This is a genomic window from Nitrincola alkalilacustris (assembly GCF_008973755.1).
Classification (GTDB): domain Bacteria; phylum Pseudomonadota; class Gammaproteobacteria; order Pseudomonadales; family Balneatricaceae; genus Nitrincola; species Nitrincola alkalilacustris.
Genome location: NZ_WBOM01000009.1, coordinates 1 through 115,343, shown reverse-complemented (window position 1 = coordinate 115,343; position 115,343 = coordinate 1). Strand labels below are relative to the sequence as shown.

The window sequence follows — 115,343 nt, the reverse complement described above, 5'->3', positions numbered from 1 at the left end:
TCAGTGTGGAGGATGGCAGTCTGCGAGTTGAGCAGAGGGTTAATCGTGGTGTTGCCGAGTATCCGGTGTCGATCGATCGTGTCAGCTCTCTGGAGGTATTTCGTTGACGATTGATCTGCGGCTGACGGCACTGGAGCCGGATGCGCAAGCGCGGGAGCTGATTGAACAATACTGTCAGCATCTGTGGCTGGAAAAGGGGCTGAGCGACAACAGTATCGCTGCCTATCGCAAGGATCTTAATCATTTTGCTGCCTGGTTGGGTGAACAGCATGCCACGCTCCTGCGGGCTGATCGGCGCTTACTGCAGTCCCATCTGGCCTGGAGGATGCAGGCGCGCCTCAAGAGTGCATCAACGGCTCGGTTACTCTCCTGTCTGCGTGGATTCTACCGTTATGCGCTGCGTGAAGGTATGACGGAGCAGGATCCGACGTTGAATATTGATAGCCCGCGCCGTGGGCGCCCCTTGCCTAAAACCCTGAGTGAGTCGGATGTGGAGGCCCTGCTTTCTGCGCCAGATGTGTCTGATACGCTGGGGCTGCGTGATCGCACCATGCTGGAACTCCTTTATGCGGCAGGGCTGCGCATCACTGAACTGGTGACGCTGGAGCTGGAACAGTTGAATCTGCGCCAGGGGGTGATCAGAATCATCGGCAAGGGAGATAAGGAACGATTGGTGCCGATCGGTGATGAAGCGCTGGCATGGTTGCAGCAATATATGAAACAATCACGCCCTTTGTTGCTGGGTGCCGTGCGCTCTGAAGTGCTGTTCCCGAGTAAGCGAGGGCAGATGATGGCGCGCCAGACGTTCTGGCACAGGATCAAGCTTCATGCACAGACGGCGGGCATAGATAAGCCCCTGTCGCCGCATGTGTTGCGCCATGCTTTTGCCACGCATCTGCTCAATCATGGTGCGGATCTGCGTGTGGTGCAACTGCTGCTGGGGCATGCCGACCTGTCAACCACGCAGATCTACACGCATGTAGCGACGCAGAGGCTGCAGGATCTGCATCAGCAGCATCACCCCAGAGGTTGAACTTTTGGGTGATATCATGCTCCTATTTCTGACTATCCTTCTTGAGTTGAGGCATTTATGAACAAGCTGATGTTGGCTGCTGTATTACTGGTAAGCCTGGTTGGAAATACCGCAATGGCGGTTTCAGATGAGGTGCGGGATGTCCTGGTACAGCAGCTGCAGAAAGTGGATTCTCGATTGCTGGTGAAGTCGATACAGGACTCAGCGCTTCCAGGGCTCTATGAGGTAGTGCTCGAGGGTGGTGACTTTCTCTATATGGATCAGGAAGGTAAGCACTTTGTTGTAGGCCATCTCTACGAAATCAATGATGATGCGGGTATGGTGAATCTGACCGAAAAGGCTCAGGACCTGATGCGAGTTGAAGTGCTTTCTCAGGTGCCGGCTTCTGAACAGATCATCTATCCTGCACAGGGTGAGCGTAAGGCCACGATTCTGGTGTTCACTGATGTCGACTGTCCCTACTGCCGGCGCATACATGAAGAGATTCCAGAGTTGAGTAAAATGGGTGTTCAGGTCAATTACCTGGCCTTTCCGAGGGGAGGTCCGAATACTGCGACTTACAACACCATGGTATCCATCTGGTGCGGCGAGGGTGATGAGCGTAATGAGCTGATGGATAAGGTCAAGGGCGGTTTGACTATCTCAAATAAAAGTTGTGATAACGCAGTGCTGGATCAGTTTCGTGTCGGGCAGTCCGTCGGTGTGACGGGTACGCCTGCAATCGTGCTCGAAAATGGTGCATTGCTGCCCGGTTACATGCCTGCTGCGCGTCTGGCCCAGGTTCTGGGTATCAACTGATTCCTGTTGGGCGGTTGAGTCTGAAAAAACTGCCCGGGATGTCGCTTTCTTTTCCTCTCCAATGCTGAGGGTGCGTAGTCCGCGCCCTCAGTTTTCGTTATACTGGTCTCCATTTTTTCTCCGCCCTCATCGGGGTGGGGATCTGTCCTGAGCGAGATAATCTGCGAGGTGTAGTTTGAAGCCGGTAAAAGTTGGGATCTGTGGTCTGGGAACCGTAGGCAGCGGTACATTGAAAGTACTGACGCGTAATGCGGATGAAATTGCACGTCGTGCGGGCCGCCGCATCGAAATCGGTGCGATTGCGACCCGTCGGATTAACCCTGCTATAGACACCAACGGTATTCAGATTACTCAGGATATCTTTGCAGTCGCGCGAGATCCCGAGATAGATATCGTGGTCGAGCTGATCGGTGGATATGATACTGCGCGTGAGCTGGTGCTGCTGGCGATTGAGAACGGCAAGCATGTCGTGACTGCCAACAAGGCGATGATCGCCGTGCATGGCAATGAGATCTTTGCCGCTGCTCAGGCCAAGGGTGTCATGGTGGCGTTTGAAGCGTCTGTAGCTGGTGGTATCCCGATCATCAAGGCGATCCGTGAAGGTTTGGCTGCAAATCAGATCAACTGGCTGGCTGGCATCATCAACGGTACCGGTAACTTCATCATGACCGAGATGCGCGACAAGGGCCGTGCCTTTGCCGATGTGCTGCAGGAAGCGCAGGCGTTGGGTTATGCCGAAGCAGATCCGACCTTTGATGTTGAGGGGATTGATGCGGCACACAAGCTGACTATTCTGGCATCCATCGCCTATGGTATCCCACTGCAGTTTGATAAGAGCTATACCGAAGGGATCAGCAAAATCACTCCGGAAGATGTCAAATATGCCGAAGAGCTGGGCTATCGCATCAAGCACCTGGGTATCAGCCGTCGTACCGCTAAGGGGATTGAGCTGCGTGTGCATCCGACACTGATTCCGAAGTCTGCTCTGCTGGCCAATGTTAACGGCGTGATGAATGCGATTCTGATCAGTGGCGATGCCGTAGGACAGACGCTCTATTATGGACCGGGAGCCGGAGCTGAGCCAACTGCGTCAGCGGTGGTCGCGGACCTGATGGATGTGGTGCGTACGCTCACCGCTGATCCCGAGAACCGTGTACCGCATCTGGCGTTCCAGCCCAGTGCACTGTCGGATCTGCCGATCCTGAATGTGGAAGAAACTGTCAGCGGCTATTACCTGCGTATGCAAGCGGTCGAGAGGCCGGGTGTTCTGGCCCATGTCACCCGTATTCTGGGTGAGAAGGGGATCAACATCGAGGCGATTATCCAGCAGGAAACCAAGGAGGCTCAGGTGCCTGTCATCATGCTGACCCAGCGGGTTGAAGAGCGCATGATGAATGAAGCCCTGCGTGAGATAGAAGCCCTGCCGGATATTCTCGGTGAGGTTGTGCGTATCCGCGTTGATCACCTGGCAGACTGAGGATTAGGTCATGAGATATGTTTCTACACGTGGTCAGGCACCGGTTCTGAACTTTGCGGATGTGCTGCTGGCAGGCCTTGCCGATGATGGCGGCCTTTATGTGCCTGAAAAACTGCCCCATTTCAGTCAGGAGGAGATCGCCTCCTGGCGTGGGCTCTCTTACTCTGAGCTGGCTTTCAAGGTGGTGCAGCCGTTCGTATCCGATACGATTGCCGAGGATGACCTGCGTCGGATGGTGGATGAGACCTACGCCGCTTTCAATCACTCGGCTGTTGCACCGCTGGTTGAGCTGGGCACTAATGAGTGGGTGCTGGAGCTGTTCCACGGCCCGACACTGGCATTCAAGGATTTTGCACTGCAGTTACTCGGTCGCTTGATGGACCATGTGCTGGCCCAGCGTGGCGAGCGTCTGGTAATCATGGGGGCTACATCGGGAGACACAGGCTCTGCTGCGATTGAAGGTTGTCGCCACAGCGAGCATCTGGATATCTTTATTCTGCATCCTTATAACCGTGTGTCCGAGGTGCAGCGCCGCCAGATGACCACGATTCTGTCGGACAATGTTTTCAACATTGCACTGGAAGGCAACTTTGATGACTGCCAGGAGATGGTCAAAGACAGCTTTGCTGATCAAGGCTTCCTGCAGGGGCAGAAACTCGGTGCGGTGAACTCGATCAACTGGGCCAGAATCATGGCCCAGATCGTCTACTATTTCTCGGCCTCTCTGGCGCTGGGTGGCCCGCATCGTCCTGTTTCCTTCTCGGTGCCGACGGGTAACTTCGGTGATATCTTTGCCGGGTATCTCGCCAAACAGATGGGTCTGCCGATTCAACAGCTGGTTGTGGCGACCAACCGTAACGATATTCTGCATCGTGTGATTTCCGGCAATGACATGTCCAAGGGGCAGTTGGAGCATACTCTGTCACCCTCAATGGATATCATGGTGTCGTCCAACTTCGAACGTCTGCTGTTCGATGTCTATGACCGTGATGGTGCTGCGATTGCCGATCTGATGAAGCGCTTCCGCCAGGAACCAGTGAAGTTGGATGCTGGTCGCTGGGATCGCGTGCGCGAGTTGTTCGACAGCCATAGAGTGGACGATGAAGCGACCTGCGAAACGATTCGTCAGGTGCATGCCGAAACCGGCTATCTGCTGGACCCGCATACGGCAATCGGCGTCAAGGCTGCACGTGAGTGCTGGCGTGACCGCTCAGTACCGATGATCACGCTGGCAACGGCGCATCCGGTGAAGTTTCCCGAGCCGGTGGTCAAGGCCGGATTGAATTCACCGAGCCTGCCCGAGCATCTGCACGATCTGTTTGAGCGCGAAGAGCGCTTTACCGTGCTTGAAAACAGTTTGAGCGGGGTGCAGGCGTTTGTTGCCAGCCATATCCACCGTGGTTAAGCGCCATAGCGGATCCTGATGAGTGAAATAGTTATTGAACGCAGGCCCGTGCCTGCACAGCTGCCAGCACCCTTGCAGTCACTGCATCCGGTGCTGGCACGCGTCTATGCCTCCCGTGGACTGGATAATCCAGACCAGATAGGCCGCCATCTGCAAGAGCTTCTGCCGGACCATCAATTGCTGGGGATTGATGCGGCGGTTGAACGTCTGGTATCTGCTCTGGAACAGGGCGAAAAAATTCTCATTGTGGGTGATTTTGACTGCGACGGTGCCACAAGCACGGCCCTGGCTGTGCTGGCGCTGCGCATGTTTGGCGCTCGCGCAGTCGATTATCTGGTACCCAACCGTTTTGAGTATGGTTATGGCCTGAGCCCTGAGATTGTCGAGGTGGCCGCCACCAGACTGCCTCAGCTTCTGATAACAGTGGATAACGGCATATCGAGTGTCGAAGGCGTCGCCAGAGCTGCGCAACTGGGGTTGGATGTGATCGTGACCGATCATCATTTACCGGGCAGTGAGTTGCCTGCCGCCTGCGCTATCGTTAATCCCAATCAGCCCGGCTGTGAATTCATTGCCAAATCCACCTGCGGTGTTGGTGTTATCTTCTATGTCATGATCGCATTGCGCCGTGCACTGCAGCAGCGGGGCTATTTTCAAGCGAAAAACCTGCCAGCTCCCAATCTGGCCTCTCTGCTGGATCTGGTGGCGCTGGGTACAGTGGCAGATGTGGTGCCGCTGGAGCGCAATAATCGCGCGCTGGTATATCAGGGGTTGCAGCGCATCCGCGCAGGTCAGGCCCGGCCCGGTATTCTGGCGCTGCTGGAGGTGGCCGGGCGTAAGCGTGAGCAGTTGATTGCCGCAGATCTCGGTTTTGCCGTTGCGCCGCGACTCAATGCCGCTGGGCGACTTGAGGATATGGCGATCGGTATTGAGTGTCTGCTCTGTGATGAGATGGACACAGCGCTGGAGATGGCGCAGATGCTGGATCAGCTCAACCTTGAGCGACGCGGTATCGAGCAGGGGATGCAGCAGCAGGCGCTGGTGTTGCTGGATCAACTGGAGCTGGATCAGAGCAGCTTGCCCTATGGACTATGTCTCTATGATGCCAGCTGGCATCAGGGGGTGGTCGGTATTCTTGCTTCACGTATCAAGGAGCGGGTGCACCGTCCGGTGATCGCTTTTGCACCAGGGGAGCAGGGTGAAATCAAGGGCTCGGCGCGATCCATCAGTGGCTTTCATATTCGTGATGGTCTGGATGCTATCGCTGCAGCCCATCCAGGCCTGATCAGCAAATTCGGCGGGCATGCGATGGCAGCTGGTCTGTCATTGCAGCCGGAGTCGCTGGAGCCGTTTCGTCTGGCCTTTGATGCCGAAGTGCGGCGTCAGATGGGGGCCGAAATGCTCACGCGGCGTATCGTCAGTGATGGTGAGCTGAGTGCCGATGGCTTGACGCTGGAGCTGGCGCAGTTGCTGCGCGATGCTGGTCCCTGGGGGCATCAGTTCCCGGAGCCGATGTTTGATGGTCGCTTTCGAATCCTGCAACAGCGCCTGGTCGGCAAACGCCATCTGAAACTGGTGTTGATGGATCCTCGATCGGCCATGACACTGGATGCCATCGCATTTAATATAGATACGCGCCTCTGGCCTGATCAGGAGGTGTTGGAAATCGACCTGGTGTATCGGCTGGATATCAATGAATTTCGTGGTCAGCGTAATCTGCAGTTGATGGTTGAGCATATCCGACCGGTCGGATAACTTGGCTGCAGAATGAGCTGCGGAAAAAAGACAGAAGGAGAGCAATATGAATGATCTGACACTGGATGAGCTGAAGGCTCTGCTGAGTATATTTGAACGTGCTGCGGTTAAACTGGATGATTCTACAGAGGGGCGTTTGTTTGCACAGTTGCAGAAACAACACAGTGAACGTGAAGAGCTGGAATCGATGGATTTCGATGACTGCCTCGGGGGCGCCTGCAAGCTGTGAGTGAGTATTATATCGGCGCCCATGTCAGCGCATCCGGTGGAGTGGAAAACTCGCCGCTGAATGCACATGCCATCGGTGCCAACGCCTTCGCCCTGTTCACCAAAAACCAGCGCCGCTGGGATGCCAAGCCTCTGACTCAGGAGAGTATCGCCCGGTTTCGCGAGCGTTGCGCCGAGCTTGGATTTGGCCCTGAGCAGATCCTGCCGCACGACAGCTATCTGATCAATCTTGGCCATCCTGAAGTTGAGGCGCTGGAAAAGTCGCGTGCGGCCTTTCTGGATGAGATGCAGCGCTGCGAGCAACTGGGGTTGAAGTATCTGAACTTCCACCCTGGCAGTCATCTGAAACAACTGGATGAAGATGTTTGCCTCCAACGCGTTGCCGAGTCGATCAATCTGGCGCTGGATCAGACCAGTGGTGTGGTGGCCGTTATCGAAGCAACCGCCGGGCAGGGCACCAATCTCGGTCATCGCTTCGAGCATCTGGCCGCCATCATCGATGGTGTGGAAGACAAAAGCCGCGTCGGGGTCTGTCTGGATACCTGCCATATCTTTGCCGCGGGATATGACCTGCGCACTCAGCAAGCCTGTGAGGCGACCTTTGCCGAATTTGAGCAGGTGGTCGGGTTTCAGTACCTCAGCGCCATGCATCTGAATGACTCCAAAGGTAAGCTGGGCAGTCGAATCGACCGTCACCAGTGCCTGGGTGTCGGAGAGATCGGCTGGGAGGTGTTCCGCTACATCATGCGCGATCAGCGCTTCACCGGTATTCCTCTGGTGCTCGAGACCATTGATGAAACGCTTTGGGCAGAAGAGATCCAGCAATTGAGATGTTTTGCTGCTGATCCCGCAGCGTGATCCAACTGTCACCCCGCTGTCATAATCCTTACATAAACTGGCTTTCCATCAAGACAGGTGAGACGGAAGCGGATTATGAGGTTGGTCACGACAAACAGACTGCAGCAGGAGGAGACGGAACTTCGCCAAGTTATTCACAATGAATCATTGTTTCCGGTTTTTCAGCCGATTGTGGATCTTCAGACTGGTCTTGCAATGGGCTATGAAGCGCTGATACGCGGCCCTGAAACCAGCCGTCTGCATTCGCCGATGGAACTGTTCAGTGCTGCCTTGCGCCATGGGTTGCTTCATCCATTGGAGCTGTTGTGTCGCAAGCGTGCACTGGAGCGTTTTGCTCAACTGAAACCCGAAGGCAAGCTGTTTCTGAATGTCACGGCATCCCTGCTCAGCTCCCCTGATCATCAAAGCGGATTTACTGCCGACCTGTTACGTCAGTTGGGGCTGTCGCTGAATCAGATCGTCATCGAACTCTCCGAACAGCACCCTTTTGATCGTCAGGGTCTCTCCCTGACTGCTGTTCAGCATTACCGTGAAATGGGCTTTCGTATCGCGATTGATGATCTGGGAGCCGGCTATTCAGGACTTAAACTCTGGTCCGAGATTCAGCCTGACTATGTAAAGATCGACAAGCACTTCGTCCAGGGGGTGGATAGCGATCCGGTCAAGCGTGAGTTTGTGCGCTCCATCTGTAACGTCGGGCGCAGCCTGCGCTGTATGATCATCGCTGAAGGGATCGAAACACTGGAGGAGATGCGTGCTCTGCAGGCTTTGGGTGTGCAGTATGGTCAGGGGTATCTGCTGGGAATGCCTCTGCCGGAACCGTCGATGATCTTGGATGCGGGCGTCATCCGTGCTCGACCAGCAGTGCTGGATCTGTCTGGCGATACGTCAGAGACGGCATTGTCGCTGGTGTGTCCAGTAGATGCGATGTTGCCGGAAGATACCATCCGCGCTGCCGGGACTCTGTTCAGGGAGCAGCCTGAGTGGGGCTCCATTCCAGTTTTGTCCGAAAGTCGTCCTGTCGGTGTGGTGCGGCGTTCCGATTTGCTGGAGCTGTTTTCCACTCAGTATGGCCGTTCCCTGTTTGAGCATAAGCCTGTATCCCGCCTGATGCGACGTGACCCGATGATAGTGGAAAGCAACACTCGGCTGGAGGATGTGTCGCGTCTTCTGACCGATCAGAATGATCATAATCTTCAACAGGATCTGGTGATTGTTCAGGATGGTTGTTATATCGGCATGGGAAGTGTGCGTGATCTGCTTAAGCGCATCACCGAGTTGAAAATTCAGAATGCACGCTATGCCAATCCGCTGACACTGCTGCCGGGCAATGTGCCGATCAATCGAAAGATTGATGCGCTACTGCAGGCCGGCATGGATTTCAGAGTGGCCTATTTTGATCTGAACCATTTCAAACCCTTCAATGACCGCTATGGCTACTCCAGGGGTGATCAGGTGATCAGGCTGCTGGGGGAGTTGCTGGTGCAGCACGCCGAGCGTCAGGAAAACTTCATTGGCCATGTCGGTGGAGATGATTTTGTCGTGATCTTCCGCAGTCATGACTGGAAGGACACCTGCGAAGAGATTCTGCGGAAGTTTGAGCAACAGGTGCGTAGCTACTATACGGAGGAAGACCTCAAGCTTGGTGGGTTTCAGGGAGTGGATCGCATGGGGCAGAGTCAGTTTTGCCCACTTCTGGGTCTGGCGGTGGGGGTGGTTCATCCTGATCCGCTCAGGTGCAGCAGCTTTCACGAGATTTCTGAGATGGCAGCGCAGGCGAAGAAGGAAGCCAAGCAGCAAAGCAGCAGCTGTATCTTCGAGTCCCGGCGACGCACGTTGAACAGTTGATACAGTCCGATAGCCTCCTAGAATTCAGAGGTCAGCCCGATGCGGGCATAGAAACGGTCATAGGAGTAGAGTGTCAGGTTGGACTCGCGTCGGGTATAGCCGAACAGCATCTGTGGCGAAAATCCCTGCCAGTCAATGCGGCGATTCAAAAGGTCCAGCTCAAGCCGGCCCTCTACATCACGACGTGTCTGTCGAAAAAAAGGATCAGGGGCCTCATGTTCGCTGAAGCGTCCCTGAACACGCACACCTGTAATCCAGCCACCTGTCCACTCATGCAGATAACGCAGGTTGATGCCGGGCTGCAGGTAGCTTGATGGTTTTGAGCTGGCGTCATAATGGGACAGGCTGAAAGAGAGGTCCCAGCGTTGTGTCGGGGTGGCAATACGGATAACGCGAGCCGTTGCGGTGCTCTGGTGTCCATCCAGATAGCCAAGCTCTGGATAGTGATAGCTGCGTATTTCCAGATCCCCCGACAGCGCGAGTGATCGGCTGGGGCGGGTGAACAGCGTCCCGCGGACCAGAACTCCCTGGCGCTGCCTGCGATGTTCATAATAGGTGATGTGTGCACCGGCTTCCGCACTCAGATTATAGGCACCGAACTGCGCGCGCCGTCCGGCGCTGGCCTGCACATATTGAGCATCAAGCGCGCGGCCGGGATAATCCTGAAAGCTGCCATACAGACGGGCAAACCAGTCTGGATTGCTGGGAAGTGGCAGGTGCAGATCGGCAGAGCCGGCAACCCCCCAGACAGTTTCAGCCTGATTCTGGTCATTGCGAATGAAAGGCAAACCACCGATATATATTACATCACTGCTGGTCGACTGTGTCGGGTTGGTGTCTGAAGTCAGCTCCAGATTCAGGCGCAGAGTAGGTTCACGCTCACGGATCTGAGATAACTGTTGATAGATATTGCGCTGTGCGCCAACAGGCAGTTCTGCAGCCAGCACCTGTTCATAGTGGTAGCGTGCCGCCTGTAGATCACCGTTGCGCTGCAGGGCCAGTGCCAGCTCAAGCCTTGGGCGGAGCAGCGATGGATCGCGAGCCAGCATCAAACGAAACTCATCGGCCGCCAGCACATGCCTTTCCTGTTGCATGTAACTCATACCGAGGATGAACAGCACTTCCAGTGGAGGCTCGGCCATTTGTCGATATGGCTGCAGAAACTCGATCACAGCCTCATGCTCCGAGGCTCTGAACAGGATATCAGCGTGAGCAAGAGCAGCCTGCAGGCTATCGGCTCGAGCGGTTGCGGTGGATGTGGTTGAAACAACGGCAATCAGCAGGAGCAGAATGAGTACTGTTTTTTTCACTCGGTTGACCTATGCTGGAAAGGGTGAAGACAGGTTAATCTGGGGATTGCCTGTTGCTTGTCCTGCGCAGACTAGCAGTCGGCAGGCATTACGCCAAGTCTCTGGTGTAAATCCTTCCGACTTTCAGTGTGGTAAAGTTCATGGCTGATATTGCATTACAGTCTGTATTGGCTTTAGTATCAGAGTCCTATGCTGCGGTAGAGATCGTCTGATGGTGGTTTCATCAGCGATCAAGCCGGGAGCTGACTCAACATGGAGAATGTGAATGAAGCCTTTCCGTGCACCCTTTCAACTGACTGCTCTGACTGTTGCCACGTTGATGCTGGCAGGTTGTGGAGGAGGTGGTTCGAGCAATACCATTCCATCCTTTCCGTCTCCCGGTACGCCGTCACAGCCGCCTGCTAATCAGGATCCTGTGATCGCCCCGGATATTGAAGTTCCTTCCCAGAGTGGAACAGTACGCAAAGGTAACTCCTATTCGCTGGTGATGGATCTGACCGTGGTTCAGCCCGAACCTGAGCCAGAGCCTGAGCCAGAGCCGGAACCCGATCCAGACGATCCTGATTTTTCTCCAGAACCACCAGAGCCGGACCCTGATGATCCAGAGCCCGAACCTGAACCCGAGCCGGAACCTGAGCCCGTACCACCAATTCCTTACGGAAGTAACCTGGTGTTTGATACGCTGGCAGACTTCAATGTCGTGCGCGACAGCAGTGGTCAGATCACGCGCATCGAGTTGAACTCGGAGAATGCTTCACGCATAGGCAATCAGTTGATACTTGATCGCTCCAACCCCATGATCGAGGTTTTTGAAGAGATTAATGGTGGTGTGCGCGTCATCTACAATGATGAGATAGCCGAACATCGTACCGAGCTGGTTCTGCTCAACAAGCTCCCTGGAGTGAATAGCAGCACCAAACAGCCGATGGGTGAAACCGCCTACGATTATCTGACGTTGGGAAGCTGGAGTGATGTAGTTGGCCCTGAGCGTGAGACTATCGGAGTCATGGGTACGTTTATCGTGGGCAATACCACTCTGCCCGAGAATATGCCGACAACGGGGCGCTGGAACTACCGTGGAACAGCGGTTGGGCAGTATCTTGTGCCATCTAACAACCCAGATCTAGGGCAGTACTGGCGAACACTGGCCAATATGGAGGCAGAAGCCAACTTCCTGACCGGCAATATCAAACTGACCACCACTGATACCATCATGGTAGATGGATTGAGCCTTGATGATTATTACCTGAATATGGGGGTTCAGTTGCCAGGTTTCATCTATGCTCCGATGCTGGATTTGCGCGGGGAGCTGACAATCAATGGCAGCGACCTGGGAGGAGAGGTTTATACAATCAATAATCCTGACTTCCTGCGCGGTAATATTGATGGTCGCTTCTTTGGTCCTGCCGCTGACGAAATCGGTGGTGTCTTTGGTTTGACGAACCCGGATCCTTTCGAAACAGAGCGGCATTTCTTCGGCAGCTTTGGCGGTAAAAAGGAATAGCCCTACTGCTTTGGTCGCACAGGGCTTGATCGCACAGAGCTTTGTCTGATGCGATCTGAGGTACACCCGAATGCCGGGCTGGCGACAGTCCGGCATTTTTGCTTGATAGCCCTGTTTCCCCGGGCCATTGATCACCATGAGGTTTTGAAAAGGTATAGATGTGAAGAATACGACTGCTGGCTGGCAACCCTCTTTTGGTCCTGATGACTTCCACACAGATCAGGATAGCCAGACCTACAAGGGCTTCCTGAATATCCATAGTCTGAAGCTGACGCATGCCTGTTTTCGCGGCGGTGAGATCAGCGTCCAACGCGAACTGCTTCGCAGAGGGGATGCAGCAGCCGTGCTGCTGTTTGATCCGCTCCAGGATGCTGTCGTATTAATAGAACAGTTCAGAGTGGGTGCACTGAAAGCGCCAGCCGGGCCCTGGTTGCTGGAGTTGGTGGCCGGTATCATCGAGCCAGGCGAGACACCCGAAGAGGTTGCTAAACGGGAAACGCTTGAAGAAGCAGGGCTTGAAGTGCATCATCTTATAAATATAACCCGTTATCTGCCGAGTCCCGGTGGATGTGATGAATGGCTGGATCTGCTGTGTGGCTATGTTGATGGCTCCAAAGCTGAGGGGATTCATGGTCTGGCTGGAGAGGGAGAAGATATCAAGGTCCACCTGCTCAGTGCCGAACAGGCATTTGAACTGGTCAATACAGGTGTGATCAACAATGCGGCAGCCATTATTGCACTGCAATGGCTTCAGCTCAGGCACGATGAGGTGCTGGCTGAAGGGGCAGCCCTGATGCGGAGAATCGATGAAGCGTAAATATGTTCCGGACCTGACCAGGCAGATGGCCCAGTGTCAGATCAACTATGCCAGAATCATGAAACTGCTGCCGGATTTTGAATCCTGTGATGAGCGCGAGTTCAGGGTGGGTATAGTGCAGCAACAGGCTGTTGTCCGCATAGAGATAGATGAACGCTTCAGATATACCAGCACGCTGCTGCTGTCCTATGTGCATGAATCGGATTCACGATGGCTTGAGGCACCGCAACTGATCGTGCGCCTGTATCATGATGCGCGCATGGCAGAAGTGATCTGCCTCAAGCGTCGTCGCCAACTCAGCGGTGTTTACCCCTACCCCAATGGCGAGATGCATCAGCCTGATGAAAAACAGCAGCTGAATCAGTATCTTGGCGAGTGGTTGAATCTGTGTCTTGATCATGGATTCGAAATGGAACCCGTTCTGGCTGACTGACTATGCGCTATTTACTCCAGATAAGTGATTGCCATATATCGCCGGAGCCCGGCGGTCATTATTATGAGCGCGACAGTGAGCTTCTCCTGAAGCGAGTGGTCGCGCATGCGCTCTCGTTGGGCATCTCCTTTGATGCAGTGCTGCTCAGTGGAGATCTGGTACACCATGGTGAGCTCTCCGCTTATGAGCGTTTGCTGCAGACGATTCAGCCCCTGCCTGGCGTGCGTTGCTGGGTGGCAGGCAATCATGACAACAGTGAGCAGATGGATCGCTTTGACATCTCGGTGCTGAAACAGTCTGAACTGCGTCTTGGTCGCTGGCGGCTGCTGTTGCTGGATTCGAACCATCTACCGGATGGCAAAGGCAGTGGATCGATTTCACCGGATTCTCTGGAGTGGCTGGAAAGCTCTTTATCAAAGCATACGGATGCCCCTACCCTGATCGCCATGCACCACAATCCATTGCCGACCGGGACTCCCTGGCAGGATCAGATCATGCTGGCAAATGCAGATGAGTTCTGGAGTCGAGTAAAGCCTCACTCTCAGGTCAAAGGTGTGCTCTGCGGTCATGTGCATCAGGCGTTGGAGCTGCAATATGCCGGTATCAACATGTGGTCTGCACCCTCGACAGCCGTGCAGTTCAAACCGGGGGTGCTGACGGTGACCACAGAGGATGATCCTCAGGTCGGTCTGCCCGGCTATCGTTGGTATGAGCTGCACCCAGACGGGCAGATTGTGGCTCATCTTGAGCGTGTTCAGGATATATTCGAATCGTAAAACTGGAGAAAGGATGCTGACCTCGAATCTGATCTATATTCATGGCTTTAACAGCTCGCCCCAGTCCTGGAAGGCGAGATTGCTTCAGGCCGATATGCTCAGGCTCGGTCTGGCGGATCAGTTGCAGGTGCCTGAGCTGTCGCACTGGCCAGCTCAGGCGATGGAGCAATTGAAGCAGTTGGTGGCGCAATCGACACGCCCCGTGACGCTGATCGGCAGCTCTCTGGGTGGTTACTACGCCAACTGGTTGGTAGAGAGTCAGCCGGATCTGAGAGCCGTGCTGGTCAACCCTGCCGTTGCCCCCTATCGTTTGCTGGAGGCGTGGCTGGGCGAAAATGAAAACCTCTACAACCACGAGCGCTATCATCTTACCCGCGAACATCTGTTACAGTTGCAGGCGCTGGATACACAGCAGATACAGGACCCTTCGCGCTATCTGCTGTTGGTACAGACTGCCGATGAAACACTTGATTATCGGGACGCTGTAAATAAATATGCCGCTTGCACTCAGTTTGTGCAGGAAGGTGGCAGTCATGGTTTTGAGCAGTTTGAAAAACTGATTCCGGCTATCTATGCCTTTGCCGAAGGGCGGATCGACCTTCCGCCAGCAACACCCTTACCCGTTGTAACGCCTGAACAGGAAAACAGAGCTGATGAAGCAATATAATGCCGACGCGATAGAGGTCCTCAGCGGCCTCGACCCAGTCAAGCGCCGCCCCGGAATGTATACCGAAACCGACCGGCCGAACCATCTGGCTCAGGAAGTGATCGATAACTCCGTGGATGAGGCGCTGGCAGGGCATGCCCGGCAGATAGATGTGATTCTGCATGAAGACAGCTCGCTCACGGTCAGTGATGATGGACGAGGGATGCCGGTGGATATCCATGCGGAAGAGGGTGTCAGCGGGGTTGAGCTGATCCTGACCCGGCTGCATGCCGGTGGCAAGTTCAATAACGATAACTATACCTTCTCGGGTGGTTTGCACGGGGTTGGCGTGTCGGTGGTCAATGCCCTGTCGAAACTGCTCGAAGTGCAGATCAGACGTGACGGCAATATCTATCGCATCGGTTTTGCCGATGGCGAAAAGGTATCTGATCTTGAAATCATTGATACCTGCGGCAAGCGCAATACCGGCACGACAGTACGCTTCTCTCCTGATCCGAAATACTTTGATACGCCGAAATTCCATGTCGGGCGGCTGAAGCATATTTTGCGCGCCAAGGCAGTACTCTGTCCCGGCCTGAAGATCACCTTCACCGACCGCTCATCAGGCAAGCCTGAAAAGGAGGAGTGGCTGTATGAGGAAGGGCTGTCAGCCTATCTGAAAGGCACCACTCAGGTGTTTGATACCTTGCCTGAGGAGCCATTCACCTGTGTGCTGGAAGGTCAGGAGGATGCTGTTGAGTGTGCCGTGCAGTGGCTGGTCGAGGGGGGCGATATCACGGCCGAGAGCTATGTGAACCTGATCCCGACCGCGCTCGGTGGCACACATGTGAATGGCCTTCGGACCGGGTTGCTGGAAGCGATGCGTGAGTTCTGTGAGTTCCGCAACCTGCTGCCGCGTGGGGTCAAGCTGACACCGGATGATATCTGGGAGCGCTGCTGCTATATCCTGTCAGCGAAGATGCGGGATGCCCAGTTCTCCGGCCAGACCAAGGAGCGTCTCTCTTCTCGCGGCATAGCGGCCTTTATCTCCGGTGCAGTCAAGGATGCCTTCTCGCTGTGGCTGAACAAGCATGTGGAGGAGGGCGAGAAACTGGCTGAGCTGGTGATCAGCAATGCGCAAAGGCGTATGCGCACCAACAAGAAGGTGGTGCGCAAGCGTGTCACTCAGGGGCCAGCCCTGCCGGGTAAGCTGGCCGACTGCTCAGGTGCCGATGCCACTCAGGCAGAGCTGTTTCTGGTGGAGGGTGATTCAGCCGGTGGTTCTGCAAAGCAGGCGCGCAGTCGCGAGTTTCAGGCGATCATGCCGCTGCGTGGTAAGATTCTCAACACCTGGGAGGTTGATTCCGGTGAGATCCTGGCCTCTCAGGAGATCCATGATATAGCGGTAGCAATCGGTGTTGATCCGGGTTCGGATAACCTTGAAGGTTTGCGTTACAACAAGGTCTGTATTCTTGCCGATGCCGATTCCGATGGGCTGCATATCGCTACGCTGTTGTGTGCCCTGTTCATCCAGCATTTCCGGCCGCTGGTCAAGGCAGGGCATGTTTATGTGGCGATGCCGCCGCTGTATCGTATCGATGTTGGCAAGGAGGTCGCCTATGCACTGGATGATGAAGAGCGGGATGCGATCATCGACCGTATCCGTGCTGAGCGCAAGACGGCAAAAATCAATGTTCAGCGCTTCAAGGGACTGGGTGAGATGAACCCCCTGCAGTTGCGCGAAACCACCATGTCGCCGGATACGCGGCGTCTGGTTCAGCTCACGGTGGATGATGCCGACGACACCATGGAGCTGATGGATATGCTGCTGGCGAAGAAACGCTCAGGTGACCGCAAGGCCTGGCTGGAAGAGAAGGGCAATCTGGCCGATCTGGCTTGATCAGAAAGGTTATGTCCCAACCATATCCGCCGTTTCCGTCTATACTTGAAGTGATACTGATATAACGGCATCTGAACGATCTGTACAGATGTTGTGTATATTCAGTGTGGCGCTTTAAGCGACTGGATCAACAGCGGAGTTAAGGATGAGTCGAATTCGAAGTTTGTCCAGATGGGGAGTGGTGAGTCTGCTGTGGCTTGTGTGTACGACAGCACAGAGTGAGCAGGCAAGGCCATCTCAAGGGCAAGGTGATCTGCTGACTGCGATACAGCAAGTACAGCACTCCGATCTGCAGCATCTGCAAACACATTATCAGCAGTCAGGCTTTCTGCCCCTCTGGTTTGACCAGCAAGGCATGCCATTTTCAGCTCGCATCGACGAGTTGCAGGAGGCTGTGACTGCTGCTGCCGACCATGGGCTCTATTCATCACGCTACTCCTCCCCTCATCAGATCATCGCCTCCTATCAGGATCAGCCTGCTCTGGCAGAGCTATGGCTGACCGATCTGTTTGTGCGTCTGGCGACAGATCTCGGGCGGGGGCAACTCAACCCCCGGGACTTTGACCGCCACTGGTTGATGAACCGTCCGGAGCTGTCATCAGATGCCCTGATATCAGCCCTGTCGCGTGGTGATTCTCCTCGGTTGCTGCTGGCCAGCCTGACACCGACTCACCCACACTATGCTCGTCTTCAGGAGGCTTACCGTCGCTATCGGGCGCTGGCACTGGCGGGTAACTGGCAACCTCTGCCTGAGTTTCCAACGCTCAGAGAGGGGGAGCAGCATGAGGTTATTCCAAAGATTCGTGCCCAGTTGCTGCGAGAAGGAGATCTGGTAACAGATCTGAACAGTCTGTCGGCGTTGCAGGATTCAGAGTTTGATGCTGAGTTGGCCAAGGCGGTTCGTCATTTCCAGCAACGACACGGCCTGCAGGTGGATGCCATAATCGGACGCGATACGCGGGCGATGCTGAATCGGTCTCCGGCGCAGACAGCGAGTGAGATACGTGCATCGCTTGAGCGCTGGCGCTGGCTACCAAGATCTCTGGGTGAGCGTTATCTTCTGGTCAACAGTGCCGGATATGAGCTGGAGCTATACGAGCAGGGGCAAGTCAGTCTGCGCCAGAAGGTGATCAGTGGGCAGCGGCGTCGTGCTACTCCTTCGTTTATATCAGATCTGACCTATTTGATCATACATCCCAACTGGACAGTACCGCGTCGTCTGGCTGTTGAGGATATGCTGCCAGATCAGAGGGCTGATCCCAATTTCTTTGCCACTAAAGAGATCAGTGTCTCGCGCTATGAAGATGGGCAATGGGTGCCGCAAAATCCTCATGAGATCGACTGGACTCAATACGGGCGCAACAACTTTCCATTCAGACTGCGTCAGTCACCTGGCCCTCACAACAGTCTGGGGCAGATACGGTTCGGCATGGATAACCCCTACAGCATCTATCTGCACGATACGCCGGCGCGTAACCTGTTCAGTTTTCCTCTGCGTGCTTTCAGCTCCGGCTGTATCCGTGTCGAGGGTATAGCGGAGCTGTCGCAGCGTCTGTTTGACCCCACTGGCTCCACTGTGTCGGTTGAAGAGGAGCTGGCGCGACCCGGAACCAGGCGTCTTGCACTGCCGGATCCAATACCTGTTTATCTGGTTTACCTGCCGGTTTGGGTGAATGAGGCTGGTGTGTTGCAGGTCAGGCCGGATATCTATGGTACCAATGCTTCACTGATCAGCCGTCTTGAAAGTGATTTTAGCCTTATTTATCCACAGGTTGCGGCGCAGTAGCCTGGATTTTTATCCCCAATACTTATCCACCTCTGGATAAATCGTTCAGTTTTGGTTAATATTTGCTCAGTTTTACGCAATTTGCGGCAACGTTTGCCTGATATTGAAGTGAAGGGGGTTAGGCATGTGTGCTGAGTGCGATCGTCTTGAGGCATCAGGGTCTCAGGATTCATCACGTCGCCTTGACAGGCGGCGGTTTATCAAGGGCTGTGTTCTGGCAGCGGCGGGGCTTGCAATGCCGGCACTGGCGGCGACTCGTCAGGCACGAGAAGCAGCTGAAAGGGAAGTGGCGCTGCATCATCTGCATACCGGTGAAACGATATCCACCACCTATTGGGTGGATGGGCGCTATATTCCGTCGAGTCTGAAGGAGATCAATCGTTTTCTGCGCGATTTCCGAACGGGGGATATGCATCCGGTGGATCCAACGCTGCTGGATCTGCTTTATACCCTGCGTACAAGCCTGGACAGCAAGGCGCCTTTCGAAATCATCTCCGCCTACCGTTCACCCAAAACCAATGAAATGCTCCGTTCACGCAGTGCCAATTCCGGCGTTGCGCAGCGCAGCATGCATATGGAGGGTAAGGCGATTGATGTACGCTTACCGGGGCGCGATCTGATGGATCTGCATCGGGCTGCTGTCGCCATGAAAGCCGGAGGGGTAGGTCTCTACACCAATTCCGGCTTTGTCCATGTCGACACAGGGGCTGTTCGCTACTGGTAGCGAGCTTTCCCACAGCGCTGTCTGACTGATCAGGACTGGCGAAGGGGCCAGTCCTGATTCTTTAGCCGCGGGTCCGGCTCCGGCTCACCCATCTGGCGGGTAATGGGCAGCACGCCTGCCCAGACCGGCCAGTCGTAATCTTCCTCGTCATCTACTGGCGGGGCTGCCCTGACCTTGGCTGAAGCTTCATTCAGCGGTAGTCTGAGAATGCCGGTGGCCTTCAGCTCCTTGTCCAGTACCGGACGCAGCAGTGGCCAGCGACCCGGCGACACCTTCTCCATGAAAATTTCCAGATGACGCATCTTTTCAGCCTCATCTTCGACCAGTTCCGGCACTCCAAAGAGCGTCACCGAGCGGTAGTTGACTGAATGGTGAAAAGCCGAGCGCGCCAGAACCAGTCCATCCAGCAAACTGATATTGATACAGACCTGTGTCTGTGCGGCCCCTTGAATATTGCGCGCAGCAGCATGACCATGCCAGTAGAAATAATCACCATCACGCCAGTGGCAGGTTGGTGTGACAAAGGGCTGCTCACCCACTAATTGTGCAACATGACACATCAGCGCTTCATCGATGATGGCATGGATGGTGTCCCGGTCATAAACAGCCCGCTTGGGGCCTCTCTTGACCCTGGTGCGTTGGGTGACAGCGATGGATTCCGACATGTTATTTCCTGTGGTTATTTCTGGTATCAACTGACTATTGCGTTATCATATCGGCATCTGGCTATTTCATTGATAGCCAGATTAATCAATTTTGATAAGGCCAGATATGATGAGCAGCACCTCATTCTCCAGTGTGACGATCAGCCTCGATCTTGACGATCAGGTACCTGTCTATCTGCAGATCGCCAGGCAGATCAGAGCGCTGATTGAACAGGAGAGGCTCAGGCCCGGAGATCGTCTGCCCTCATCGCGGCAACTGGCACAGGATCTGGGTGTCTCCCGCACAACCAGCAGTAATAGCTATGATCTGCTGACATCCGAAGGCTATCTACTGGGAATACCGAAAAAGGGTGTATTCATTGCGCATCGATTGCCTTCATTAATGCTGGAGCAGTTACCATCCACAACAACCAGAACTTCTCCGGACAACTCTTATGACAACACTGATGACAACTGGCTGCGCTTTGACTCAGGCGCCGATGTCAGTCTGTTTCCACACCGGATCTGGCGACGCTGCCTGCAGCAGGGCTGGCGTGATCCTCCGCGCGAACTGCTCGAAGGCACAATGAAGTCAGGTCTGCCAGCGCTGCGACAGGCTGTTGCAGACTATCTGCATGCGATGCGTGGCCTTAGTGTAAAACCCGATCAGGTGATTATCACAGCAGGTAACCGAGATGCGATCAGCCTGCTGTTGAGTGCGCTGAAGCGTATCAGCACTAAGGCATCCTCATCCGTCTGGCTGGAAAACCCCTGCTATCCAGCCCTTGCAGAAAGTGTCAGCAGTATGGGAGTCCAGCTGGATGCCCTGGCTGTAGATGCCGAGGGAGCTGTCTGCCCGACTGGGGTGTCCGGGCAACTGGCTGCGATCCTGACACCTTCACGGCAATACCCTCTGGGAGTGGCAATGAGTGCACGCAGGCGTCAGGAGTGGCTGGATCTGTGCAGCCAAAGCAATCAGACTGGCCAACCCTTCTGGCTGATCGAGGATGACTACGACAGCGAATTCATCTACCAGGGGCGGGCACAGGCACCCTTGATGAAGGCTGATACTCAGCAACACACACTGCTGGTGGGCAGCTTCTCCAAGATACTGTTTCGCTCACTGCGCATCGGCTATATCGTCGCGCCGGATCAACTGGCTCCACATCTGCTGAGCAGCCAACATGCGCTGGGCAGCATGGCATCGCTGCCCTTGCAACCAGCGCTTGCGGCATTTCTGACACATGGTTATTTCGCCACCCATCTGCGCAGGATGCGCCGCGTATATCAGCAACGCAGAGATCATCTGCTACACCTTTTACAAAGCGAACTGGCTGATCAGTTTCAGATCACCTCGACGCATACCGGTATGCACCTGGTGGCGCTGCTGAAGCCCGAATCCGGTCTGACGGATGAGCAACTGGCCAGGGCAGCATCAGAGCTGGGGCTTACCTTGAATCGGCTGTCCAGTCACTACTTCACCGGTAAGCCGCAGCAGGGCCTGCTGCTTGGATTCAGTGCCTTGTCTGAGCCTTATCTGAATGAGGGGATAGAGCGACTGCATCAGGTATTGAAAAGGGCGCGGGAAACTCTGTCTGTGCCCAGTTGATCCAGAGTGATTTGCCCAAACCTCTGTAGCATGAGCGCTTCCGCTTCATCCATGACATCTTTTAATGCGGTATTGACGGCCTGCTCAATCACACAGTGACTGTGCTCGTCGGTTAAACCGATGGTAAAAATCTAACGTTAGGCATTTATCACCTCGGTTTTTTTAGATCGTGGTGTCCACTAAATCGGGAGATTTATAGCTACCAGGTCGTAACAGCAGACTATTTCTGTATGAGGGTGCGGTTGGCAGGGCCTTGCTGGCAGAGTGCGCTTACTGCCCGTTGTCGCGATAGCGCTGGTGCAGGATGCCGACTCGCTCAACATAGGCGCGGGTTTCGGCAAAGGGGGGGATGCCGCCATAGTGCCTGACGGCGCCGGGTCCGGCGTTGTAGGCGGCGGTGGCTAGGGTGATGTCGTTGTTGTGTTGTTTCAGCATCTGGGCCAGGTAGCTGGCGCCGCCGCGGATATTTTCTGCTACATCCATGGCGTTGTTCACGCCGAGTTCGGCGGCGGTGCCGGGCATCAGTTGCATCAGGCCTTGTGCGCCTTTAGGCGAAATTGCCTTGGGGTTGAATGCAGACTCGGCATGAATCACGGCGCGCACCAGGGCGGGGTCTAGGTTGTATTGTCTGGCGGCGGTGTTGATCTCTTCCTGATAGGGGGTCAGGAACAGGCGGGTGTTGTGCCAGTTGATTGTGGAGCTGGGTTTGCAGGCGTAGCAGTCAAAACGGATTACTTCGTAGGGTACGCCCTGGGGTTTTACGTTACTGAAGGCGAGCACACCACTGGTGTTGCGATAGCGATAGACGGATTCCTTGCCATGCTGGCCTGCTCCGGCGCCTGCAGTGGGTTGGCTGGGGATGTTGGTGAATTCGATGCGGCCGTCGGGGTGTACAACACGTCGGATGCTGTCAGCCAGAGCGAGGTTGGGCAGTAAGCTCAACAGCAGACTCAGCAGCAGGGTGAGCAGTATGGTTTGTCTGGCGTAAGGTGTCATGGGCAGCATGGGTAAGTCTCGTCTGTCAGGTGAAGTGTAGCGCACCTGACAGACGAATGGGGAGTCTCAAAAGTTGAAATGAGACCAAAACGCCTAATGAATTAATTTGACGAATCAGTAGCTGCGATTCTCGGCGGCGCTCTCTTCGATCACTTCTCCGCCTTTCTGAATATCCTTGCCGACACCTTCTACGGTGTTGCAGCCAGTGGCAGCCAATGCAAAGAGGCCAACTATCATGGCCATCAGCAGTTTTGCAAAAATGGTTTTCATCTGTTTCTCCTTTGCGCGTTTCCCTGATCATTCGTTTGATGATGACTACTTCTGAGTTACATAGTCGAACGCTTGTTGCTACAGTACTCTTTGTACAAATTTATGATAGGAAATTAATAACATGCTGGTACTTATTCTCGGACTCCTGATTTTTCTGGGAGTTCATTCCATACGTTTCTTTGCGGATGATTGGCGTTCGCAGCAGGTTGCACGGTTGGGTGAGCTGCCGTGGAAGGGTATCTTCACGGTGGTGTCGCTGCTGGGTTTTGTGCTGATCGTGTGGGGCTATGGCTTGGCCAAGGCTGATACCGTGTGGCTGTGGATACCTCCTGTATGGACGCGCCATCTGGCGGCCCTGCTGACATTACCGGCCTTTATCCTGCTGTTGGCTGCGTATATCCCCGGGTCACGGATTCGTTCCAAATTGGGGCATCCGATGCTGGCGGGCACCAAGATCTGGGCATTTGCGCATCTGATCTCCAATGGCACGCTGGCCGCGGTGTTGCTGTTCGGCAGCTTTATGGTCTGGAGTATTGTGGGTTTTGCGGCGTCGCGTCGTCGTGATCGTGCAACAGGTGTCATCCGCGCTCCGGGTAGCCTGAAGGGAGACTTGATGGTGATCGTAGCGGGTGTCGTCGCCTGGATGATATTTGCCATGTATCTGCATGGCGTACTGATCGGCGTCAAGCCGTTTGGTTGATTGAGTAAACCCGCTCAGCGTGGTGGGTCCAGTTGATCGCCCAGAGTGTTGTTGACACGGAACCAGCCAGCGATGCTGTAGCGATCGCGCCGGGTCGGCAACACTTCGTGCGGGAACTCGTCGCTCAGGAAGATCGCCAGGGTGCCGCTTTCGGGGAGTACTCGCTGCAACAGGGGTGTTTCTTCTCCTGGTGTCTGTTCTGCGGCATACAGCAGCATCTCGCCGCCCTGATCTGTCTGCCAATCATCGTTCAGATAAAACACCACACTCAACACACGGTTGGTGTTGCCGCGAAAGGCATCCAGATGGCGCTTGTAGAAGGCGCCCTCGGGGTAGTGAGCAAAGTGGAATTCCGCATCAAACAAACCCATGAATAGCCTGCGGTTGATCCCTTGGCGCAGTGCTTCCATCTGTTCGAGATATTCCGCTTCGGCAGGGTTCTGGCGAGTCAGCCAGCGGATCTGATCGGTACGCACGCGTTTGTTTAGCTGATGATCCTGCTCGCGCCCGATACCGGCTCGTTTGAACTCCTCTTCATTCAGTGATTGTAAGCGTTGTTGCAGTGCCAGACAGAGGCTGGCAGGCAGGGCTTTTTCGGCCAGAAAATAGCCGCGCTCGACCAGTTGGTCGGCGATCTGATCAAATAGTTGCGTCGTTGGTTCTGGTTGTCTGAGGGTGTTCACGCGGTCGCTCCTGATAGTGCGCGATTTATACACCTGAACGCGTATCCGGTCACTATAAATTTAGTCTGATAGAGCGGCTTTTCGCTGAAGAGTTACAGTAGTTCGAGCGCCCGTTCCAGGGTACTACCGATACGCGAATCCAGCTTCAGGCTGACCAGTTCGTCGGCGCGGGTGCGGCCGATGTTCAGCGTGGCTATCGGCTTGCCCCATTCATGTGCGCGGCGACAGAAGCGAAAGCCCGAGTACACCATCAATGATGAGCCAACCACCAGTAGTGCGTTGCTGTTCTGCAGTGCATTCAGGGCTGTCTCGACCCGCTCTTTGGGGACATTATCACCAAAAAACACCACATCTGGCTTGAGGATACCACCACATTCAGGGCAGTCCGGAACACGAAATTCGCTGAAATCCACTTCAAGATCAGCATCGCCATCGGGTGCAGCTTCCGCCTGATACTGGCTGTAGGCAGGATTCAGTTCCAGGCAGCTGGTGTGAGTCTCCATGCGGTCGCAGCGATAGCCGCAACTGGTGCAGATAACCTGATCGGAACGGCCATGCAGGTCGATCACCTGCAGGCTGCCGGCACGTTGATGCAGTCTGTCGACATTCTGTGTCACCAGCAGATTGATATGGGCGCGTGTTTCAAGATCCGCCAGATAGTGGTGCGAAGGGTTTGGTTGTGCATCGCGGATCACCGGCCAGCCGGGAAGACTGCGTCCCCAGTAGCGCTGGCGGGTCAGCAGGTTGCCCATGAAATCCTGATGCTGTACTGGTTGCTTGCGTTTCCACTCACCTGCAGCGTCACGGTAGTCGGGTATGCCAGAGTCGGTACTGACGCCTGCGCCAGTCAGTAGCATCAGCTTATCATGGCGGCTGATAAAGTCAGCCAGTCTGAGTGCGGCATCGTCGATTGCGAGGGCAGGTTCGCGAAGCATCTCGGTATTCATGAGGTCGCCCCGGCCGTCAATGGCCAGCGTTTCAGGGCATGGTACTCGATCCCGGAAGGGGTGTTGACCGATCTGTATAAGCCAAACGCACTGGCCTGCAGCGTAAACGGCTGTTCCAGTCTGGTCGTGGGCAGAGGTGTGTTGATATGTCGCGCCAGAGTCAGGTGCGGGTGGTAGTTGCGCGTATCCTGAAGTACATCGATTTGCGAAACGACCCGTTTCAGTTCAGTGACCAACTGTTGCAGTGGCTTCGGGGTGTGATCGGGTGCGAGCCAGAAAATACCGGTTTTGGCCCAGTTGCCATAACGGGTCAGTTCAATATCAAATGCGGGCAGGGATAGTTGGTTGGCCGCATTGATCAGCTCGGCTTGCTGCTCGGGCGCCACCTGGCCAAGAAAAATCAGTGTGATATGAAAGTTGGCTTTAGGTACCCAGGTCTTACGGGTGTGGGGCTGATGCTCCTCTCGCCACTGGTCGATCAGTCGGGTCTGTTCTGGTGGGCAAGGCAGGGCAAAAAAGAGTTTTGAGTGTGACATCAGTGGATTTCCTGAGTCGGCGCAATCCTCTGTTGCTGGGTTGAGGTCGGATTAAATGCCGCCCCCTGAGGGGCGGCGATCTTAATCAGAGATCAGTTTGCGCCGGCAAACTTGGCTTTGGCTTCTATACGACGTCTGTGAAGGACTGGTTCAGTATAGCCGCTTGGCTGCTCACGTCCTTTAATGACCAGATCACAGGCTGCCTGGAAGGCAACGCTCTGATCAAAGTCAGGGGCCATCGGGCGGTAACCCTGGTCACCTGCGTTCTGGCGATCAACAACGGTGGCCATGCGTTTCATGGTTTCCATCACCTGACCTTCGCTGCAGATACCGTGGTGCAACCAGTTGGCGATATGCTGGCTGGAGATGCGCAGTGTTGCGCGGTCTTCCATCAGGCCGACATCGTTGATGTCGGGTACTTTGGAGCAACCGACACCGCTGTCTATCCAGCGTACCACATAACCCAGAATACCCTGTGCGTTGTTATCCAGCTCCTGCTGAATCTCTTCGGCAGACCAGTTGGGGTTCTCTGCCACAGGAATGGTCAGAATGTCGTCCAGGCTGGCGCGTGGGCGTGACTTGAGCTCTTCCTGACGCGCAAATACATCGACCTTGTGGTAGTGCAGTGCGTGCAGTGTGGCGGCAGTCGGAGAGGGAACCCAGGCGGTGTTGGCACCGGCCATCGGGTGCGCGATCTTGGCTTCGAGCATGCCAGCCATCAGGTCGGGCATGGCCCACATCCCTTTACCGATCTGAGCACGACCCTGCAGGCCGCAGGCCAGTCCGTTATCGACGTTCCAGTCTTCGTAGGCTTTGATCCAGGCGGTGGTTTTCATATCGCCTTTACGCAGCATTGGGCCCGCTTCCATCGAGGTGTGGATCTCATCGCCGGTACGATCCAGGAAGCCAGTGTTGATAAACACGACACGGTCCTTGGCGGCACGGATGCACTCTTTCAGGTTCACGGTGGTGCGGCGCTCTTCGTCCATGATGCCGGCTTTGAGCGTATGCGTGGGCAGGCCCAGCGCATCTTCGATACGGCCGAAGAGCTCGTTGGCAAAGGCCACTTCTTCAGGCCCATGCATCTTCGGTTTAACGATATAGATGGAACCGGTAACGGTGTTACGAACAGGGCTGTTGCCCTTGAGGTCGTGCAGGCAGATCAGCGAGGTGACCATGCCATCCATGATCCCTTCGGGGATCTCGTTGCCGTCTTTATCCAGTATTGCGTTGATAGTCATCAGGTGGCCGACGTTGCGTACGAACATCAGGCTGCGGCCCTTGAGGCTGATACTGCCGCCATCCGGGGTCTGATAGGTGCGGTCTGGATTCAGGCTGCGGACGATGGTTTTGCCGCCTTTTTCCAGCTCCTCGGTCAGGTCGCCTTTCATCAGGCCCAGCCAGTTGCGGTAGACCACAACCTTGTCGTCGGCATCAACGGCTGCAACGGAGTCTTCGCAGTCCATGATGGTGCTCAGCGCAGATTCCATCAGGATATCTTTAACGCCAGCTGCATCGGTTTTGCCGATCATGCTGCTGGGGTCTATCTGGATTTCGAAGTGCAGGCCGTTGTTTTTCAGAACAATAGCGTCGGGCTTGGCAGCATCACCATTGAAGCCCACCAGCTGTGAAGGGTCTGCAAGACCTGTTTCGCTGCCATCCTTGAGGCTGACGAGCAACTGGCCATCGGCGATCACATAGGCGGTGGACTCAACGTGCGAGCCTTTTGCCAGCGGAGCGGATTCATCCAGAAACGCGCGTGCGAAGGCAACGACTTTATCGCCACGAACGGGGTTGTAAGAGGTACCTTTTTCGGCGCCATCGGCTTCTGAAATAGCATCGGTGCCATACAGGGCATCATAGAGTGAGCCCCAGCGTGCATTGGCGGCGTTCAGCGCATAACGAGCATTCATGACCGGAACAACCAACTGAGGGCCAGCCAGTGTTGCCATCTCTGGATCGACATTGCTGGTGGTTGCGGAGAAGTCTTCGCCCTCTGGCAGCAGGTAACCTATCTCTGTCAGGAAAGATTTATAGCTGGCCAGATCAAATGCCTGACCCTTGCGCGCCTGATGCCAGGCATCAATCTGGGCCTGAATCGTGTCACGCTTGCTCAAGAGTTCACGGTTGCGTGGGGCAAGGTCATGAACGATTGCGTCAAACTCGCTCCAGAATTTCTGAGGCTCAATACCTGTTCCGGGCAGCGCTTCGTTATTGATGAAATTATAGAGATTCTCTGCGACCTGCAGGCCGCCGATCTGTACCCTTTGGTTCATGATTAATGCCTCATAGCTATAGCCTTTCCCGAGCCGGCGCGAGGCAGCTTGCTGCGGGAATGATAATAGATCATTGAATTGTGCGTTGCGACGATAGCGCAAAATGAAACATTTGTCGCGTTCTCGTGCTAGAACGATTCTAAAGTAGTAGTAGCAAAAATTGGTTTTTTAGGAGCATATCAAGGATTTTGTATGCTTTTTTACGAATTTTTATAAAAAAATTGCTTGCTTTACAAACTGGTATGACCAGTTGTTTGCATATTAGTGAGGGGTGTAATGTCGCCTGTTGGATGTTATCAGTTTGTCATCTTCCTCACAGATCATGATGAATATGGTATAAGGCGGGAGGAGTCGAATCTATGCATTATCAGGATCTGAAGATGGGCGATGGAGTGGAGCGGGTGAAAAGAGGCGCGGCTGTGTTTACGGCAGCGGGTGTGCGTGAGAGTCTGAGTGAGTTTGATCCGCTTGAAGATACCCTGTGTGGTCCGATGCTGCGTGATTATCTGACCTTTTATGGCCTGGACCAGTTGGCCGAAGATGCCGGTTACAGTATCGGCACGCTGTTTCTCGAAGGTGCCGAGTTGGTGGTGCAGCATTTCAGGGTTCAGCGCCCACTGGGTACAGTACTGGTCGTGCATGGCTTTACTGATCATGCCGGGATATATGTTCACCTGATTCGTTATCTGCTGGCGCGACGCTGGAATGTGCTGATCTATGATCTGCCCGGCCATGGGTTGTCGGGGGGGGAGCCTTTAATGGTGGATGAATTCGGTACTTATGTACGCCAGCTTGGTGGTTTGATGCGCGGGTATCGACGAGAGCTGGTTCAGCCGATGGTGCTGTTGGGGCAAAGTACTGGTGGGGCGATAGCGATGACACATCAGATAGTGCAGCCAGATCTGCCTGTGGCGCGTCAGATACTGCTGGCGCCTCTGATCCGGCCGAACCATATGAGGCTGATTGAGGTCAAGTATCGCTGGTTCAGTTGGATGCTGAAGCGGATACATCGTACCTATACCGACAACTCGGCGGATCAGGCTTTTCTGGATTTCGTTCGACGTGAAGACCCGCTGCAGTATCGGTCGATCAGTGTGCGCTGGATCGGAGCGATGCTGGAGTGGGTCAAATGGATCGAGAGTGTTCAACAGCAGCAGGCGCGTCCGCTGGTGATACAGGGTACGGCAGATCAGACGGTGGAATGGCAGCATAACCTTGAAGTGTTGCGTCGAATCTATACTGATCCGGAGATTTTCATGATAGAGAGTGCGCGGCATCATCTGGTGAATGAGGCGATTCCGGTGCGGCGAGAAGTGTTTGGTGCGATAGGCCAGGCGTTGAAGGCGGTTGTTGCGGAAAAGGCTGAAGGCTAAGCCTTAGGTTTGGGAGGTGGATGCTCCGAAGCAGCCGAACCGCCTCGGAGCAGGAGCATCAGAAGAGCCGGCGGCAGCGGATAGTGCCTTCGATCAGGTTCAGTCTGTCCAGCGCTTTGGCTGAATGGTCGGCATCTATATCGATAACGACATAACCCACCTTGTCGTTGGTCTGCAGATACTGACCGCTGATGTTGATGTTGTTATCGGAGAAAACATTGTTGATCTTGGACAGTACGCCCGGAATGTTTTCGTGGATATGCAACAGACGGTGGCTGCCTGGATGTTCCGGCAGGGCTACTTCAGGGAAGTTGACCGAGGTGATGGAAGAGCCGTTGTCGCTGTATTTGATCAGCTTTTCGGCGACTTCGTAACCGATGTTTTCCTGGGCTTCCATGGTGGAGCCACCCACGTGCGGGGTCAGGATCACATTGTCGAAACCACGCAGCGGGCTGATGAACTCATCTTTATTGCTGCGGGGTTCAACCGGGAAGACGTCGATCGCTGCGCCGAGCAGTTTGCCGCTTTCCAGCGCTGCGCACAGGGCATCGATATCCACTGCGGTGCCACGTGCTGCGTTGATGAAGATAGCATCCTGCTTCATCTGATCAAACTGGGTTTTGCCGATCATGTTGCGTGTGGAAGCCAGCTCCGGTACATGCAGTGAGATGATGTCACAGATGCCGAGCAGCTCTGGCAGTGAGCCGATCTGCCTGGCGTTGCCCAGTGGCAGTTTGGTGATGACATCGTAGAAGTAGACCTCCATCCCCAGCCCTTCGGCCAGCACGCTGAGCTGTGAGCCTATGCTGCCGTAGCCGACGATGCCCAGCTTTTTGCCACGGATCTCGTAGGAGTTGGTGGCGCTTTTCAGCCAGACACCACGGTGTGCCTTGGCGTTCTTTTCCGCGACGCCACGCAGCAGGATGATCGCTTCTGCCAGCACCAGTTCGGCTACGGAGCGGGTGTTGGAGTAGGGCGCGTTGAACACCGCGATACCGCCGCGGGTCGCAGCCTGCAGATCCACCTGATTGGTGCCGATACAGAAGCATCCGACAGCAACCAGCTTTTCGGCGGCTTCAAACACCTGTGCAGTCAGCTGGGTGCGGGAGCGGATACCGATGAAGTGCGCATCCTTGACGCGCTCGATCAGCTCAGCTTCCGGCAGTGAGCCAGCATGTGCTTCGATGTTGGTGTAACCCTGTGCATGGAGTGTATCGATGGCAGACTGATGCACACCTTCAAGCAGCAGGATCTTAATCTTGCTCTTATCGAGAGACGTCGTTTTGCTCATGTTCAGGCAACTCTTTACTGGCTGGGCGGAGGACCGCCGGGATGATGTCAGGGCCGCGATTTTAGCACAATACGACCTCTGGTGTTGTTATTGCGACCTTTTTATAGTGTGGAAATATTCACTCTCAGATGAATGAAACTGATACTGAAAGTCGACCACTGTGCAGTGGTCGACTGAGTGGGTGCCAGCCGTTTATATCAGCCATGGCTGCATCAGCTGTATGATTTCAGCTGTAAAAACAGAGATAGGCGGTCGGCTCAGCCACTTTCAGATCAAAGGACTGGTTGGCCGCAACTCTGAACTCTGTTCCGGCGGGGAAGGACTGCCATTCGTCGCTGCCTGGCAGCCTGACGACCAGTTCACCACAGACCACTTTCATCAGTTCGTCCTGGCTGGTGCCGAAGGTGTAGTCACCTGCCGTCATCACACCGGAGGTGACGGGTTGTCCGGCTGATTCAAAGCCAATGGATTTGACCTTGCCGTCAAAATATTCGTTTACGCTCAGCATTGCAGTGTCTCCAGTAGAAATAGCTCAGGGCCAGGGTGTCAGTATGTAGATTTGGGCATCTATATTAATGCAGTGCAGGCATTTCTGTCATTGACTCTGTGGTGGATTCAGTTGTGCCTGCTGCACGATAAAGTCGATAAAGCTGCGGTTGGCTCGCGAGATATAGCCCTCGCGTCGCCAGGCCAGTGACAGGTCAAGCCAGACGGGTTCACGAAAGGGGCGTGCCACCAGAGTGGGGTCATCGCTGATCACCATCTCCAGCAGGGTGCTGATACCGAATCCCTGGCGTACGATCTGCTTGATCAGGGGGATCAGATTGGTCTCGAAGCCGATGCGGGGGGTGATGTTGCTGGCAGCGATCAGTTTGTCGATCACTTCACGATGGAAGTAGCCCTCCTTGAACAGCACCAACTCCTCGGCAAAAAAGGCCTCCAGTGTGATCGATTCTTCGCTGGCGAGCGGATGGTCTTCAGGCATCACCACCATCATCTGTGCCCGCAGGAAGTGGCAGGCCTCCAGCCCATCCGGCAGTTTGTCGGCCACGATCACGGCGATGTCCAACTCTCCGCTGAGCAGCATCTGCTGCAGCTTGCGCGTGCCAGACTCCATCACCGACAGTTGCAGGCGTGGATAGCGGTGGCGAAATGCCATCAGCAGCGGCGGGAAATAGTAGGAGCCCAGCATGCCGGGGATGCCAACCTTCACTTCTCCACTTTGCAGGCCGCCCAGTTCAGCCATGGCCAACTCGGCATCTGCCATGGTCTGAAGGATGCGGCGGGCATGGGGCAGAAAGGATCGGCCCTCGTCGGTCAGGCTGACGCGCCGCTCCTGCCGATGGAAAAGCTGCAGGCCAAAGCCCTGCTCCAGCTTCTGGATCGCCATACTGACGGCAGGTTGGGCCACATGCAGTTTTTCGGCTGCAGCGGTAAAACTGTTGAGCTCGGCAACGGCAACAAAGTAACGCAGCGCTTTAGGGTTCATCTATCAATATTTCTGATGGTTTGGATAATAAGTATATATTATATTGATCGCTCGGCTATTGTTATGCTGTTCATCGTGCTTGTCAATCCGATCAATCAAGAGCGATGACGCAACGATGATAGAGTCCGAAAGCCCAGGTTTCTGGCGTGCCACCGCGGCATTGTGTCTGGCATCCTTTATGGTGTTTGCCAATCTGTATGTGACACAGCCGTTGCTGCCGATGCTCGCCGATGAGTTCAACATCACGGCAGTGCAGGCGAGCTGGAGTTTTACGCTGGCTACGCTGACGCTGGGCCTGTCGCTGCTCTTTTATGGCCCCTTGTCTGATGCCCTTGGTCGGCGTGGCATCATGCTGATGACCCTGTGCGGCGTCACAGCCTCCACGCTGGCGCTGAGCCTGGTCAGCAGCTATGAGCAGTTGCTGTTGCTGCGTGCTATTCAGGGCTTTTTTCTTGCGGGTGTTCCGGCTATCGCCATCGCCTATATGAGTGATGAGTTTTCACGCAAGGCACTGTTGCTGGCGGTCGGCCTTTATGTCAGTGCCAACAGTCTGGGTGGGATTGCCGGTCGGCTGATAGGTGGCTTTGCGGCCGAGTCGCTGGGCTTGTCTGGTGTGTTCATGGTGATGACGGGGATCAGCTTCGTGTGCCTGACGCTGGTGTTTCATCTGCTGCCTGCGTCGAAGCACTTCCAGCCACAGAGTCTGCACCTGAAGCGGATTCTGGGAGATATCCGGGGGCATCTGTGTAACCCGCCACTGCTTCTGGCTTATATAATAGGCGGCTTCAACTTCTTTATCTTCGTCAATCAATACAGCTATATCACCTTCGTGCTGGTGGAGGCCCCCTATCGTTTATCCACTGCGATGCTGGGAATGCTGTTTCTGACCTATCTGACCGGTACTTTTGGCTCCGCCGTCTCCGGGCGTATCGCTCAGCGCTTGTCTCAGCCGCTGTGTATGGCCCTGGGTATCGTGATTCTGATGTGTGGCACCCTGCTGACACTGCTGCCGAGTCTGGTGGCGATTATTGCCGGCATGTTCGTCAACAGCTTTGGCTTCTTCCTCACTCACTCCAGCGCTATGAGCTGGGTCAGCCATCAGGCGCAGCGTGCCAAGGCGAGCGCATCTTCACTCTATCTGGTGTTCTACTATCTGGGGGCCAGTAGCGGTGGGTTGTATCTCGCGCCTTTCTGGCAACAGGGTGGTTGGGGTGGTGTTGTGGTCGGATCACTGATAATTTTCTCGCTGACCCTTACCTGTGCGGCTATGCTGTTGCTCTGGCAGCGACGCTCGGCACTGGTGAGCTGAGCAGCCTTGCCGGCCAAATGGGTTCAAGGAAACAACTAAGGAAAAACTATGGCGTATCAACATGCTTTTGTAGATGGTTCCTCCTGCGACCTGCCAGCGGGTAAGGTGGTTTGTGTCGGTAGAAACTATGCCGAACACGCGAAAGAGCTGAATAACCCGATTCCCAGCGAGCCGATTCTGTTTATCAAGCCATCCACCTCTCTGGTGGATATGACACAGTCTTTCTCTCTGCCGGTGGGGCATGGCTGTATTCATTTTGAAACCGAGCTGGCATTGCTGATTGGAAAGCCTCTGACCAGGGCGGATGAGCAGGCGGCAGCGGAGGCCATAGTCGGGGTGGGACTGGCGCTGGATATGACACTGCGCGATCTGCAGAGCGCACTGAAAGAGAAGGGGCAGCCCTGGGAAAAAGCCAAGGCGTTTGATGGCAGTTGCCCGGTATCGGCGTTTGTTAAGCCGGATAAGGTCGGGGCGCTGACTGAGCTGCCCCTGCGTCTGACGGTGAATGGTGAAATACGGCAGGATGGCAGCAGTTCACAGATGTTGAACCCGATAGTGCAACTGATCAGTCATATCAGCCAGTGGTTTACCCTGCAGCCGGGCGATATCGTCCTGACAGGCACGCCGGCAGGGGTGGGTGAAGCTAAGTCGGGCGATGAGTTGCTGGTCGAGCTGCCCGGTCATCTGGCGGTTAATACACGCATTATCTGATAGCTGATACCGGTGCTGGCTGCTACTTTGGTCTGTTGGGCCTGTTTCAGCCTTGCCGGGTCGCTGATAATACTTTACATTGAGTCGAGGGGATCAGCGTCTGCCATCCATGCGCGGCGCGGGAGTTTCAAACAGACCCTGAAATGCAGCTGGGAGGCATGCACTCAATGGCCAGCCATCATGATCCGGCATCTGGCACAGATGGAATTCTCCTGCGACACAGTCTGAACACCAAGCAGGCTGTGGCTATTCTATTGCTTGTACTGGTGGTTGGCATCATCGGCAGCATGCTTGAGCTGTTTCTTAACTGGCAGGCGATGCGCGATGAGTTTGAAACAGATACCCAGCAGACTATTGAGGTGGTCAAGGGCTCTGCTGTCGAGGCCGCCTTTCAGATCAACTCCGAGCTGGCTCTGGGTGTGGCCGATGGTTTGCTGCAACGTCAGACCATTGCACAGGTCAGCCTGACCGATAACTTTGGTGAGGTGCTGGCGCACAGCTCCACAGAGCCTGAAACGACCATCGGCTGGCTGGCTGAGCGCCTGTTTGGCGATATCGTTTCCTACTCCGTCCCTCTTATCTATCACATCTCTCCTGCCTCCAGTCAGGAGGTGGGTCAGCTTGAGCTGCAACTGGATGCTCAGGAGTTGACCAGTCGTTTTGTCGAACGTGCCAGGGTCAATTTCGTGACCGGTTTGCTGCGCGCAGTGGTCGTCAGCCTCAGTGCGATGCTGCTTTTCTATTACCTGGTTACCCGACCGCTGGTCCGGGTCAGCCATGGTATCGCAGCCGTTGATCCCTCCCAGCCCGGCAAGGGTGCTATTCCGGCCCACTCAGGGCATGATCGGGATGAGCTGGGTTTGCTGATTCGCAGCTTCAATAAATTGCTGGCCGAGTTTCAACGTGGTCTGGAGCAGCGCGATACGGCTCAGCGTGAGTTGAAAAAACTTACCGAAGGGCTGGAGCAACTGGTTGAAGAGCGTACTCATGAGCTGCAGGTGACGCTGGAATCGCTGGCACGGGAAAAGGATGAGACAGAGCAGGCGTTCAGTCGTCTGGATGAAGCTCATAAGGAGCTGGATCGTACCAATGGGCTGCTGGTAGAGAGTATCCAGTATGCACGACGCATTCAAACGGCCCTGTTACCTGATAAACAGGCGCTGAGCCAGCAGTTGCGCGATATTCATGTCTGCTGGGAGCCGCTGCACCTGGTCGGTGGGGATTATTTCTGGTTGGAAAACATAAACGGACGCAGTTTTATGGCTATTATTGATTGTACGGGCCATGGCGTTCCGGGTGCGTTCATGACGCTGGTGGTAGCCTCTGCGCTTGATCATATTCTGCACAAGAGTCGTGAGTGTCGGCCGGGCCAGGTGTTGCTGCAGTTGGATGACGCCGTGCGATCACGCCTGCGCCAGGACAGACCCGGCTCAGACTCTGATGATGGTCTGGATGCTGCTATCTGTGTCTGGGATCCGGAGCACTCCACCGTGACCTTTGCCGGTGCGAATCTGCCCCTGATCTATGTGCAGGATAAGCAGGCGATATCGATACGCGGAGATCGGATGAGTCTGGGTTACCGTACACAGGCCGTTCCGGAGTCCTTTCAGGAGCATGTTATATCGGTCAGCGAAGGGATGTCTTTTTATATGCTCACTGACGGAATGCATGATCATGTCGGTGGAGATAGAGGTCGGCTACTCGGGCGTAAGCGTCTGACTCAGTTTATTGAGGAGCATTCCGATATGCCGATGGCTGAGCAGATGATGGCTATCGAAGCGTTCCTGGCGCGCTATCGTGGTCAGGAGCCGCGCCGGGATGACATGACATTGATAGGCTTTACACCGCTGTAAGGCTTGAGGGGGAAATAGATGAAACGCTGGTTGTTGGCACTGTGTGCATGTGTGATCGTTCAGACAGCTGTAGCTGTTGATATTGATGACCTGACCTTTGTGACCGAGGAGTATCCACCGGTCAATTTTCAGCAGGATGGGCGATTGCAGGGTATATCCGTGGATATGCTTGAGGCGATGTTGATCAGCGTCAATGCTGAGGCTCGGCGTGAGGATATACAGTATCTGCCCTGGGCGCGTGGCTATGAGATGTTGCAGAGAGTCCCTAATACCGTGCTGTTTGCCACCACGCGTACAGATGCGCGCGAGCAGTTGTTCAAATGGGTCGGACCGATTGTGCTCAGCCGCAATGTATTGCTGGCCAGGCGCGATCGCGGGATCAGCGTGTCATCCATTGAGGATCTGAACGAGCAGGAGCTTCAGATCGCTGTCATTCGTGAGGATGTGGCGGAGCAGCTATTGCTGGAGTTCGGCACAGGGCCCGATCTGATCCGCTGGGTGGCCTCTAACGATAGTGCTGCCCGCATGCTGCATGCCGGGCGCATAGATTTGTGGGCCTATGGTGAAGATGTGGCGCTGTGGCGTATGCGCGAGCTGGGCTATGCCACCGAAGAGTTCGAGGTGGTATATGTACTGGATGAGTCTCCCTTGTATTACGCTCTGCACCTCGATACACCGGATGAGCTGGTGAATACTCTGCAGGATGCACTGGATCAGTTGAGGGAGTCGGGTGAGGCAGAAAGGATTCTGGCGCATTATCGTTGATTGAATCAACGGCTGTGGTGGCTTTTCGGTTCGTTGACTATACTCATTAACAGCTTTCCCATCGGGCTCTGCCACGGCACTGCTGGATTGTCGGAAAAGTGAGGGCATGATGCTGGCGTCATATTATCAAAACTTCAAGCAGGAGCTGGACGGTCAGGGAGTGCTGTTGTGTTACTCGGGTTATGTATCTGAAAAGGTGCTCTTCAGTCTGGGCGATATTTTGCGACGCAAGATGGAGTCCGAGGATACCAATCAGGCTAAACGGCTGTTTTCAGTCTTTGTAGAGCAGGTGCAGAATATCATCCGATATTCAGACGATCGGCTGGTAACAAGTGGATCTGGGGCTGATGCGATCAGTTCTGGTCTGGTACTGGTGGGGTCGGAAGAGGATGGTTATTTCGTCGTTTGTGCCAATGTGCTGGATGCTGCCAAGGTGGAGGATCTGAGGCGTCGACTTGAAGGGCTGCGTGGCATGGATAAAGAGCAGCTCAAGGCGCATTATCGGGAGAAGCTCAGATCTCCTGCTGAGGAGGAAAGCCAGGGTGGCTCGATAGGGCTGATCGAGATCGCAAGGAGATCCAGCAAGCCCATAGAGTTTGATTTCATGGATCTGAAAAATCAGACATCATTTTTCTGTCTTAAAGCCTTTATCTGAAGCGACTGAGCCAATGAACATGATCAAGATTGAAGCGACTGAGCGCTCTCCTCAGGTCGAATTTGACTTCAGCAGTGGCAGGTTTCTGATGGCGGGTGAGTCTTTCCCTGAGGATGCCGCAGCCTTTTTTGGACCCTTGCTTGAGTCGATGCAGAGCTGGCTTGGCGAGTCGCATGATACGGATGTGCAGTTTGATCTGCAGATGATCTATTTCAACAGCTCCAGTGCCAAGGCGCTGATGAACCTGTTTCAGTTGCTGGAAGATTCGGCCAGAGGCGGTCGGTCGGTGAGTATTCATTGGCACTATGACAGCGATGACGAAACCATGGAGGAGTTCGGCGAAGACTTTTCGGAGGATTTTGAACATGCAAGCTTTGTTTTACGTGTAACCGAGCCATGAGCCAGAAAGACGAGCCAGTCAACAAGCCCGCAGACTTCAGTCTCTTCTTCAATGAAGAGCGGGTGATTGATGAAGCGACGGCGATTCTGGAGAAACTGGAAGATGTTGCTCATGGAGTTCGCTCGCTGGCTGAAGCCTATAGTCAGGCATATCGGGAACAGCGACGTATGGTGCGCTTGTCCGATAAAATGCAACTGCAGTTGCAAAGTGCCAATCATACGCTGGCCGACCAGGCAAAGGAGCTGAGTCAACTTAATGAGGCGTTGCAGCGAGAGGTGGAGGAGCGTGAAAAGCTCGCTCAGGAGCTGAAGATGCTGGCCTCGGTGGATGAGCTGACCGGCACCAGTAACCGCCGCCACTTCTATGAACTTGCCAACTACCAGCTCAAGCGCCATCAGCGCTATCAGATGCCAATGGCGTTGCTGATGCTGGATCTGGATCATTTCAAATACATCAATGATGCGCATGGCCACCAGATGGGAGACAAGGTGCTCAAGCGCTTTGCCGATACTCTATTATCGCTGCTGCGTAATGTCGATATTATCGGACGTATCGGGGGGGAAGAGTTTGTAGTGCTGCTGCCTGAGTGTGAAGAGGAGGATGCGCTGCATAAAGCGGGTCAGATCTGCTCACGCTTTGATACCATGTCGATGGAGATCGACGGGCAGCAGCTGGGCCTGACCATCAGTATAGGTATCAGCATGCTGCAGGATGATGAAACGATTGATCAGGTACTGGATCGAAGCGATCAAGCACTTTATGCTGCCAAACGTGCGGGTCGTAATCGCGTTTGTGTCTGGCGGCCCACTCTGCAAGAATGAAATGCAAAGCCTGCAATAAATAGTAAAACAGCATAATAGCCTGTCTGTTCATAATCTGTTAGCCTAAGGTCGATTGGTCTAAAGGACACTGGTCAAAGTTGGCCAAGGCGTTTATCGTCATCCACTTCTCTGAATAATCATAACAATATTGATGCTACTCAAGGATCGGGTATGCAGTCAGGTTTAAGCTCACATGCTTACCGGCTGACAAGCCAGGAGAACGAGGTTTGAGTACACAAGGTATAAGAGGTATTCAGCATAAGCTGATTGTTGCGGTTGCTGTGTCGAGTGTGGGTACGGCATTTCTGGCTGGTTTGTTGACCACCTATATTCTTTTTTTCAGCTCTGCGCATGCCAGCGTACTGGCAATGAAGGTCGACACTCTGGGCTTCATGGCAATCCTGCCGCTGCTCACCTCCAGCTCCTATGTCGGGTTGCTGGTGCTGGTGGTTCTGTCCTTGGCGCTGTTGACCCTGTTCATGATTCGTCCTCTTACCCGTCAGTTGCACTCGGCTGCAGAGCAGCTGGATGTAATCAACGCATCACGCGAGCGTATCCATGAGTTGTCCAACTATGATCAACTGACAGGTCTGCCCAACTGGCGCAGCCTGTATGATCATCTTAATCTTGCTCTGGATACCCGGTCCGACTATCACCGTGAACAGGTGGCACTGCTGTTTCTGAATCTGGATCGATTCAAGGTGATCAACGAAAGCCTGGGTCATGCTGCCGGCGATCAGTTGCTGATTGAGGTGGCCAGACGTCTGAAGTTTTGCCTGGGTGAGCAGGATATTCTGGCACGGGCTGCCGGGGATGAATTTCTGGTGCTCAAGGTGGTTCATGACCGGGAAGAGATAGAGAGTCTGGCCGGAGATATTCTTGATCGTCTGCATGCACCCTTTGCCATAGCGGGACATCAACTCTATGTGGCTGCCACCATCGGCATCAGTGTCAGCCCGGAACATGGTCAAGATACCGATCTGCTGCTCAAGCATGCGGATACGGCATTGATCAAGGCCAAGGCTCAGGGGCGTAACTGCTACCAGTTTTATTCACCGGAGATGTCGGTGATCAGTCAGGAGCGTTTTGCGCTGGAGCATGACCTGCGCCATGCCATCAGTCGTGGCGAGCTGGAGTTGCACTATCAGGCACAGGTGCCGTTTGCTGCCGGTGTGCCGGGTGGTGTCGAGGCCCTGCTGCGCTGGCATCATCCCACTCGCGGTATGGTGCCACCAGATCAGTTCATTCCACTGGCGGAAGAGTCTGGCCTGATCAATGAGATAGGGGACTGGGTGCTGCATCAGGCTTGTCGACAGGCTAAGCAGTGGCTGGACAGTGGCTATCCGATCAGAGTATCCGTGAATCTGTCATCTATTCAGTTGCAGCAGGAGAATATTGTAGAGCTGGTGCGTGACAGTCTGCGTCAGGCGAGTCTGCCAGCCTGCTATCTCGAGCTGGAGCTGACTGAAAGCTGTCTGCTTAAAGAGTTTGAGCGCAGTGCCAGATCCCTGCGCAAGCTTCGCCTGCTGGGAGTCAGTCTGGCGATGGATGATTTCGGAACCGGTTACTCATCGCTCAGTTATCTGAAACTCCTGCGTTTGCATCGTCTGAAAATAGATCGCAGTTTTGTTACGGGGCTTCCGGCTGATCAGGGAGATATGGCGATTGTCAGCACCATTGTTGCCATGGCCAGAAGTCTTGGACTGGAAGTGGTCGCAGAGGGGGTTGAAACCGAACAGCAGCGCAACAGTCTTCTGCAACTGGGGTGTGATGAGTATCAGGGCTTTCTGTTCAGCAAGCCTCTTTCTGCCTGTGAATTCGGGCAGCGTTTTCTGCAGACCGAGCAGGTACAGTTGTCCGGCTGAATCGGATCCAACCGGAGCTGTTAGAAGAATCGCCTGATCCTACAGGGTGTAGCCGCGTTGCTTCTGATAGTGGCTTTCCTGCTCTTCATGCATCTGCTTTGCTTCGGTGCAGAGCTCGGCCGTCGGGCGCAGCAGTAATCGCTTGAGGCCGATTGGCGCGCCTGTTTCCATGCAGTATCCATACTCGCCCTGCCGAATACGATCCAGCGCTTTGTCTATCTTGCCCAGCAGTTTTGTTTCACGCTCTGCCTGGCGCAGCAGAAGCCGCAGTTCCTCCTCAACTATGGCGTGATCGGCTTCATCGCCTTCGTTGTCCTGTTGTGTCATCTCTTCTCTGACGGTCTTCAGGTGCTCCTCAACCTCGGTGCGCTGTTGTTGCAGATACTGGGTAAAGAAGCGCAGCTGTGTAGCGTTCATGTAATCGCTTTCTGGCATCGCCAGAAGCTCTTCACTGGTGAGTTCTGTCTGGACTGCTGTCATATCGTTACCTCAGGAAAGTTGTCCATGAACCATCATTACAGTATAACCGAACAAATTGATTACACTGCTTGCTCTGGATCATACGGACATCAATGAACGTCCGATTAAGGTAGACTAGCCAGAACCTTTTGTCGACTGAATCACAGATAACCGTACTTGGGAGTGCATATGCTTTGGTACAAAATGCTTCATATTCTGACCATGACCAGTTGGATGGCGGGAATTTTTTACCTGCCCCGTATCTATGTGCATTATGTGGAGGGTGTGGCGGCAGGTGAGGATATCAGGCGGTTGCAGATCATGGCGCGCAAGCTGTTTGGCTTCATGACGGTGATGGCGGTGCTGACGTTGGGATTCGGGATGTGGCTTTGGATGGCTTACTGGCGCGGAGCGGGTGCCTGGCTACATGCCAAGCTGTTGTTCGTACTGCTGCTGATCGGTTATCACATCTGGTGCTATGTGTATCTGAAGCGGATGCAGCAGAATAATCTGCACTTGAGCAGTCGTCAGTTACGTCTGTTCAACGAGTTGCCGCTGCTGGTGTTTGTGCCGATTCTGATCCTGGTGGTGATCAAGCCTTTCTGACAGATGTCTTGGCAAGAACGATCAGTCGGTTGATACGGGCTTCGAGTCTGTCCACGGCCTCTCTTGTTTCACCGACCTCTTCGATAAAACCTTCTATCTCGGCGCGTGGTGGTAATACACGCGCCTCTTCCTGCAGATATTCGGTCATGTTCAACGTCAGGCTCTGGCCGCTTTGCTGCAGGAACTGTTTCTGTGCCCGGAAGAGCTCCGCCAGAGGGTGTGCGAGGGTATCGCCCAGCAGATCGCCCAGCCACTCCTCCCAGTCGATCGCAAACCCGGCCAGTGCTTTCTTGAACTCGCTTGCCAGTGCCTGATCGCCTTCGACCTCTACCCCTTTGCCAAACAGCAGGTCACGTGAGTTTTCGCTCTGTGCCATCTGCAGCAGGCTGGCACAGGTGCCGCGCAGGATCAGGTCAGGCTCGGTTTCAAAATGGCTGAGCAGATCCAGGCCTTTGCCGTGTGGCAGCAGGTAGAACCACTGCTCGGGCTCGGTGATCTCGATGCGGATCACCCTGCCACTGAGGCGATCAAGCCTTGCCAGTGTCTGATGATCCTGGCGCAGCAGCAGATTGAGGCTTTGCTCGGCGGTATCAAGCAGGGCGGTCTGGATCATCTGCACGGCCATCTGTGGATCCTCTTGTTCAGGCGAGAGCTATCGTTACGGTTTCGTCGGCACTCAGGGCTTTATGCCGGTATGCAGTGCTACGATACCTCCGGTCATGTTTTCATAGCGACAGTTGACGAAGCCTGCATCCACCATCATCTCTTTCAAGGTTTCCTGATCCGGGTGCATGCGGATCGATTCGGCCAGATAACGGTAGCTTTCCGAGTCCTTGGCAATCAGTTGGCCCATTTGCGGCAGGATATTGAAGGAGTAGAAGTCATAAATTTTGGTCAGGGCCGGGTTCTCGGTTTTGGAGAACTCCAGAATCATCAGCTTGCCGCCGGGCTTGAGGCAGCGCAGCATGGAACGGATCGCCTTGTCCTTGTCAGTGACGTTGCGCAGGCCAAAGGCGATGGTGATGATATCGAAGCTGTTGTCTTCAAACGGCAGCGCTTCGGCATTCGCCTGTACATATTCGACATTACCGGCAACGCCTGAGTTGATCAGCTTGTCGCGGCCGACATTCAGCATCGACTCGTTGATATCGGCCAGAATCACCTTACCTTCGGGGCCAACGATGCGGGAGAATTTCTTTGTCAGATCGCCTGTGCCACCGGCAATGTCCAGCACCTTGTGGCCACGACGTGCGCCGCTGCGCTCAATAGTGATGCGCTTCCACAGGCGGTGGATACCGCCCGACATCAGGTCGTTCATCACATCATATTTGGCTGCCACGGAGTGGAAAACATCGGCAACATGCCGGGTTTTCTCCTCCAGAGGTACGCTCTTGAAGCCGAAGTGTGTGGTGTTTTCTTTATTCTGCTCGCTCATGATCGCTGCATCGGATAAGTGAATTCATGCCATTGTAAACCAGCAGTGGCGGCTTTGTCCCGTCAATGGCTGCGTGCGATCAGGCCGCCATCGCGGGAGGCGCCGGCCTCCTCGAGTGCCTTGAGATAGGCATCCCAGTACTGCTGCTGGTTGTGGCTCAGGTCGTGCAGGTATTCCCAGGTGTAGAGGCCACTATCGTGGCCATCATCAAAGATGATCTTCAGTGCATAGTTGCCTGAGGGCTCAACCCCTTTGATGCCGACATGGCGCTTGCCGGTTTGCAGTGTGCCGTTGCCGATCCCATGACCTCGCACCTCGGCCGAGGGGGAGTGGACACGCAAAAATTCGGCGGTCAGCTCAAAGGTGCCGTCGGCATAGACCAGCTCCAGCGTACGCGATTTGAGGTGCAGTCGGATATCACTGGGCAGTGGAACCTGTTTCATGCGGCGTCTCCAGAGGTTCAAAAACCCTGCCCGGTGTCGGGCAGGGTGTAAGAGTTGAGCATCAGAGGATATAGTGGCTCAGATCTTCATCTTTTGTCAGTTCGCCAAGATGGCTGTCAACATAGGCTGCATCAATCAGAATGGATTCACCGGAGCGATCAGAGGCCGCGTAGGAGATCTCATCCAGCAGGCGCTCCATCATGGTGTGCAACCGGCGCGCACCGATATTTTCCGTCTGCTCATTCACCTGGAAGGCCAGTTCGGCAATGCGGGCGATGCCGTCTTCGCTGAAGTCGATGGTGACACCCTCGGTAGCCATCAGTGCCTTGTACTGTTCGGTCAGTGATGCGGTGGGTTCCGTCAGGATGCGGCGGAAGTCATCTGGCGTCAGAGCGTTGAGCTCGACACGGATAGGCAGACGTCCCTGCAACTCGGGGATCAGATCTGACGGGCGTGCCAGGTGGAAAGCACCTGAAGCGATAAACAGAATATGATCGGTCTTGATCATGCCGTACTTGGTGCTGACGGTGGAGCCTTCGATCAGTGGCAGCAGGTCGCGCTGAACCCCTTCGCGCGAGACATCGCCACCGCTGGAATCACCACGCTTGCACACCTTGTCGATCTCATCCAGAAAGACGATACCGTTCTGCTCGACCATGTAAACGGCCTGCTGTTTGATATCCTCCTCTTTGACCAGGTTGGCGGCTTCTTCGTCGGTCAGCAGCTTCATCGCTTCCTTGACCTTGATGCGGCGTGTCTGCTTGCGCTGTTGCCCCATGCTGGAGAACATGCTCTGCAGCTGATTGGTCATCTCTTCCATGCCGGGAGGGGCCATGATCTCGACACCTACCTTGGGTTGGGCGACCTCGATCTCTATCTCTTTATCATCCAACTGGCCTTCGCGAAGCTTTTTGCGGAAGATCTGACGGGTTGCGCTGTCGGTGCGTTCGGCTGTGTGATCCTGACTGCCACGTGCCTGAGGCAACAGGGCATCCAGAATACGCTCTTCGGCGGCATCTTCAGCCGGTACGCGGACCTTGCTCATCGCCTGCTCGCGTACCATCTTGACGGCCATTTCGGCCAGATCTCGGACGATGGTTTCAACATCGCGGCCAACATAGCCGACTTCGGTGAACTTGGTCGCTTCCACCTTGATGAACGGAGCATTCGCCAGCTTCGCCAGACGGCGGGCAATCTCGGTCTTGCCGACACCAGTCGGGCCGATCATCAGAATATTCTTGGGGGTGACTTCCTGACGCAGCGTTTCGCCCAGTTGCATGCGGCGCCAGCGGTTACGCAGAGCGATGGCCACAGAGCGCTTGGCGTCATCCTGGCCGACGATATGGCGATTGAGTTCGTCGACGATTTCGCGGGGGGTCATATCGGACATCAGGATTCTCCTTCGCCTGCAGTGGTGATTTGCTCAATGGTCAGATTGTCATTGGTGAAGACGCAGATGCCGGCTGCAATATGCAGGCTTTTTTCCACGATAGTGCGGGCATCAAGATCAGTGTTCTGGGTCAGGGCTCTGGCGGCGGCCAGCGCATAGTTACCGCCGGAGCCGATTGCGATCAGGCCCTCTTCCGGCTCAATCACATCGCCATTTCCGGAGATCAGGAAGGTTTTTTCGCGGTTGGCCACCAGCATCAGCGCCTCAAGGCGCCGCAGCACACGGTCACTACGCCATTCGCGGGCCAGCTGGATCACGGCAGTAACGATATTGCCCTGATGCTTGTCAAGTTGCTGCTCGAACAGGTCGCGCAGGGTGATGGCGTCTGCGGTGCCGCCTGCAAAGCCGGTGATCACCTGATGTTTGGCGAGCACGTTCACTTTTCTGGCCGTGCCTTTCATGACGGTGTTGCCGAGTGAAACCTGGCCATCACCACCGACGACAACCTGGTTGCCACGGCGCACTGATACTATCGTTGTCATATTAAGAAACCCTGTTACGCGTGAGTAATGATTGCAGATATGGATGCAGACGCTGGGTTTTCAAGGTTTGAGCGGCAGCAGAAGCGGAATATTTCTGCTGCCGACTCTATGTCAGTAGAGGTCAGTCGAGTCGAATGACCATCGGAGAGATGCGCAGACGAACCAGTTGGTCCTGTGCGCGATTCAGGCTGGAACGGTCATCGAAGGGGCCGGTTCTGACACGATACCAGGTACCATTCTCGCCGCTGACCTGACTGGTGTGAACATTCGGGAAGCCATTCAGAATCAATTGCGCGCGCATACGCTCGGCATCATCTGCGTCACGGAAGGAGCCAGCCTGCAGCAGAAAACGATGATCCGGTTCGGCATCTCGAGGGGTCGAGCGATAGACGTCCACCTCCGGCGCCTGCACTTCGCTTCTGGGCAGAATGTCGTAGAAATCAAAACGGTTTTCGCGTGTGACTATGGCCGGATCAGGCTCTGCGTCCGACAGGGCTTCTGGCTGAACTTCCGGTTGAGTGTTAATGGTCGGTTCCAGCGGCGTAGCTGGTTGGGCCATCGCTGGCTCGGGGATTGCTGACGGTGCTGGTGCCACAGGAGCTGCTGGCGTGCTGGCTGCTGGTGCGGCAGGGGCTCGGGTTGTATCCGAGCCGCTTTGCAGATCCACCAGTGAGACGAGCAGGTAGCCCAGCCCGATAACGGCCAGCAGTGTCACCAGGCCCAGCCCCCAGGGGATGCCGGATTTTCTGGGGGCAGGTGTTGGCTGCTTCCTGGGCTGACGGCTCGCTGAGTGGGAGCTGCGTCGTTTCTGGGCAAAATCCTGTCTGGCCATAGGTGGTTACATCTGCTCCGGTGCCGAAACGCCCAGCAGGGTGAGGCCATTGGCCAGAATCTGACGCACCGCGACGCTCAGTGTCAGGCGCGCATTGCGCAGCTCGGCGTCGTCAATCAGCATCTTGTTGGTGTTGTAATAGGCGTGGAAATCGCCTGCCAGATCCTTAAGATAATTGGCGAGGGTGTGTGGCTCGTAGTTCAGGGCGGCATTGTGCAGTGTTTCCGGGTATTTGCCCATCTGAGTGACCAGATCCTTCTCGACTTCGCTGTCCAGACGCTGCAAGGCTGCCAGACCCTGTGTCTTGTCCCAGCTCAGTCCATCCTCTTCCAGTTTGCGCAGTACCGAGCAGACGCGGGCATGGGCATACTGGATATAGAACACTGGGTTATCCTTGGATTCTGATTTAGCCAGGTCCAGGTCGAAATCCATGTGCTGGTCCGCCTTGCGGGTCACATAGAAGAAGCGACAGGCATCCTTTCCGACCTCGTCACGCAGTTCGCGCAGCGTCACGAAGGAGCCGGAACGGGTCGACATCTGTACACGCTCGCTGCCGCGATAGAGAATGGCGAACTGTACCAGTTTGACGATCAGGCGTTCAGGGTCGTAACCCAGTGCCTGAATCGCTGCCTTGACGCGTGTGATATAGCCGTGATGATCAGCACCCCAGATATTCACCACCTGGTCGAAGCCACGCTCGAACTTGTTCATGTGGTAGGCGATATCGGATGCGAAGTAGGTGGTCTGGCCATTGGCGCGCTTGACCACGCGGTCCTTGTCGTCACCGAAATCGGTGGAGCGGAACCAGAGGTTGCCCTCCTGTTCGAAGAGGTAGCCGCGTGCCTGGAGCTTTTCCAATGCGCGGTCGACATCGCCGTTGCTGGTCAGCGAGCGCTCGGAAAACCACTCCTGATAGTGGATGCCGAACTCGCCGAGATCTTCACGGATATCACCCAGAATGGAATTGAGGCCAGCGTTGAAGACAGTTTCATAGTCATCTCCGAGCATCGCCTGAGCGCGCTCGATCAGGGCATCGATATGCAGCTCTTTATCGCCACCCTGTGGCTCGTCCGGGGTGATATCTGCAAACACTTCGACCGCCGGGCGGTTGAACGCTTCACCATGATCACGCATCAGCCACTGGGCAATCTCGTTGACATACTCACCCTGATAGCCGTTGCTCGGGAAGTTGAATGACTGGCCCAGTTGCTCCAGATAGCGCAGCCAAACGCTGACTGCCAGAATGCTCATCTGCCGACCGGCATCGTTGACATAGTATTCGCGCTCCACCTGCATGCCAGCGGCTTCGAGCAGGTCGGCTGCGGTGGCGCCATAGGCCGCTCCGCGACCATGGCCAACATGCAGTGGGCCGGTCGGATTGGCAGAAACGAACTCGACCTGCACGCGTGGTCCACTGTTGGGCTGAGCACGGCCGAACGCCTTACCCTGTTCGAGTATGGTCTCAACCACGGCATAGGCAGAGGCCTGGGTGATGAAAAAGTTGATGAAGCCGGGGCCTGCGATCTCGGTTTTGGTCACCTTGTCGGAGGCGGGCAGGGCATTGCAGATTTTCTGCGCCAGCTCACGTGGATTGCATCGGGCAGCCTTGGCCAGCGTCAGCGCGACATTGGTGGCAAAATCGCCATGTGCCTTGTCGCGTGTGTTCTCGACCAGAATATTGGGCTGGGTGTCGGCAGCGAGTGTGCCGTCTGCAATCAGTGCTGTCAGCGCAGTGTTAATCAGTTCTGCAATATGTGCTTTCATCGTTGTCCCGTATTCAGGGGATGGCCCCGGTGAAAAAGTGAGGGGAGGCCCCCGGTGAAAAAAGTCAGGGGTGTTCCCCTGTGTAAAGAGTCAGCCGGCAATTATAATTCGGCTGGGGTACTGAAAGCCAATCTGATTGCTCAACTTTTAATTGGTTTTTGTTGCGATTAATAGCCGTCGCTCGGGTCAATATCCAGCGACCAGCGTACTTTGCGTGTATCCCTGTGCTGCTCAAGTGCCAGAAGTGTTCGCGCCAGCAACTGATGCAGTGGTCTGCGTTGCTGCCCCTGCAGCAGCAGTTGTGCCCGGAACAGGCCGCCCTTTTTTTCCAGTGGTGCCGGAAAGGGGCCTGAGCAGTGGGTGTGGGTGGGGAGTCTCTCCTGTTCGATCATCAGGCGGATATCGCGCAGGAACTGCTCTGCCAGCCCTTGATGTGTGGCTTCAGCTCTGATCAGGGCATGGTAGCTGAAGGGCGGTAGCGCAGCTCCTTCACGCAAGCGCAGTTCACCCGCCGCAAACGCGCCGTAACCCTGAGCAATCAATGCATGCAGCATCGGATGGTCAGCATGGTGGGTCTGCAGTATCACCTGCCCGGGTGACTCTGCACGCCCTGCGCGTCCGGCTACCTGCAAGATCAACTGCGAGGTTTTTTCCATGCCACGAAAATCGGCGCTGAACAGCCCGCTGTCGGCATCCAGTATCGCCACCAGTGTCACCTTCGGGAAATGATGCCCCTTGGCCAGCATCTGGGTGCCGACGAGGATGCAGGGCTCGCCCTTATGAATCTCGCGCATCACGTTTTCCAGTGCATTCTTGCGCTGCATGCTGTCGCGGTCGATACGCAGCACCTGCGTTTTGGGGAAGAGCTTGTTCAGCACCTCTTCTATGCGCTCCGTACCTGAACCGTTGGGGCGCAGATCTTCACTGCCGCAGGTGCCACAGCGGCGCGGAATCGGTGTCTGGCGGTCGCAGTGATGGCAGTGCATGTGCGGTGGGTAGCGGTGAAGCGTCATACGGGCATCGCAACGGGTACAGTCGATCACCGTGCCGCATTGATGGCAGATCAGAGAGGGCGAAAATCCACGCCGGTTCAGAAACAGCAGCACCTGCTTTTGTTGTTGCAGATGATCCTGAATGCGCTGTATCAGCGTTTCTGACAGGCCTGACTGCAGCTCCTGAGCACGAATGTCGAGCAGCTCGAAACTGGGCTGCTGTGCCTCACCGGCACGGTTGGTCAGTTGCAGGTGCTGGTATCGGCCCGTGAGCGCATTGTGCAGAGATTCGAGGGCCGGTGTGGCGCTGCCCAGAATCAGCGGGATCTTCTCCCGTTGGCAACGGATGGCGGCCAGGTCACGAGCCGAATAGCGAAATCCATCCTGCTGCTTCAGCGAGGTGTCGTGTTCTTCATCAATAATGATCAGACCCGGCTTGCACATGGGGGTGAATATTGCCGAACGGGTGCCGATCATGATTCCCGCGCTGCCATCACGTGCCAGCAGCCAGGCGTCCAGGCGCTGGCGTTCGGTCAGGCCGGAGTGCAGAGTCAGAACCGGGACATTGAAGCGAGACTTGAAGCGCGCCACTGTTTGCGGAGTCAGTCCTATTTCGGGCACCAGCACCAGCGCCTGCTGCCCTTTTGTCAGTACCTGCTCTATCGCCTGCAGATAGACTTCGGTCTTGCCTGAGCCTGTGACACCATCGAGCAGGAATATCTCGAACCCATCTGCCTGGCGGATGCGGTCAAATGCTTGCTGCTGCTCTCTATTCAGTGGCAGGTGTGGATCACGCAGCAGCGATTCGCGACGTTCACTGTGAGGGAGTTTTGGGTGATGCTCGAAGGCCTCAGCCAGCCCTTTCTCAGCCAGTGTTTTAAGCAGTTGTGTGGGTGCATCTTCTGCGCGCAGTGCTTCAGGGCTGATGCCGGCAGGATTGCGCAGCAGTATTTCAAGCAGCTCCCGCTGGCGGTGTGCTCCGCCCGAGAGACTTTCCAGGCTGGCTGTCGGGGTGGCTCGCCACAGGATCGCATGCGCAAACTGCGCTGGCTGACCTTTGCGCAGCAGTGTTGGCAGGGCCAGCATCAGAGCATCCCCCTCGGGATAGAAGTAATAACCGGCTGCCCAGCGCACCAGTCCGAATAAGGACTCATCCAGCACCGGTGTCTGATCAAGGACTTCCAGCGCGGGTTTCAGCTTGCCTGCCGGAACATCTGATTCGGTGGCCGTTTCGATCAGCAGGCCGATCATCTCACGATTGCCGAATGGCACTCTTATCCGGCATCCCGGCAGCAGAGGTGTCAGCATCTTTCCTGCAGGTGGCAGATAGTCAAAGAGGCGATGCAGAGGGGTGGGCAGAGCAATGCGCAGGATCACGGTCAATTACTGTTTCCGAAGGATTGGAGAGGCTACAGTCTAGAACGATTCGAGGTGCGATAAAACCGTGATTTATGACTTGCGGCGAAGGGTTGTGATCCGTATAATCTTCGGCCTTGGAATTAAGCCGGAAGGGTCAGTCTGACCATCCGTTACGAGTGCGGTGCTTGACCTTCCCTGACCTGTAGTTGCCAGCGTTAGTTTCAGCTTGGCATAGGGGTAGTCCAGGCGGATTGAGTGGCGGCACAACAACTACTGAGGTTTGATATGAAAGCTGGAATCCATCCGGAATACAACGAAGTAAAAATCACTTGCTCATGCGGTAACGTGGTCAACACCCGTTCAACCATGAAAAGCGATATGCTGATCGACGTTTGCAGCCAGTGCCACCCGTTCTACACTGGTAAGCAGAAAGATGCCACCACTGGTGGTCGTGTTGATCGCTTCAACAAGCGCTTCACCACGCGTTCGCTCAAGAAGTAATCGAGCAAAACGTGTCTACGAAAAAAGCATCCCGAGTGGATGCTTTTTTTTGCCTTGAGATCTGGGAAGGGTAACCTTGTTGTCCACATGAGCGGTTTTATATATGATGCTAGTTCGTCATTTACAACCTTAGTTGGATATAACAACCATGTCTCAAGATTTCAAACAAGCTGCTCTTGATTACCACGAGTTCCCTCGCCCTGGTAAGATCAGTGTGGAGATCTCAACTTCTGCTGAGACTTCACGTGATCTGTCGCTGGCATACTCGCCCGGCGTAGCAGAACCCGTGCGTGAAATCGCGAAGGATCCCGATGCTGCTTACCGTTATACAGCAAAGGGTAACCTGGTTGCCGTTATTTCCAATGGTTCTGCCATATTGGGCCTGGGTGATCTGGGTCCATTGGCATCCAAACCTGTCATGGAAGGCAAGGCGCTGCTGTTCAAACGTTTCGCGGGTATCGATTCCATCGATATCGAAGTTGATGCCGAAAGCCCACAGGCGTTCATCGATACGGTCGCTCGTATTGCTGAAACCTTCGGTGGTATCAACCTGGAAGATATCAAGGCACCTGAGTGCTTTGAGATCGAGCGTGTTCTGATTGAACGCTGCAACATTCCGGTTTTCCACGATGATCAGCATGGTACGGCTATCGTAACCGCTGCCGGCATGATCAATGCGCTGGAACTGGCAGGCAAGAAGCTTGACGAAGCTTCCATTGTCTGTCTGGGTGCCGGAGCTGCTGCAAGTGCCTGTATGAAGCTGCTCATCAATATGGGCGCTAAAGTCGAGAACATCTACATGATCGACCGCAAGGGTGTGATCCACTCCGGTCGTGATGACCTGACCGCCGAAAAAGCGGCGTTCGCAACTGAAACTGACAAGCGTACTCTTGATGATGCCATCGAGGGTGCCGATGTGTTTGTTGGTCTGTCCGGTCCAGACCTGCTGTCACCTGAACAGCTTCTGAAGATGGCTGATAATCCTGTCGTCTTCGCCTGTGCCAACCCTGATCCCGAAATTCTGCCGGAAACTGCCAAGGCAACCCGTTCAGATGTGATCATCGCCACAGGTCGTTCCGACTATCCGAACCAGGTTAACAACGTACTGGGCTTTCCTTTCATCTTCCGTGGTGCGCTTGATGTTCGTGCATCTGCCATCAATGAAGAGATGAAAGAAGCCGCAGTAAAAGCGTTGGCTGAGCTGACGCGTGAACCTGTGCCGCAGGAAGTGTTGGATGCATATGGTCTGCAATCACTGGAATTCGGCCGCGATTACATTCTGCCGAAAGCAACGGACTCTCGCCTGCTGGGCGCGATCTCTCATGCTGTTGCTAAAGCTGCCATCGATAGTGGCGTAGCGCGTCTGCCGATGCCTGCACATTATCCGATCAAGAGTGCAGCAGATCTGCTGATGTAATATTCATCAGGTTGAACAAAAAAACCACATCGCAAGATGTGGTTTTTTTATGCACAGGGATGTGCAGTATGCTGGCAAAGCAGGAGCAGTTGCCGGTTCGCCTGTCATTTGCCTGTCATGCGTTGTCTTAGTTGTCGTCTTAGTTGCTGTCTCAGTCGTTTTGACTGGCAGCCTGATGCATGACATTAAGCAGGATCTGCACGCCCTGAGCGATCTGCTCGGGTGTTGAATACTCGGTTTCGTTATGGCTGATGCCACCGACCGAGGGGATGAAGATCATCGCTGTGGGGGTGGTTCCGGAGATATTGACCGCATCATGGCCCGCTCCGCTGACCATGCGACGATAGCTGAGGCCACTGGCCTTAACCGCCTGCTCCACCTGGTTTACTGTCTCGGTATCAAATGCCACCGGGGGTGAGTTCCAGATCTGCTCAAGTGTGACCTGTACACCTCGCTGCTGGGCGATGCGATCGATCAGTGCAGCTGCTTCTGCTTCCATTGCCTGCAGCCCATCCACTGTGGCGTTGCGCAGATCCAGCGAGAAGCGCACGGCGCCGGGGATTACATTGCGTGATGCCTTGATCACATCCAGTTCACCGATGGTGCAGCGCCCGGATTCGGCCTCGCGTCGATCCGCCAGCTCGATCAGTTCGCTGATGATCTGCGCGCTGGCTGCCAGTGCATCCTTGCGATAGCTCATCGGGGTAGGGCCTGCATGTGCCGAGGTACCCTCGACCCTTACATCATACCAGCGCATGCCGAGTACGCCTTCGACGACGCCGATCTCCTCGCCCTCCCGCTCCAGGACCGGACCCTGCTCGATATGCAGCTCGATGAAGCGTGCAAAACGGCGTGCCCCGACAGCGATATCACCCTTGTAGCCGATCGCTGTCAGCGCTTCGTCCAGGCTTATGCCCTCATGATCACGTTGCTGCAGGGCATATTCGAGTGTGAATTTACCGGCATAGACACCTGAGGCGACCATGGCTGGGGCGAAGCGGGAGCCCTCTTCATTGGTCCAGATCACCACCTCGATAGGTCGGCGTGTCGTGATCCCCTGCTCATTCAGACTGCGAATCACTTCCAGACCGGCCAGACAGCCGTAAACGCCATCGAACTTGCCACCGGTTGGTTGGGTGTCCAGATGGCTGCCGGTGGCGATCGGCAGGGCGTCGGGATCTGTACCGGGACGGCGGGCGTAGATGTTGCCTATCCGGTCAATATGGATCTCGCAGCCAGCTTCGCGGCACCAGCGCACAAACAGATCACGACCCTGTTTGTCCAGCTCGGTCAGCGCCAGACGGCAACTGCCTCCGGCAGGTGTTGCGCCTATCTGTGCCATCTCCATCAGGCTGTTCCAGATCCGTTCGGCATTGATTTTCAGTTCAGACATCGGGGCTCTCCTCATCAGTTACCCGGAGCGATTCACTGCACTGAATGGCGTTACAGGTGCCATTCAAGCGAAAAAGGGTTTATGCGCTCCAATCTAGCGTTGTCATGAGGTGGGTGATATACCCCCGGTGGGATAGGGAACTGAGAGCGATCAGGAGAGGCTGTTCAGATGGCCGAGAAACATGGAGAACAGTTCGGACTGGGTCGAGGTGTTGAGGCGGGCGTGAATATGTTTGCGATGCACCTTCACTGTACCGGCACTGATGTCCAGCATGCGGGCGATCGCCTTGCTGGAGTGGCCTTGCAGTACCAGTCCCGTGATCTCCTGTTCGCGTGGAGTCAGTACGCCGCTGCCGAAAGTCTGCAGCGCATACTCCATGGTATTGCTGGTCGTTTCCTGTGGCAGGTATTCGGCTGACTGTGCCAGCCAGAACTGGTGAATCAGCGCGCTGATGACCGGAAAAGTGCTCTGCAGGCGGTTGCGTTCGGCGCGGGTGATACTGCCGAGATGGGATTTGCGACCGAGCGAAATGGTGAAGTGCACGTCGTTTTCCAGGGGGGTGACGATGATGACCTCATCCACCAGATCAAACTCATGGTAGCAGGAGTGGAAGTATTCGGTACTTTCAAAGGAGTCTGGCGCTATCTCTTTGAGTCGGTAGACGCCACCTGACATGCCGGCCTGCAGCGCATTGAACAGAGGATCTAGGATGTATAGCTCGTTGATGTAGCGGGACAGAACCGGGTCCAGCCGCTGCGGGTGCTTGCCAAGCACGACGATGGGTTTGTAGGCATGCTTGTAGGTGGCGACCAGCAGCGTGTCGAAGCTGACCAGATGCTGAAGCGTCTGTTGCAGTACCTCGGGAAAGCTGTGCAGGCGGATATGATCGATCAGCTTTGCCAGATCGCGATGCCAGCTGTCTGATGCAGCTGCTGTCAGTCCGGTTTTAGTCATGTGATGTCGTCGCCTATCCATTCGGGGGTATAGAGCAGACTTTTGCCCCGGTAGTACCTTGTGCCCTGTCGATAACTCTATAACACAGACAATGGCGAGGCAATTGCGATGGCTTACGATATCAATCAGCTCTGGGAGCAGGATAAAGCCCATTTTGTACATCCCTTCACCGATTTTTCGGTGTTCCAGAAAGAGGGCTGCGATCTGATTACGGACAGCGATGGCATCTATGTGCAGGATGGCAAGGGCAACCGTTATATCGACGGTATTGCAGGACTCTGGTGTGTGAATATCGGTCATGGCCGGGCTGAGATAGGTCAGGTAATGGCTGAGCAGGCGCAGAAGATGGCCTACTATTCCCCGTTCAATAATCTGTCCAATATTCCGGCTACGCAACTGGCCGCCAAGCTGGCCGAATTGGCGCCGGATAATCTGAATCACGTGTTTTACAGCTGTGGTGGCTCTGTCGCGAATGACACCACCATCCGTATCATCCACTACTACTTCAACCAGCTCGGAAAGAAAGACAAGAAGCAGATCATCTCCCGTCGCAACGGTTATCACGGCACTACCTATGTGTCGGCCACACTGACGGGCATCGAAAGCAACAACTGGGGCTTTGATACTGCGCATCAGTTTATTCACCATGTTGAAGAGGCCAACTGCTATCGCCGCCCAGAAGGGATGAGTGAGGCGCTGTACTGCGACCACCTGGTGGCGGACTTCGAACGCACCATTGAACGCCTGGGTGGTGAGGACAGGGTGGCGGCCTTTATCGCCGAGCCGATCATGGGGGCCGGCGGCGTTCTGGTTGCGCCAGAGGGCTATCACAAGCGGATGTATGAGGTGTGCAAGCGCTACGGCATGCTCTATATCTCCGATGAGGTGGTCACGGCGTTCGGTCGCCTGGGGCACTTCTTTGCCTCCGAGTCGGTGTTCGGTATCAGGCCTGACATCATCAACTGTGCCAAGGGTCTGACCTCAGGTTATATCCCGCTCGGTGCAACACTGCTCAGCGATGAGATCTATGCGGTCATCAGCAAACCCCAATGCGCCGGCGGTGTGTTCAGTACCGGTTTCACCTATTCCGGTCATCCGGTGGCCTGTGCCGTGGCGCTGAAAAATATCGAGATCATGGAGCGCGAGCAGCTGTGCGAGCATGTGCGAGAGGTGGGTCCCTATCTGGAGCAGCAGTTGAAGACGCTGCAGGATCTGCAGATTGTCGGTGATGTGCGCGGCAGTCACTTCATGATGGGGATCGAGAGCGTGGCGAACAAGGAGACACGCGAGCTCCTGCCGATGCAGGCCAATGTCGGTCGCCGCATTGCGAAGGAGTGTCAGAAGCGTGGCCTGATCGTGCGCCCCATCGCGCATCTGAACGTGCTGTCACCACCACTGATCTGGACGCGTGAGACTGTCGATCAGGTGGTCGGGATTCTGCGTCAGAGCATCCTGAGCACTATCGAATCCCTGATTACCGATGGCTATCTGAAAAGCTGATTCTTTTTATTCGAGTAATGATCATGTCAATAGAGAAACAGATAAGCGATCTCCGGGCGGCGGGTTTCCGCATGCCGGGTGAGTTTGAACCCCATGAGGCCTGCTGGATGATCTGGCCGGAGCGGCCGGATGTCTGGCGTCTTGGCGGTCGGCCGGCGCAGGAGGCGTTTGCCGCTGTGGCCGAGGCGATTGCGCGCAGTGAAACCGTGTATGTCGGTGTCAGTGATGCGCAGTATGAGCATGCCCGTTCGATGCTGGCATCGCACATCCGGGTGGTTGAGATCAGCAGTAACGACAGCTGGGTTCGGGATACCGGGCCGACCTACTTGATCAATGACAGAGGGCTGCGTGCGGGCATCGACTGGGATTTCAACGCCTGGGGTGGCCTGAATGGTGGTCTCTACTTCCCCTGGGACAGGGATCAGCGGGTGGCAAGAAAGATCTGTGGCATCAGTGGTGATCCGGTCTTCCGCGCGCCGCTGATTCTGGAGGGTGGCTCGATCCATGTGGATGGCGAGGGTACGCTGCTGACCACTGAGGAGTGTCTGCTCAATCCCAATCGTAACCCTGATCTGAGCCGGGAGGAGATCGAGGCGTTGCTGGCGCAGTATCTGAATATCAGCAAGGTGATCTGGATCGGACGTGGCACCTTCAATGATGAGACCGACGGGCATATCGACAATCTGGCCTGCTTCGTGCGCCCGGGTGAAGTCGCGCTGCACTGGTGTGATGACCCGGATGATCCGCAGTATGCGATTGCGCGTGAGGCCTATGAGGTGCTGAGTCAGGCTCAGGATGCCAAAGGGCGCAGGCTGACGATCCACAAACTGCCGCATCCCGGCCCGCTGTATATCACGCCTGAAGAGGCGGGTGGCATCCATCTCAATCGAGACAGTCATCCACGTGAGGCGGGCGAGCGTCTGGCCGGCTCCTATGTCAACTTCTACATCGGCAATCAGGTGGTGGTTTTCCCGCTGCTTGATCCGGCCCGGGATGAGGAGGCGCGTGCCTGTCTGCAGCGGATCTTCCCTGAGCGGGAGGTGATCGGTGTGGATGCGCGTGAAATTCTGCTCGGCGGCGGCAATATTCACTGCATCACTCAACAGCAACCGGCGCGCTGAGCGGCGGTTCTTTTCAGGGCTGGCAGCCTCGTCATCTGAAGAAGGCTGCCAGCCAGGTTCGACCTGACAAAGGACAATAACAATATGAATAGTTCAAACAGCGTAACTCTGGAAACAGATCGAGGACGACCTCTTCAATCCATGACTGTTGCACTGGTGGCGTTGACTGTCTGTGTGATGGCATTTTACAGCTTTCAGTCGGTGGATATCGAGGCAGGCTACGGCCTGATGAGTCTGTTTCCTACTGCCGTCGTGGTGATCACGGCGCTCTATACCAAGCGCACGATTGAATCTTTGTTCATCGGCGTGCTGGTGGGTCTGATCATGACCAATCCGGTGGGTGAGTTCATTCCCGCACTCGGCGATACCTTTCTTGATGTGTTCATGAATGAAACGGTGGCCTGGATCTTCATCGCCTGCGGCCTGATGGGCAGTATGATCGGACTGGTCACGATCGGTGGCGGTGCAGCAGCATTCGGCAACTGGCTCACCAAACGAGTGCACAGCAAAAAGGGTACGCTTTTCTCCACCATGGGGCTGGGGATGCTGATCTTCATAGATGATTATCTGAATGCGATGACCATTGGCTCTTCGATGCGCAAGGCGGCCGATAAGGTGAAAACCTCGCGTGAGTTTCTCTCCTATGTGGTGGACTCCACGGCGGCGCCTGTCTGTATCATCCTGCCTTTCTCCACCTGGGCGGTCTTCTTCTCCGGCCTGCTGGAGGAGAACGGTGTGGCGGGTAAGGGTGATGGCATGTCACTCTTCATCCAGGCGATCCCCTATATGCTCTATGCCTGGATCTGTCTGTTGATCGTAATGCTGGCGATCAGTGGCAAGCTGCCGCTGCTGGGCAGAATGAAGGCGGCTGAAGCGCGTGCCGAGTCAACCGGGCAGGTACTCAGTGCCGAAGATGAACCCTACAGTCAGGATCTGCAGGAGGAGGCGAAAGCGACCAATCTGCTGAACTTCTTTGTGCCGATCGGTTCACTGATCTTTTTCACCTGGTATTTTGATATCGACATCATGTCCGGCGCGATGGCGGCGATCTTTGTCACGCTGGCGCTCTATCTGGTGCAGCGTCTGATGTCGATGCTGCAGATGTTCGATGCGATTCTGAACGGCTTTGTCAGTATGATCGCGCCGCTGGGTACGCTCTTCTGCGGCTTCATGCTGGCCGAGGTGAACAATACGCTGGGTACCACCGAGTATGTGATTCACACCACCACGCCCTACATGACATCTGATCTGCTGCCGGCGGTAACCTTTCTGATCATGGCGGGGCTGGCGTTTGCGACAGCATCCTTCTGGGGTATTTTCGTGGTCGGCATGCCGATCATCCTGCCGCTGACTCAGGCGGTGGATGCCAATATGGCACTGGTGATCGGTGCGATGATCTCGGCCTCGGCCTTCGGTTCGCATGCCTGCTTCTACGGCGACTCCACCGTGCTCTCGGCCAAGGCTTGCGGGATCAGTCCCATGTCGCACGCGATCACCCAGTTGCCCTATGCATTGCTGGGTGGTTTTCTGGCCACTATTGGCTTTCTGCTGCTGGGCTTTTTGCTCTAGTTTTTCTGCAGCAACGGCTTCAGGAAGCGCCCGGTATGGGAGCGCTCCACCTCAATAATCGCCTCGGGTGTGCCGGTGGCGATTATTTCCCCACCACCTGTGCCGCCTTCTGGCCCCAGATCCACCACCCAGTCGGCGGTCTTGATCACATCCAGGTTGTGCTCAATCACGACTATGGTGTTGCCGTGATCGCGCAGGCGGTTAAGGACGTTGAGCAACTGCTGTATATCATAGAAGTGCAGACCGGTGGTCGGCTCATCCAGAATATAGAGAGTCTTGCCGGTATCACGCTTTGACAGCTCCTTGGCCAGCTTGACCCGCTGCGCTTCACCACCGGAGAGGGTTGTAGCGCTCTGTCCGAGGCGGATATAGCTCAGGCCGACATCAATCAGTGTCTGCAGCTTGCGCGACAGGGCTGGAATCGCATCGAAGAACTCTCGTGCGTCCTCAACCGTCATCTGCAGCACTTCGTCGATGCTCTTGCCTTTGTATTTCACTTCCAGTGTTTCGCGGTTGTAGCGTTTGCTGTGACAGACATCACAGGGCACAAAAATATCCGGCAGGAAGTGCATCTCGACCTTGATCACGCCATCGCCCTGACAGGCTTCGCAGCGGCCGCCCTTGACGTTGAAGCTGAAGCGTCCTGGCTTGTAGCCACGTGAGCGTGCTTCCTGGGTGCCGGCAAAGAGTTCGCGAATCGGGGTGAAAATACCGGTATAGGTGGCCGGGTTGGAGCGAGGTGTGCGTCCGATAGGGCTCTGATCGATATCGATCACCTTATCGAAATGTTCCAGTCCCTCGACTGCATCATGCTCGGATGCTTCAAGTGTGGTGGCATGATTCAGTGCCGTGGCAGCAATCGGATAGAGGGTGCTGTTGATCAGCGTGGACTTGCCCGAGCCGGACACACCGGTGACACAGGTCATCAAGCCGACCGGTATCGACAGATTCACATTCTTCAGGTTGTTGCCGCGTGCGCCCTTCAGATGCAGCATTTTTTTCGGGTCTGCCGGGTGGCGCTTGGGCGGCACGGCAATGCAGCGTACACCAGACAGATACTGACCGGTCATCGATTCCGGGCAGGCCATCACCTGCTCGGGTGTGCCAGCCGCAATCACCTTGCCGCCGTGCACACCGGCACCCGGGCCGATATCGATCACATGATCCGCCATGCGGATCGCGTCCTCATCATGCTCAACAACGATTACGGTGTTGCCCAGATCGCGCAGGTGGCGCAGGGTTTCTAGCAGGCGGTCATTATCACGCTGATGCAGGCCGATGGAGGGCTCATCCAGAATATACATGACGCCGACCAGGCCGGCGCCGATCTGGCTGGCCAGACGGATGCGCTGCGCTTCACCGCCGGAAAGGGTTTCTGCGCTGCGCTCGAGCGACAGATAGTCGAGGCCAACGTTAACCAGAAATGCCAGGCGTTGGCGTATCTCCTTGAGAATCTTGTCGGCGATCTCGCCCTGTTTGCCGGGCAGCTGTAACTGATCGAAGTAGCGTTTGCTGTCACCGATCGGCAGGCTGACCAGCTCGGGCAGGGTGCGGTTATCCACAAATACATGGCGTGCTTCACGTCGCAGGCGTGTGCCGTGACAGCTGGGGCAGGGCTGCATGTTCAGGTAACGGGCGAGATCCTCGCGCACCATATCGGATTCGGTTTCGCGATAGCGCCGCTCAAGATTGTTCAGTACGCCCTCGAAAGGATGTGCCTTGCTGATGCTGTGGCCGCGGTCGTTGACATAATGGAAGGTCACATCATCTTCACCACTGCCGTACAGAATCACCTGTTGATGTTCCGGTGCTATCTGGTTGAACGGTGTATCCAGATCAAACTTATAATGCTCTGCCACCGATTTGAGCTGCTGGAAGTAGTAAAGGTTGCGTCTGTCCCAGCCACGAATAGCCCCCTCGGACAGGGTCAGGCTGGCATCCTGAACCACCTTCTGCGGATCAAAATACTGCTTTACACCCAACCCGTCACAGGTCGGGCAGGCGCCATGCGGATTGTTGAAGGAGAACATCCGTGGCTCCAGCTCCTGAATACTGTGGCCACAGACGGGGCAGGCAAAGCGGGCGGAGAAGATCAGATCTTCTGTATTGTCTTCATCATCCATCCAGGCAACACGTGCCACGCCGTCGGTCAGGTTCAGTGCGGTTTCGAAGGATTCGGCCAAGCGTGTCTGCAGATCGGCACGCACTTTGAAACGGTCGATCACCACCTCGATGCGATGCTTGCGGTTTTTTTCCAGATCCGGCGCGCTGTCGAGATCGACGATGATGCCGTTGATCCGCGCCCGCACAAAACCCTGAGCACGCAGCTCGCTGATGGTGTGCAAGTGCTCACCTTTACGCCCTTCGACCACAGGTGCCAGCAGCATCAGCTTGCTGCCTTCAGGCAGGGCCAGCACCTGATCGACCATCTGTGATACCGTCTGTGCCGCCAGAGGCAGATCATGGTCCGGGCAGCGTGGCTCACCGGCGCGGGCATAGAGCAGACGCAGGTAGTCGTAGATCTCGGTGATGGTACCGACTGTGGAGCGCGGATTGTGCGAGGTCGATTTCTGCTCGATGGAGATCGCAGGTGACAGGCCTTCGATATGATCGACATCCGGTTTTTCCATCATTGACAGGAACTGGCGCGCGTAGGTGGACAGAGACTCCACATAGCGCCGCTGCCCTTCGGCATACAGGGTGTCGAATGCCAGTGATGATTTACCCGAGCCTGATAATCCGGTGATCACGATCAGCTTGTCGCGTGGAATCTCAAGATCGATGTTTTTGAGATTATGGGTGCGTGCTCCGCGAACCAGAATTTTATCCATGAGTGCTCCGGGTGACTGCCAAAAAAGGAGTATTATAGGCGCTTACGGATTGCAGCGAAAATTGAAAGCTGTGTTATGCTCATATTTCTGCGTTATTCGGCTGCAGGATGCACCGAAGTTAAGATAAATAAGTTTATTTGGAGAGAAAGATGGCACGTGGCGTCAATAAAGTGATACTGATCGGAAATCTGGGTGGAGATCCGGAGGTACGGTATATGCCGTCTGGCAATGCGGTGACCAATGTCACGCTGGCAACCAGTGAGAGCTGGAAGGACAAGCAGACAGGTCAGGCACAGGAACGTACCGAATGGCACCGTGTGGTATTCTTCAATCGTCTGGCTGAGATCGCCGGCGAATACCTGCGTAAGGGTTCCAAAATCTATATCGAAGGTTCGCTGCGTACCCGTAAATGGCAGGACAAAGACGGCCAGGATAAGTACACCACCGAGATCGTTGCCAGTGAGTTGCAGATGCTCGACAGCAAGGGCGGCGAAGGTGGCGGTGGCTATCAGTCATCAGCCCCTCAGGACAACATGGGTTATGGCCAGCCTCAGGGACAGCCGCAGCGTTCCCAGGCACCGGCGCAGAACCGTCAGCCTGCTCAGAATCAACCGCCTCAGAATCAGCCACCGGCTGGATTTGACGACTTTGATGATGATATTCCCTTCTGAGGTACCTGAGCTGAACGTGTAAACAGAAGGTGGCTAAATGCCACCTTTCACTGCTATACCAGATCTGCTTCCACGCTGTAAAATCTTTAGTTTTGTTTTAATGAAGCTTGTTTCTAAGTCTTTTCTATAAATTAGAAAAAATAAAAAAAATATTAAATTCAATGCTTTGTAAATTCTGCAGTATCACTGTGGTTGCTTTATTTTTTCCATGTGATAATTTCCTAATGTTTGAACTCAGTTAATTTCAACCGTGCTTCAAGGAAATGACACCATGGCAGCGACTACCTTCGATCTGGTACAAAAACTTTATATAGCTTACTACGGTAGACCTGCTGATCCAGCCGGGCTTGAATACTGGGTTGCAGAAATCGATGATAAAGGCCTGGATACTGTTATTGGCGGGTTCTTTTCATCACCTGAGTCCCAGGCATTACATGGAAGCTCTCCAAGCTTATCCGAGCAAGTAAATATATTGTATGTCAATCTATTCGGTCGACCTGCTGAAGATGAAGGTTCTGAGTACTGGCTTGGTCGTCTTGAAAGTGATCTCGATATCGGCAGCCTTGCGCTGTCCTTGTTAGACGCTGCTCAAAATGACGACTCTACATTAATTAACAATAAACTAGCGGTAGCCAAATCCTTTACAGAAGCTGTTGCGGACGGGTCAGTTTCTTATACAGGTGATTCTGCTGCAGCAGTAGGCCGTGCCTTGATTGATCAGGTTACGGCTGAGGAAGGTGGCGATCAGGTTACACCTGAAAAACTGCAAGCTTTTCTGAATACAGTGCAAGTAGCCAGCGACAATCCAGCAGAGTTTGCGGTTTTGATTGATGAAACGGGCCGCATTACTGATACAAGTATCATAAGTGTTGATTTAACTGCTGATGACTTACCAGCAGCGCCAGAGCCAGAGCCAGAGCCAGAGCCAGAGCCAGAGCCAGAGCCGGCACCAGCACCAGCACCAGCACCAGCACCTACTTTTACGGTGACTGAAAATGAGGGTGTTGTTACCTTCGGCGGAACCGCCACCGGCAATATCACCGTCACAATCGATCAAGAAAGCTTAGCAACTTTTGTGCGTGGCAACCTGACAGCAGCTACCACAATAGCCGACTTAAAAACGAAAACGATTAACCTCGCAGCCAGTCAAACACTTGCCATCAACTCTGAACAGATGACTGAGTTGACCGGCGTGACTCTGGCAGGTGCAGGAATGCTGAGGGTCACTGAACCAGTCACCATTTCACAGCTTGAGGACTTCGGCCCTCAGGCAGGCTTTACAGGGACAATTGCTTTCAGCATTGAAGACAGTGCAGGCCATTTAGTTGCTGAGCACGGTATAGCGTTGAAGGGGGCTAGCGCGATTACGGTCACTGATGCAGCTACGATCGAGCAGGTGTCTGCCATCATGGGCATGGACAACGGCCCTGAACTGGGTGTCATCACCTACACCCTGGTTGATGCGGTCCTTGATCTGGGCACTGACCAAACCGTTGAAGCCATCAAAGATGGCACAACCGCTGCGGCTGCCATAGTGGCAGCTGCTGCGAATGATCCGGCACTGACGCTTGAGGTGCAATATACGCTGTCTGATAGCCTGGCGAACATCACGGGTCAGAACAATGGGGCTGTTGTTGAGGGGGCGACCTCATACAGCCTGGCTGATGCTGCTGACGCCTTTAGCGAGCTGACTGTTGCTCAAGCAACGATGCTTGAAGGGGCAAGTAATGCAAATGATTTCAGCTATATTTTGACAGGAACCTTTGCTCAATCAGCTGGCGGAAATCTGGCAGAAAGCTTCCCAAATGCAACAAGCGTAAGCTTGAGAAGTACTCACCAGAACATTTTCACCAGCTCTATTACAGGTACAGCAGGGGATGACATCTTCACCATCGACTTCAGTGCAGGGCATAACTTAGCGAGTTATACCCTTGATGGTGGTGCGGGTAAGGATACCGTTGCTCTGTTTAACGGAACCCCCGGTGGTATTGTAACTTTAACTGACGTCCATTTTGTAAACCTCTCCAATATGGAAGTGTTGCATGTGGCAAGTGCCAGCCGTTCAAATTTCATCACACTGGGTGTAAATGCAGATGCGGCATTTGTTGATGGCGTTACTGTCATCGCTCAAGCTTCTACTGGCGATAACGTGCACCTTAATGCTTCTGCCATGAGCAACTCGGTCACTGTTTTCACCTCGGGACTGGGTGAGAATATCCTTGTGGGTGGGTCGGGTGACGATGTCTTTCATAGCGGAACGGGTACTAACAAGATCACTACCGGTTTAGGTAAAGATAAAGTCAATCTTGCTGAAAATGCCGGAACGGATCTCATCACTGTAAAAATGGAAGAACTGCTGTCAGATAAGCATTCCATTACGTTAGATCCAATGAATTTATCGGATGCTAAGAATGGCGATACGATGACAATCACTATCGCAGAAGAAATTGAACCCTTTGTGTTGACCTATGAAAATGGTGTTTGGGTAGGCGGCACAGGTGCGTTCACTGTCAACGTGAATTCAACAGTGTCAACTGCAGTTGAAGTGAGTATTGTCAGCGATGATGTCTTTACTGTAGCTAGCCTTGTCGTGAACTTAGTCATAAGAGAAGGCAGTTCTGCACAAGTACCCATGTCAAACAATGGTGTTGCTACGGAAGTTTATAGCGCTGATACCGGTGCTGGATATGACTTCGAGTGGCTAAACGATGGTGATGGGGTTAGTGTCCAGCTTTTCAAAGATAATGTTGGCACATTTATTAACTTCACCATAGGCGAAGACCTCAATATGCCTCTTGTGCAGGATGGCTATACGATAACCTTTAAGGAAGTCGTTGATGGAGGGTTTACACTTTCAGCAATGGCAGTTGAAGCAGCATTCCCTTTTGAAATTGAGAGCGTGGCAGTCGAAGAAGCGGGAGAATTCCCAAATCCTATTGTAATTAACCCTATCATTGCTACGCAGTCTTTCAGTGTTAAGCAGGCAAGCCTGTTCGATTTGAGCAATACGATCGATGGGGATACATTGACCTTGAGCCTGGATGGGGAGGATAACCCCCTGGTTCTCACCAAGGATAATGGTCTATGGGGCAGCAAGACAGAAAGCGGAATCACTATCAGTGTGGATGATTCGACTCCAGAGACTGCCTCTATCGTGGTTACAGGCGCTGCAGCATTTACCATCTCTTCTTTAGAGCTTAATAAGGTTGCTTCCGCAGAGAGTGTTAACGCTGTGGGAGTGGGGGAGTCTGAGCAGTTAGTGATCTTCGAAGCACATTCGACCATCGATAGCATGGATAGTATCTCCAACTTCCAAATTAATGGTACAGACAAATTAGAACTGGCGTTGAGTGAGGGTGTGGTTGCAGACAGTGGCGCTCAGGGCCAGATTGCAGGAATTGCTGATGGTATTATCACGTTCGCAGAGGGGGTTGATAATACCCTTCAGGCTAAGTTTGAGGCGGCTTTTGCGAGTCTGGAGCAGTTCAAAGTTGCGGCTTTCCACTTTGATGACAATACCTATGTGGTTCGTCAGGACAAAGATTCAGGTATCCAGTCAAGCGATATAGCGATTGAGCTGGTTGGCGTAACGGTCGAAGATCTGAATCAAATATTATTCGTGGAAATAATTTAAAACTTAACAGGGCAAGGGGTATCCTGAAAACCCCTTGCCCACGACTCCATCGTTAAGTCAATGCACAGCATCTGCTTTATGGCATTGCTGCTACGCACTGGGTGATACGGATGCTGCTTAATGCATCCGGCTTTACCAGCGCCTGAACACTCGCATGAAGAACGATGGGTCCTGTTCTCGCTGAGCGATGCCCACAACACCTGCTTCAAACCGCCAGTTGCGATCAAGTGTTTCCCGGCTATGACCGATAGACAGGGACCAGCTGGGCTTGCGCCATGCCAGATTGGCCTCATCCAGATAGTGTCCACTGAAGTAGCGTGCCCCCACGGCTGTGTAGTTGCGCCCGCCGTGATGATAGGTCGCCAGTGTTGAGAGATCGTGGCGCGCAAAGCCTGGCAGCCTGTTACCAGCATAGGCGTTTTCCAGATGCTTGCTGTCGGTATGCGCATAGCTGAGCATCACTGCCAGCTTATCTGTCACTATCTGATCCACGCCGATGCCGGCACGCTGTATCTCTCCTTTGCCGAAGTAGGGGTTGGCATCGTATCGCACTATCCCTGCGCCACCTGAAAACTCTCTTGGTCCGATGCGGGTGATGGTATCGCTGATATTGGTGAGGCGCCTGGCAAACAGATAGCCGGTGGCATCACGGGGGTTTTCAATACGCTGCTGCTGTGCGTCCAGTGTCAGAAAGGTGGTGGGTGTCAGTTCGAGGTTCAGACGGATGGCCCCTTTGCGTGAGTGGCTGCCGGGAAGCATGAACTGGTGATCGATCGGGATACCGCCCAGACTGACCGGGGAAAGGGTATGGCTGCCCGGCGCCTGCAGGGTTTCAATATAGCCAAGGTGCAGCGCGTTACCGGCACCGAAGCGTCGGGTGAGTCCGACACGTGGCAGGAAGTCCGGTCTGACACGCTCGTTCATTGCGACGGGATCGAATATCAGAGAACCATCGACCGGATCAATGGCTTTGTCAGTCAGACCGAAGTCGAACCTGGGCCAGTAGCCTTCGGTGTACAGGCTCCAGTCGCCACTGCGCCATTCGGCCGCCACCCAGGGCATGTGGTAGTTTTGCTCGGCATCGAAGATGCTTACAAAAACATCATCACCAAACAGTGTTGATGCTTCATTGCTGACAGATTCAAAACCGAAACTGATGCGATGCTCATCGATCAGCTGCATATGGCGAGTATAAATCCCCTGCTCTCTGGCCTTCAGCGAGTAGTCCTGCGGGCCGAAAACAGGATGGGATATTTCGGTATCCACTCCCAGACGGGCTTCGCTCAGTTTCAGCCAGCTTTGAGCGTCTGCATTCCAGCGATAGGAGAAGCCGCCATCGGTTCGGCGCAGCCGGTAATACTCAGGCTGATCGAAAAGAAAGTCATTGCCAAGATCTATGGGCTCTTCAAAGTTAATGCGTGTCCGGCCTTCATTGTGCAGCAGGAATAGCCCAACCTCTTCAGTAGGCTTGAGTCCGAGTGCAGCAATCAGCTCGCGATCATTCATGCGATACTGATCATTCGGCGTACCGCCGCGAGGGTTAAAGTGCAGCCCCTGGCCCTGCAACAGCCAGGCTGCTCTCAGGGGCTCGGCAGAAAGACCTCGTAGGGTGGCGCTGGCGGCGATTTCGTCACGAATGTCAGAGCGCCATAAAAGCGATTGCAGTTCAACGTGCTGTCCGGGTTGTGCAAACAGTGTGGGTGTGGCTGAGCCAGCACCGAACACGGTGGGGTCTGAGAGATAGCCTTTGAAAAGCTCGGATCTGCGACCGAAGTCACTGTCGAGGTGGTTGGCCTGGAACAGGTGGCTGCCAGCCCATAGCGGATGACTGGATGCTTCGGCATAAGCTCGAGCCCAGTGTTCAAGCCCGAAGTCTCCAAGCACTTTGCCAAGATTGGCCGAACCCTGACTGTCGTTTGCCAGCTGGTTCAGAGATTTGAGATAGGGCAGCCGCTTCAGCGCTTCACGGGCAGACTGGATGGCGGCCACCGGAGTCCCCATGTCATGCTCGATGATGGAGCGCAGTTGCCAGGGCAGCGGGTCGTTGGGGTCGGCCAGCATGGCGCGATCCAGTGAATCCAGTGCGGCCGCCCGGTTGCCGAGCTGAAACTCGGCAACTGCCAGCCATACCTGACCACGTGCAAAGCGAGGCTCAATGGTCAGGGCTTTCAGCAACTGCTGTCTTGCTGTTTCAGCATCACCGCGTTGTAGCGCGAGTAATCCACTGCCTGCCAGGCTGACAAAGTCATCAGGGGCAAGTTCAAGGGTTGTGTCAAAGTGCTCTTCAGCTTCCTGTAAACGATAGGAGAGGGTCGCCTCAAGCGCCTGTTCACCACGATATTCGGGGTTCTCCGGCTCCAGACTTACGGCGGCTGCCAATGCCTGTCTTGCCTGTTTCAGATCCCCTCTTTCCATCTCGGCACGGCCAAGCCCATGATAGGCTGCAGCCTGATTGGCCACCGGCGCGTGCTCGACGGCCAGTTGATAACCGCTGAGGGCTTGGCGAGTCACCCCTTCAAGGCGCCACCAGTCAGCATCTGCGAGTAACAGATCAGGTGCGCCCGGCATCTGTTCAAGGGCTTCGTCCAGTAGCAGTCGTGCATCCTGCATGCGGTCAAGGGCAGCAAGAACGGCAGCCCTGCGAGCAGCAGCGCGAGGTTCCTGATACCTCTGCCAGGCCCGCTCAAGGCGCTGCTCAGCACCGTCGAGCTCGCCGTTGAGCAGGTCAAAGTCTGCCAGCATCAGTTGAACAGGAAAGGCGTGCTGACCACTGAGCTCCATCTCCTGCAGATGCTCCGAGGCGGCAGTCATCTGACCTGACTGGATCAGACTGCGGATATGGGTCAGCTCCGGGTATTGCGCTGCGTCTGTAAACTCCTGATAACGATCAGGAACCACCGGGTTGGCCATGACCCATTGCACCCGTTCACGGGGGTTGATCAGAAGGCGCTTTATCGGTGCCTGTCCTGGTTCGATATAGGCCTCTTCAGAGGGGCCTATTTCAACCTGTCCAAAGGGGTTGGATACCTCTATCAGACCGGATAGTACGGTCAGGGTCGTGCGCCCTTCTGAGTCTACCTGCGCATCCCAGTCTGTACCGCGAACGACAGCCAGTGCGGCAGGTGTTTCAAGCTCCAGAGCGCCTGACGCTCTTTTGGTGCGCGACCAGAGCCGTCCGAGGGTCAGCTCTAGACGTGTTTTTTCTGTGCTGACCTCGCGCAGACGGATCTGCGCATTGGCATTCATGCGCAGTTGGGTCTGATCTGCAAGGAGGAGGGCGGCTGAGGAGAAACTGAGTGTGCGGACATCGGCCCCGGACTCAAGAATCTGTCTGATCTCTGCGGCTGACCAGGGAGTGACCTCGCTGGAGCGTGTCTCTCCCTGCCCGGTCAGGCTGATGATTTCGGCTGTCGGTGCGGCAAAAGCCGATGCATGTGTGATGAAAAAAAGCAGAGCCAGTCGGGAAGCCATTCGCAGTGTGCAGTTGTACATGGAACCTCCGCAGGAAGAGTCATGACAGCGTTTATTTTCCAACGGCGCGACTGAAGTCGGGCACAGGATCTGGTAAGACTTTACTGTTGCTCGGGTGTGTCTTTCTGAGTGCCTCGATGCGTGTGTTCAGCCGATCTGCCTGGGGTGACAAAACTGGCATCGATTCGGCTAATATTATAGCCCAGCGTTTGCATATGCCCAGTGCGGATTCGAGATCACCAGCCTCAAGCCGCTGCAAGAGTGTCAATGACAGGGCTGCTATTTCAGGCAGCTCCACAGGTGTATAGACATCTATGGCATCATCTTTGCCAGCTACCCTGAGCCTGTCGAGCCAGGCCAGTGGTGGAGTTGAGCGTGTATCGAGCCTGCTGGCCGTTGCCCGGGAGAGCAGAATATCACTGCCGGTGGCCTTGTTGGCGGCTTCGAGTCTTGCCGCTGTATTGACGGCATCACCCACGGCTGTATAGGTAAAGCGGCCAACTGAGCCCAGATTGCCTACAGCGGCTTCGCCGGTATGGATCCCTATGCGCAGCTTGAGGGTGCCAAAGGGGGTTCCCTGCCAGTTTTGCCTGAGCCTGACCATCTCCCTTTGCATCGCGCTGGCACAGTTCAGTGCCAGGGTCGCATGCTCTGGCTGGTCCAGAGGGGCGTTCCAGAAAGCCATCACGGCATCACCGATAAACTTGTCCAGAGTGCCGCCATGCTGATGAATGATATCAGTCATTGCTGAAAAATAGGCGTTCAGAGCGCTGGCTACGTCTTCAGGGGGCATGCGTTCGTTGGCCGCAGTAAAGCCTGCCAGGTCTGAAAACAGAAGTGTCAGCTCACGTCTTTCTCCGCTCAGTACCGGCAGGCTGCCCTGCCGGGTCAGCCGGTTGACAAGCGTTGGGGGGACATAGCTTGAGAACAGCCTGCGTATCTGCTCGCGGCGCCGCCACTCTTTCCAGTAGTTTCTGGCGGCATCCAGGTTGTATAGGAACAGCAGGCCCAGTACTGCTGGCCAGAGCAGCCACCATTGTCCGGCGTCAAAACGCCATACAGAAAAGATACCGGAGAGAAGGATCAGCGCCAGAGTGATCAGAGCGGCCCGCCCGGGGGTCCATCTGACGGTGGAGATCAGGATGATGGCCAGCAGCAAGAGTGTCAGAACCAGGTTGTACCACCAGGGCTGCAGTGCAATCCAGTCATCTGCAAGGGCATTGTTCAGTGCTGTGGCGTGCAGGAAAACACCTGAGATCTGTTTGTCGCCAAAGGGAGTGGAAAACTGATCCAGTCCGGAAACCGGCGTGTTCATGCCTATCAGCAGTAGGGTGTTTGTCAGCGCGTTGGGGGGGAGCTGCTCCTGCGGGTTGAGGGCTTGGGTGAAATGGATATAGGGCTGGCGGATCTCAGGTGCGTAATAGCGCAATCGCGCGCGGGGAGGTGCCGGGCTGAAATCCCGGTCGGATGCCTCTGCAATTCTGTACCAGAAGCTGTTTTCATCTGTCAGAATGCGTCGCACGGCTCCATCAGAATCTGCCAGATGGTTCACCATGCCGACAGTTGCATCAGGAAAAATCGGAAGCAGGCGCTGGGTGTAGGCTTGTACCTGAGACGTATGCAGATGTATCTCGGCGCCGGCCAGAATGACGGCAGGGCCGGCTGTGTCTGCTCTGGCCAGTGCAGTGCCAAGGGATCTGTCATCCGCTTCGTTTTGTGGTTCTGAAAACAGCAGGTCAAACCCCAGCACGCTGACGCCGGACTCTGCGGCCATATCAATAAGTTTTGCATGGAGGCTGCGAGGCAGTGGTGGCGACAGGTTCAGTTCCAGAAAACTTGGGTCGTCCAGCCCTGCGACAACAACACCCGAATCCGGTGGTGCTGGCGCGGTCAGCAGAGTGAGCAGATCAAATTCGATATGTTCAATACGCTGACCGGCTCCGGAGAGTTGCAGCGCTGCAAGAAACAGTGCCAGGCATAGGCCGCGGCTTGTTATATCTGTCAGATATGCAGAAAAGGTGTGCTTGTCAGGGTCTGCATGCTCTTCAACTCTGCCGGTATCTGCCTTGGCCATGTGTGGTTTCCGAATCAGTTGAGCAAAAACATGTCGAGATCCAGTTCCCTTGGGGGCGATGCAGCTTATGTTCCTGAAATCGCGCACTTTATGGCTATCGTGCCGGTTACCCCTGTTATTGTAGTCGATATCCACTGCAGGAAAAGGTACTGCTTGATCTGTATATATCCCTGCTATAGGCTTTGCTGCTGCCTGCCATATCGGTATTCTAGGGCATGAAGTGTTATGCAGTGTGTTTGAATAGTGTCCTGATCAGGAGTCGCATGATTGTTTGGAGAACCGGTAAAGTTATTAATTACTGGCGCTGAGGGCCAGGCCGGCAGTGAAATTGCTCGTCTGGCGGATGCCGATCCTGATTTCAATGTCCTGGCACTCGGGCGCAGGAAGCTGGATGTGACCAGTGAACAGAGCATTCAGGCGCAGTTGGATGCGTTTTTGCCCGATTACGTGATCAACTGCGCGGGCTTTAATCGCGTTGATGCGGCTGAGCATAATCCTGATCTGGCCTTCAGTATCAATGCCGAAGGGCCGAGGCTGCTGGCGCTGGCTTGCGGTGAGCTGTCGATTCCGATGCTGCACCTGTCCACCGACTATGTGTTTGATGGGCAGTATGCCAGCGGCTATACGGAAGACTATGAGACAGCCCCGTTGGGTATCTATGGGCTCAGTAAACTGCAGGGCGAGGAGGCGATACGTCAGGTGCTGCCACGCCATATTATTCTGCGCACCAGTTGGCTGTTCAGTGAGAGCGGCGACAATTACATGTTGCGACTGCTTGATCAGGCGCGGCGGCAGGAGGTAATTCATGCCTACAACGATCGCCGCGGCTGTCCGACGCCAGCAAGTGATCTGGCGCGTGTTGCTATCGCAATCCTCAAACAGCTCAGCAATGGTGCCGAAGGCTGGGGTACTTATCACTACTGTGGTGCTGAAGTTACCACTCGCTATGGCTTCAGCGAGACGATTATTGCAGCTGCACGGCAATACGAGGAGCTGGCAGTGATAGATCTGGTGCCGGTATCCTCTGATGAATACCCCAGCGATGCACAGCGACCAGCTTCCTGTGTGCTCAAGTGCAAGAAGATTCTCAATACTTTCGGTGTCCGACAACGCCCCTGGCGCAGTGAGCTGCAACGCCTGATCCGGCACTACTATGAGTCCCGGGTCGAGGTGCTCTGAAGTCAGTTAACCTGCTGATCCAGCAGCTCAAGTCCGCGTGTCTGCCAGTTCAGAATCGCGGTGCGTCTGATCATTTTGTCAGCCAGATCAGGGAACTGCTGAATGATCGTCTGGGCGGCAAAATCAGACAGGAATCTGGACTTGAGTGTTGCACGCGCCTTGTCGACCCCCGGCTCATGATAGGGGGTGGATGCCAGCAACAGGAAGCCATCATCCGGTAATCTGCCCTGTGCCATATTGTTGCGAATGATCTGGGCGGCCGTTCCGATCGGCTCTGCCAGATTGGGGCTGTAGGGTCCGACAATCAGAGCTATATTCGGGACATGCAGGAAGTCAAAGCCTCTGCCGACACAGATCACCCACTCCCGATGCTCGATATCGAGTGCTCTGGCCACCCCTTTCAGGGAGCTGACGTGTGCATGGTTGCCGCGCAGCAGTGGCAGCAGATCCTGACGCACCTGTCCCGGCATATCGGGAAACAGGTTCGCAACATGTCCGTCAAGCGCATCACACTGCTCATGTGTAATATCGGCAATATCCAGTAGCTGTTCGTCATTGCCATGTACCACCAGCGCATCCAGATCGGTTTCAAAGCCACAGACCACCGGGTAGACGGTCTGGTGCTCCTGTCCAAAAATCGCCTCTACCTGGGCTTTGATCTCATAGGCATGATCTATGGCTGCCTGTTTGTTGCAGTTGAATCCGGCACAGCCTCTGGACGGAGCACCGCGAGAGTAGTGGTAGGTGATCAGCAGCAGGACTCTGCGCCCCTGGCTGACTGCAGCATGGACACTGTCGGCCAGCATTTCACCAAGATAGGGCCAGCCGAGGTTGAAGATCCCGCCAAGATTTCTGAAGGGGGCGATGATGCCCAGTGGCGTGCGTGTGGCATAGGGTATGTGGATCCGACCATCCATGCATTTGAGTACGATCACATGAGTGGGATGTCTGGCCAGATAGCGCTCTCTGGCAAGCATCGCTTCAGGGCTGGAGAACTGTTCTGAATGGCGTTGGCTGAGTTCCATCAACCAGTCTATTCGTTGTGAAATGGATTGCATGTGAACTGGCATGTTATCTCCTCAATCAGCTGTCGGCTGACTGACGATAGCGCCGATCTGCATTGTCTGGCAAGCTCTGTTGTCCAGACAGGCGTGTCAGAGCTGAGCAGGGCTGAAGAAAACGGGATAAGAAGGTGCTCGGCTGATACTTTAACTGCATTTAACCCCGGAAAAGGATAAAATACCGGCTTTTGTGCTCCGAGGCTAACAAGAAAAAGCATGAGTGAAGAGAATCTGACCGCCGACCCCTTTCAGGCGATTCGCCCTTATCGGGATGATGAAGTTGCTGCTGTATTGGCCAGGATGTTGCGAGATAACGAATTGATTGATGTGATCACACATTATCAGTTTCCGCGCCTGCCAAAGTGGGTAAGACGTCTGTTGCGCCCTGCGATCAGAATAGCACTGGCGACACGTGTTGGTGATGTGGAGTCTGTTCGCGATTTTCAGCTGATGATTGCCTCCTACATGAGCAAGATGATTGCCAGAAGCACAACGAAGCTGAGTGTTTCGGGTATCGAAAAGCTGGACCCATCCGAGGCCTACCTGTTTGTATCCAATCATCGGGATATTGCCATGGACCCGGCTTTTGTGAACTGGGCGCTATACCAGTACAAGCTGAATACCGTGCGTATCGCCATAGGGGACAACCTTCTGCGCAAGCCTTATGTTTCGGATCTGATGCGCTTGAACAAGAGTTTCATTGTGCGTCGATCCATCAAGGCGCCACGTGAGATGATGGCTGCGATGGTGCAGTTGTCGGAATATATTGATCACAGCATCGCCACGGGCCATTCGGTCTGGATTGCGCAGCGCCAGGGCCGCTCCAAGGATGGTAATGATCGCACCGATCCAACCCTGATGAAGATGTTCTACATGGCGCATCGGAACAAACGCACCCTCTGTGAGATGGTGGATCGCCTGAATATTGTGCCTGTCTCCATCTCCTACGAGTATGATCCCTGTGATGTGTTCAAGGCACGGGAGCTGGCTGCGATTGCCGAACATGGTCATTATGAGAAGGGGCAGTTCGAGGATATCGACAGTATCGTCAAGGGCATTACCGGCCAGAAAGGGCATGTTCATGTGGCCTTCGGAGATGTGTTGAAAGGTGAGTTTGAGACACCTGATGCGCTGGCAAAGGAGGTAGATCGACAGATTCATACCAGTTATTATCTACATCCCTCCAATCTGGCGGCAGCTGGTGAAGAGGTATCAGCGGCCGAGGCAAAACAGTTTGAAGAGAGAGTGTCTCAGGTTGAAGGGCAGGCCTGTGACTTCCTGAGGAAAATGTACGCCTATCCGGTTGCCAACCGGCGTCTGGCAGAGGGGGGCGCATGAGGTCGGGTGTTCTACTGAAGTTCAGGGCAGTGCTGTTTGCGCTGGGCTTCTATCCTGTCACTATTCTGTTTGCTCCTTTTTGCCTGCTACTGGGGCCTCTGCTCTCGTTCAGGCAGCGCTTTGTCTTTTTTACCGCGATCAATTACTTCTATATTTTCTGGTTACGGGTGACTTGTGGCTTGAAGGTGGAGGTGAGCGGACGCGAGAACCTTCCGCAGGAGGGCGCATTTGTCGCAGTGGCCAACCATCAGAGTGAGTGGGAGACCCTCTACCTGCAATTGCTGGTGCGTCCTCAGGCAGTAGTGCTCAAGCGAGAGCTGTTGAAAATACCTCTGTTTGGCTGGGCACTTGGCATGTTGAACCCTATTGCGCTGGACCGTTCAAAACCTCGCGATGCACTCAAGCAGTTATTGCAGCAGGGCAGTGAACGGCTCAAGGATGGCGTTCCGGTGCTGATTTTTCCGCAGGGCACACGCGTACCTGTCGGAAAAATGGGGCGTTTCAACAAGGGGGGCACGATGCTGGCGGTCAGTAATCAGGTGCCGATAGTCCCTATCGTGCATGATGCGGGGCGTTACTGGCCGGGGAAATCCTTTATCAAATATCCGGGTGTGGTCAAGGTGCGGATCGGAAAACCGGTAGCGGTTGAGGATCGTCCGGTTGATGAGATACATGCCGAAGTGATGGGGTGGATTGAGCAGGAGATGGTGAAGCAGGAGTCGGGCGCCTGAGTCTGAATCTGATCTGAAAAGTCTGCCTGACGAACCCCGATCAGGGTGTCGTCAGGCAGGGTGTAGTAAGCAGGCAGTTACGATCAGCCGTTGTACTTCTGGAAGATCAGCGTTGAGTTGGTGCCGCCGAAGCCGAAGCTGTTTGACATCACGCGCTCCAGTTTGACATTATCCAGACGCTCGCGGGCAATCGGCATGCCGGCTGCTTCCGGGTCCAGCTCTTCGATATTGGCAGATGCGCAGACAAAGTCATTTTCCTGCATCAGCAGACAGTAGATCGCTTCCTGAACGCCTGTCGCACCCAGAGAGTGACCGGTCAGTGACTTGGTGGAGCTGACGGGTGGCAGCTGGTCACCAAAAACCGCTTTCATCGCCTTAAGTTCCTGAATGTCGCCCGCAGGTGTGGAGGTGCCGTGCGAGTTGATATAGTCGATAGAGCCATCAACCGTTGCCATCGCCTGCTGCATGCAGCGGATTGCGCCTTCACCGGATGGGGCAACCATGTCGTAGCCGTCAGAGGTGGCACCATAGCCGACCAGCTCGCCATAGATTTTCGCACCACGGGCCAGGGCGTGATCCAGATCTTCCAGTACCAGCATGCCTGCACCGCCGGCAATGACGAAACCATCGCGGTTTGCATCATAGGCGCGGGAGGCTTTTTCCGGTGTGTCGTTGTATTTGCTGGACAAGGCGCCCATCGCATCAAACATGACGCTGAGGGACCAGTGCAGCTCTTCGCCACCACCGGCAAAAACGATATCCTGTTTGCCCATCTGGATCTGCTCCATCGCATTACCGATGCAGTGTGCGCTGGTGGCGCAGGCAGAGGTGATGGAGTAGTTGATACCCTTGATCTTGAACGGGGTAGCAAGGCAGGCGGAGACGGTGGAGCCCATCGTGCGTGTGACACGGTAGGGTCCTACACGGCGTACGCCCTTGCTTCTGAGGATGTCGGCTGTTTCGACGATATCGGCAGAGGAGGCGCCACCGGAACCTGCGATCAGACCGGTTCGTACATTGGATACATCACTCTCTTCCAGACCTGAGTCTTCAATCGCCTGCTTCATCGCCAGATAGGAGTAAGCGGCGGCATCGCCCATGAAGCGGAGCAGTTTGCGATCGATCAGGCTTTCAAGATCCAGATCGATACTGCCAGCGACCTGACTGCGAAAGCCCAGCTCTTCATACTCAGGCTGAAATTTTATGCCGGACCGGCCCAGTTTCAGGGACTCAAGAACGGTTGCTTTATCAGTGCCCAGGCAGGACACAATTCCCATACCGGTGACTACTACGCGTCGCATGTGCAGTCTCTCTCTAATTCTTGTACTTTGCTGTGTACGTGTTTTGGATTATGCCCCGAGTGTTCAGTTCGGGGCTCACATCATGATCGTCAGTTTCTGTATAGCTGAATCAGAAGCTGTCTGTCGAGGTAAAGAGGCCAACCCGCAGGTCCTTGGCGGTATAGATCTCGCGGCCATCAACGCACATGGTTGCATCGGCAATTCCCATGACCAGCTTGCGCTCAATCACGCGCTTGAGCTGGACATGGTAGGTGACTTTTTTAGCGCTTGGCAGAACCTGGCCGGTGAACTTTACCTCACCTGCCCCCAGCGCCCGGCCGCGACCCTTGTTGCCTTTCCAGCCCAGATAGAAACCGACAATCTGCCACATGGCATCAAGGCCCAGGCAGCCGGGCATGACCGGGTCGGTCGGGAAATGGCAGTCAAAGAACCAGAGATCGGGATGGATATCCAGCTCGGCAATGATTTCGCCCTTGCCGAATTCGCCTCCGGTTTCGTTGATTTCCAGGATGCGGTCCATCATCAGCATATTGCCGACAGGGAGGCGGGCGTTACCTGGCCCGAACATCTCGCCATGGCCGCATTTAAGAAGGTCTTCGCGTTCGAATGATGAAGGTCTAGTCATGTGAAGCTGTTTATCCAATGGCTATTTTTGTCAAATTTTGATCGGATTATACCGGTTCATCCAGATTGAAGCACGACTTGTGCCTCAGAAAGTATGAAGTTGACGCTTTTTGGCTGATATATGAGGGTTGTTTCGGGGAGGATGGCGGACTGAGCAGTGCTCGCTTCCGCCTCGAGGGTTCGGCTATGGATGGATCAGCTATGGATTGTCCGGTTATGCGTGGCTCAACTGTTGCGCGATACGGCAAGGTTGGCAATGTCGGTCAGTGTATCGCGAAAAGAGGATTCGGGCAGGTTTTCAAGCGCCGCAATGGCCAGTCTTGACTGCTCATGTGCCTGCTCGCGTGTGTAATCCAGGCCGCCTGTGCGCTGTACGATATCCAGTATCGGTTGCAGATCGTCCAGGCCGCCGCTGCGGATGGCGTTGCGTACCATTTGACAATCTTCTTCCGAGCCGGTTTTCATGGCGTGGATCAATGGCAGCGTGGTTTTGCCTTCGGCCAGATCGTCGCCGGTATTCTTGCCCATCTGATCGGATGAGGAGACGTAATCCATCAGATCATCGATCAGCTGGAAGGCGATGCCCAGGTGGCGACCATACAGGCGCAGTGCTTCACGCTCAGTGGCTGAGGCGTTTGCAAGTATTGCACCGCACTCCGATGCCGCCTCAAACAGCATGGCGGTCTTGCCCAGTATCACCTGCATATAGGCATCTTCTGTGATGCCCGGGTTGCGCTGGTTAAGCAACTGCAGCACTTCGCCCTCTGCGATCACTGTGGTGGCGTTGGAGATAATGCGCATGATCTCCATGCTGCCGATATCAACCATTAACTGGAAAGCGCGTGAATAGAGGAAGTCGCCGACCAGAACGCTGGGAGCGTTGCCCCACTTGGCATTGGCGGTGGCATTACCGCGGCGCAGTTCTGAGTTGTCCACCACGTCATCGTGCAGCAGCGTGGCGGTATGGATGAATTCAATCACCGCGGCCAGTTCGATGTGGCGTGAGCCCTGGTATTGGCAGGCGTTGGCGCTGAGCAGTACCAGCAGCGGACGCAAGCGCTTGCCGCCGCTCTCGACTATGTAATGCCCCATCTTTTCCACCAGTGGGACATTCGATCCCAGGTGATTGAGGATGAAGTCCGTCACGGCGTCAAACTGGGGTTCTATAATAGGGTTTAGCTGATGTGGCTGCATGAGTCGATGCTGGTATGAACAGATTCGTTCCGAGCATGCTAGGGAGAAGGGCGCCCCCTGTCAAGAAAAGGGCTTTCGTGTAAAATGGCTCAGCGTTTAATTAACGGTCGATAGTGTTGAATGTGGGATGATCTGGCTGTATAATTGCGCGCCCTGAACCTATCCATATTTCGCTCCCTGTCATATGGTGTCGAGTTGTCTCCATGGAGATGATCGATCTGGTCCATATAAGGTGGATCAAGCCATTAGAAGCAGGTGTCGTTCTAGTAGCCGGATGGGTCATTAATCGGAGAATATTATGTTTGCAGTGATTGTAAGTGGCGGTAAGCAGTACCGTGTACAGGAAGGTCAGACTCTGAAGCTGGAAAAGCTGACTGCTGAGCAGGGTGCCAATGTTGAGTTTGATCGTGTGCTGCTGGTCAGCAACGGCGACGACGTTAAAGTCGGTGCGCCAGTTGTTGAAGGTGCCAAAGTGTCTGCAGAAGTTGTGGCTCACGGCCGTGGCGACAAGGTGACTATCATCAAGTTCCGTCGTCGTAAGCACCACATGAAGCGCCAGGGCCACCGTCAGTGGTTTACTGAAGTCAAGATTACAGGCATCAGCGCCTGATTCAGGCTTTGATACCGACAACCGAATAGGAGATTGATACAATGGCTCATAAGAAGGCGGGTGGTTCCACGCGTAACGGCCGCGACTCACAGTCCAAGCGTCTGGGTGTTAAGCGTTTCGGCGGTCAGGCAGTTCTGGCGGGCAATATTCTGATTCGTCAGCGCGGAACCAAGTTCCATGCGGGTGAGAATGTTGGTTGTGGCAAGGATCACACACTGTTTGCTAAAGCAGCTGGCGTGGTCAAGTTTGAGGTTAAGGGTGCTAACAAGCGTAAATACGTTAGCATCGTTCCAGCCTGAGCAGACAGCCAGACCTGAAAAAAAGCTCCGCCCAGGCGGAGCTTTTTTCGTTTGTAGCATGTGCAGTGGGTTGGTCATGCGAAGTATAGGTCGGTTGGCTGTTCTTTCGGGCAGTTGATCGGATTCAGTTTACCTTTCGGGGGGTGTTATGAAGTTTGTCGATGAAGCGTTGATTACCGTTGAAGCCGGTAAAGGTGGTAACGGGTGTATGAGCTTTCGGCGTGAAAAATTCATCCCGAAAGGTGGGCCGGATGGTGGTGATGGCGGCGATGGCGGCTCGGTATATGTCGAGGCGGATGCCGGTCTGAATACGCTGGTTGATTACCGTTTTACCCGTTATTACAAATCGCAGAATGGTGAGTCGGGTCGTGGCAGTAACTGTACCGGCGGCAAGGGTGAAGATCTCGTTCTGATGGTCCCGGTTGGCACGACGGTTGTGGATGTCGATACGGATGAGGTGTTGGCAGATCTCACTGTAATCGGTCAGCGTGAAAAAATTGCTCAGGGTGGTTTTCATGGTCTGGGTAACACGCGTTACAAGAGTAGTGTCAATCGCTCTCCGCGCCAGACCACCAAGGGCTCGCCCGGGGAGTTGCGTAACCTGCGTCTGGAGTTGAAGGTGCTGGCGGATGTTGGTCTGTTGGGTTTGCCAAATGCGGGTAAATCGACGCTGATCCGCTCTGTTTCCTCGGCTAAGCCAAAGGTGGCGGACTATCCTTTCACCACGCTGGTGCCGAATCTGGGCGTGGTCAGAACTGAAGCGCATCGCAGCTTTGTCGTGGCAGATATTCCCGGCATCATCGAGGGTGCTGCCAAGGGTGCCGGGTTGGGGATTCGCTTCCTCAAACATCTGGCGCGTAACCGTGTGTTGCTGCATCTTGTGGATATGGCGCCCTGGGATGATATGACTCCGGCAAAAGCGGCGCAGACTGCTGTGGCTGAGTTGACTCGCTTCAGTGCAACGCTGGCGCAGCAGCCACGCTGGCTGGTGCTGAATAAACTGGATCTGCTCCCGGAAGAGGAGCAGGAGTCTGCTTGTCAGCAGGTGCTGGACGCGCTGCAGTGGGATGGTCCTGTGTATAGGGTGTCGGCGCTGAATAAGATGGGCCTGCAGAAGCTGGTGCACGATCTGCAGGATTTCCTCGATGCGCGGGTTGAGGCGATTGCCGAAAATCCCGAGATACTGGAGCAGGAGCGCGCAACGCGTGAGGTGATTGATCGTGAGGCGCGTGAGAACCTTGATCGTCTGCGTGCCGAGCAGAGGGCCAAGAAGGATGATGATGACTGGGATGATGATTTTGACGACGATGATTACGACGTTGAAGTTGAATGGGTACGCTGACGGAGAGAAGTAAGTGAGCGCTGCACGCGAAAAGTTGGCAAAAAAAGGACGTTGGGTTGTCAAGATTGGCAGCTCGCTGTTGACGAATGATGGCCAGGGGCTTGATCAGGCGGCTATTTCGCGCTGGGTTGAGCAGTTGGTTAAGTTGCGTAGTGCCGGGATGGAGTTGATTCTGGTTTCATCCGGTGCGGTTGCGGAGGGGATGACTCGTCTGGGTTGGCGTGATCGACCCAGTGAGGTGCATCGCTTGCAGGCGGCCGCTGCTGTCGGTCAGATGGGTCTGGTGCAGGCGTATGAGGCTAATTTCATGCGTCATGGCATCCATACGGCGCAGATACTGCTGACGCATGATGATCTGTCCAATCGTCGCCGTTACCTGAATGCGCGTTCAGCGATGCGCACACTGATCGAGCTGGGTGTCATCGCGGTGGTAAACGAGAATGACACGGTAGCCACGGATGAGATCCGCTTTGGAGATAATGACACGCTGGGAGCTCTGGTGGCGAATGCGGTTGAGGCAGATGCGCTGATACTGCTGACCGATCAGAGCGGGTTATTTGATTCAGACCCGCGCAGCAATCCGAATGCGCGCTTTATTTCCGAGGCGCGTGCTGACGATGAATCTCTGGTCGCCATGGCCGGTGGTGGTGGCAAGCTTGGTCGTGGTGGTATGGCAACCAAGGTGCGTGCGGCTAAGCTGGCGGCGCGCTCTGGCGCGGTGACGGTGATCGCCAGTGGGCGCGAGCCGGATGTATTGCTGCGGCTGCATCAGTCGGAGTTGCTCGGAACCCTGTTGACGCCAGAGCGTGAGCCTATGGCGGCGCGTAAGCAGTGGATTGCAGGTCAGTTGCAGGCGCGTGGTGCGCTGGTGATTGATGCCGGAGCTGTTGCGGCGCTGACCCGTTCTGGGCGTAGTTTGTTACCGGCGGGTGTACGCAGCGTCAGTGGTGATTTCTCGCGTGGTGAGATGGTGATGGTGGTGGATGAGTCAGGGCGCTTGATAGCCCGTGGCCTGGCTAATTATGGTGTAGAGGATGCGGGTCGTATTGTCGGCCGCTCCAGTCGTGAAATCGAGTCAATACTCGGTTTCATGGGGGAGGAGGAGTTGGTGCATCGGGATAATATGGTGCTGGCCTGAGCTTCAGGTCAGAGCCTCTTTGCGCAGGCTGGTAGAGTGTGCTGGCAGGGCGTGCAAAAAAAGAAAAGCAAAAACATAAAAACCGGCGCAAGCCGGTTTTTATGTTTCAGGCAGACTGCAGGCCGTAACGCGGGGCGTACGGCAGGCTGAAATGGCTTACGCCAGTGCCTTGATCTTGGCAGTCAGACGGCTCTTGTGGCGGGCCATCTTGTTCTTGTGGAAAATGCCTTTGGATACAGAGCTGTCCAGAATTGGCTGGGCAACTTTGAAAGCATCCTGTGCAGCGGCTTGATCACCGGCATCGATTGCTTTGATGATTTTTTTCAGATAAGTGCGTGCCATGGAGCGCAGGCTAGCGTTTTGTTGACGACGCTTCTCCGCCTGGCGGGCACGTTTACGGGATCCTGCGGAATTCGCCACAGTCTGGCTCCTTAAAACTTTAGTTGATCAGCAATATACGGCGCCATTGGTGCCGAAAATTAGACGCGAGATTATTCATGTTAATGGCGCCTTTGTCAACTCTAACCCGAGAGTTTTTTGCACTGTCACTGCATACGCTTGTTTCAGCTTGGGACAAAGACAGCTATTATCGGCGCCAGAGTTTATCTTACCATTTCGGGAGTTGAAGTGCAGGTGTCTGAGCAGGAAAAGAAACGTCCGGGTCTGTTGCGCTCAAGCGGGATAGTCGGTCTTATGACAATGATCTCCCGTGTGCTCGGACTCGCCAGGGATGTCGTGATCGCCAACTATTTCGGTGCCGGTGGTCATGCGGATGCTTTTTTTGTCGCGTTCAAGATTCCCAACTTCATGCGCAGGCTGTTTGCCGAGGGCGCTTTTTCCCAGGCCTTCGTGCCGGTACTGTCGGAATACAGGACGCAACGTGATCTGGCGGCTGTCCAGCAGCTGGTGAATAGAGTGGCGGCAAGTCTCGGCATGACGTTGATCATGGTGACGATCCTTGTCGTACTCGCTGCGCCGGTACTGGCGGCGATCTTTGCGCCCGGTTTCTATCTGGCCGATGATGAGCGCTTCCATATGGCCTCTCAGATGCTGAGGATTACCTTCCCTTATCTGATGCTGATCTCGCTTACTGCCTTCTGTGGGGCGATTCTCAACAGCTACGAGCGCTTTGCCGTGCCGGCGTTCACTCCGGTGTTTCTGAATCTGTCGCTGATCGTAGCGGCTGTATTTCTCAGTCCGATGTTTGATCCACCGATTCTGGCGCTCGCCTGGGGTGTGTTGATGGCGGGTGTGGTGCAGTTGCTGTTTCAACTGCCCTTTCTGGCGCGTATGCGTCTGTTGCCGAAGCCCGAGCCGGTGTTGAATGATGAGGGCGTCAAGCGAATCTTGCGTCTGATGGTGCCGGCGCTGTTCGGCGTATCGGTGGCGCAGATTAATCTGATGCTGGATACGATACTGGCATCATTCCTGCAAAACGGCAGTGTCTCCTGGCTCTACTACTCGGACCGCCTGGTCGAGTTGCCGCTGGGAGTGTTTGGTATTGCCATCGCCACGGTGATTCTGCCCAGCCTTTCGCGCAAGCATGCCGGCAAGAATGCGCTGGAGTTTTCTCAGACGCTGGATTGGGGCTTGCGCATGCTGCTGCTGATCGGGATTCCGGCTGCGTTGGCGTTGATGGTGCTGGCTGGCCCATTGATCGCCACATTGTTTCATTATGGCGAGATGACGGATCGCGATGTATACATGTCGGCGATGAGCCTGCGTGCCTATTCCGTAGGATTGCTCGCCTTCATGCTTATCAAGGTGCTGGCGAGCGGGTATTTTTCCCGTCAGGATATGAAAACGCCGGTGCGCATCGGTATCTGGGCGATGGTGGCGAATATGGTGCTGAACCTGATACTGGTCTGGCCACTGGATCATGTCGGGCTGGCGCTGGCGACTTCGCTGTCGGCTTTTCTGAATGCGGGGCTCCTGCTGCATGGCCTGCTACGCAGTGATGTGTACCAGTGGCAGCCTGGTTGGGGTGTGGCGCTGTCGCGGATGCTGGTGGCCAATCTGGTGATGCTGGCGTCTCTGTTCTGGCTGATCGGCGATATTCAGGTGTGGCTGCAGGGCGATATGTGGTCAAAAATATGGCATATGACACTGCTGGTGATGGTCGGAGGAATTGCGTATCTGCTGACGTTGGTGCTGTGTGGGTTGAGGTTGCGTCATCTGCGTGCATGACTTGATGCAAAGATTCGTGCATGGCTTATTGCATAAACTGCTGCATAAGTTGTGCCGAATGTGATCTTGGGGCTGATCATTGCTGCCTCAGTGCGCTATACTATGGCGTTTTAATTTTTGCAACAAGTTGGCTGAATGGAACTGATCCGGGGCTTACATAACCTGCGTGACAAACACCGTGACTGCGTCGCCACTATCGGTAACTTCGATGGTGTGCATCTTGGGCATGTGCAGATCTTGTCGCAGGTGAAGGCAAAGGCGGCGGAGCTGGGGCTGCCCAGTGTCGTCATCATCTTTGAGCCGCAGCCGCGTGAGTTTTTTGCCGGTGTGAATGCTCCCCCAAGGCTGACGCGCTTTGATGAAAAAGTAAGGCTGCTGCGGGCGGAAGGTATAGACCGTGTGCTGTGTCTGACCTTCAACTCGCGCTTGCGCTCCATGTCGGCAGATGCGTTTGTCGAAGAGTTGCTGCTGAAGGGGCTTAACGTCAAGTATTTTGTCGTGGGAGATGACTTCCGCTTTGGCTGTGATCGCAGCGGTGATTACGCCATGCTGAAGCAGGCGGGCGACCGCCATGATTTCAGTGTCGCGAATACGGAAACCTATCTGATCGATGGTGAACGTGTCAGCAGTACCCGGATCAGAGAAGCACTGATGCGGGCGGATTTTGTTGAGGCGGAGCGGTTGCTTGGTCGCCCATATCGGGTGACAGGGCGTGTCCAGCATGGACAGAAGCTCGGTCGACAGATCGGCGTACCGACAGCCAATGTCAGAATGCACCGCTTTCGCTGCCCCTTGCAGGGGGTATATGTGGTGGAAGCCAGTGTCGGTGCTCAATGCTGGCAGGGTGTCTGCAATGTCGGCATGCGCCCCACGGTGAACGGTACTCAGCCGGTGCTGGAAGTTCATCTGTTCGATTTTTCCGGCAATCTGTATGGCCAGTTGATGCAGGTGAAGTTTCTGCACTTTTTGCGTCCTGAAGTGAAATTTTCTGGCCTCGATAGCCTCAAGACACAGATCAATATTGATAAAGACAGTGCTCGTGCCTGGCTCGTCCAGCAAGGCCGGGTGGATCGCCAATCTGGAAGTGACCTGATATGACCGATTACAAAGCAACACTGAATCTGCCCGATACCGAGTTTCCGATGCGCGGAAACCTGCCCCAGCGCGAACCGGGGCGTCTCGCTCGCTGGGCTGAGCTGGATATTTATCGCAAGCTGCGTGAAGAGGGCAAAGGGCGTCCAAAGTTTGTTCTGCACGATGGCCCTCCTTATGCCAATGGCAGTATTCATATCGGTCATGCGGTCAACAAGGTGATCAAGGATATGATCGTCAAGTCGCGCACCTTGAGTGGCTTTGATGCTCCCTATGTGCCCGGCTGGGACTGTCATGGTCTGCCGATTGAGCACAAGGTAGAGACTCAGATAGGGCGTGCCGGTGATAAGGTGCCTTACCGCGAGTTCCGCCAGCGTTGCCGTGATTATGCCGCTGAGCAGGTTGCCGGTCAGAAAGCTGACTTTATCCGTCTGGGTATCGTGGGTGATTGGGAAGATCCCTATCTGACCATGAACTTCAAGACAGAAGCGAATATTGTGCGGGCGTTGGGTCGCATCATCGCTAATGGTCATCTGGTCAAGGGTTACAAGCCGGTTTACTGGAGTGTGGTCGGGCAGTCCGCACTGGCAGAGGCCGAAGTTGAATATCAGGAAAAAACCTCTATCGCGATCGATGTACGTTTTACGACAGTGGATCAGGCTGCGGCTCTGGGCAAGTTTGCCGTAACTGAAGGCGAAGGCCCGGTATCAGTAGTGATCTGGACCACAACGCCCTGGACCATCCCGGCGAACCAGGCTGTGTCGCTGCATGCGGAGCTGGATTATGCGCTGGTGCAACTGCGGGTTGATCAGGGCTCGCAGGAGCGGCTGGTAGTGGCGGCTGACATGGTGGATGACATCATGGCGCGCTGGGGCGTGCAGCAGTATCAGGTGCTGGGGCGTTGCCCGGGTCAGGATCTGGAGCATCTGTTGCTGCAGCATCCGCTGTATGAACGTCAGGTACCGGTCATTCTCGGTGATCATGTCACGACGGATGCCGGTACCGGTGCCGTTCACACGGCTCCCGATCATGGTATGGAAGACTTTGTGGTGGGTCAGACTTATGGTCTGGGCACGCTGAATCTGGTGCAGGCCAATGGCACCTATACCGATGCAGCCGGTGAGTTCGCGGGTATGCATGTGTACAAGGTGGATGAGCCGATTTGCACAGCGCTGGAGCTCAAGGGTGCACTGGTGCATCAGAAGAAATTCCAGCACAGCTATCCGCACTGCTGGCGTACCAAAACGCCGCTGATCTATCGCGCGACACCTCAGTGGTTTGTGTCGATGGATGACAAGGGGCTGCGCACGCAGGCGCTCGATGCGATCAAGGGTGTACAGTGGTTCCCGGAGTGGGGCCAGCAGCGTATCGAAGGCATGGTTGAGCAGAGCCCTGACTGGTGTGTATCGCGCCAGCGTACCTGGGGTGTGCCGATCGCCGTGTTCACACATAAGGCCACCGGTGAGCTGCATCCGCGTACTGAAGAGCTGATTGAGCAGGTTGCCCTGCGCATGGATCAGGGCGGCATTGATGCCTGGTTCGAGTTGGATGCCTCTGAGCTGTTGGGTGCCGAAGCGGACGATTACGACAAGGTCACCGATACACTGGATGTCTGGTTTGATTCAGGTGTCACGCATCATTCGGTACTGCGCGAGCGTGAAGAGCTGCACTTTCCGGCGGATATCTATCTGGAAGGTTCGGATCAGCATCGTGGCTGGTTCCAGTCCTCGCTGAAAACCTCTATCGCGATCAATGGCTGTGCGCCCTACAAGCAGGTCCTGACACACGGCTTCACGGTCGATGAGAAGGGCTACAAGATGTCCAAGTCTCTGGGTAATGTCATTGCACCTCAGGAGGTCACTGATACGCTGGGTGCCGATATCCTGCGCCTGTGGGTGGCATCAACCGACTATGCCGGTGAGATGGCGGTATCGAAGCAGATTCTGGATCGTACGGCGGATTCCTACCGCCGTATCCGCAACACGGCCCGTTTCCTGCTGGCTAACCTGAATGGCTTTGATCCCGAGCGGGATCTGCTGCAGCCGGAAGAGATGCTGACGCTGGATCGCTGGGCGGTGGATGCCGCGCATCGTCTGCAGCAGAAGGTCTGCGCTGCCTACGAAAGTTACCGTTTTCTGGATGTATACCAGCAGGTTCACCACTTCTGTGTGCAGGAGATGGGCGGTTTTTATCTGGATATCATCAAGGATCGTCAGTACACCACCAAGGCGGATAGTCTGCCGCGTCGCTCCTGCCAGACCGCGCTGTATCATATCGTGGAAGCACTGACCCGCTGGATTGCACCGATTCTGACCTTCACCGCTGAAGAGATCTATGAAGTGCTGCCGGGGCAGCGTCGTGAAACCGTGCTGCTCACCACCTGGTATGACGGTCTGTTCACCATGAACGAAGATGACAAGCTGGGTGTGGCGTTCTGGCAGCGCATGCAGGCGGTCAAGACGGCGGTCAACAAGTGTCTGGAAGATGCGCGTAACGAGAAGCTGGTGAAGGCGTCTCTGGCCGCTGAAGTGGTCCTCTATGTTGATGAATCACTGCAGGCAGACCTGGCGCAGCTGGGGGATGAGTTGCGTTTCGTACTGATCACCTCTGCGGCCGTACTCAAGCCTCTGGCTGAGGGTACTTCTGCCCGTGATACGGATGTTGCAGGGCTCAAGGTGGCGGTGCAGGCCTCTTCACATGCCAAGTGCGGACGCTGCTGGCACCATCGCGAAGATGTCGGTACACATGCCGGGCATGAAGAGCTGTGTGGCCGTTGTATCGAAAACGTGACAGGTGAGGGGGAAAAGCGTCACTTTGCCTGATGCTGCCGTTATGAGCTCAATGATCTCTGTAAGGGCCAGTGCGCTACGCTGGCTCTGGTTAACCCTGCTGGTGTTGGTGCTGGATCTGGTGAGCAAGTATGCGGCAGTTGAGCATCTTGTTTATGCTCAGCCGGTGCCGATCCTGCCCTTCTTTGATCTGACTCTGCTGTACAACTATGGCGCGGCGTTCAGTTTTCTGGCGGGTGCCGGAGGTTGGCAGCGCTGGTTCTTTACGTTGATTGCGGTTGCCGTCAGTATCGCGCTGCTGGTCTGGTTGAGAACGACGCCTGCCAGGCAGTGGTGGGTCGGTTGTGCACTGGCTCTGATACTCGGTGGTGCTCTGGGTAATCTCTACGACCGTATCGTGCATGGTTATGTGGTGGATTTCATCTCTGTGCATTATGGCGGCTGGTATTTTCCCGCTTTCAATATTGCCGACAGTGCGATCACGGTCGGTGCGGTGCTGCTGATAGGCGACATGCTGCTGTCGGGGCGCTCAAAACAGAATGAGGATAAAACATGAGTGTAGCGGTTATTGGTGAAGGTACCCGGGTTACCCTGCATTTCGCCATCAAGCTGCAGGATGGTCAGGTGGTCGACAGTAACTTTGACGGCAATGCCGCCACTTTCGAGTTCGGTGATGGCAAGCTGCCTGAAGGGTTTGAGCAGGCGCTTGTTGGGTTGAAGGTGGGCGACCACCTGGATCTGACCATCGCTCCCGAGCGTGGTTTCGGCATGCATAATCCGAGTAATCTTCAGGTGATGCCGCGCAGTCAGTTTACCGATATGGAGCTGGAACCCGGGCTGGTGATCACTTTTCAGGAGCCAGGCGGTCTGGTACCCGGTGTGGTGGTGGATTTTTCGGACAGCAAGGTGACGGTGGACTTCAACCATCCGTTGGCGGGTAAAACGCTGCTGTTTGAAGTCAAGATACTGAATATCCTGCCGCTGTAAGTCTCTGCTGGCCTGTCAACCCAATTCAGGAATGTCGTGCCGGTACCTGTGTGGTTGACGTCGAATATCTCCGAGGTACGGGCCGCTCCTGCCGCTTCTGGCTGACACGCGACAAGCTCATCCATGAGGGCTCGACTGCCGCCGTCCCTGGCGGCAGACGGTCAGCCAGAAGCGTCAGGAACGACCCTCGCGGGGTGCGGTGCTTGGCCTTTGCCATACGGTTCCAGGGGTGGTCAGAGGCGGGTTTGCGTCGAGGCTGCTCCTACTGTCACCGCTTGACCCGCATTGGTTAGCACTTGTTGACGCTTTTGTATATTCTGATAATATACGTTTATGATCAATTGGGCACAAGTTACTGGTTTTGACTGGGATGAAAGCAACTCCCGCAAGAACGCGGAAAAACACGGTGTAAACCAGTCTGAATCGGAAGAAATTTTTTTTAATGAGCCGCTTCTGGTGCTGAAAGACTCCAAACACAGCCAGACTGAGGTCCGTTTTCATGCCCTTGGTGAAACCGATGATGAGAGATTACTCCATATCACGTTCACACTGAGGCAGAGCGGTACGCTGATTCGGGTTATATCCGCTCGCGACATGCACCGAAAAGAGAGGGCTGTTTATGAGCAAACCAAAAAAGATGCCTGAGTTCAAAACTGAAGCAGAAGAACGGGAATTCTGGGAAACCCATGATTCCACTGACTACCTGGATTGGAGCCAGGCCAAGCCGGCTTCTTTCCCAAAACTGAAACCCTCTACCAAGACGATTTCACTTCGGTTGCCGGAAACCCTGCTTGATCGAATCAAAATCGAAGCTAACAAGCGGGACATGCCCTATCAATCGCTGATCAAGGCTTGGCTTGCAGATGACGTGAACAACAGCCGTCGAACCTGAGGTGCTAGACGCCCACATCACCGGTGGCAAAACCGGAACAAAGCGGAGGTTTTGGCATCCGGTGGATGGCCTGGTTAGCACTGCTCAACTGAACACCTGTGGCTAAAGTCAAAATGGTATTCCGTCCTCGTCTTCTGTTGCACCTGATTCGGTAGGCGGCTCAGGACCAGAAAGAGCGTATTCAACCGGCATCAACTCCCACATCTCATTCTGATGGAGCCAGATCGGATCAGCATTCTCCTCAATGAACTGATCTACAGGAATACCATCCACGGTTGGTGGCCGCTTTATTCTGACTTGCTTACCATTCATAAAGACCCACTGGTATTTCCTTTGCCGCTCTGCTTTCGCGGCTTTCTTTGCTCTCTTTTGAGCCGGAGTGGGCTTTTTCTTAACCTTTGCCATATCTGAACTTTTTTGTGCTTTTCCTCTGCCTTTATAACCAGATCCCCGCTCAGTGACAACACTGCATTCTCGGACTACCCCGAAGTGATGACCTCACTCTATTCGTGATCCCGTCTGCTAACAGCAATCCATCCAATGTGTCTGTGCGCTAACTTGGTCACTCAGGTTTTGGAGTTCGCGCCGAGCTGAGTGTCGGGTGCCGGGGGTGACTATCCGGGGGAGTCCGCAACAGGGATGTTGCGGTCTAGGCTCCAGAGACGGATTTACGCCGACCCCGGATAGGCATACCCGGTGCCCGGCACGGGCCAATGGCACACTCCTTCGTTGCGCCCCTCCAGGGAAAAGGGGACATGGCCGCTTTGGGCTAACTCTGCAGGGCCTGTTCTTGACCCTTCCGGGCAGGCCCGCTATTCTTCTTTGCTGATAAGGATAGATGCTTACTCAAGGATAGAGTAGATGTTAACCACCGATATACGGCCCGTCAGGAGTGCTCCAGGGCGAACTCCTCCGACTCCCATGCCTGCTTTGCGATCGTCGAGCAGGGGATTTACGCTGATCGAAGTCTTGATCACTCTGCTGCTGACAGCTACCACCTTGCTGGCACTGGCATCACTTCAGTTGCGTACACTGCAGCAAACTCATTTCAGTTACCAGCGTACGCTGGCCAACCTTCAGGCCTCAGATCTGATGGAGCATCTATGGCTGGCACGCTGCGCACTGCCTGAAAATCTGTCCGACTTCACCGAGTCGCATCCTGTCTTCCAGACCTGGTATCAGCAACATCAGAGCACCTCTTTTCTGCCGGGCTGGCAGGCTCGGTTGCACTTGCTGAATACTGAACAGCTGCAGTTATCACTCAGTTGGCAGGATCGACAGAGTGAGTTGCTGCAGCAGACCTCGCCCTTGAACTATCCGTTGTTTATTCACAAGGGGAGTTGCTGATGCCATGGAGCAGGCGTTTGCAGCAGGGATTCAGTATGGTGGAGATAATGCTGGCGCTGCTGATCAGCATGATACTGCTGGGTGGGGTGATCAGTGCGCTGCTTGCCAGTCAGCAGACCTATCTGCATAAGCAAAGGTTGGATCGTGAGCAGGAGGTGTTGCGCTTTGTCATGACGCGTCTGGCTGTCTCGATCCGTCAGGCGCAGTTGGTGGCTGAAACGAGTGATGCGCAGCAGCTGATACTGCATGGCGATGGTGGCAGTGGTGTGCGTAACTGTCTGGGTCAGTCGCAGCCAGTGGGTATGGCCTATACCGAACGCTACAGGCTGGATGAAGGCGGATTACGCTGCAATGCTCAGGCCTTGATACAGGGTGTTGCTGCAATCAGATTTGAGTATGGAAGTGACCTGAGTGGTGATGGCGTGTTGCAGGCGCATGAGTTCTTCAGTACACCTGGCTGCTGCCTGCCGACTCTGGCGGTGCGTATCCTTCTGACACTCGAGTCAGGCACTCAGCACCGCGCTCTGGTAGCGCTGCGGTCAGAGGAGGTGTGAGTCACATGAGGCAGCAGAGAGGTGTTGTGCTGCTGACAACCATGATGATCATGGCGGTGATGATGATCATGGCGTTCGGTGCCACTGCAGGCAGTCTGCTGCAGGAGCGTATGTCAGCCAATCAACGTTTCAAGATCATGTCTGATGCGTTGGCGATGCAGGGAGCGGCTGAGGTGCAGGCATGGCTGCAGCTCTCTGATGAGCATTGGGGTGAGGCCGATGAAGCATGGTTGACTCCCCGGCATGTGTTGATCACAGAAGGGGTGGCAGAGGGTGTTATCATTGTCGATCCAGGCCAGGTGGTCTGGGACATGCATGAGATGGAGATGCTGATCTCGGGCAGATTGCAGTCACTTGAAGGCGAGTCCTGGGCGGAAACCCGGCTCCTGATTCGGTTTGTCAGAGCGCAGGATGAGCATCCTGTTGCCTTGATCGGATGGAGTGAGCTGCCATGAAGCAATCAACGGTATTGAGCCGGCCCATTGCGCAGCGAGGTCTGACGCTCTGGGAACTGATGATCAGTCTGGCGCTGCTGGTGGTGCTGTACAGTGTTGCCCTGCCGGCTTTTTCGCAGATGCTTCAGCATGCCCGGCAGGGGGCTGCGGTCGAGCAGATGCAGGGTTTGCTTGCACTGGCACGGATTGAGGCAGTGACAAGGCGACAACAGGTTTCGCTGTGCCGTTCACTGGATGGTGAGTTTTGTGCAGGAGAGGCGCGGGTTGGTCTCTCTGGTAACTGGCCTTATGCGCTGCTGTTTGTCGATATCGAGCGCAGCAGGGTGTTTGATCCGGAGCGCGACAGGCTGCTCAGAGTAGCCACTCTGCCTGATATTCCTGTCAGTTGGAATCGGGGTGACAGTTTGAGTTATCAGCCGGATGGAACGGTCAGTGGTGGATCAAATGGTACTTTTCGCATCCGTACTGCCCGCGGCGATCGCGTGGAGTCGCTGGTTATCTCCCTGGCGGGTCGTGTGCGACGGGAGCGCAGTCAGATGACGCCCGATGAGCTGGCCCTTGAGCCCTGAACAATGCAAAATAGCCTGATTCCAGAATAATACAGGTGAAAGATGAGCGATATACTGATTGCCGGTGGTGGTGTCATCGGCCTGATGCTGGCACGTGAGCTGGCGCAGGCAGGAGCCAGTGTGACACTGGTGGAGCGTGGGCGCTGTGCGCGTGAGTCCTCCTGGGCGGGCGGTGGTATTGTCTCTCCTCTTTATCCCTGGCGCTATTCCGATCCTGTGACTCGCCTGGCGACCTGGTCGCAGACCAGTTATGTGCACCTGGCACAGGAGTTGTTTGCCGAGACAGGCTGTGATCCTGAGTTGCGTCAGAAAGGGATGCTGATGGTGTCGGTGCATGATGAAAATCAAGCGCTGAACTGGGCTGGAACCTGGCATCGTCCATTGATGCGAGTGGACAGTAGCTTCATCTACGCACGAGAACCAAACCTGGCACCGGGCTTCGAATCTGCACTGTGGATGCCCGAGGTCGGCAGCATCCGTAATCCGCGACTGGGTAGAGCGCTGCGTACGAGTGTCGAGCAGCATCCTCTGATTCAACTGCATGAGGAAACTGAGGTAACGGGGTTCGTTCTGCAAGGTGAGCGTATCTGCGGTGTCAGAACCCCTCATGGAAATATCGAGGCTGATCAGACGGTTGTGGCAGGCGGTGCCTGGAGCTCGGGCTTACTGGCGTCACTGGGCATGAAGATTCAGGTTGAGCCGGTAAAGGGGCAGATGATGATCTTCAATGCGCCGGTCGGCTTGATCGATCGAGTGGTGATGCTGGATGGGCGCTATCTGATTCCGCGAAACGACGGACAGATTCTGATCGGCAGCACACTGGAGCATGTTGGGTTTGACAAGCGTGCGACCGAAGAGGCGCGTGACGCGCTGCATCACTCGGCATTGTCGATTGTTCCGGCGCTGGAGCAGTGTCCGATTGCACATCACTGGGCCGGTTTGAGACCAGGTACACCTGACGGGATTCCCTATATCGGGGCGGTGCCGGGTGTTGAGGGTCTGCATCTGAACTGCGGTCACTTCCGTAACGGGCTGGTGTTGGCGCCTGCGTCAACCCGGCTGCATGCGGATCTGTTGCTGGGGCGCCCACCTGTCATTGATCCTCAGGCCTATTCTCCTGCCGGGCGTCTGGAGGCGCTTTAAAAAGCGGCTGAGGTCCCTTGAGTTGTCGAGTGGAGGCTGATCTCTACTCGACCAGCATATCCTCATCGCCATACTCATAAGGTTCGATCATATAAGCTTCAATCCTGTAGCCCGCGGTTCCCATATCATGACTGAAGGTTTCGGTCGTCAGCAGGCCGCTGATCCAGACAGCATCATAAAGGCTTTCTACCCGTGTGCCCGGCTCAAAATGGATGTCGATGATCTGGTTGGATGGCGGCGGCGGGACATGGATACAGGCCCCGAAATAGGGCACCAGAAAGAAGCGTGACACCGTATCTTCGCTGTATTCCAGTGGCACCACAAAGCCCGGGATTCTCACCATCTTCTGATCCAGTTCCGGGACAATCGGTGCAGAAGCCAGCACGCTCATCATGTTGTCGAGCATTTTGTCTGCTTCCGGGCTGAAGTCATCCAGCAGGTCCAGGGTGTTGAGGTCGAAGTCTCCGAACAGATCCTCCAGCGACAAGGTATAATCTTCCGGCATCAGTTCATCCCAGGTCATCTGTACCACCTGTTCACCATTGATCAGGTTACTGTTGGCGGTTCCCGGGAGGATCAGCAGCAGTGACAGCAGCGTAATGTGAAGATGGTGACGCATGGATAACCTCTTGGTTGGTCGCTGAATGTCGGTTTTTGGCGGCCAGTCCCGGTCCCTCTGGTAATTCATCAGGTACGCGGTGTCAGGCCGTCGGCCAGAGTATACCGATAAGCTCGCCAGGCGGGTATGCTGCCAGCTACAATTCCGGCGATCTGAATCGCACCAAGCAACAGCCATTGTGTTTTACCCGGCCATTCCAGACTCAGGAACAGGCCATACTCCAGAGCCAACCAGTTTTGGGTACCGGCTATCAGCGTATAGAGCAACAGCACACCCAGCAGGCTGCCCAGCAGTGTCAGCAGCATCGCTTCAAACAGCAGCAGAAACAGTATCCGCCCCGGTCCTGCTCCGACAGCACGCAGTACGGCGAGTTCCCGGCGGCGTTCATTTAAGCTCGCCAGCAGCAGGGCCAGCATACCTGTCAGACCGGCAAAAACCACGCAAGCGGATACGGCCAGCAGGGTACGCTCGGCAATCGAGAGCACTTGCCAGAGCTCCTGCAGAGCAACGCCCGGAAGGATCGCCTGCAGAGGTTCTGCGCGGAAATTGTTGATCGATCGCTGCAGATGGAAAGTGTTGATACGGGACTTCATACCCACCATGAAGGCAGTGATCTCTCTGGGTGTCAGATCCCGCTCACGAGCCTGATCCGCTGTGATCTGCATGCCGGGGATTCGGACACCGGCACGCCAGTCAAGATGCATCGCTTCATAGCCTTGCAGACTGACCAGCAGAACCCGGTCGACCGGGGTGCCGGTCGGCTCGAGGATGCCGCTGACCTGGAAGGGTTTGTCTTCGTGGGCGCTGAAACTGGCTCTGCCCAGTCCGTGATTGACGACGACCTTATCACCCAACTGATAGCCCAGTGCGCGGGCAACTTCGGCGCCCAGAACTACGTCGTAAAGATCATCAAAGGGTGTGCCGGATGCAAAGGAGAGGTTTTGCTGGCGCCCATAGCGGAAATGGGTGAAGTATTCATCGCTGGTACCTACGACCCGAAAGCCGCGGTGTGAGTCGCCCAGCGTCAGGGGAATGGTCCAGTCGACCATATCCGATTCGGCAATCTGTTGATAACTGCTCCAGCGGATATTGCTGACTGGGTTACCGATGTTGAAAACGGAGTAGAGCAGCAGGGGTAAGGATCCGCTGCGGGCGCCCACCACGAGGTCAGTGCCGGATATGGTACTGAAAAACCCATCACGCGCATCCTGGCGCAACTTTTCAACACCCAGCAACAGTGTCACGCTGATGGCGATGGTGATCAGTGTCAAAAGAGCTGTGCCACGTCTGTTCCATAGGCTCAGTAGTGCCAGTCGCAGGATCATGCGGCACCTCGCTGATTGATCTCGTTCAGACTGACGACTCTGTCAAAGTGATGGCTCAGTGACTGGTCGTGGCTGACAAAAAGCAGGCTGCTGTTATTCTCTCTGTTTTCGCTCAGCAGCAGGTCGAGGAAGTTGTCACGGGTGTCCGCATCCAGTGCAGAGGTGGGCTCATCTGCAATAATCAGCTCCGGTGCTCCGATCAGTGCTCTGGCTGCTGCCACACGCTGCTGCTGGCCGATGGACAGTTCTGCAACAGGTGGTGAGTCCTTCAGCATCTCCTGCAACTGCAGTCGCTGAAGAAGCCTATGAGCTTCCTTCTCCGGCGAACCGCTGCGTTGAGTGGCAGCGGCAGCACGTTTGGAGGAGAAGCGACAGGGCAGGATCACATTGTCGATCAGGCTCAGATAAGGCAGCAGATTGAATTGCTGAAACAGAACGCCGATATGATCGGCTCTGAACTGGTCACGACGTCGCTGACTGAGCTTGCCAAAATTACTGCCGTGCAGTGTCAGTTCTCCGCTTTTGACCGGCAGCACCCCGCCTATCAGGTTCAGTAATGTGCTTTTACCACTGCCTGATGGCCCCTGCAGAAAAAGCTGCTCACCTCTGGCTAGGATGAAATGGTTAATACTCAGCAGTGGCGTTTGCCGTTTCCAGGCAAACGTCAACTGCTTTATCAATATAGCGGGTTTCAGTTCAGTATCAGTCAAGATTCAGCCTGTTGTTTTCAGGGTTCAATGTCAGTCCCTGCTGCGCACCGGATGTGATGACCTGTGTGGTGATACTTTCCAGTGTCGGGAAATGCTGAAAAAGTGTGACACTGATCTGCGCAAGTTGTTCCGGGTTTTGACATTCAAAGGCATATTCTACCCGGAGATCACTGTGTCCTGCGTGATCGTGATCATGCTTGTGGTCGTGGTCGTGGTCGTGGTCGTGATCGTGCTTATGACCGTGATCGTGCTTGTGGTCATGGTCATGATCGTGCTTATGATCATGTTCGTGCCCATCATGTGACTCTTTCTCTGCCAGTAATTCATGATGAATGGCGACATCATTCAGTGTGCAGTTGGCAGATGCTGGTAACTCCCACAGGGTTTCAGCATGGCTCAGCTTGTGCTCCATCTCTCTGACCAGGGCTATGCTCTGGTCATCACTGGCCTGATCCTCGAAACCGACAATATCAGCTGCAGGTGAGGTGAAGCTTGCCAGTAGGCTTTTCCCATCCAGCACTACATCAAGCTGTGCAATGCCGTGAACGTGGGCTCCCAGTGGGGCGTGATCGCTGTGTGCCAGGGCAAGGGAGGAGGCCAATAAAAGGGGCAGTGTCAGTAAACGCATAAAAACTCCATATCTCAGTTGTCTGTAATTGTTATAACATAACAATTTGGTTTCTGCTTGCCAATAATCTTCTGTGCTTTACAGGTTGAGTCGTGATGGTTGGAGTTCGGGTCACGAACGTGGTTCATGAAAAAAAGCCGCATGAGCGGCTTTTGATCGTATCCTGTATTGGCAGAAAAACAGCTGTAGCGCTGAATTACTCCTGTGCTTCGGATTCGGCTGGCTTGCCGTCATCTCCAAAGGCACCAAAGGTCAGGCGATTCAGCCAGGAGCGTCTGGGTTGTTCAGGTTCGCTTGCCACTGCGCTGGTGGGTTGGCCTGTACGTGCTGTCGGTCTTGCCGGTACTGCAGGCTCACTGCCCAGCAGACCAAAGGTTGCAGTGTAGAGCAGTCCACGATTTTCAGCGCTGAAGGGGCGAATCTCGTAATCCGGGAAGTTCAGTCTGAGTACTTCAAGCGAATTATCGGCTAGATCAGTCAGTCCCAGACGGGTATAGGCTTCGGCCATGATCGCCAACGCATCAGGAACTGCAGGAGTTTCCTGCAGATTCTCGACCACGAATCGGCCACGGTTTGCTGCTGCTACCCAGGCTTCGCGTTTCATGTAATAAGTAGCCACATGAATTTCATAGGTGGCCAGACGATTTTTCAGATACTGCATGCGACGCTGTGAGTCTGGAGCGTACTCACTGTCCGGGTAGCGATTGAGCAGTATCGCAAAGCTTTCGAACGAGTCCAGTGCAGCGCCCGGATCGCGCTGCGATTCGTCTAGGGGCAGAAAACGCGCCAGGAATGAGCGATCCTCCTCAAAGGAGGTCAGGCCCTTCAGGTAGTAAGCGTAATCGATATTGTCATGATTCGGATGCAGACGAATGAAGCGATCTGCGGCGGCTCTGGAGGCTGCCGGCTCATTGTTACGATAATAGGCATAGATCAGCTCAAGCTGAGACTGCTCTGCATAGCGTCCGAAGGGGTAGCGTGCTTCCAGCAACTGCAGCTTTTCAACAGCAAGGCTGAAGCTGTTGTTGTTCAGTGCCGTCATGGCTTCATCATACAGTACCTGCTCCGGAATATCGGGTGGAATCTTGTCACCACCAAACCATGAGCATGCCGACAAAAGACTGATCAGAGCGAGAGCGCCAAACACTTTGACGAGTTGCATATTGCTTAATCCTGAGATTGAGTCCGATTCCAGCGCATCGCGAAGGATTCAGTTATACTGGGTGAATAAATTTCCGGTCTATTTAAACACAACCGGAAGCCAAGCCAAAACATCCTCATGTATAAGATTGAAATTGATGTCAGAACAGGTTGAGTTAAACGCGCAGGTTCCCACCGAAATGTTCGGTATGCGACTGGATCAGGTGGTGGCCCAGTTATTTCCGGACTACTCTCGTTCCAGGCTGCAGAGCTGGATCAAAGATGGTCAGTTGACGGTGGACGGGAAGACCCTCCGACCACGGGATAAGCTTTCGGGCGGTGAGCAGATCAAGGTCAGCGTGCTGCTGGAGGTGCAGGATCAGCACGCCCCACAGCTGATACCGCTGGATATCGTGTATGAGGATGAGCATATCCTGGTGATCAACAAGCCCAGTGGGCTGGTGGTTCATCCGGGAGCGGGTCATGCCGATGGTACGCTGCTGAATGCGTTGCTGCATCACAGTCCGGAGATAGGTCTGGTACCGCGTGCCGGCATCGTGCATCGTCTGGATCGTGAAACGACCGGGCTGATGGTGGTGGCGAAAACCATCACTGCTCAGACGGATCTGGTGGTACAGCTGCAGGAGCGCACCATGGGGCGTGAATATGAAGCCGTGGTCAATGGTGTCATGACCGGTGGGGGCTGTGTTGATGAACCGATGGCACGGCACAGCAAGAATCGGCAGAAGATGGCCGTCGTCGGTGTCGGCAAGGAAGCGATCACTCACTATCGTGTACTGCGGAAGTTTCGCTCCCATACCCATATCCGGCTCAAGCTGGAGACAGGGCGCACGCATCAGATCCGTGTCCATATGGCGCACATCAACTATCCTCTGGTGGGTGATCCGCTTTATTGTGGGCGTTTTCGTACCCCTAAGGGGTGCAGTGAGGAGATGCTGGCGACACTGCGTGCCTTCAGGCGTCAGGCATTGCATGCCAAAAAGCTGGAGCTCTGGCACCCTGAAACAGGGGAGAAGATGAGCTGGGAGATAGACCTGCCGGATGATCTGAAACAACTGCTGGCAGTGTTGAAGAAAGATGTTGAGGAGATGGATTACAACCTATGAAACTGATTCGCGCCAGCTGGCCTGCACCTGCACATATTCACGCCCTGACAACAACGCGGCTGGATGGGATCAGTCGTGCACCCTATGCTGAGCTGAATCTGGCCGATCATGTCGGGGATGACCCGCTGTCGGTGCATGAGAATCGTACGATTCTGGCGCATGCTCTGGGGTTGAAACAGGAGCCACAATGGTTGCAGCAGGTGCATGGTACAACGCTGGTTGAAGCCAACTCAGTTTCGCAAGAGGTGCCGGAAGCCGATGCCTGCTGGACAGCTCAGCCGGGTCAGGCTTGTGCCGTGCTGACAGCAGATTGTCTGCCGGTGCTGTTCACTGACCGAGCAGGTAAGCGTGTGGCGGCGGCACATGCAGGTTGGCGTGGTCTGGCAGCCGGTGTGCTGGAGCAGACATTAGCAGTGTTTGACGATCCTGAAGATGTTCTGGTCTGGCTCGGACCTGCGATCGGGCCTCTGGCATTCGAGGTGGGTGATGATGTGCATCAGGCATTTTGCAATCAATCGACGGAGGCCGAGTCTGCCTTCAGTATCTCTCCGACTTCCAAGGATAAGTGGCTGGCTGATCTCTACAGACTGGCGACTATCCGCCTGCGTAAGGCTGGCGTTGCCGGTGTGTTCGGTGGCGAGTTCTGTACCTTCAGCGGCCGCGAGTACTTCTACTCCTACCGCCGCGAAGGTGTTACAGGGCGGATGGCGACGCTTATCTGGATCGACTCGGACCAGAGTAGAAAGTACTGACCTGGATCAATTGATTGTTTTTTGATCACTTGAATTCTGGTCATATTCACCCCATCTAATCATCGTACACAATGAACTCCACGCTAGCCGTCCAAATGTGCTGAGGCGTGAATCACAAGATGATCAGGAGAGGGCGATGCGACCCGATAAATTTACCTCAAAACTTCAGGACGCTCTGGGCGAAGCCCAGTCATTGGCGATCGGCAAGGATCATAACCAGATAGAACCCGTCCATCTGCTGGCTGCTTTCATCAACCAGCGCGGTGGCTCCATTCGTCCTTTGCTGGGCAAGGCCGGTGCCGAACTCAACAGTCTGACCCGCAAGATCGGTGAGGCGCTGGATCGCCTGCCGCAGGTGCAGAGTCCGGATGGCGAAATTCGTCTGTCGCAGAATATGGCGCGTCTGTTCAATGTCACCGACAAGCTGGCGCAACAGCGTGGCGATCAGTATATCGCCAGCGAACTGATGCTGTTGGCGATGATCGAGGCGAAAACCGATGCCGGCAAGCTGCTGCAGGAGTGTGGGATTACCGCAGCACGCCTGGCCGCTGCCATCGAAGAGATGCGTGGGGGCGAGTCAGTGCAGGATCCAAATGCCGAGGAGTCACGTCAGGCACTTGATAAGTACTGCGTGGATCTGACCGAGCGTGCGGAGTCAGGCAAGCTGGATCCTGTGATCGGCCGTGATGATGAGATACGTCGTACCATCCAGGTGCTGCAGCGCCGGACCAAGAACAACCCCGTATTGATTGGTGAACCAGGCGTTGGTAAAACGGCGATCGTCGAGGGGCTGGCGCAGCGCATTGTGAATGGCGAGGTGCCTGAAGGGCTCAAGCGCAAGCGTGTGCTGTCGCTGGATATGGGCGCACTGATTGCCGGAGCCAAGTTTCGCGGTGAGTTTGAAGAGCGTCTCAAGGCGGTGCTGAATGAGCTTTCAAAACAGGAGGGCCAGATCATCCTGTTTATCGATGAGCTGCACACCATGGTGGGTGCCGGCAAGGCCGAGGGTTCAATGGATGCCGGCAATATGCTCAAGCCTGCGCTGGCACGCGGTGAGCTGCATTGTGTCGGTGCCACGACGCTGGATGAATATCGCAAGTATGTCGAGAAGGATGCGGCTCTTGAACGTCGCTTCCAGAAAGTGCAGGTCGATGAGCCGAGTGAAGAGGATACCATTGCCATTCTGCGTGGGCTGAAAGAGCGCTACGAGGTGCATCATGGGGTCGATATCACCGATTCCGCGATCATTGCCGCGGCTCAGCTGTCACAGCGCTATATAGCGGATAGGCAACTGCCGGATAAGGCAATAGATCTGATCGACGAGGCAGCCTCGCGCATCCGTATGGAGATAGACTCCAAGCCGGAGGAAATGGACAAGCTGGAGCGGCGTCTGATTCAGTTGAAGATGGAGCGCGAGGCCTTGAAGAAGGAAACCGATGAGGCCTCACGCAAGCGTCTGCACGAACTGGAGCAGGTGATCGGCAGGCTGGAGAGAGAATATTCCGATCTGGAAGAGATATGGAAGGCGGAAAAGGCCTCGCTGCAGGGATCTCAGCAGATCAAGGAGCAGTTGGATCAGGCGCGTGTCGAGATGGATCAGGCGCGCCGTGCCGGCGATCTCGGACGTATGTCAGAGCTGCAATATGGACGTATTCCCGAGCTGGAAAAACAGCTCAAGGCCGCCGACGAAGCCGAGCATCAGGAGACCCGGTTGCTGCGCAACAAGGTCACGGAAGAGGAGGTTGCCGAGGTGGTATCGCGCTGGACAGGCATTCCTGTCAACAAGATGCTGGAGGGCGAGCGCGATAAACTGATGCGCATGGAGTCCGCTCTGCATGCGCGCGTGGTCGGACAGGATGAGGCGGTGATCGCTGTCTCCAATGCGGTGCGTCGTTCACGTGCCGGGCTGGCCGATCCGAATCGACCTAATGGCAGCTTCCTGTTTCTGGGGCCAACCGGTGTCGGTAAAACCGAGCTGTGTAAGGCGCTGGCGCACTTCCTGTTCGATACCGAGGAGTCTCTGGTGCGGATCGATATGTCTGAATTCATGGAGAAGCACTCCGTGGCCAGACTGATCGGTGCACCTCCCGGTTATGTCGGTTACGAAGAGGGCGGGTATCTGACCGAGGCGGTGCGTCGCAAGCCTTACTCGGTGCTGCTGCTGGATGAGGTCGAAAAGGCGCATCCGGATGTGTTCAATATTCTGCTGCAGGTACTGGAAGATGGTCGTCTGACCGATGGTCAGGGGCGGACAGTGGATTTCCGTAATACCATCGTGGTGATGACCTCCAACCTCGGCTCTGATCTGATTCAGAACTTCTCTGATGATGAAGATTATGAATTGATGAAATCGGCAGTGATGGAAACGGTGAGTACTCACTTCAGGCCGGAATTGATCAACAGGATTGATGAGGTGGTGGTCTTTCACAGCCTGCGTCGCAATCAGGTGGCTGGCATTGCCCAGATACAGCTTGATCGTTTGCGCAAGCGTCTGGCAGAGCTCGATATGACACTTACGCTGACCTCAACCGCGTTGGATAAACTGGTGGAGGTGGGCTTTGAGCCGATCTATGGTGCAAGACCGCTGAAGCGCGCTATCCAGCAATGGATCGAGAACCCGCTGGCGCAGGAGATCCTCTCCGGCCGTTATGCGTCGGGTGATGAGGTGGCGGTGGATGTCGAGGCCGGAAGCTTCGTCTTCCGCTGATCAATAGCCATCCAGGGCACATGCCGATCTGGACATGAGGTTTGGGTATAAGGGGCGGAAACTGTTAAGATACAGCCGCCCCACTACCCAATGTCCAATGTCCCGGATTGCTCATCATGCTCAGCTATCTTCACGGTTTTCATGCCGGCAACTTTGCCGATATCCACAAGCACTTTGTTCTGTCCTGCCTGTTGCAGTCACTGAACCGCAAGGTCACTCCCTGGAACTATCTTGAGACCCATTCCGGGAGGGCGATTTATGATCTTGGAAATGAGCAGGCGTTGAAGACGTGTGAGTTCAAAGAGGGGATTGTACGACTCTGGGAGCAGCAGGATCTACCCGAGCAGATGCAGCCCTATCTGGACGCTGTGCGGCAATGGAATCCAGACGGGTCCTTGAAGCAATACCCCGGCTCGCCCTCAATTGCTGCCGGTTTTGCCCGTGAGCAGGATCGCCTGCATCTGATGGAGCTGCATCCGACTGAGTTTGATGTGCTGAAACGTACCTTCCGCCGCGATCAGAGGGTAGCTGTTCATCACCGCGATGGTTATGAGGGGGTGTTGTCACTACTTCCGCCGACACCCAATCGTGGATTGGTGCTGATCGACCCTTCCTACGAGGTCAAGTCGGAGTATGATCAGGTAGTGACCTTCCTGTTGGCCGCGACTAGACGCTGGCCCAATGGTATCTATGCCATCTGGTATCCGTTGCTCGGCGCCAGACGCTGGCAGGAGATGCTGGATGCGCTGAGTCGTTCGGGTATCAGGAAAATACTGCGTTCAGAAGTGGAGATCGCTCCTGAGGCCGAGCGAGGGATGTATGGCAGCGGCATGCTGATCATCAACCCTCCCTGGCAACTGGATCAGCAGTTGGAGGCTAGTCTGCCCAGGCTCAAGGCTAGTCTGGAGCAAGAGCAATATTCGACACTGTGCGACTGGTTGGTGCCGGAATAGGGCGTGGCCGGACATCCTGCAGCTGTCCGGCGATCCTGCTTCAGAATCTGATTCTAGTAGAGCGCCTGCTCGTCGCGCACGGCCTCTTTCAATACATGCAGAAACAGACGATCAGCATCACTGAACTCAATCGGAATCTTGACGCTGGTGGTGGTGGACAACTCATCGGCAATCAGCATATCGGCATCCTTTTTATCGATATGCTTGCGAGCAATCATGAGCGCCTGCTCACAAAGTTTCGGGTCGGCCAGAACCTTGCGAATAAAGCGCATCAACTCATTGATCACTCGCTCTTTGTTTTTAATCTCGGAAATACTCATACAGCTGTTCCTCTGGCTTTTTTTCGCGATTATATTGCATTCAGCGTAGCCTTTCTTCGTCAGAGTTAAAACATTTTGTTTTAAGGTTGATCAATCCCGGTGTGGATGAGAAAATGACCGGCTTCCTTCAGGAACCTTTTCGCCTGTGTGCTTCAGGAAATCCCGACAGCACAGGCAGAAAGCATTACCCGGCTTAAGTCTCAGACAGGTCTGGCAGTCTAAGAGATCCTTTTTCTGTTCAGCACCCGAGTACAGGCAGTCCGGTTCCGGCGCACTCTGACCATGGGGCGACGGGATCAGTGCCAGGCTGTGTGAATGCAGCCGCACAGGTTTGTGCTCACGATGCAGAATCACAGAAACTGTTAATCGTCGGTAGTTCGCCGACGTATGTAGAGGATACACGAAGTGGAATTACTTTCAGGCGCTGAAATGGTGGTACGCGCCCTCCGAGATGAGGGAGTGAAATACATCTATGGTTATCCCGGTGGAGCACTGCTGCATGTCTATGATGCACTGTTCCAGCAGGAAGATGTCCAGCATGTCCTGGTGCGCCACGAGCAGGCAGCAACTCACATGGCTGATGCCTATGCACGTGCGACCGGTAAGGCTGGTGTCGCACTGGTGACATCCGGTCCTGGCGCGACCAATGCGATTACGGGTATCGCTACCGCCTATATGGACTCGATCCCGATGGTTGTCATCACAGGCCAGGTGATGAGCTATCTGATTGGCGAAGATGCCTTCCAGGAGACCGATATGCTGGGTATCTCCCGGCCTATCGTGAAGCATAACTTCAGTGTCACGCGTGCTGAAGATATTCCCGAGATCATCAAAAAGGCTTTTCATATTGCTGAATCCGGTCGTCCCGGTCCGGTCGTGGTCGATATCCCCAAGGATATGACGGCACCTACCGAGCGTTTTCCCTATGAATACCCCAAGAGTGTCAAGCTGCGCTCCTATAGCCCTGTCACCAAAGGGCACTCCGGCCAGATCAAGAAGGCCGTGGACATGCTGCTGGGCGCCAAACGGCCGATCATCTACTCGGGTGGCGGTATCATCATGGGTGATGCCAGTGCCGAGTTGATCGAGCTGGCGCAGTTGCTCAACTTCCCTGTGACCAATACGCTGATGGGGCTGGGTGGCTATCCCGGTACGGATCGTCAGTTTGTCGGTATGCTGGGTATGCATGGCAGCTACGAAGCCAATATGACCATGCACCACAGTGATCTGGTGCTGGCGATTGGCGCGCGGTTTGATGATCGCGTCACCAACGCCACCGATAAATTCTGCCCGACAGCGCGTATCGTACATGTGGATATCGATCCGGCTTCCATCTCCAAAACCATTCAGGCAGATGTCCCGATTGTAGGGCCCGCCAAAGTGGTACTGGAAGAGATGATCCAGTTGGTGAAGGCGAGCAAGAAGCAGCCGGATGCCGAGGCAATCGCATCCTGGTGGAAGCAGATCGATGAGTGGCGTTCGCGTCATGGTGGCCACTACCGCACCGACGATTCCGAGCTGATGAAGCCGCAGCAGGTTATCGAAATGCTGTCCAAAGTGACCAACGGTGATGCCTATGTCTGCTCCGACGTGGGTCAGCATCAGATGTTTGCCGCACAGTATTACAAGTTCAATAAACCCAATCGCTGGATCAATTCCGGTGGTCTGGGCACCATGGGCTTTGGTTTTCCTGCTGCGATGGGGGTCAAGATGAACTTCCCGAATGAGGAGGTTGTATGTGTGACCGGCGAGGGCAGCATCCAGATGAATATTCAGGAGCTATCCACCTGCAGTCAGTACAATATTCCGGTCAAGATCATTTGTCTGAATAACCAGTCACTGGGCATGGTTCGACAGTGGCAGGATATGAACTATGAGGCTCGCCACTCTCACTCCTATATGGACTCGTTGCCGGACTTCAAGAAGCTGGTTGAAGCTTATGGACATGTCGGCATGAAAGTGGAGAAGTATTCCGATCTGGAGAATGCGATGCGTGAGGCCTTTGCGATGAAGGATCGCCTCGTGTTCATGGATATCATGGTTGATCCTTTCGAGCATGTTTATCCGATGCAGGTACCGCGCGGTGCGATGCGTGATATGTGGCTGAGCAAGACGGAGAGAACCTGATGCGACATATAATTTCTGTTCTGATGGAAAACGAACCAGGTGCACTGTCGCGGGTTGTTGGCCTCTTTTCACAGCGTAATTTCAACATTGAATCGCTGACTGTGGCACCGACCGAAGATGCGACCCTGTCGCGCCTGACTGTAACCACTATCGGTGATGATCGTGTGATTGAGCAGATCACCAAACAGTTGAACAAACTGATTGATGTGGTCAAGGTGGTGGATCTGACTGAGGGCGAACATATCGAGCGTGAGCTGATGATGATCAAACTCAAGGCCAGTGGTCAGATGCGTGCCGAAATCAAACGCACGGCGGATATTTTCCGTGGTCAGATCATCGATGTCACACCGACGACCTATACCGTGCAGATGATCGGCTCCAGTGAAAAACTGGATGCATTCATCACCTCTCTGGGGGCTGCCAGTATCATGGAAGTCGTGCGTTCCGGGGTTTCCGGAATTGCACGTGGTGAGAAGGTGCTCAGTCTCTGATTGCCTGATTGATATTGAAAAAAACCGCCCTTTTATGGGCGGTTTTTTTATGTCGGACAGCTGGGTAATGTGCCAGAAAAACTCTCGGAAAGTCTGGTGTAATCGGTTCAGTTGAAAGGAAATAACAATGGAGTCAGCACCAGTGTAATTGCCAGAATAATAAATTGCAGTGGTAGTCCCACCTTGGCAAAGTCCGAGAAGCGATAGTTACCGGGCGCCAGTACCAGCGTGTTTACGGGGGACGCTATCGGTGTAGCAAAGGCGGTCGAGGCCGCTATTGCTACCGTCATCATAAAGGGCTCCGGGTTCAGTCCTATTCCTTGTGCGGTTGCCAGTGCAATGGGTGCAACCAGAACGGTGGTGGCGGTGTTGGAGATAAACTGACTGAGAAAAGAGGTCAGTATGAACAATCCGGCGCATAGTAGGAGTGGACCGCTGTCACCATAGTTGGCGATCAGATGATCCACCAGATACATCAGTGCGCCGCTGGTCTCCATGGCCAGCGCCAGCGGAAGCATGCCCGCAATCAGAATCAGGCTGCTGCCATTCAGAGAGCGATAGGCTTCATTCATCGTGACACATCCGGTCAGAATCATGGCCAGGGCGGCGACCATAATGGCTGTCAGGTTGGGCAGCAGGCCGGTGGTCATCAGTACCAGCATCAGTAGCATGATACCGATCGCTATCGGTGCTTTTTCTGCATGGGCCGGAATTTCCGTCATCTCCGACGGTGTTTCCAGTACGACCAGCTCGCGACGGCTTTCAAGTGCCTGTATATCCTCCCAGCGACCCGCCAACAGTAATGTATCGCCTGCCTCGAGTGCAGTGCTGGCAAATGAAGCTTTCAGAGACTCACGATGGCGTCGAACACCAATGACATTGAGTCCGAAGCGCTCTCTGAAGCTGCCCTCCTTGATGCTGCGGCCGGTTAAGGGCGAGTCAGGGGGGAGCATCACTTCAGCCAGACCGAACTGTTTGTAGAGTTGTTCTATCTCCTGCTCGGGAAAGCCCAGAATACTCAGCTCCATTTCGTCACACAGGCGATCGATAGACTCCCGGTCACCATATACCAGGAGTGTGTCCTGGACCTGCATGCGCGTGTTGATCATGACGGGCTTCAATGGAGAGATCAGCCGGTTCAGGTGCTGCATGGCAATGACGGTGACTTCATACTCGGTACGCAAAGCCGCTTCGCTGAGTGTTTTTCCTGCCAGTTCGCTGTCCGCTCTTATCTTCAGTTTATAGAGGTGGTCGCTGAGGCCATAGCGCTCGGCAAACTCCTTAAGACCAGGGTGGCTATGTTCGGGGTCACGAACATCACTGGCTGGTAACAAATGGCGGGCAATGAACACCAGGTAGATGGTGCCGACGAACAGAATGACAGCGCCAATCGGTGTGAAGTCAAAAAAATTGAAGGGCTCGAATCCTGCTGCACGCATCTGGCCACTGACAATGATATTCGGTGGTGTACCGATCAGAGTCAACATGCCGCCAATCAGAGATGCAAAAGCCAGTGGCATCAGTAGACGAGATGGCTGCATGCCGGATTTGCGAGCCATGCTGAGCACGACCGGAATCAGTAATGCAACGGCCCCGGTGGAGCTCATGAACGCAGACAGCAGGGCGACTGTTGGCAGCAGAAATAACAGCAGCCGGGTTTCACTGCTTCCCCCGACTCTCAGCAACCAATTGCCTGCGGCTGCCGCGACACCGGTGCGAAAGAGGCCTTCTCCGACAATGAACAGTCCGGCTATCATGATCACGATGGACTCACCAAAGCCTGATACAGCCTGGACCGGAGAAATAATTCCCGAAACTGCCAGTGCAACCACGACCATCAGCGCGATCACATCCATGCGGATCCTGTCCTGCACAAATAGCAGGATGGTGGTCAGCAGCAGCGCAAAAACAAACAGCATTTCACCCGTCATGATCGAGCCTTTTCTCCAGCAGTTCAAAAAAGGAGCGTGATGATGCCGTCTATCCTGACTGATCACCATGATCCAGCGCAAGAGCGCAAGGGATCGGCTTTGTTGAGATGATTATCCCGGCAATACTGTTGGTTCTGGCGCAGACTCTGACCAGAAAGCCTGAATAAGCGGGCTCTTCAGTTTTTTCTCCAGTGCAAAGAGGCCAACCTCGAAAGGCGGAAGCTCTGGTGTCACGGACAGAATATGAACACGATCAGCAAGAGGACTATTCTCCAACACAATCAATGGCACGATGCCAATACCGAACCCGAGGCTGACCATACTGACGATCGCTTCATTGCCGGCGACCTGTGCATAGATCAGTGGCTTGATCCCGAGTGTGCGAAACCATTGATCGGTGCGTTTTCGTGCCAGGCCCTCTTCGGACAGAATCATCGGTATCTGTGACCAGTGTGATGCATCGGCCAGGCCTGACAGGTCCTGTGTCATAGTCTGGTCCTGTGCGGGCCCGATGAACACCAGGGGTGAAATGGTGATAGGGCGAAAGGCGATATCGCTGGCAAGCTGATCTGGTCGTGCGCCGATCGCAATATCCTCCACTTCTCGCTGAACCCTCTGCACGGCATGAGCCGGATCGCCGGTGTGCAGCTTTATCTCGATCTTTGGGTACTGGCGCCGGAAGCGGTTGAGAATCTCATACAGAAAACTGTAGCTGGCGGTGACAGAGCAGTAGAGGCTGATCTCTCCCTGCAGCTCGTTGCTCTCAGCAAGCAGCGAGTTTTGCAGACTCTCCCAGCGCTGCAGTGTGTCACGGGCGTAGTTTTGAAAGAGAACGCCTTCGGGGGTTAGTTTGACACTGCGGTTGTCACGATAAAAAAGCGTCGTGCCCAACTGGTCTTCGATCTGCTTGATGGTTCTGCTCAGTGTTGAAGGGCTGACATGGCACAGGGCGCTTGTGCGCCCGAAGTGCAGTGTTTCAGACAGGCTCAGAAACAGCTTCAGAGGTTTGGTGTCCATGGTGGTCTATGTTCCATAATCCGCAACATGATGTTGCAAATATATCATTTTACGAAATGCTCTGAATAGCCTATTGTTGCCAACATGATTCATGAGGCAGACGCGGGAATCAGTGTTCTGTCATCTGAGCAGACCTTTTGATCAACTTGAATAACCGGATACGAAAATGAAAATTTATTACGATAAAGATTGTGACCTCTCCCTGGTTCAAGGCAAGAAAGTAGCCATTATCGGTTACGGTTCACAGGGCCATGCGCATGCCAATAACCTGAAGGATTCAGGTGTGGATGTGACTGTGGGTCTGCGTAAGGGCTCCAGCTCCTGGTCCAAGGCTGAAGCAGCAGGTTTGAAGGTTTCAGAAGTACCGTCTGCTGTTGCCAATGCTGATCTGATCATGATCCTGACTCCTGATGAGTTTCAGTCACAGCTGTACAAAACAGAGATCGAACCGAACCTGAAGCAGGGCGCAACTCTGGCCTTCGCTCATGGTTTTGCCATTCATTACAACCAGATCGTTCCACGTGCTGATCTGGACGTTATCATGATCGCTCCCAAGGCGCCTGGTCACACAGTTCGCTCCGAGTTCGTCAAAGGCGGTGGTATCCCTGATCTGATCGCTATCTTCCAGGATGCTTCCGGTTCAGCTAAAGAGCTGGCGCTTTCTTACGCTTCTGGTGTTGGTGGCGGACGTACTGGCATCATCGAAACATCCTTCAAGGATGAGACTGAAACCGACCTGTTCGGTGAGCAGGCTGTTCTGTGTGGTGGCTGCGTTGAGCTGGTCAAGGCTGGTTTTGAGACGCTGGTGGAAGCCGGTTATGCGCCTGAAATGGCATACTTCGAGTGTCTGCATGAGCTGAAGCTGATTGTAGACTTGATGTATGAAGGCGGTATCGCCAACATGAACTACTCCATCTCCAACAATGCCGAGTATGGTGAGTATGTTACGGGTCCTGAAATCATCAACGACCAGTCACGTGAAGCGATGCGTAACGCACTGAAGCGTATTCAGAGTGGTGAATACGCCAAGATGTTCATCAGCGAAGGTGCTCTGAACTACCCATCCATGACTGCGCGTCGTCGTAACAATGCTGCCCATGAGATTGAGCAGGTAGGTGGTCGTCTGCGTGAAATGATGCCATGGATCACAGCTAACAAACTGGTTGATAAAGAGAAGAACTGATCTCCTAATCAAAATGTTGAAAAAAACCCGGCAGGCTGCGAGATAGTCTGCCGGGTTTTTTCGTTTATGGGGCCCGACAGGCTGCCAATATCACAAATAGTTTGTCATAAATAATTAATTTATCTGAATAGCGCTGCAGGGCTTGTCATGTTTGGGCTATAGGCTTTCTCTGACTTTTTTCATCAGTCTTTTTATCCTATGGATAATTGACTTCAGATGCTTTCAGGCATCTGATGAAGATATCCGAGGGCTGAACGAGGGGGAAGCACTATGGGTAAGATGACGATCTGTCTGGCTTTGCAAGGGGGAGGTGCGCATGGTGCCTTTACCTGGGGCGTTCTGGATCGGCTGTTGGAGCTGGAGCGGCTGGATATTGCCGGTATCAGTGGTTCCAGCGCAGGTGCAATGAATGCTGTGATGCTGGCGGCTGGCTGGATGCAGGGTGGTGCGCCGGGTGCTCGTGACATGCTGAACCATTTCTGGGAGCAGGTGGCGACACCGGAGCATCTCAGTGAGCAGGGGCAGGCCAGTGTCAAACAATGGTGGCAAAATCTGTCGAGGCATCTGTCCCCCTATGACTTGAATCCTTTTGATATCAACCCACTGCGTCAAATTCTCAGTGAGTCTGTTGATTTTGAGATGCTTCAGAGAGAGGCACCATTCAACCTGTTCATTGCGGCGACCGAAGTTGAAACTGGCGCGTTGCGGATTTTTCGCGAATCCGAGCTGACTGTCTCGCATCTGCTGGCCAGTGCCTGTTTGCCGCGATTACACAAGGCTGTGAAAATCGAAGACCGCCATTACTGGGATGGTGGCTTTTCTGCAAACCCCCCGCTGACACCGCTAATTACGGAGTGTCGAGCCAGAGATCTGCTGACGATTCTGCTGCAGCCTCTGGAAAGGGCTGAGATTCCTGTTTCTGCGCAGCAGATAGATGAGCGCGTCAGCGAACTGGTTTTTCAGTCGGGATTCATGCGAGAGCTGACATCTGTGACGCTGATGCAGCAATATATGAGATCAAGACCCTGGTTACTGGGGCGCCGTGAGAGACGCTTGCGGCGTGCGCGATTACATCTGATTGGGCCTGACCTGCAGTTGATGGGGATGCAGCGTGCCAGTAAGTTCGATACGCGCAGGCGTTTCCTGTTGGAGCTCAAACAGATGGGGCGAGATCAGGCGCAGTGCTGGCTGGATGACAAGGGTGCGAGCCTTGGCAGGGCTTCAAGCTGGCATCCTGAACTGGAAATGGGGTGATGCTGTTGGGTCTGGTGGCTAATCTGAAGTAGAATGATCATTAAAACCTTGTTAAGCGTATCAATAACCCTATGACAGATCAGCATAAACACGATTCCAAAGAGCAGGAGCAGGCAGATTCTTCCTGTGACGCAGACGTAAAAGGCAAACCTCACAAAGGGGTCTATCTGCTTCCCAATCTCTTTACTACAGGCGGGCTTTTCTCAGGCTTTTATGCTGTGGTTGCCGCTATGGATGGCCGCTTTGAAGCAGCTGCCATCGCAATATTCGTTGCCATGGTGCTCGATGGGCTGGATGGGCGAGTGGCGCGCATGACCAATACGCAAAGCCCTTTTGGCGCAGAGTACGACTCACTTTCGGATATGGTTTCTTTTGGTGTGGCACCTGCACTGGTTGCATTCACCTGGGCGCTAGGTGATCTCGGCAAGCTTGGCTGGTTTGCGGCTTTTCTCTATGTTGCCGGAACCGCGCTCCGTCTGGCACGCTTTAATACCCAGATAGGCTCAGTTGATAAGCGCTATTTCATCGGCTTGCCTAGTCCGGCTGCCGCAGCTGCAGTGGCTGGACTGATATGGGTCAGTACTGCATTTGAGATAGATCCGGATGATATCGTCTATCTTGTCGCGCTTTATGTTGCGTTGGCTGGTGTGCTGATGGTCAGCAATGTTCTTTACTACAGCTTCAAGGATGTTGATTTCAGGGGTAAGGTGCCATTCATCATACTGGCTGCTATCGTGCTGGTGATTGCCGTGATATCGATCAGTCCGCCACTTTTCCTCTGGGTGCTGTTTGTGGTCTATGCCTGTTCCGGACCCGTACTGTGGTTATTGAGACGTAAGCGTCATATAGCAAAGTAGCTTTGTGAACTCTTGCGTCTGATTCAGTCTAATTTCTGAGGCTAACCAAGAGTTGTGATGATGCTTATCAATAAACCGCCAGACATCAAATCTTCCGAAATCACACCTGAATCGGTATATCGCCAGCGGCGGCTGTTCATGAAGAGCGTTGCCGCAGGCGTTGCCATGCTAGCCAGCCCTTCTTTGCTAGCCATCCCTAACTATCCCAAGCCGGGTGATCGTCATTATCCGGGGCCTGAATGGCTGCAGCAGATGATACGTCAAGGCAGTAACGAGCGTGTGTTCGCGACTGACGAGCCGATGACACCTTATGTGGATGTGACCGGGCACAACAATTTTTATGAGTTCGGTATTGGTAAGCGTGACCCTCTGGAGCATGCGCAGGAATTCAGAACTGATCCCTGGAAGGTCGAGATCAGTGGTGAGGTAAGCAAGCCAGGTCAATACACTCTTGAGGATATTCTGAAGCCGCATACGCTTGAGGAGCGAATATATCGTCTGCGCTGTGTCGAGGCCTGGTCGATGGTGATTCCCTGGATAGGATTTCCTCTCGGTGATCTGCTCAAGCGTTTTGAGCCAACCGGTAATGCGCACTATGTCGAGTTCGTCACACTGCATGATCCAGAACAGATGCCGGGACAGCGCAGTTCTTTCAGTACGATCAGGTGGCCCTATGTCGAAGGGTTGCGTATGGATGAGGCGATGCATCCGCTGACTATCATGGCCGTGGGCGTATATGGCGATGCCCTACCGCCGCAGAATGGAGCACCGCTTCGTCTGGTGGTGCCCTGGAAATATGGCTTCAAGAGCATTAAATCCATTGTCGCCATACGCTTTCATGAGCAGATGCCAGATACGAGCTGGAATCTGGCTGCCCCAAATGAGTATGGCTTTTATGCGAACGTCAATCCGCAGGTGAATCATCCGCGTTGGAGTCAGGCGACAGAGCGCCGTTTACCTTCCCCTTTCTTCAACCCCAATCGCATCGATACCCAGCTGTTTAATGGTTACGCCGAAGAGGTGGCCTCTTTGTATCAAGGGATGGATCTGCGTCAGTGGTTTTGAGCATTCTGTCCGGGCAGAGATGGTTTGGTTATCTGCGTTGGTGGTTAGTGTTTGCCGGTTGTTTGCTGCCGCTGGGTTGGATGATCTGGTCGGCTGTCAATAACCGCCTGGGTGCAGACCCAGCACAAGAATTGGTGTTGCTACTTGGGCTCTGGGCAATGCGTTTTCTCTGGATGACGCTGGCTGTCACCCCGTTGCGCCAGCTGCTGGGGTGGGGGTGGCTACAGCGCTTTCGCCGCATGCTGGGTTTATATGCGCTCTTTTATGCGTTGCTGCACCTGCTCGCGTTTCTGACGTTTATTCTGGGCTGGAGAGCAGATCTGATTCTGGTGGAGCTATCCAAGCGCTATTACATTGTCGCCGGACTGGCTGCTTTGATATTGCTTATTCCTCTGGGGATAACCTCGACACAAGGTTTTCAGCGGCGTCTGAAAAAGAACTGGATCAGGCTGCATCGCTTGAGCTATCTGGCGGCAGTGCTGGTGCTGGTGCATTACCTGATGCAGATACGGGCAAGCTATGCCGAGCATCTTTTTTACGGAATGCTGCTGTTACTGTTGCTGGGCTATCGGGTGGTAAAATGGCAGAAGAAAAAGAATTCAAAAATATCTGCAACGAATGGTTGACTTAAATCTCAGCCTCTGTAGAATTCGCCTCCTCGATTGAGGTGCTGGCCCGCAAGGGAGCAGTCACCAGGATGAGTTAACGGTAGTTAAGCATTTGTTTTTGAATTGTTTTAAGTGAATTTATCGGTTGTTGAGTGAGTGCGCGGATCGACATGAAAATGATCGAAAAGCTGAAAAAACTCCTTGACAATGAATCGGCAGGCGCTAGAATATGCGCCTCGCTTGAGACG

The 115,343-nt window shown here is 54.7% G+C and carries 105 protein-coding genes (1 of these 105 running past the window's edge); 66 read left to right on the top strand and 39 right to left on the bottom strand.

Annotated features, from left to right (window positions below; genetic code table 11):
- From F7R27_RS15785 to F7R27_RS15745, 9 genes are all read left to right on the top strand, one after another.
- Positions 1–107: the 3' end of a hypothetical protein gene (locus tag F7R27_RS15785; RefSeq protein WP_151705226.1), read on the top strand. Its footprint begins 1,366 nt before the window's first position; 107 of the gene's 1,473 nt are visible here — the last part of the coding sequence; its start codon lies off the left edge, out of view; the stop codon is at positions 105–107.
- Positions 104–1,033 carry a site-specific tyrosine recombinase XerD gene (gene xerD / locus F7R27_RS15780; protein ID WP_151705225.1) on the top strand — a complete coding sequence of 310 codons (930 nt, stop codon included), beginning with the start codon at positions 104–106 and terminating at the stop codon, positions 1,031–1,033. Before F7R27_RS15785 ends, xerD begins: the two co-directional genes overlap by 4 nt.
- Before the next feature lie 57 nt (positions 1,034–1,090).
- Positions 1,091–1,831 (top strand): DsbC family protein, encoded by a 741-nt coding sequence (locus tag F7R27_RS15775; protein WP_151705224.1) that lies wholly within the window; start codon positions 1,091–1,093, stop codon positions 1,829–1,831.
- 175 nt (positions 1,832–2,006) lie between these two features.
- The gene (locus F7R27_RS15770) at positions 2,007–3,308 is read left to right on the top strand and encodes a homoserine dehydrogenase (RefSeq protein WP_151705223.1); all 1,302 of its coding nucleotides are present in this window, start codon (positions 2,007–2,009) and stop codon (positions 3,306–3,308) included.
- A 10-nt stretch (positions 3,309–3,318) separates the two neighbouring features.
- Positions 3,319–4,713 (top strand): threonine synthase, encoded by a 1,395-nt coding sequence (gene thrC, locus F7R27_RS15765; RefSeq protein ID WP_151705222.1) that lies wholly within the window; start codon positions 3,319–3,321, stop codon positions 4,711–4,713.
- Positions 4,714–4,731: 18 nt separating this feature from the next.
- A complete protein-coding gene (gene recJ, locus F7R27_RS15760) occupies positions 4,732–6,468 on the top strand; it encodes a single-stranded-DNA-specific exonuclease RecJ (protein ID WP_151705221.1) in 1,737 nt (578 codons plus the stop codon).
- Positions 6,469–6,514: 46 nt separating this feature from the next.
- The gene (locus F7R27_RS15755; protein ID WP_151705220.1) at positions 6,515–6,697 is read left to right on the top strand and encodes a hypothetical protein; all 183 of its coding nucleotides are present in this window, start codon (positions 6,515–6,517) and stop codon (positions 6,695–6,697) included.
- The gene (gene nfo / locus F7R27_RS15750) at positions 6,694–7,554 is read left to right on the top strand and encodes a deoxyribonuclease IV (protein WP_151705219.1); all 861 of its coding nucleotides are present in this window, start codon (positions 6,694–6,696) and stop codon (positions 7,552–7,554) included. The genes F7R27_RS15755 and nfo overlap by 4 nt, the downstream gene beginning before the upstream one ends.
- A 75-nt stretch (positions 7,555–7,629) precedes the next feature.
- On the top strand, positions 7,630–9,402 hold the full coding sequence (locus tag F7R27_RS15745; protein WP_151705218.1) for a GGDEF domain-containing protein: 1,773 nt from the start codon (positions 7,630–7,632) through the stop codon (positions 9,400–9,402).
- 17 nt (positions 9,403–9,419) lie between these two features.
- Here the strand turns inward: F7R27_RS15745 and F7R27_RS15740 are convergent, their stop codons facing one another.
- Positions 9,420–10,712, bottom strand: coding sequence for a surface lipoprotein assembly modifier (locus F7R27_RS15740; RefSeq protein ID WP_151705217.1), 1,293 nt, complete (start codon positions 10,710–10,712; stop codon positions 9,420–9,422).
- Positions 10,713–10,977: 265 nt separating this feature from the next.
- Here F7R27_RS15740 and F7R27_RS18740 point away from each other — a divergent pair, with 265 nt between their 5' ends.
- The 8 genes from F7R27_RS18740 (at position 10,978) to mepK (ending at position 19,298) form a co-directional block, all read left to right on the top strand.
- The gene (locus tag F7R27_RS18740) at positions 10,978–12,216 is read left to right on the top strand and encodes a transferrin-binding protein-like solute binding protein (protein WP_206060534.1); all 1,239 of its coding nucleotides are present in this window, start codon (positions 10,978–10,980) and stop codon (positions 12,214–12,216) included.
- A 160-nt stretch (positions 12,217–12,376) separates the two neighbouring features.
- The gene (locus tag F7R27_RS15730) at positions 12,377–13,033 is read left to right on the top strand and encodes an NUDIX domain-containing protein (RefSeq protein ID WP_151705216.1); all 657 of its coding nucleotides are present in this window, start codon (positions 12,377–12,379) and stop codon (positions 13,031–13,033) included.
- Positions 13,023–13,466: a DUF1249 domain-containing protein gene (locus F7R27_RS15725; protein ID WP_151705215.1), complete on the top strand. Its 444-nt coding sequence runs from the start codon at positions 13,023–13,025 to the stop codon at positions 13,464–13,466. The genes F7R27_RS15730 and F7R27_RS15725 overlap by 11 nt, the downstream gene beginning before the upstream one ends.
- A gap of 2 nt (positions 13,467–13,468) precedes the next feature.
- Positions 13,469–14,242 carry a metallophosphoesterase gene (locus F7R27_RS15720; RefSeq protein WP_151705214.1) on the top strand — a complete coding sequence of 258 codons (774 nt, stop codon included), beginning with the start codon at positions 13,469–13,471 and terminating at the stop codon, positions 14,240–14,242.
- A gap of 13 nt (positions 14,243–14,255) precedes the next feature.
- Complete coding sequence (locus F7R27_RS15715; RefSeq protein ID WP_206060533.1) at positions 14,256–14,909, top strand: YqiA/YcfP family alpha/beta fold hydrolase; 654 nt, start codon at positions 14,256–14,258, stop codon at positions 14,907–14,909.
- Positions 14,893–16,788 (top strand): DNA topoisomerase IV subunit B, encoded by a 1,896-nt coding sequence (parE, locus tag F7R27_RS15710; protein WP_151705213.1) that lies wholly within the window; start codon positions 14,893–14,895, stop codon positions 16,786–16,788. The genes F7R27_RS15715 and parE overlap by 17 nt, the downstream gene beginning before the upstream one ends.
- A gap of 145 nt (positions 16,789–16,933) precedes the next feature.
- A complete protein-coding gene (locus F7R27_RS15705) occupies positions 16,934–18,574 on the top strand; it encodes a L,D-transpeptidase family protein (RefSeq protein WP_151705212.1) in 1,641 nt (546 codons plus the stop codon).
- Positions 18,575–18,698: 124 nt separating this feature from the next.
- Positions 18,699–19,298, top strand: coding sequence for a peptidoglycan L,D-endopeptidase MepK (gene mepK, locus F7R27_RS15700; protein WP_151705211.1), 600 nt, complete (start codon positions 18,699–18,701; stop codon positions 19,296–19,298).
- Positions 19,299–19,327: 29 nt separating this feature from the next.
- On the opposite strand, the gene F7R27_RS15695 is transcribed toward mepK, so the two are convergent.
- Positions 19,328–19,963, bottom strand: a complete 636-nt coding sequence (locus F7R27_RS15695; RefSeq protein WP_151705210.1) for a pyridoxamine 5'-phosphate oxidase family protein — start codon at positions 19,961–19,963, stop codon at positions 19,328–19,330.
- A gap of 109 nt (positions 19,964–20,072) precedes the next feature.
- On the opposite strand from F7R27_RS15695, the gene pdxR reads away from it, so the two are divergent.
- A complete protein-coding gene (gene pdxR, locus F7R27_RS15690; protein WP_168927532.1) occupies positions 20,073–21,551 on the top strand; it encodes a MocR-like pyridoxine biosynthesis transcription factor PdxR in 1,479 nt (492 codons plus the stop codon).
- Between the two features lie 270 nt (positions 21,552–21,821).
- On the opposite strand, the gene F7R27_RS15680 is transcribed toward pdxR, so the two are convergent.
- Both F7R27_RS15680 and F7R27_RS15675 read right to left on the bottom strand, forming a co-directional pair.
- Positions 21,822–22,556, bottom strand: coding sequence for a lytic transglycosylase domain-containing protein (locus tag F7R27_RS15680; RefSeq protein ID WP_240776399.1), 735 nt, complete (start codon positions 22,554–22,556; stop codon positions 21,822–21,824).
- Positions 22,557–22,661: 105 nt separating this feature from the next.
- On the bottom strand, positions 22,662–22,817 hold the full coding sequence (locus F7R27_RS15675; protein WP_151705208.1) for an entericidin A/B family lipoprotein: 156 nt from the start codon (positions 22,815–22,817) through the stop codon (positions 22,662–22,664).
- A 121-nt stretch (positions 22,818–22,938) separates the two neighbouring features.
- On the opposite strand from F7R27_RS15675, the gene F7R27_RS15670 reads away from it, so the two are divergent.
- A complete protein-coding gene (locus tag F7R27_RS15670; protein ID WP_151705207.1) occupies positions 22,939–23,517 on the top strand; it encodes an NnrU family protein in 579 nt (192 codons plus the stop codon).
- Positions 23,518–23,531: 14 nt separating this feature from the next.
- On the opposite strand, the gene F7R27_RS15665 is transcribed toward F7R27_RS15670, so the two are convergent.
- From F7R27_RS15665 to F7R27_RS15650, 4 genes are all read right to left on the bottom strand, one after another.
- Positions 23,532–24,200 (bottom strand): 2OG-Fe(II) oxygenase, encoded by a 669-nt coding sequence (locus tag F7R27_RS15665; RefSeq protein ID WP_151705206.1) that lies wholly within the window; start codon positions 24,198–24,200, stop codon positions 23,532–23,534.
- A 92-nt stretch (positions 24,201–24,292) separates the two neighbouring features.
- Positions 24,293–25,147, bottom strand: a complete 855-nt coding sequence (locus tag F7R27_RS15660) for an NAD-dependent protein deacetylase (protein WP_151705205.1) — start codon at positions 25,145–25,147, stop codon at positions 24,293–24,295.
- Entirely contained in the window at positions 25,144–25,683 is a 540-nt protein-coding gene (gene thpR, locus F7R27_RS15655; protein WP_151705204.1) for an RNA 2',3'-cyclic phosphodiesterase, read from the bottom strand. The genes F7R27_RS15660 and thpR overlap by 4 nt, the downstream gene beginning before the upstream one ends.
- Before the next feature lie 92 nt (positions 25,684–25,775).
- Entirely contained in the window at positions 25,776–27,959 is a 2,184-nt protein-coding gene (locus tag F7R27_RS15650) for a malate synthase G (protein WP_151705203.1), read from the bottom strand.
- Positions 27,960–28,318: 359 nt separating this feature from the next.
- Here F7R27_RS15650 and F7R27_RS15645 point away from each other — a divergent pair, with 359 nt between their 5' ends.
- Positions 28,319–29,332, top strand: a complete 1,014-nt coding sequence (locus tag F7R27_RS15645) for an alpha/beta hydrolase (protein ID WP_151705202.1) — start codon at positions 28,319–28,321, stop codon at positions 29,330–29,332.
- Between the two features lie 58 nt (positions 29,333–29,390).
- Here F7R27_RS15645 and serA read toward each other — a convergent pair whose 3' ends face one another.
- The 3 genes from serA to F7R27_RS15630 all read right to left on the bottom strand — a co-directional run bounded on the left by serA (position 29,391) and on the right by F7R27_RS15630 (position 32,112).
- Positions 29,391–30,623, bottom strand: coding sequence for a phosphoglycerate dehydrogenase (gene serA / locus F7R27_RS15640; RefSeq protein ID WP_151705201.1), 1,233 nt, complete (start codon positions 30,621–30,623; stop codon positions 29,391–29,393).
- A 226-nt stretch (positions 30,624–30,849) separates the two neighbouring features.
- The gene (gene ppnP, locus F7R27_RS15635) at positions 30,850–31,131 is read right to left on the bottom strand and encodes a pyrimidine/purine nucleoside phosphorylase (protein ID WP_151705200.1); all 282 of its coding nucleotides are present in this window, start codon (positions 31,129–31,131) and stop codon (positions 30,850–30,852) included.
- A gap of 87 nt (positions 31,132–31,218) precedes the next feature.
- A complete protein-coding gene (locus F7R27_RS15630) occupies positions 31,219–32,112 on the bottom strand; it encodes a LysR family transcriptional regulator (protein WP_151705199.1) in 894 nt (297 codons plus the stop codon).
- A 115-nt stretch (positions 32,113–32,227) separates the two neighbouring features.
- Here F7R27_RS15630 and F7R27_RS15625 point away from each other — a divergent pair, with 115 nt between their 5' ends.
- The 8 genes from F7R27_RS15625 (at position 32,228) to F7R27_RS15590 (ending at position 40,491) form a co-directional block, all read left to right on the top strand.
- Positions 32,228–33,421 carry an MFS transporter gene (locus tag F7R27_RS15625; RefSeq protein WP_151705198.1) on the top strand — a complete coding sequence of 398 codons (1,194 nt, stop codon included), beginning with the start codon at positions 32,228–32,230 and terminating at the stop codon, positions 33,419–33,421.
- A gap of 48 nt (positions 33,422–33,469) precedes the next feature.
- Complete coding sequence (locus tag F7R27_RS15620; protein WP_151705197.1) at positions 33,470–34,132, top strand: fumarylacetoacetate hydrolase family protein; 663 nt, start codon at positions 33,470–33,472, stop codon at positions 34,130–34,132.
- A gap of 167 nt (positions 34,133–34,299) precedes the next feature.
- Positions 34,300–35,985 (top strand): PP2C family protein-serine/threonine phosphatase, encoded by a 1,686-nt coding sequence (locus F7R27_RS15615; RefSeq protein ID WP_168927531.1) that lies wholly within the window; start codon positions 34,300–34,302, stop codon positions 35,983–35,985.
- An 18-nt stretch (positions 35,986–36,003) separates the two neighbouring features.
- Positions 36,004–36,750 carry a substrate-binding periplasmic protein gene (locus F7R27_RS15610; RefSeq protein WP_151705195.1) on the top strand — a complete coding sequence of 249 codons (747 nt, stop codon included), beginning with the start codon at positions 36,004–36,006 and terminating at the stop codon, positions 36,748–36,750.
- A gap of 109 nt (positions 36,751–36,859) precedes the next feature.
- A complete protein-coding gene (locus F7R27_RS15605; protein ID WP_206060532.1) occupies positions 36,860–37,405 on the top strand; it encodes a SiaB family protein kinase in 546 nt (181 codons plus the stop codon).
- Positions 37,406–37,424: 19 nt separating this feature from the next.
- On the top strand, positions 37,425–37,805 hold the full coding sequence (locus F7R27_RS15600; RefSeq protein ID WP_206060531.1) for a DUF1987 domain-containing protein: 381 nt from the start codon (positions 37,425–37,427) through the stop codon (positions 37,803–37,805).
- Complete coding sequence (locus F7R27_RS15595; RefSeq protein ID WP_151705192.1) at positions 37,802–38,626, top strand: GGDEF domain-containing protein; 825 nt, start codon at positions 37,802–37,804, stop codon at positions 38,624–38,626. The genes F7R27_RS15600 and F7R27_RS15595 overlap by 4 nt, the downstream gene beginning before the upstream one ends.
- Positions 38,627–38,853: 227 nt before the next feature.
- On the top strand, positions 38,854–40,491 hold the full coding sequence (locus tag F7R27_RS15590; RefSeq protein ID WP_151705191.1) for a putative bifunctional diguanylate cyclase/phosphodiesterase: 1,638 nt from the start codon (positions 38,854–38,856) through the stop codon (positions 40,489–40,491).
- 39 nt (positions 40,492–40,530) lie between these two features.
- On the opposite strand, the gene dksA is transcribed toward F7R27_RS15590, so the two are convergent.
- On the bottom strand, positions 40,531–40,971 hold the full coding sequence (gene dksA / locus F7R27_RS15585; RefSeq protein WP_151705190.1) for an RNA polymerase-binding protein DksA: 441 nt from the start codon (positions 40,969–40,971) through the stop codon (positions 40,531–40,533).
- A gap of 168 nt (positions 40,972–41,139) precedes the next feature.
- Between dksA and F7R27_RS15580 the strand changes: the two genes are divergently transcribed.
- Positions 41,140–41,556, top strand: a complete 417-nt coding sequence (locus F7R27_RS15580; protein WP_151705189.1) for a CopD family protein — start codon at positions 41,140–41,142, stop codon at positions 41,554–41,556.
- Here F7R27_RS15580 and F7R27_RS15575 read toward each other — a convergent pair.
- The 8 genes from F7R27_RS15575 to F7R27_RS15540 all read right to left on the bottom strand — a co-directional run bounded on the left by F7R27_RS15575 (position 41,543) and on the right by F7R27_RS15540 (position 50,331).
- Positions 41,543–42,181, bottom strand: a complete 639-nt coding sequence (locus F7R27_RS15575; RefSeq protein WP_151705188.1) for a ubiquinone biosynthesis accessory factor UbiJ — start codon at positions 42,179–42,181, stop codon at positions 41,543–41,545. The genes F7R27_RS15580 and F7R27_RS15575 overlap by 14 nt on opposite strands.
- Before the next feature lie 51 nt (positions 42,182–42,232).
- Positions 42,233–42,991, bottom strand: coding sequence for a bifunctional demethylmenaquinone methyltransferase/2-methoxy-6-polyprenyl-1,4-benzoquinol methylase UbiE (gene ubiE, locus F7R27_RS15570; RefSeq protein WP_151705187.1), 759 nt, complete (start codon positions 42,989–42,991; stop codon positions 42,233–42,235).
- A 62-nt stretch (positions 42,992–43,053) separates the two neighbouring features.
- Entirely contained in the window at positions 43,054–43,434 is a 381-nt protein-coding gene (locus tag F7R27_RS15565; RefSeq protein WP_151705186.1) for a gamma-butyrobetaine hydroxylase family protein, read from the bottom strand.
- A gap of 61 nt (positions 43,435–43,495) precedes the next feature.
- Positions 43,496–44,824 carry an ATP-dependent protease ATPase subunit HslU gene (gene hslU, locus F7R27_RS15560; protein WP_151705185.1) on the bottom strand — a complete coding sequence of 443 codons (1,329 nt, stop codon included), beginning with the start codon at positions 44,822–44,824 and terminating at the stop codon, positions 43,496–43,498.
- Positions 44,824–45,366, bottom strand: coding sequence for an ATP-dependent protease subunit HslV (hslV, locus tag F7R27_RS15555; protein ID WP_151705184.1), 543 nt, complete (start codon positions 45,364–45,366; stop codon positions 44,824–44,826). Before hslV ends, hslU begins: the two co-directional genes overlap by 1 nt.
- Before the next feature lie 121 nt (positions 45,367–45,487).
- Positions 45,488–46,198: an SPOR domain-containing protein gene (locus F7R27_RS15550; RefSeq protein ID WP_151705183.1), complete on the bottom strand. Its 711-nt coding sequence runs from the start codon at positions 46,196–46,198 to the stop codon at positions 45,488–45,490.
- A gap of 6 nt (positions 46,199–46,204) precedes the next feature.
- The gene (gene argS / locus F7R27_RS15545; protein ID WP_151705182.1) at positions 46,205–47,962 is read right to left on the bottom strand and encodes an arginine--tRNA ligase; all 1,758 of its coding nucleotides are present in this window, start codon (positions 47,960–47,962) and stop codon (positions 46,205–46,207) included.
- 167 nt (positions 47,963–48,129) lie between these two features.
- Positions 48,130–50,331: a primosomal protein N' gene (locus F7R27_RS15540; RefSeq protein WP_240776405.1), complete on the bottom strand. Its 2,202-nt coding sequence runs from the start codon at positions 50,329–50,331 to the stop codon at positions 48,130–48,132.
- A gap of 267 nt (positions 50,332–50,598) precedes the next feature.
- Between F7R27_RS15540 and rpmE the strand changes: the two genes are divergently transcribed.
- The gene (gene rpmE / locus F7R27_RS15535; protein ID WP_151705277.1) at positions 50,599–50,814 is read left to right on the top strand and encodes a 50S ribosomal protein L31; all 216 of its coding nucleotides are present in this window, start codon (positions 50,599–50,601) and stop codon (positions 50,812–50,814) included.
- A gap of 148 nt (positions 50,815–50,962) precedes the next feature.
- Entirely contained in the window at positions 50,963–52,231 is a 1,269-nt protein-coding gene (locus F7R27_RS15530) for a malic enzyme-like NAD(P)-binding protein (RefSeq protein WP_151705180.1), read from the top strand.
- A gap of 151 nt (positions 52,232–52,382) precedes the next feature.
- Here F7R27_RS15530 and F7R27_RS15525 read toward each other — a convergent pair whose 3' ends face one another.
- Together F7R27_RS15525 and F7R27_RS15520 are read right to left on the bottom strand one after the other, a co-directional pair.
- Entirely contained in the window at positions 52,383–53,624 is a 1,242-nt protein-coding gene (locus F7R27_RS15525) for a Zn-dependent hydrolase (protein WP_151705179.1), read from the bottom strand.
- Positions 53,625–53,774: 150 nt separating this feature from the next.
- Positions 53,775–54,578: a helix-turn-helix transcriptional regulator gene (locus F7R27_RS15520; protein ID WP_151705178.1), complete on the bottom strand. Its 804-nt coding sequence runs from the start codon at positions 54,576–54,578 to the stop codon at positions 53,775–53,777.
- Positions 54,579–54,686: 108 nt separating this feature from the next.
- Here F7R27_RS15520 and F7R27_RS15515 point away from each other — a divergent pair, with 108 nt between their 5' ends.
- The 3 genes from F7R27_RS15515 to F7R27_RS15505 all read left to right on the top strand — a co-directional run bounded on the left by F7R27_RS15515 (position 54,687) and on the right by F7R27_RS15505 (position 58,768).
- Positions 54,687–56,078 carry an aminotransferase gene (locus F7R27_RS15515; RefSeq protein WP_151705177.1) on the top strand — a complete coding sequence of 464 codons (1,392 nt, stop codon included), beginning with the start codon at positions 54,687–54,689 and terminating at the stop codon, positions 56,076–56,078.
- 23 nt (positions 56,079–56,101) lie between these two features.
- The gene (gene aguA, locus F7R27_RS15510) at positions 56,102–57,199 is read left to right on the top strand and encodes an agmatine deiminase (RefSeq protein ID WP_206060530.1); all 1,098 of its coding nucleotides are present in this window, start codon (positions 56,102–56,104) and stop codon (positions 57,197–57,199) included.
- Between the two features lie 84 nt (positions 57,200–57,283).
- A complete protein-coding gene (locus tag F7R27_RS15505) occupies positions 57,284–58,768 on the top strand; it encodes a Na+/H+ antiporter NhaC family protein (RefSeq protein WP_240776398.1) in 1,485 nt (494 codons plus the stop codon).
- On the opposite strand, the gene uvrA is transcribed toward F7R27_RS15505, so the two are convergent.
- A complete protein-coding gene (uvrA, locus tag F7R27_RS15500; RefSeq protein ID WP_151705175.1) occupies positions 58,765–61,599 on the bottom strand; it encodes an excinuclease ABC subunit UvrA in 2,835 nt (944 codons plus the stop codon). The two genes, F7R27_RS15505 and uvrA, sit on opposite strands and share 4 nt — an antisense overlap.
- 149 nt (positions 61,600–61,748) lie before the next feature.
- Between uvrA and ssb the strand changes: the two genes are divergently transcribed.
- Both ssb and F7R27_RS15490 read left to right on the top strand, forming a co-directional pair.
- Complete coding sequence (gene ssb, locus F7R27_RS15495; RefSeq protein ID WP_151705174.1) at positions 61,749–62,270, top strand: single-stranded DNA-binding protein; 522 nt, start codon at positions 61,749–61,751, stop codon at positions 62,268–62,270.
- 271 nt (positions 62,271–62,541) lie between these two features.
- Positions 62,542–65,904, top strand: coding sequence for a DUF4214 domain-containing protein (locus F7R27_RS15490; protein WP_151705173.1), 3,363 nt, complete (start codon positions 62,542–62,544; stop codon positions 65,902–65,904).
- 132 nt (positions 65,905–66,036) lie between these two features.
- Here the strand turns inward: F7R27_RS15490 and F7R27_RS15485 are convergent, their stop codons facing one another.
- Together F7R27_RS15485 and F7R27_RS15480 are read right to left on the bottom strand one after the other, a co-directional pair.
- On the bottom strand, positions 66,037–69,396 hold the full coding sequence (locus F7R27_RS15485) for a tetratricopeptide repeat protein (protein WP_151705172.1): 3,360 nt from the start codon (positions 69,394–69,396) through the stop codon (positions 66,037–66,039).
- 31 nt (positions 69,397–69,427) lie between these two features.
- A complete protein-coding gene (locus tag F7R27_RS15480) occupies positions 69,428–71,449 on the bottom strand; it encodes an adenylate/guanylate cyclase domain-containing protein (protein WP_151705171.1) in 2,022 nt (673 codons plus the stop codon).
- Positions 71,450–71,716: 267 nt separating this feature from the next.
- On the opposite strand from F7R27_RS15480, the gene rfbD reads away from it, so the two are divergent.
- Entirely contained in the window at positions 71,717–72,628 is a 912-nt protein-coding gene (gene rfbD, locus F7R27_RS15475) for a dTDP-4-dehydrorhamnose reductase (protein ID WP_151705170.1), read from the top strand.
- Positions 72,629–72,630: 2 nt separating this feature from the next.
- Here the strand turns inward: rfbD and F7R27_RS15470 are convergent, their stop codons facing one another.
- Positions 72,631–73,698 carry a carboxysome shell carbonic anhydrase domain-containg protein gene (locus tag F7R27_RS15470; RefSeq protein ID WP_151705169.1) on the bottom strand — a complete coding sequence of 356 codons (1,068 nt, stop codon included), beginning with the start codon at positions 73,696–73,698 and terminating at the stop codon, positions 72,631–72,633.
- 207 nt (positions 73,699–73,905) lie between these two features.
- On the opposite strand from F7R27_RS15470, the gene F7R27_RS15465 reads away from it, so the two are divergent.
- Together F7R27_RS15465 and F7R27_RS15460 are read left to right on the top strand one after the other, a co-directional pair.
- Positions 73,906–75,027 (top strand): 1-acyl-sn-glycerol-3-phosphate acyltransferase, encoded by a 1,122-nt coding sequence (locus tag F7R27_RS15465; RefSeq protein WP_151705168.1) that lies wholly within the window; start codon positions 73,906–73,908, stop codon positions 75,025–75,027.
- A complete protein-coding gene (locus tag F7R27_RS15460) occupies positions 75,024–75,758 on the top strand; it encodes a lysophospholipid acyltransferase family protein (RefSeq protein WP_151705167.1) in 735 nt (244 codons plus the stop codon). The genes F7R27_RS15465 and F7R27_RS15460 overlap by 4 nt, the downstream gene beginning before the upstream one ends.
- Positions 75,759–75,841: 83 nt before the next feature.
- Here the strand turns inward: F7R27_RS15460 and fabB are convergent, their stop codons facing one another.
- The 3 genes from fabB to ispB form a co-directional block, all read right to left on the bottom strand.
- Positions 75,842–77,059, bottom strand: a complete 1,218-nt coding sequence (gene fabB, locus F7R27_RS15455; RefSeq protein ID WP_151705166.1) for a beta-ketoacyl-ACP synthase I — start codon at positions 77,057–77,059, stop codon at positions 75,842–75,844.
- A 109-nt stretch (positions 77,060–77,168) separates the two neighbouring features.
- A complete protein-coding gene (fabA, locus tag F7R27_RS15450) occupies positions 77,169–77,684 on the bottom strand; it encodes a bifunctional 3-hydroxydecanoyl-ACP dehydratase/trans-2-decenoyl-ACP isomerase (protein WP_151705165.1) in 516 nt (171 codons plus the stop codon).
- A gap of 224 nt (positions 77,685–77,908) precedes the next feature.
- The gene (gene ispB / locus F7R27_RS15445; RefSeq protein WP_151705164.1) at positions 77,909–78,877 is read right to left on the bottom strand and encodes an octaprenyl diphosphate synthase; all 969 of its coding nucleotides are present in this window, start codon (positions 78,875–78,877) and stop codon (positions 77,909–77,911) included.
- Positions 78,878–79,175: 298 nt separating this feature from the next.
- Between ispB and rplU the strand changes: the two genes are divergently transcribed.
- From rplU to proB, 4 genes are all read left to right on the top strand, one after another.
- Entirely contained in the window at positions 79,176–79,487 is a 312-nt protein-coding gene (rplU, locus tag F7R27_RS15440; protein ID WP_151705163.1) for a 50S ribosomal protein L21, read from the top strand.
- A 41-nt stretch (positions 79,488–79,528) separates the two neighbouring features.
- Positions 79,529–79,786: a 50S ribosomal protein L27 gene (gene rpmA, locus F7R27_RS15435; protein ID WP_151705162.1), complete on the top strand. Its 258-nt coding sequence runs from the start codon at positions 79,529–79,531 to the stop codon at positions 79,784–79,786.
- A 148-nt stretch (positions 79,787–79,934) separates the two neighbouring features.
- On the top strand, positions 79,935–81,128 hold the full coding sequence (cgtA, locus tag F7R27_RS15430; RefSeq protein WP_151705161.1) for an Obg family GTPase CgtA: 1,194 nt from the start codon (positions 79,935–79,937) through the stop codon (positions 81,126–81,128).
- A 13-nt stretch (positions 81,129–81,141) separates the two neighbouring features.
- Positions 81,142–82,266, top strand: a complete 1,125-nt coding sequence (gene proB, locus F7R27_RS15425) for a glutamate 5-kinase (RefSeq protein ID WP_151705160.1) — start codon at positions 81,142–81,144, stop codon at positions 82,264–82,266.
- Positions 82,267–82,422: 156 nt separating this feature from the next.
- Here the strand turns inward: proB and rpsT are convergent, their stop codons facing one another.
- A complete protein-coding gene (gene rpsT, locus F7R27_RS15420; RefSeq protein ID WP_151705159.1) occupies positions 82,423–82,686 on the bottom strand; it encodes a 30S ribosomal protein S20 in 264 nt (87 codons plus the stop codon).
- 273 nt (positions 82,687–82,959) lie between these two features.
- Here rpsT and murJ point away from each other — a divergent pair, with 273 nt between their 5' ends.
- The 7 genes from murJ to F7R27_RS15385 all read left to right on the top strand — a co-directional run bounded on the left by murJ (position 82,960) and on the right by F7R27_RS15385 (position 90,213).
- Positions 82,960–84,453, top strand: a complete 1,494-nt coding sequence (gene murJ / locus F7R27_RS15415) for a murein biosynthesis integral membrane protein MurJ (protein WP_151705275.1) — start codon at positions 82,960–82,962, stop codon at positions 84,451–84,453.
- 135 nt (positions 84,454–84,588) lie between these two features.
- Positions 84,589–85,551, top strand: coding sequence for a bifunctional riboflavin kinase/FAD synthetase (gene ribF, locus F7R27_RS15410; RefSeq protein WP_151705158.1), 963 nt, complete (start codon positions 84,589–84,591; stop codon positions 85,549–85,551).
- A complete protein-coding gene (gene ileS / locus F7R27_RS15405; RefSeq protein ID WP_151705157.1) occupies positions 85,548–88,367 on the top strand; it encodes an isoleucine--tRNA ligase in 2,820 nt (939 codons plus the stop codon). The genes ribF and ileS overlap by 4 nt, the downstream gene beginning before the upstream one ends.
- A 10-nt stretch (positions 88,368–88,377) precedes the next feature.
- The gene (lspA, locus tag F7R27_RS15400; RefSeq protein ID WP_151705156.1) at positions 88,378–88,890 is read left to right on the top strand and encodes a signal peptidase II; all 513 of its coding nucleotides are present in this window, start codon (positions 88,378–88,380) and stop codon (positions 88,888–88,890) included.
- A complete protein-coding gene (locus F7R27_RS15395) occupies positions 88,887–89,321 on the top strand; it encodes an FKBP-type peptidyl-prolyl cis-trans isomerase (protein WP_151705155.1) in 435 nt (144 codons plus the stop codon). Before lspA ends, F7R27_RS15395 begins: the two co-directional genes overlap by 4 nt.
- Positions 89,322–89,654: 333 nt before the next feature.
- Positions 89,655–89,966, top strand: a complete 312-nt coding sequence (locus F7R27_RS15390) for a BrnT family toxin (RefSeq protein ID WP_151705154.1) — start codon at positions 89,655–89,657, stop codon at positions 89,964–89,966.
- A complete protein-coding gene (locus tag F7R27_RS15385; RefSeq protein WP_151705153.1) occupies positions 89,941–90,213 on the top strand; it encodes a BrnA antitoxin family protein in 273 nt (90 codons plus the stop codon). Before F7R27_RS15390 ends, F7R27_RS15385 begins: the two co-directional genes overlap by 26 nt.
- Positions 90,214–90,321: 108 nt before the next feature.
- Here the strand turns inward: F7R27_RS15385 and F7R27_RS15380 are convergent, their stop codons facing one another.
- On the bottom strand, positions 90,322–90,618 hold the full coding sequence (locus F7R27_RS15380; RefSeq protein ID WP_151705152.1) for a hypothetical protein: 297 nt from the start codon (positions 90,616–90,618) through the stop codon (positions 90,322–90,324).
- 456 nt (positions 90,619–91,074) lie between these two features.
- Here F7R27_RS15380 and F7R27_RS15375 point away from each other — a divergent pair, with 456 nt between their 5' ends.
- The 5 genes from F7R27_RS15375 to thiO are packed head-to-tail and all read left to right on the top strand — an operon-like array spanning position 91,075 to position 94,281.
- On the top strand, positions 91,075–91,560 hold the full coding sequence (locus tag F7R27_RS15375; protein WP_206060529.1) for a prepilin-type N-terminal cleavage/methylation domain-containing protein: 486 nt from the start codon (positions 91,075–91,077) through the stop codon (positions 91,558–91,560).
- On the top strand, positions 91,560–92,114 hold the full coding sequence (locus tag F7R27_RS15370; RefSeq protein ID WP_151705151.1) for a PilW family protein: 555 nt from the start codon (positions 91,560–91,562) through the stop codon (positions 92,112–92,114). Before F7R27_RS15375 ends, F7R27_RS15370 begins: the two co-directional genes overlap by 1 nt.
- Positions 92,115–92,119: 5 nt before the next feature.
- The gene (locus F7R27_RS15365; protein WP_151705150.1) at positions 92,120–92,569 is read left to right on the top strand and encodes a PilX N-terminal domain-containing pilus assembly protein; all 450 of its coding nucleotides are present in this window, start codon (positions 92,120–92,122) and stop codon (positions 92,567–92,569) included.
- Positions 92,566–93,138, top strand: coding sequence for a GspH/FimT family pseudopilin (locus F7R27_RS15360; RefSeq protein WP_151705149.1), 573 nt, complete (start codon positions 92,566–92,568; stop codon positions 93,136–93,138). Before F7R27_RS15365 ends, F7R27_RS15360 begins: the two co-directional genes overlap by 4 nt.
- A 42-nt stretch (positions 93,139–93,180) precedes the next feature.
- Positions 93,181–94,281, top strand: coding sequence for a glycine oxidase ThiO (thiO, locus tag F7R27_RS15355; protein WP_151705148.1), 1,101 nt, complete (start codon positions 93,181–93,183; stop codon positions 94,279–94,281).
- Between the two features lie 43 nt (positions 94,282–94,324).
- On the opposite strand, the gene F7R27_RS15350 is transcribed toward thiO, so the two are convergent.
- From F7R27_RS15350 to F7R27_RS15330, 5 genes are all read right to left on the bottom strand, one after another.
- Entirely contained in the window at positions 94,325–94,900 is a 576-nt protein-coding gene (locus F7R27_RS15350; protein ID WP_151705147.1) for a DUF3299 domain-containing protein, read from the bottom strand.
- Between the two features lie 68 nt (positions 94,901–94,968).
- Positions 94,969–96,225 (bottom strand): ABC transporter permease, encoded by a 1,257-nt coding sequence (locus tag F7R27_RS15345; RefSeq protein ID WP_151705146.1) that lies wholly within the window; start codon positions 96,223–96,225, stop codon positions 94,969–94,971.
- Positions 96,222–96,935, bottom strand: coding sequence for an ABC transporter ATP-binding protein (locus F7R27_RS15340; protein ID WP_151705145.1), 714 nt, complete (start codon positions 96,933–96,935; stop codon positions 96,222–96,224). Before F7R27_RS15340 ends, F7R27_RS15345 begins: the two co-directional genes overlap by 4 nt.
- On the bottom strand, positions 96,928–97,563 hold the full coding sequence (locus F7R27_RS15335; RefSeq protein ID WP_151705144.1) for a ZrgA family zinc uptake protein: 636 nt from the start codon (positions 97,561–97,563) through the stop codon (positions 96,928–96,930). The genes F7R27_RS15340 and F7R27_RS15335 overlap by 8 nt, the downstream gene beginning before the upstream one ends.
- 196 nt (positions 97,564–97,759) lie before the next feature.
- Positions 97,760–98,725, bottom strand: a complete 966-nt coding sequence (locus tag F7R27_RS15330; RefSeq protein ID WP_151705143.1) for an outer membrane protein assembly factor BamD — start codon at positions 98,723–98,725, stop codon at positions 97,760–97,762.
- 136 nt (positions 98,726–98,861) lie between these two features.
- Here F7R27_RS15330 and rluD point away from each other — a divergent pair, with 136 nt between their 5' ends.
- The 4 genes from rluD to F7R27_RS15310 all read left to right on the top strand — a co-directional run bounded on the left by rluD (position 98,862) and on the right by F7R27_RS15310 (position 104,242).
- Positions 98,862–99,830 (top strand): 23S rRNA pseudouridine(1911/1915/1917) synthase RluD, encoded by a 969-nt coding sequence (rluD, locus tag F7R27_RS15325; RefSeq protein WP_151705142.1) that lies wholly within the window; start codon positions 98,862–98,864, stop codon positions 99,828–99,830.
- A complete protein-coding gene (pgeF, locus tag F7R27_RS15320) occupies positions 99,827–100,582 on the top strand; it encodes a peptidoglycan editing factor PgeF (RefSeq protein ID WP_151705141.1) in 756 nt (251 codons plus the stop codon). Before rluD ends, pgeF begins: the two co-directional genes overlap by 4 nt.
- Before the next feature lie 136 nt (positions 100,583–100,718).
- Positions 100,719–103,289 (top strand): ATP-dependent chaperone ClpB, encoded by a 2,571-nt coding sequence (gene clpB / locus F7R27_RS15315; protein WP_151705140.1) that lies wholly within the window; start codon positions 100,719–100,721, stop codon positions 103,287–103,289.
- A 116-nt stretch (positions 103,290–103,405) separates the two neighbouring features.
- On the top strand, positions 103,406–104,242 hold the full coding sequence (locus F7R27_RS15310; protein WP_151705139.1) for a 23S rRNA (adenine(2030)-N(6))-methyltransferase RlmJ: 837 nt from the start codon (positions 103,406–103,408) through the stop codon (positions 104,240–104,242).
- A 53-nt stretch (positions 104,243–104,295) separates the two neighbouring features.
- Here F7R27_RS15310 and F7R27_RS15305 read toward each other — a convergent pair whose 3' ends face one another.
- Positions 104,296–104,562, bottom strand: coding sequence for a hypothetical protein (locus F7R27_RS15305; protein WP_151705138.1), 267 nt, complete (start codon positions 104,560–104,562; stop codon positions 104,296–104,298).
- 405 nt (positions 104,563–104,967) lie between these two features.
- Between F7R27_RS15305 and F7R27_RS15300 the strand changes: the two genes are divergently transcribed.
- On the top strand, positions 104,968–106,689 hold the full coding sequence (locus tag F7R27_RS15300; RefSeq protein WP_151705137.1) for an acetolactate synthase 3 large subunit: 1,722 nt from the start codon (positions 104,968–104,970) through the stop codon (positions 106,687–106,689).
- The gene (gene ilvN, locus F7R27_RS15295) at positions 106,689–107,180 is read left to right on the top strand and encodes an acetolactate synthase small subunit (protein WP_151705136.1); all 492 of its coding nucleotides are present in this window, start codon (positions 106,689–106,691) and stop codon (positions 107,178–107,180) included. Before F7R27_RS15300 ends, ilvN begins: the two co-directional genes overlap by 1 nt.
- A 107-nt stretch (positions 107,181–107,287) precedes the next feature.
- Here the strand turns inward: ilvN and F7R27_RS15290 are convergent, their stop codons facing one another.
- Together F7R27_RS15290 and ilvY are read right to left on the bottom strand one after the other, a co-directional pair.
- Positions 107,288–109,111, bottom strand: coding sequence for an SLC13 family permease (locus F7R27_RS15290; protein ID WP_151705135.1), 1,824 nt, complete (start codon positions 109,109–109,111; stop codon positions 107,288–107,290).
- A gap of 111 nt (positions 109,112–109,222) precedes the next feature.
- Positions 109,223–110,128 (bottom strand): HTH-type transcriptional activator IlvY, encoded by a 906-nt coding sequence (gene ilvY / locus F7R27_RS15285; RefSeq protein ID WP_151705134.1) that lies wholly within the window; start codon positions 110,126–110,128, stop codon positions 109,223–109,225.
- A gap of 166 nt (positions 110,129–110,294) precedes the next feature.
- Between ilvY and ilvC the strand changes: the two genes are divergently transcribed.
- From ilvC to F7R27_RS15260, 5 genes are all read left to right on the top strand, one after another.
- On the top strand, positions 110,295–111,311 hold the full coding sequence (gene ilvC, locus F7R27_RS15280) for a ketol-acid reductoisomerase (protein ID WP_151705133.1): 1,017 nt from the start codon (positions 110,295–110,297) through the stop codon (positions 111,309–111,311).
- Between the two features lie 270 nt (positions 111,312–111,581).
- Complete coding sequence (locus F7R27_RS15275; RefSeq protein WP_151705132.1) at positions 111,582–112,565, top strand: patatin-like phospholipase family protein; 984 nt, start codon at positions 111,582–111,584, stop codon at positions 112,563–112,565.
- 71 nt (positions 112,566–112,636) lie between these two features.
- A complete protein-coding gene (pssA, locus tag F7R27_RS15270; protein ID WP_151705131.1) occupies positions 112,637–113,422 on the top strand; it encodes a CDP-diacylglycerol--serine O-phosphatidyltransferase in 786 nt (261 codons plus the stop codon).
- A 60-nt stretch (positions 113,423–113,482) separates the two neighbouring features.
- Positions 113,483–114,487: a protein-methionine-sulfoxide reductase catalytic subunit MsrP gene (gene msrP, locus F7R27_RS15265; RefSeq protein ID WP_151705273.1), complete on the top strand. Its 1,005-nt coding sequence runs from the start codon at positions 113,483–113,485 to the stop codon at positions 114,485–114,487.
- A complete protein-coding gene (locus tag F7R27_RS15260) occupies positions 114,478–115,113 on the top strand; it encodes a protein-methionine-sulfoxide reductase heme-binding subunit MsrQ (protein WP_240776396.1) in 636 nt (211 codons plus the stop codon). Before msrP ends, F7R27_RS15260 begins: the two co-directional genes overlap by 10 nt.
- Positions 115,114–115,343: the final 230 nt, after the last annotated feature.

Bases quoted from the DNA above. Each gene is read 5' to 3' on its own strand.
- ribF (WP_151705158.1), top strand. From the start codon at position 84,589: ATGGAACTGATCCGGGGCTTACATAACCTGCGTGACAAACACCGTGAC.
- F7R27_RS15310 (WP_151705139.1), top strand. From the start codon at position 103,406: ATGCTCAGCTATCTTCACGGTTTTCATGCCGGCAACTTTGCCGATATC.
- F7R27_RS15755 (WP_151705220.1), top strand. From the start codon at position 6,515: ATGAATGATCTGACACTGGATGAGCTGAAGGCTCTGCTGAGTATATTT.
- rplU (WP_151705163.1), top strand. From the start codon at position 79,176: ATGTTTGCAGTGATTGTAAGTGGCGGTAAGCAGTACCGTGTACAGGAA.
- F7R27_RS15380 (WP_151705152.1), bottom strand. From the start codon at position 90,618: ATGGCAAAGGTTAAGAAAAAGCCCACTCCGGCTCAAAAGAGAGCAAAG.
- dksA (WP_151705190.1), bottom strand. From the start codon at position 40,971: ATGACAGCAGTCCAGACAGAACTCACCAGTGAAGAGCTTCTGGCGATG.
- F7R27_RS15675 (WP_151705208.1), bottom strand. From the start codon at position 22,817: ATGAAAACCATTTTTGCAAAACTGCTGATGGCCATGATAGTTGGCCTC.
- F7R27_RS15575 (WP_151705188.1), bottom strand. From the start codon at position 42,181: ATGGCCGTGCAGATGATCCAGACCGCCCTGCTTGATACCGCCGAGCAA.
- F7R27_RS15695 (WP_151705210.1), bottom strand. From the start codon at position 19,963: ATGTCGGAATCCATCGCTGTCACCCAACGCACCAGGGTCAAGAGAGGC.
- F7R27_RS15275 (WP_151705132.1), top strand. From the start codon at position 111,582: ATGGGTAAGATGACGATCTGTCTGGCTTTGCAAGGGGGAGGTGCGCAT.
- rpmE (WP_151705277.1), top strand. From the start codon at position 50,599: ATGAAAGCTGGAATCCATCCGGAATACAACGAAGTAAAAATCACTTGC.
- F7R27_RS15645 (WP_151705202.1), top strand. From the start codon at position 28,319: ATGCATTATCAGGATCTGAAGATGGGCGATGGAGTGGAGCGGGTGAAA.
- F7R27_RS15385 (WP_151705153.1), top strand. From the start codon at position 89,941: ATGAGCAAACCAAAAAAGATGCCTGAGTTCAAAACTGAAGCAGAAGAA.
- F7R27_RS15775 (WP_151705224.1), top strand. From the start codon at position 1,091: ATGAACAAGCTGATGTTGGCTGCTGTATTACTGGTAAGCCTGGTTGGA.
- F7R27_RS15305 (WP_151705138.1), bottom strand. From the start codon at position 104,562: ATGAGTATTTCCGAGATTAAAAACAAAGAGCGAGTGATCAATGAGTTG.
- F7R27_RS15670 (WP_151705207.1), top strand. From the start codon at position 22,939: ATGCTGGTACTTATTCTCGGACTCCTGATTTTTCTGGGAGTTCATTCC.
- F7R27_RS15480 (WP_151705171.1), bottom strand. From the start codon at position 71,449: ATGGCCAAGGCAGATACCGGCAGAGTTGAAGAGCATGCAGACCCTGAC.
- uvrA (WP_151705175.1), bottom strand. From the start codon at position 61,599: ATGGATAAAATTCTGGTTCGCGGAGCACGCACCCATAATCTCAAAAAC.
- F7R27_RS15605 (WP_206060532.1), top strand. From the start codon at position 36,860: ATGCTGGCGTCATATTATCAAAACTTCAAGCAGGAGCTGGACGGTCAG.
- ispB (WP_151705164.1), bottom strand. From the start codon at position 78,877: ATGCAGCCACATCAGCTAAACCCTATTATAGAACCCCAGTTTGACGCC.
- F7R27_RS15490 (WP_151705173.1), top strand. From the start codon at position 62,542: ATGGCAGCGACTACCTTCGATCTGGTACAAAAACTTTATATAGCTTAC.
- F7R27_RS15345 (WP_151705146.1), bottom strand. From the start codon at position 96,225: ATGATCCTGCGACTGGCACTACTGAGCCTATGGAACAGACGTGGCACA.
- F7R27_RS15550 (WP_151705183.1), bottom strand. From the start codon at position 46,198: ATGGCCAGACAGGATTTTGCCCAGAAACGACGCAGCTCCCACTCAGCG.
- F7R27_RS15290 (WP_151705135.1), bottom strand. From the start codon at position 109,111: ATGACGGGTGAAATGCTGTTTGTTTTTGCGCTGCTGCTGACCACCATC.
- F7R27_RS15595 (WP_151705192.1), top strand. From the start codon at position 37,802: ATGAGCCAGAAAGACGAGCCAGTCAACAAGCCCGCAGACTTCAGTCTC.
- F7R27_RS15720 (WP_151705214.1), top strand. From the start codon at position 13,469: ATGCGCTATTTACTCCAGATAAGTGATTGCCATATATCGCCGGAGCCC.
- murJ (WP_151705275.1), top strand. From the start codon at position 82,960: ATGACAATGATCTCCCGTGTGCTCGGACTCGCCAGGGATGTCGTGATC.
- F7R27_RS15625 (WP_151705198.1), top strand. From the start codon at position 32,228: ATGATAGAGTCCGAAAGCCCAGGTTTCTGGCGTGCCACCGCGGCATTG.
- ubiE (WP_151705187.1), bottom strand. From the start codon at position 42,991: ATGAGCGAGCAGAATAAAGAAAACACCACACACTTCGGCTTCAAGAGC.
- F7R27_RS15365 (WP_151705150.1), top strand. From the start codon at position 92,120: ATGAGGCAGCAGAGAGGTGTTGTGCTGCTGACAACCATGATGATCATG.
- hslV (WP_151705184.1), bottom strand. From the start codon at position 45,366: ATGACAACGATAGTATCAGTGCGCCGTGGCAACCAGGTTGTCGTCGGT.
- pssA (WP_151705131.1), top strand. From the start codon at position 112,637: ATGACAGATCAGCATAAACACGATTCCAAAGAGCAGGAGCAGGCAGAT.
- F7R27_RS15745 (WP_151705218.1), top strand. From the start codon at position 7,630: ATGAGGTTGGTCACGACAAACAGACTGCAGCAGGAGGAGACGGAACTT.
- F7R27_RS15680 (WP_240776399.1), bottom strand. From the start codon at position 22,556: ATGCTGCCCATGACACCTTACGCCAGACAAACCATACTGCTCACCCTG.
- ssb (WP_151705174.1), top strand. From the start codon at position 61,749: ATGGCACGTGGCGTCAATAAAGTGATACTGATCGGAAATCTGGGTGGA.
- lspA (WP_151705156.1), top strand. From the start codon at position 88,378: ATGAGCTCAATGATCTCTGTAAGGGCCAGTGCGCTACGCTGGCTCTGG.
- F7R27_RS15515 (WP_151705177.1), top strand. From the start codon at position 54,687: ATGGCTTACGATATCAATCAGCTCTGGGAGCAGGATAAAGCCCATTTT.
- F7R27_RS15330 (WP_151705143.1), bottom strand. From the start codon at position 98,725: ATGCAACTCGTCAAAGTGTTTGGCGCTCTCGCTCTGATCAGTCTTTTG.
- F7R27_RS15375 (WP_206060529.1), top strand. From the start codon at position 91,075: ATGTTAACCACCGATATACGGCCCGTCAGGAGTGCTCCAGGGCGAACT.
- ileS (WP_151705157.1), top strand. From the start codon at position 85,548: ATGACCGATTACAAAGCAACACTGAATCTGCCCGATACCGAGTTTCCG.
- F7R27_RS15705 (WP_151705212.1), top strand. From the start codon at position 16,934: ATGAGTCGAATTCGAAGTTTGTCCAGATGGGGAGTGGTGAGTCTGCTG.
- F7R27_RS15370 (WP_151705151.1), top strand. From the start codon at position 91,560: ATGCCATGGAGCAGGCGTTTGCAGCAGGGATTCAGTATGGTGGAGATA.
- F7R27_RS15530 (WP_151705180.1), top strand. From the start codon at position 50,963: ATGTCTCAAGATTTCAAACAAGCTGCTCTTGATTACCACGAGTTCCCT.
- ppnP (WP_151705200.1), bottom strand. From the start codon at position 31,131: ATGCTGAGCGTAAACGAATATTTTGACGGCAAGGTCAAATCCATTGGC.
- F7R27_RS15610 (WP_151705195.1), top strand. From the start codon at position 36,004: ATGAAACGCTGGTTGTTGGCACTGTGTGCATGTGTGATCGTTCAGACA.
- F7R27_RS15465 (WP_151705168.1), top strand. From the start codon at position 73,906: ATGAGTGAAGAGAATCTGACCGCCGACCCCTTTCAGGCGATTCGCCCT.
- F7R27_RS15565 (WP_151705186.1), bottom strand. From the start codon at position 43,434: ATGAAACAGGTTCCACTGCCCAGTGATATCCGACTGCACCTCAAATCG.
- F7R27_RS15600 (WP_206060531.1), top strand. From the start codon at position 37,425: ATGATCAAGATTGAAGCGACTGAGCGCTCTCCTCAGGTCGAATTTGAC.
- F7R27_RS15660 (WP_151705205.1), bottom strand. From the start codon at position 25,147: ATGAATACCGAGATGCTTCGCGAACCTGCCCTCGCAATCGACGATGCC.
- ilvY (WP_151705134.1), bottom strand. From the start codon at position 110,128: ATGGACACCAAACCTCTGAAGCTGTTTCTGAGCCTGTCTGAAACACTG.
- F7R27_RS15470 (WP_151705169.1), bottom strand. From the start codon at position 73,698: ATGCCAGTTCACATGCAATCCATTTCACAACGAATAGACTGGTTGATG.
- F7R27_RS15580 (WP_151705189.1), top strand. From the start codon at position 41,140: ATGCTTTGGTACAAAATGCTTCATATTCTGACCATGACCAGTTGGATG.
- thiO (WP_151705148.1), top strand. From the start codon at position 93,181: ATGAGCGATATACTGATTGCCGGTGGTGGTGTCATCGGCCTGATGCTG.
- aguA (WP_206060530.1), top strand. From the start codon at position 56,102: ATGTCAATAGAGAAACAGATAAGCGATCTCCGGGCGGCGGGTTTCCGC.
- F7R27_RS15620 (WP_151705197.1), top strand. From the start codon at position 33,470: ATGGCGTATCAACATGCTTTTGTAGATGGTTCCTCCTGCGACCTGCCA.
- cgtA (WP_151705161.1), top strand. From the start codon at position 79,935: ATGAAGTTTGTCGATGAAGCGTTGATTACCGTTGAAGCCGGTAAAGGT.
- pdxR (WP_168927532.1), top strand. From the start codon at position 20,073: ATGAGCAGCACCTCATTCTCCAGTGTGACGATCAGCCTCGATCTTGAC.
- F7R27_RS15505 (WP_240776398.1), top strand. From the start codon at position 57,284: ATGAATAGTTCAAACAGCGTAACTCTGGAAACAGATCGAGGACGACCT.
- F7R27_RS15460 (WP_151705167.1), top strand. From the start codon at position 75,024: ATGAGGTCGGGTGTTCTACTGAAGTTCAGGGCAGTGCTGTTTGCGCTG.
- F7R27_RS15615 (WP_168927531.1), top strand. From the start codon at position 34,300: ATGGCCAGCCATCATGATCCGGCATCTGGCACAGATGGAATTCTCCTG.
- clpB (WP_151705140.1), top strand. From the start codon at position 100,719: ATGCGACCCGATAAATTTACCTCAAAACTTCAGGACGCTCTGGGCGAA.
- F7R27_RS15395 (WP_151705155.1), top strand. From the start codon at position 88,887: ATGAGTGTAGCGGTTATTGGTGAAGGTACCCGGGTTACCCTGCATTTC.
- F7R27_RS15335 (WP_151705144.1), bottom strand. From the start codon at position 97,563: ATGCGTTTACTGACACTGCCCCTTTTATTGGCCTCCTCCCTTGCCCTG.
- fabA (WP_151705165.1), bottom strand. From the start codon at position 77,684: ATGACTAGACCTTCATCATTCGAACGCGAAGACCTTCTTAAATGCGGC.
- F7R27_RS15485 (WP_151705172.1), bottom strand. From the start codon at position 69,396: ATGTACAACTGCACACTGCGAATGGCTTCCCGACTGGCTCTGCTTTTT.
- recJ (WP_151705221.1), top strand. From the start codon at position 4,732: ATGAGTGAAATAGTTATTGAACGCAGGCCCGTGCCTGCACAGCTGCCA.
- F7R27_RS15715 (WP_206060533.1), top strand. From the start codon at position 14,256: ATGCTGACCTCGAATCTGATCTATATTCATGGCTTTAACAGCTCGCCC.
- rluD (WP_151705142.1), top strand. From the start codon at position 98,862: ATGTCAGAACAGGTTGAGTTAAACGCGCAGGTTCCCACCGAAATGTTC.
- F7R27_RS15360 (WP_151705149.1), top strand. From the start codon at position 92,566: ATGAAGCAATCAACGGTATTGAGCCGGCCCATTGCGCAGCGAGGTCTG.
- F7R27_RS18740 (WP_206060534.1), top strand. From the start codon at position 10,978: ATGAAGCCTTTCCGTGCACCCTTTCAACTGACTGCTCTGACTGTTGCC.
- fabB (WP_151705166.1), bottom strand. From the start codon at position 77,059: ATGCGACGCGTAGTAGTCACCGGTATGGGAATTGTGTCCTGCCTGGGC.
- F7R27_RS15725 (WP_151705215.1), top strand. From the start codon at position 13,023: ATGAAGCGTAAATATGTTCCGGACCTGACCAGGCAGATGGCCCAGTGT.
- msrP (WP_151705273.1), top strand. From the start codon at position 113,483: ATGCTTATCAATAAACCGCCAGACATCAAATCTTCCGAAATCACACCT.
- F7R27_RS15525 (WP_151705179.1), bottom strand. From the start codon at position 53,624: ATGTCTGAACTGAAAATCAATGCCGAACGGATCTGGAACAGCCTGATG.
- mepK (WP_151705211.1), top strand. From the start codon at position 18,699: ATGTGTGCTGAGTGCGATCGTCTTGAGGCATCAGGGTCTCAGGATTCA.
- thpR (WP_151705204.1), bottom strand. From the start codon at position 25,683: ATGTCACACTCAAAACTCTTTTTTGCCCTGCCTTGCCCACCAGAACAG.
- F7R27_RS15520 (WP_151705178.1), bottom strand. From the start codon at position 54,578: ATGACTAAAACCGGACTGACAGCAGCTGCATCAGACAGCTGGCATCGC.
- F7R27_RS15350 (WP_151705147.1), bottom strand. From the start codon at position 94,900: ATGCGTCACCATCTTCACATTACGCTGCTGTCACTGCTGCTGATCCTC.
- argS (WP_151705182.1), bottom strand. From the start codon at position 47,962: ATGAAAGCACATATTGCAGAACTGATTAACACTGCGCTGACAGCACTG.
- pgeF (WP_151705141.1), top strand. From the start codon at position 99,827: ATGAAACTGATTCGCGCCAGCTGGCCTGCACCTGCACATATTCACGCC.
- hslU (WP_151705185.1), bottom strand. From the start codon at position 44,824: ATGTCCGATATGACCCCCCGCGAAATCGTCGACGAACTCAATCGCCAT.
- serA (WP_151705201.1), bottom strand. From the start codon at position 30,623: ATGAGCAAAACGACGTCTCTCGATAAGAGCAAGATTAAGATCCTGCTG.
- thrC (WP_151705222.1), top strand. From the start codon at position 3,319: ATGAGATATGTTTCTACACGTGGTCAGGCACCGGTTCTGAACTTTGCG.
- rpmA (WP_151705162.1), top strand. From the start codon at position 79,529: ATGGCTCATAAGAAGGCGGGTGGTTCCACGCGTAACGGCCGCGACTCA.
- F7R27_RS15630 (WP_151705199.1), bottom strand. From the start codon at position 32,112: ATGAACCCTAAAGCGCTGCGTTACTTTGTTGCCGTTGCCGAGCTCAAC.
- ilvC (WP_151705133.1), top strand. From the start codon at position 110,295: ATGAAAATTTATTACGATAAAGATTGTGACCTCTCCCTGGTTCAAGGC.
- ilvN (WP_151705136.1), top strand. From the start codon at position 106,689: ATGCGACATATAATTTCTGTTCTGATGGAAAACGAACCAGGTGCACTG.
- F7R27_RS15650 (WP_151705203.1), bottom strand. From the start codon at position 27,959: ATGAACCAAAGGGTACAGATCGGCGGCCTGCAGGTCGCAGAGAATCTC.
- F7R27_RS15390 (WP_151705154.1), top strand. From the start codon at position 89,655: ATGATCAATTGGGCACAAGTTACTGGTTTTGACTGGGATGAAAGCAAC.